The organism is Xenophilus azovorans DSM 13620 (assembly GCF_000745855.1).
In the GTDB taxonomy this organism is placed as follows: Bacteria; Pseudomonadota; Gammaproteobacteria; order Burkholderiales; family Burkholderiaceae_C; genus Xenophilus; species Xenophilus azovorans.
In genome coordinates this window covers 1-105,855 of sequence record NZ_JQKD01000022.1, presented here as the reverse complement: position 1 = coordinate 105,855, position 105,855 = coordinate 1, and the positions used below count along the sequence as shown (strand labels likewise).

General features: G+C 70.7%; 99 protein-coding genes and 2 pseudogenes. 45 read left to right on the top strand and 56 right to left on the bottom strand.

Annotated features, from left to right (window positions below):
* A partial coding sequence (locus Q392_RS14000) for a transposase (protein ID WP_038208614.1) occupies positions 1 to 280 on the bottom strand: 280 nt, incomplete at its 3' end.
* Between the two features lie 237 nt (positions 281 to 517).
* On the opposite strand from Q392_RS14000, the gene Q392_RS13995 reads away from it, so the two are divergent.
* Complete coding sequence (locus Q392_RS13995) at positions 518 to 991, top strand: hypothetical protein (RefSeq protein ID WP_157007999.1); 474 nt, start codon at positions 518 to 520, stop codon at positions 989 to 991.
* Between the two features lie 2 nt (positions 992 to 993).
* Complete coding sequence (locus Q392_RS13990) at positions 994 to 1,488, top strand: hypothetical protein (RefSeq protein ID WP_038208552.1); 495 nt, start codon at positions 994 to 996, stop codon at positions 1,486 to 1,488.
* Between the two features lie 27 nt (positions 1,489 to 1,515).
* Here Q392_RS13990 and Q392_RS13985 read toward each other — a convergent pair whose 3' ends face one another.
* Both Q392_RS13985 and Q392_RS13980 read right to left on the bottom strand, forming a co-directional pair.
* The gene (locus tag Q392_RS13985; RefSeq protein WP_051953460.1) at positions 1,516 to 1,935 is read right to left on the bottom strand and encodes a hypothetical protein; all 420 of its coding nucleotides are present in this window, start codon (positions 1,933 to 1,935) and stop codon (positions 1,516 to 1,518) included.
* Positions 1,936 to 1,993: 58 nt separating this feature from the next.
* Positions 1,994 to 2,743, bottom strand: coding sequence for a sulfite exporter TauE/SafE family protein (locus tag Q392_RS13980; RefSeq protein ID WP_038208540.1), 750 nt, complete (start codon positions 2,741 to 2,743; stop codon positions 1,994 to 1,996).
* A 95-nt stretch (positions 2,744 to 2,838) separates the two neighbouring features.
* Here Q392_RS13980 and Q392_RS13975 point away from each other — a divergent pair, with 95 nt between their 5' ends.
* Positions 2,839 to 3,726: a LysR family transcriptional regulator gene (locus tag Q392_RS13975; RefSeq protein WP_038208537.1), complete on the top strand. Its 888-nt coding sequence runs from the start codon at positions 2,839 to 2,841 to the stop codon at positions 3,724 to 3,726.
* A 36-nt stretch (positions 3,727 to 3,762) separates the two neighbouring features.
* Here the strand turns inward: Q392_RS13975 and Q392_RS13970 are convergent, their stop codons facing one another.
* Positions 3,763 to 4,587, bottom strand: coding sequence for an enoyl-CoA hydratase (locus tag Q392_RS13970; RefSeq protein WP_245610715.1), 825 nt, complete (start codon positions 4,585 to 4,587; stop codon positions 3,763 to 3,765).
* Positions 4,588 to 4,608: 21 nt separating this feature from the next.
* Positions 4,609 to 5,559 carry a hypothetical protein gene (locus Q392_RS13965; RefSeq protein WP_038208534.1) on the bottom strand — a complete coding sequence of 317 codons (951 nt, stop codon included), beginning with the start codon at positions 5,557 to 5,559 and terminating at the stop codon, positions 4,609 to 4,611.
* Between the two features lie 122 nt (positions 5,560 to 5,681).
* Here Q392_RS13965 and Q392_RS13960 point away from each other — a divergent pair, with 122 nt between their 5' ends.
* Complete coding sequence (locus tag Q392_RS13960) at positions 5,682 to 6,671, top strand: 5'-nucleotidase (RefSeq protein ID WP_084217056.1); 990 nt, start codon at positions 5,682 to 5,684, stop codon at positions 6,669 to 6,671.
* Here the strand turns inward: Q392_RS13960 and Q392_RS13955 are convergent.
* Both Q392_RS13955 and Q392_RS32825 read right to left on the bottom strand, forming a co-directional pair.
* On the bottom strand, positions 6,611 to 7,045 hold the full coding sequence (locus Q392_RS13955) for a DUF1810 domain-containing protein (RefSeq protein WP_038208531.1): 435 nt from the start codon (positions 7,043 to 7,045) through the stop codon (positions 6,611 to 6,613). The genes Q392_RS13960 and Q392_RS13955 overlap by 61 nt on opposite strands.
* Before the next feature lie 8 nt (positions 7,046 to 7,053).
* Positions 7,054 to 7,191, bottom strand: coding sequence for a hypothetical protein (locus tag Q392_RS32825; RefSeq protein WP_157007997.1), 138 nt, complete (start codon positions 7,189 to 7,191; stop codon positions 7,054 to 7,056).
* Positions 7,192 to 7,336: 145 nt separating this feature from the next.
* Here Q392_RS32825 and Q392_RS13950 point away from each other — a divergent pair, with 145 nt between their 5' ends.
* Entirely contained in the window at positions 7,337 to 9,094 is a 1,758-nt protein-coding gene (locus Q392_RS13950; protein WP_038208529.1) for an ABC transporter ATP-binding protein/permease, read from the top strand.
* On the opposite strand, the gene Q392_RS13945 is transcribed toward Q392_RS13950, so the two are convergent.
* Entirely contained in the window at positions 9,073 to 10,005 is a 933-nt protein-coding gene (locus Q392_RS13945; protein WP_051953457.1) for a LysR family transcriptional regulator, read from the bottom strand. The two genes, Q392_RS13950 and Q392_RS13945, sit on opposite strands and share 22 nt — an antisense overlap.
* Before the next feature lie 103 nt (positions 10,006 to 10,108).
* Here Q392_RS13945 and Q392_RS13940 point away from each other — a divergent pair, with 103 nt between their 5' ends.
* Together Q392_RS13940 and Q392_RS13935 are read left to right on the top strand one after the other, a co-directional pair.
* Complete coding sequence (locus Q392_RS13940) at positions 10,109 to 10,723, top strand: nitroreductase family protein (RefSeq protein ID WP_038208515.1); 615 nt, start codon at positions 10,109 to 10,111, stop codon at positions 10,721 to 10,723.
* Positions 10,720 to 11,580 carry an EamA family transporter gene (locus Q392_RS13935; protein ID WP_038208512.1) on the top strand — a complete coding sequence of 287 codons (861 nt, stop codon included), beginning with the start codon at positions 10,720 to 10,722 and terminating at the stop codon, positions 11,578 to 11,580. Before Q392_RS13940 ends, Q392_RS13935 begins: the two co-directional genes overlap by 4 nt.
* Positions 11,581 to 11,682: 102 nt before the next feature.
* On the opposite strand, the gene acnB is transcribed toward Q392_RS13935, so the two are convergent.
* The 5 genes from acnB to Q392_RS13910 form a co-directional block, all read right to left on the bottom strand.
* Positions 11,683 to 14,274 carry a bifunctional aconitate hydratase 2/2-methylisocitrate dehydratase gene (gene acnB, locus Q392_RS13930; RefSeq protein WP_038208509.1) on the bottom strand — a complete coding sequence of 864 codons (2,592 nt, stop codon included), beginning with the start codon at positions 14,272 to 14,274 and terminating at the stop codon, positions 11,683 to 11,685.
* 79 nt (positions 14,275 to 14,353) lie between these two features.
* Positions 14,354 to 14,941, bottom strand: a complete 588-nt coding sequence (locus Q392_RS13925) for a hypothetical protein (RefSeq protein ID WP_051953456.1) — start codon at positions 14,939 to 14,941, stop codon at positions 14,354 to 14,356.
* 17 nt (positions 14,942 to 14,958) lie between these two features.
* Positions 14,959 to 15,966 carry an HpcH/HpaI aldolase/citrate lyase family protein gene (locus tag Q392_RS13920; RefSeq protein WP_038208506.1) on the bottom strand — a complete coding sequence of 336 codons (1,008 nt, stop codon included), beginning with the start codon at positions 15,964 to 15,966 and terminating at the stop codon, positions 14,959 to 14,961.
* Positions 15,963 to 16,742: a trans-aconitate 2-methyltransferase gene (gene tam, locus Q392_RS13915; protein WP_038208504.1), complete on the bottom strand. Its 780-nt coding sequence runs from the start codon at positions 16,740 to 16,742 to the stop codon at positions 15,963 to 15,965. Before tam ends, Q392_RS13920 begins: the two co-directional genes overlap by 4 nt.
* 22 nt (positions 16,743 to 16,764) lie before the next feature.
* Positions 16,765 to 17,751 (bottom strand): malate dehydrogenase, encoded by a 987-nt coding sequence (locus Q392_RS13910; RefSeq protein WP_038208459.1) that lies wholly within the window; start codon positions 17,749 to 17,751, stop codon positions 16,765 to 16,767.
* A 179-nt stretch (positions 17,752 to 17,930) separates the two neighbouring features.
* On the opposite strand from Q392_RS13910, the gene Q392_RS13905 reads away from it, so the two are divergent.
* From Q392_RS13905 to Q392_RS13875, 7 genes are all read left to right on the top strand, one after another.
* Positions 17,931 to 18,686 (top strand): GntR family transcriptional regulator, encoded by a 756-nt coding sequence (locus tag Q392_RS13905; protein WP_038208456.1) that lies wholly within the window; start codon positions 17,931 to 17,933, stop codon positions 18,684 to 18,686.
* Positions 18,687 to 18,887: 201 nt separating this feature from the next.
* Entirely contained in the window at positions 18,888 to 19,331 is a 444-nt protein-coding gene (gene sdhC / locus Q392_RS13900) for a succinate dehydrogenase, cytochrome b556 subunit (protein ID WP_038208454.1), read from the top strand.
* Between the two features lie 19 nt (positions 19,332 to 19,350).
* Complete coding sequence (gene sdhD, locus Q392_RS13895) at positions 19,351 to 19,716, top strand: succinate dehydrogenase, hydrophobic membrane anchor protein (protein ID WP_038208452.1); 366 nt, start codon at positions 19,351 to 19,353, stop codon at positions 19,714 to 19,716.
* A gap of 3 nt (positions 19,717 to 19,719) precedes the next feature.
* Positions 19,720 to 21,528 carry a succinate dehydrogenase flavoprotein subunit gene (gene sdhA, locus Q392_RS13890; protein WP_038208451.1) on the top strand — a complete coding sequence of 603 codons (1,809 nt, stop codon included), beginning with the start codon at positions 19,720 to 19,722 and terminating at the stop codon, positions 21,526 to 21,528.
* A 16-nt stretch (positions 21,529 to 21,544) separates the two neighbouring features.
* Entirely contained in the window at positions 21,545 to 22,246 is a 702-nt protein-coding gene (locus Q392_RS13885) for a succinate dehydrogenase iron-sulfur subunit (RefSeq protein ID WP_038208447.1), read from the top strand.
* A gap of 25 nt (positions 22,247 to 22,271) precedes the next feature.
* A complete protein-coding gene (locus Q392_RS13880; protein WP_051953454.1) occupies positions 22,272 to 22,640 on the top strand; it encodes an FAD assembly factor SdhE in 369 nt (122 codons plus the stop codon).
* On the top strand, positions 22,637 to 23,947 hold the full coding sequence (locus Q392_RS13875; protein ID WP_038208433.1) for a citrate synthase: 1,311 nt from the start codon (positions 22,637 to 22,639) through the stop codon (positions 23,945 to 23,947). The genes Q392_RS13880 and Q392_RS13875 overlap by 4 nt, the downstream gene beginning before the upstream one ends.
* A gap of 145 nt (positions 23,948 to 24,092) precedes the next feature.
* Here the strand turns inward: Q392_RS13875 and Q392_RS13870 are convergent, their stop codons facing one another.
* Both Q392_RS13870 and Q392_RS34200 read right to left on the bottom strand, forming a co-directional pair.
* The gene (locus Q392_RS13870; protein WP_425425183.1) at positions 24,093 to 27,719 is read right to left on the bottom strand and encodes an autotransporter outer membrane beta-barrel domain-containing protein; all 3,627 of its coding nucleotides are present in this window, start codon (positions 27,717 to 27,719) and stop codon (positions 24,093 to 24,095) included.
* Positions 27,720 to 28,016: 297 nt separating this feature from the next.
* Positions 28,017 to 28,100, bottom strand: a pseudogene (locus Q392_RS34200) (ESPR-type extended signal peptide-containing protein); the annotation flags it as partial.
* Between the two features lie 238 nt (positions 28,101 to 28,338).
* On the opposite strand from Q392_RS34200, the gene Q392_RS13865 reads away from it, so the two are divergent.
* The 11 genes from Q392_RS13865 (at position 28,339) to accD (ending at position 41,694) form a co-directional block, all read left to right on the top strand.
* Positions 28,339 to 29,286, top strand: a complete 948-nt coding sequence (locus Q392_RS13865; protein WP_038208429.1) for a LysR family transcriptional regulator — start codon at positions 28,339 to 28,341, stop codon at positions 29,284 to 29,286.
* 43 nt (positions 29,287 to 29,329) lie between these two features.
* Complete coding sequence (gene leuC / locus Q392_RS13860; RefSeq protein ID WP_038208426.1) at positions 29,330 to 30,751, top strand: 3-isopropylmalate dehydratase large subunit; 1,422 nt, start codon at positions 29,330 to 29,332, stop codon at positions 30,749 to 30,751.
* Between the two features lie 20 nt (positions 30,752 to 30,771).
* Positions 30,772 to 31,422, top strand: a complete 651-nt coding sequence (gene leuD, locus Q392_RS13855) for a 3-isopropylmalate dehydratase small subunit (RefSeq protein ID WP_038208410.1) — start codon at positions 30,772 to 30,774, stop codon at positions 31,420 to 31,422.
* A 37-nt stretch (positions 31,423 to 31,459) separates the two neighbouring features.
* Entirely contained in the window at positions 31,460 to 32,530 is a 1,071-nt protein-coding gene (gene leuB / locus Q392_RS13850; RefSeq protein WP_038208407.1) for a 3-isopropylmalate dehydrogenase, read from the top strand.
* Positions 32,531 to 32,782: 252 nt separating this feature from the next.
* A complete protein-coding gene (asd, locus tag Q392_RS13845; RefSeq protein WP_038208404.1) occupies positions 32,783 to 33,916 on the top strand; it encodes an aspartate-semialdehyde dehydrogenase in 1,134 nt (377 codons plus the stop codon).
* Positions 33,917 to 34,106: 190 nt separating this feature from the next.
* Positions 34,107 to 36,866, top strand: a complete 2,760-nt coding sequence (locus Q392_RS13840; RefSeq protein ID WP_342665604.1) for a FimV/HubP family polar landmark protein — start codon at positions 34,107 to 34,109, stop codon at positions 36,864 to 36,866.
* A 100-nt stretch (positions 36,867 to 36,966) separates the two neighbouring features.
* Positions 36,967 to 37,779 (top strand): tRNA pseudouridine(38-40) synthase TruA, encoded by an 813-nt coding sequence (gene truA / locus Q392_RS13835; protein ID WP_038208398.1) that lies wholly within the window; start codon positions 36,967 to 36,969, stop codon positions 37,777 to 37,779.
* Positions 37,776 to 38,561: a phosphoribosylanthranilate isomerase gene (locus Q392_RS13830; protein WP_169748307.1), complete on the top strand. Its 786-nt coding sequence runs from the start codon at positions 37,776 to 37,778 to the stop codon at positions 38,559 to 38,561. The genes truA and Q392_RS13830 overlap by 4 nt, the downstream gene beginning before the upstream one ends.
* A 50-nt stretch (positions 38,562 to 38,611) precedes the next feature.
* Positions 38,612 to 39,892: a tryptophan synthase subunit beta gene (gene trpB / locus Q392_RS13825; RefSeq protein ID WP_038208391.1), complete on the top strand. Its 1,281-nt coding sequence runs from the start codon at positions 38,612 to 38,614 to the stop codon at positions 39,890 to 39,892.
* Positions 39,889 to 40,710 carry a tryptophan synthase subunit alpha gene (gene trpA / locus Q392_RS13820; RefSeq protein ID WP_038208388.1) on the top strand — a complete coding sequence of 274 codons (822 nt, stop codon included), beginning with the start codon at positions 39,889 to 39,891 and terminating at the stop codon, positions 40,708 to 40,710. The genes trpB and trpA overlap by 4 nt, the downstream gene beginning before the upstream one ends.
* 111 nt (positions 40,711 to 40,821) lie before the next feature.
* Positions 40,822 to 41,694: an acetyl-CoA carboxylase, carboxyltransferase subunit beta gene (gene accD / locus Q392_RS13815; RefSeq protein ID WP_038208385.1), complete on the top strand. Its 873-nt coding sequence runs from the start codon at positions 40,822 to 40,824 to the stop codon at positions 41,692 to 41,694.
* Positions 41,695 to 41,700: 6 nt separating this feature from the next.
* Here accD and Q392_RS13810 read toward each other — a convergent pair whose 3' ends face one another.
* The gene (locus tag Q392_RS13810) at positions 41,701 to 42,258 is read right to left on the bottom strand and encodes a YggT family protein (RefSeq protein ID WP_038208363.1); all 558 of its coding nucleotides are present in this window, start codon (positions 42,256 to 42,258) and stop codon (positions 41,701 to 41,703) included.
* Positions 42,259 to 42,308: 50 nt separating this feature from the next.
* Here Q392_RS13810 and Q392_RS13805 point away from each other — a divergent pair, with 50 nt between their 5' ends.
* The 3 genes from Q392_RS13805 (at position 42,309) to Q392_RS13795 (ending at position 45,519) form a co-directional block, all read left to right on the top strand.
* The gene (locus tag Q392_RS13805) at positions 42,309 to 42,959 is read left to right on the top strand and encodes an LON peptidase substrate-binding domain-containing protein (protein ID WP_038208349.1); all 651 of its coding nucleotides are present in this window, start codon (positions 42,309 to 42,311) and stop codon (positions 42,957 to 42,959) included.
* 165 nt (positions 42,960 to 43,124) lie between these two features.
* Positions 43,125 to 44,648, top strand: a complete 1,524-nt coding sequence (gene lysS, locus Q392_RS13800) for a lysine--tRNA ligase (RefSeq protein WP_038208594.1) — start codon at positions 43,125 to 43,127, stop codon at positions 44,646 to 44,648.
* A gap of 4 nt (positions 44,649 to 44,652) precedes the next feature.
* Positions 44,653 to 45,519 (top strand): FkbM family methyltransferase, encoded by an 867-nt coding sequence (locus tag Q392_RS13795; protein ID WP_051953450.1) that lies wholly within the window; start codon positions 44,653 to 44,655, stop codon positions 45,517 to 45,519.
* Here Q392_RS13795 and Q392_RS32010 read toward each other — a convergent pair.
* The 23 genes from Q392_RS32010 to Q392_RS13680 form a co-directional block, all read right to left on the bottom strand.
* Positions 45,500 to 46,357, bottom strand: a complete 858-nt coding sequence (locus Q392_RS32010; RefSeq protein WP_084217054.1) for a galactosyltransferase-related protein — start codon at positions 46,355 to 46,357, stop codon at positions 45,500 to 45,502. The two genes, Q392_RS13795 and Q392_RS32010, sit on opposite strands and share 20 nt — an antisense overlap.
* On the bottom strand, positions 46,354 to 47,361 hold the full coding sequence (gene nagZ / locus Q392_RS13785; protein WP_084217053.1) for a beta-N-acetylhexosaminidase: 1,008 nt from the start codon (positions 47,359 to 47,361) through the stop codon (positions 46,354 to 46,356). The genes Q392_RS32010 and nagZ overlap by 4 nt, the downstream gene beginning before the upstream one ends.
* Positions 47,362 to 47,535: 174 nt before the next feature.
* Positions 47,536 to 47,928, bottom strand: coding sequence for a holo-ACP synthase (gene acpS / locus Q392_RS13780; RefSeq protein ID WP_038208347.1), 393 nt, complete (start codon positions 47,926 to 47,928; stop codon positions 47,536 to 47,538).
* On the bottom strand, positions 47,925 to 48,704 hold the full coding sequence (locus Q392_RS13775; protein ID WP_038208344.1) for a pyridoxine 5'-phosphate synthase: 780 nt from the start codon (positions 48,702 to 48,704) through the stop codon (positions 47,925 to 47,927). Before Q392_RS13775 ends, acpS begins: the two co-directional genes overlap by 4 nt.
* On the bottom strand, positions 48,701 to 49,474 hold the full coding sequence (gene recO, locus Q392_RS13770; RefSeq protein ID WP_038208340.1) for a DNA repair protein RecO: 774 nt from the start codon (positions 49,472 to 49,474) through the stop codon (positions 48,701 to 48,703). Before recO ends, Q392_RS13775 begins: the two co-directional genes overlap by 4 nt.
* Positions 49,471 to 50,427: a GTPase Era gene (era, locus tag Q392_RS13765; protein ID WP_038208338.1), complete on the bottom strand. Its 957-nt coding sequence runs from the start codon at positions 50,425 to 50,427 to the stop codon at positions 49,471 to 49,473. The genes recO and era overlap by 4 nt, the downstream gene beginning before the upstream one ends.
* A gap of 11 nt (positions 50,428 to 50,438) precedes the next feature.
* Entirely contained in the window at positions 50,439 to 51,125 is a 687-nt protein-coding gene (gene rnc, locus Q392_RS13760) for a ribonuclease III (protein ID WP_038208335.1), read from the bottom strand.
* A gap of 28 nt (positions 51,126 to 51,153) precedes the next feature.
* Entirely contained in the window at positions 51,154 to 51,513 is a 360-nt protein-coding gene (locus Q392_RS13755) for a DUF4845 domain-containing protein (RefSeq protein ID WP_038208332.1), read from the bottom strand.
* A gap of 42 nt (positions 51,514 to 51,555) precedes the next feature.
* Positions 51,556 to 52,527 carry a signal peptidase I gene (lepB, locus tag Q392_RS13750; protein WP_038208329.1) on the bottom strand — a complete coding sequence of 324 codons (972 nt, stop codon included), beginning with the start codon at positions 52,525 to 52,527 and terminating at the stop codon, positions 51,556 to 51,558.
* 22 nt (positions 52,528 to 52,549) lie between these two features.
* The gene (lepA, locus tag Q392_RS13745) at positions 52,550 to 54,361 is read right to left on the bottom strand and encodes a translation elongation factor 4 (protein WP_038208326.1); all 1,812 of its coding nucleotides are present in this window, start codon (positions 54,359 to 54,361) and stop codon (positions 52,550 to 52,552) included.
* Positions 54,362 to 54,862: 501 nt separating this feature from the next.
* Positions 54,863 to 56,344, bottom strand: coding sequence for a DegQ family serine endoprotease (locus tag Q392_RS13740; protein ID WP_038208586.1), 1,482 nt, complete (start codon positions 56,342 to 56,344; stop codon positions 54,863 to 54,865).
* 115 nt (positions 56,345 to 56,459) lie between these two features.
* Positions 56,460 to 57,551, bottom strand: coding sequence for a MucB/RseB C-terminal domain-containing protein (locus Q392_RS13735; protein ID WP_084217052.1), 1,092 nt, complete (start codon positions 57,549 to 57,551; stop codon positions 56,460 to 56,462).
* Positions 57,552 to 57,554: 3 nt separating this feature from the next.
* Positions 57,555 to 58,202: a sigma-E factor negative regulatory protein gene (locus tag Q392_RS13730; RefSeq protein WP_038208582.1), complete on the bottom strand. Its 648-nt coding sequence runs from the start codon at positions 58,200 to 58,202 to the stop codon at positions 57,555 to 57,557.
* Positions 58,203 to 58,230: 28 nt separating this feature from the next.
* Positions 58,231 to 58,887 carry an RNA polymerase sigma factor RpoE gene (gene rpoE, locus Q392_RS13725; RefSeq protein WP_038208323.1) on the bottom strand — a complete coding sequence of 219 codons (657 nt, stop codon included), beginning with the start codon at positions 58,885 to 58,887 and terminating at the stop codon, positions 58,231 to 58,233.
* The gene (locus Q392_RS13720; protein WP_038208320.1) at positions 58,884 to 59,369 is read right to left on the bottom strand and encodes a hypothetical protein; all 486 of its coding nucleotides are present in this window, start codon (positions 59,367 to 59,369) and stop codon (positions 58,884 to 58,886) included. The genes rpoE and Q392_RS13720 overlap by 4 nt, the downstream gene beginning before the upstream one ends.
* Before the next feature lie 20 nt (positions 59,370 to 59,389).
* Entirely contained in the window at positions 59,390 to 60,634 is a 1,245-nt protein-coding gene (gene fabF, locus Q392_RS13715) for a beta-ketoacyl-ACP synthase II (RefSeq protein WP_038208317.1), read from the bottom strand.
* 97 nt (positions 60,635 to 60,731) lie between these two features.
* Complete coding sequence (gene acpP / locus Q392_RS13710) at positions 60,732 to 60,971, bottom strand: acyl carrier protein (RefSeq protein WP_038208314.1); 240 nt, start codon at positions 60,969 to 60,971, stop codon at positions 60,732 to 60,734.
* A gap of 103 nt (positions 60,972 to 61,074) precedes the next feature.
* The gene (gene fabG, locus Q392_RS13705) at positions 61,075 to 61,818 is read right to left on the bottom strand and encodes a 3-oxoacyl-ACP reductase FabG (RefSeq protein ID WP_038208311.1); all 744 of its coding nucleotides are present in this window, start codon (positions 61,816 to 61,818) and stop codon (positions 61,075 to 61,077) included.
* Positions 61,819 to 61,832: 14 nt separating this feature from the next.
* Complete coding sequence (gene fabD / locus Q392_RS13700; RefSeq protein WP_038208308.1) at positions 61,833 to 62,783, bottom strand: ACP S-malonyltransferase; 951 nt, start codon at positions 62,781 to 62,783, stop codon at positions 61,833 to 61,835.
* 51 nt (positions 62,784 to 62,834) lie between these two features.
* Entirely contained in the window at positions 62,835 to 63,815 is a 981-nt protein-coding gene (locus Q392_RS13695) for a beta-ketoacyl-ACP synthase III (protein ID WP_038208305.1), read from the bottom strand.
* Positions 63,815 to 64,915: a phosphate acyltransferase PlsX gene (gene plsX, locus Q392_RS13690; protein ID WP_084217051.1), complete on the bottom strand. Its 1,101-nt coding sequence runs from the start codon at positions 64,913 to 64,915 to the stop codon at positions 63,815 to 63,817. Before plsX ends, Q392_RS13695 begins: the two co-directional genes overlap by 1 nt.
* Before the next feature lie 61 nt (positions 64,916 to 64,976).
* Positions 64,977 to 65,159, bottom strand: coding sequence for a 50S ribosomal protein L32 (rpmF, locus tag Q392_RS13685; RefSeq protein WP_038208303.1), 183 nt, complete (start codon positions 65,157 to 65,159; stop codon positions 64,977 to 64,979).
* 208 nt (positions 65,160 to 65,367) lie between these two features.
* A complete protein-coding gene (locus Q392_RS13680; RefSeq protein WP_038208300.1) occupies positions 65,368 to 65,919 on the bottom strand; it encodes a YceD family protein in 552 nt (183 codons plus the stop codon).
* A gap of 54 nt (positions 65,920 to 65,973) precedes the next feature.
* Here Q392_RS13680 and Q392_RS13675 point away from each other — a divergent pair, with 54 nt between their 5' ends.
* Genes Q392_RS13675 through Q392_RS13665 form a run of 3 tightly spaced genes read left to right on the top strand, consistent with a single transcriptional unit; the run spans position 65,974 to position 68,525 of the window.
* Complete coding sequence (locus tag Q392_RS13675) at positions 65,974 to 66,555, top strand: Maf family nucleotide pyrophosphatase (RefSeq protein WP_038208299.1); 582 nt, start codon at positions 65,974 to 65,976, stop codon at positions 66,553 to 66,555.
* Complete coding sequence (locus tag Q392_RS13670; RefSeq protein WP_038208297.1) at positions 66,555 to 67,319, top strand: SAM-dependent methyltransferase; 765 nt, start codon at positions 66,555 to 66,557, stop codon at positions 67,317 to 67,319. The genes Q392_RS13675 and Q392_RS13670 overlap by 1 nt, the downstream gene beginning before the upstream one ends.
* Before the next feature lie 9 nt (positions 67,320 to 67,328).
* Complete coding sequence (locus tag Q392_RS13665) at positions 67,329 to 68,525, top strand: MFS transporter (protein ID WP_038208295.1); 1,197 nt, start codon at positions 67,329 to 67,331, stop codon at positions 68,523 to 68,525.
* On the opposite strand, the gene Q392_RS13660 is transcribed toward Q392_RS13665, so the two are convergent.
* The 4 genes from Q392_RS13660 to Q392_RS13645 are packed head-to-tail and all read right to left on the bottom strand — an operon-like array spanning position 68,514 to position 71,677.
* Positions 68,514 to 69,551, bottom strand: coding sequence for a S49 family peptidase (locus tag Q392_RS13660; RefSeq protein WP_038208292.1), 1,038 nt, complete (start codon positions 69,549 to 69,551; stop codon positions 68,514 to 68,516). The two genes, Q392_RS13665 and Q392_RS13660, sit on opposite strands and share 12 nt — an antisense overlap.
* Positions 69,552 to 69,580: 29 nt before the next feature.
* Positions 69,581 to 69,949 carry a Rieske (2Fe-2S) protein gene (locus tag Q392_RS13655; RefSeq protein WP_038208289.1) on the bottom strand — a complete coding sequence of 123 codons (369 nt, stop codon included), beginning with the start codon at positions 69,947 to 69,949 and terminating at the stop codon, positions 69,581 to 69,583.
* Between the two features lie 11 nt (positions 69,950 to 69,960).
* Positions 69,961 to 70,638: an HAD-IA family hydrolase gene (locus Q392_RS13650; protein ID WP_038208274.1), complete on the bottom strand. Its 678-nt coding sequence runs from the start codon at positions 70,636 to 70,638 to the stop codon at positions 69,961 to 69,963.
* Positions 70,622 to 71,677, bottom strand: coding sequence for an RluA family pseudouridine synthase (locus tag Q392_RS13645; protein WP_038208272.1), 1,056 nt, complete (start codon positions 71,675 to 71,677; stop codon positions 70,622 to 70,624). Before Q392_RS13645 ends, Q392_RS13650 begins: the two co-directional genes overlap by 17 nt.
* A 547-nt stretch (positions 71,678 to 72,224) precedes the next feature.
* Here Q392_RS13645 and Q392_RS13640 point away from each other — a divergent pair.
* Positions 72,225 to 75,134, top strand: a complete 2,910-nt coding sequence (locus Q392_RS13640) for an Rne/Rng family ribonuclease (RefSeq protein ID WP_038208259.1) — start codon at positions 72,225 to 72,227, stop codon at positions 75,132 to 75,134.
* Between the two features lie 106 nt (positions 75,135 to 75,240).
* Here Q392_RS13640 and Q392_RS13635 read toward each other — a convergent pair whose 3' ends face one another.
* The 6 genes from Q392_RS13635 to hemC form a co-directional block, all read right to left on the bottom strand.
* Positions 75,241 to 77,511 (bottom strand): polysaccharide biosynthesis tyrosine autokinase, encoded by a 2,271-nt coding sequence (locus Q392_RS13635; protein ID WP_051953446.1) that lies wholly within the window; start codon positions 77,509 to 77,511, stop codon positions 75,241 to 75,243.
* A 15-nt stretch (positions 77,512 to 77,526) separates the two neighbouring features.
* A complete protein-coding gene (locus tag Q392_RS13630) occupies positions 77,527 to 78,654 on the bottom strand; it encodes a polysaccharide biosynthesis/export family protein (RefSeq protein ID WP_038208256.1) in 1,128 nt (375 codons plus the stop codon).
* Between the two features lie 202 nt (positions 78,655 to 78,856).
* Entirely contained in the window at positions 78,857 to 80,140 is a 1,284-nt protein-coding gene (locus Q392_RS13625; protein ID WP_038208573.1) for a heme biosynthesis protein HemY, read from the bottom strand.
* Between the two features lie 34 nt (positions 80,141 to 80,174).
* Entirely contained in the window at positions 80,175 to 81,257 is a 1,083-nt protein-coding gene (locus Q392_RS13620; protein WP_038208242.1) for a uroporphyrinogen-III C-methyltransferase, read from the bottom strand.
* Positions 81,254 to 82,033, bottom strand: coding sequence for a uroporphyrinogen-III synthase (locus tag Q392_RS13615; protein ID WP_038208239.1), 780 nt, complete (start codon positions 82,031 to 82,033; stop codon positions 81,254 to 81,256). Before Q392_RS13615 ends, Q392_RS13620 begins: the two co-directional genes overlap by 4 nt.
* Before the next feature lie 7 nt (positions 82,034 to 82,040).
* A complete protein-coding gene (gene hemC, locus Q392_RS13610; protein WP_038208566.1) occupies positions 82,041 to 82,985 on the bottom strand; it encodes a hydroxymethylbilane synthase in 945 nt (314 codons plus the stop codon).
* A gap of 57 nt (positions 82,986 to 83,042) precedes the next feature.
* Between hemC and ppc the strand changes: the two genes are divergently transcribed.
* Positions 83,043 to 85,916 carry a phosphoenolpyruvate carboxylase gene (gene ppc, locus Q392_RS13605; RefSeq protein ID WP_051953444.1) on the top strand — a complete coding sequence of 958 codons (2,874 nt, stop codon included), beginning with the start codon at positions 83,043 to 83,045 and terminating at the stop codon, positions 85,914 to 85,916.
* Positions 85,917 to 86,112: 196 nt separating this feature from the next.
* Here the strand turns inward: ppc and Q392_RS13600 are convergent, their stop codons facing one another.
* Together Q392_RS13600 and argH are read right to left on the bottom strand one after the other, a co-directional pair.
* Positions 86,113 to 87,582 carry a rhomboid family intramembrane serine protease gene (locus Q392_RS13600; protein WP_038208236.1) on the bottom strand — a complete coding sequence of 490 codons (1,470 nt, stop codon included), beginning with the start codon at positions 87,580 to 87,582 and terminating at the stop codon, positions 86,113 to 86,115.
* A gap of 72 nt (positions 87,583 to 87,654) precedes the next feature.
* The gene (argH, locus tag Q392_RS13595) at positions 87,655 to 89,052 is read right to left on the bottom strand and encodes an argininosuccinate lyase (RefSeq protein ID WP_038208233.1); all 1,398 of its coding nucleotides are present in this window, start codon (positions 89,050 to 89,052) and stop codon (positions 87,655 to 87,657) included.
* A 150-nt stretch (positions 89,053 to 89,202) separates the two neighbouring features.
* Here argH and Q392_RS13590 point away from each other — a divergent pair, with 150 nt between their 5' ends.
* The 3 genes from Q392_RS13590 to Q392_RS13580 are packed head-to-tail and all read left to right on the top strand — an operon-like array spanning position 89,203 to position 92,293.
* Positions 89,203 to 90,261 (top strand): sensor histidine kinase, encoded by a 1,059-nt coding sequence (locus tag Q392_RS13590; protein WP_038208230.1) that lies wholly within the window; start codon positions 89,203 to 89,205, stop codon positions 90,259 to 90,261.
* The gene (locus Q392_RS13585) at positions 90,258 to 91,052 is read left to right on the top strand and encodes a LytR/AlgR family response regulator transcription factor (protein WP_051953443.1); all 795 of its coding nucleotides are present in this window, start codon (positions 90,258 to 90,260) and stop codon (positions 91,050 to 91,052) included. The genes Q392_RS13590 and Q392_RS13585 overlap by 4 nt, the downstream gene beginning before the upstream one ends.
* Positions 91,049 to 92,293, top strand: a complete 1,245-nt coding sequence (locus Q392_RS13580; protein WP_038208227.1) for an AI-2E family transporter — start codon at positions 91,049 to 91,051, stop codon at positions 92,291 to 92,293. Before Q392_RS13585 ends, Q392_RS13580 begins: the two co-directional genes overlap by 4 nt.
* 17 nt (positions 92,294 to 92,310) lie before the next feature.
* On the opposite strand, the gene Q392_RS13575 is transcribed toward Q392_RS13580, so the two are convergent.
* Both Q392_RS13575 and Q392_RS13570 read right to left on the bottom strand, forming a co-directional pair.
* Positions 92,311 to 92,643, bottom strand: coding sequence for a hypothetical protein (locus Q392_RS13575; protein ID WP_038208224.1), 333 nt, complete (start codon positions 92,641 to 92,643; stop codon positions 92,311 to 92,313).
* Positions 92,644 to 92,670: 27 nt separating this feature from the next.
* The gene (locus Q392_RS13570) at positions 92,671 to 94,020 is read right to left on the bottom strand and encodes a bacterial transcriptional activator domain-containing protein (protein WP_038208221.1); all 1,350 of its coding nucleotides are present in this window, start codon (positions 94,018 to 94,020) and stop codon (positions 92,671 to 92,673) included.
* A 248-nt stretch (positions 94,021 to 94,268) separates the two neighbouring features.
* Here Q392_RS13570 and Q392_RS13565 point away from each other — a divergent pair, with 248 nt between their 5' ends.
* Positions 94,269 to 95,045: an SGNH/GDSL hydrolase family protein gene (locus Q392_RS13565; protein ID WP_051953442.1), complete on the top strand. Its 777-nt coding sequence runs from the start codon at positions 94,269 to 94,271 to the stop codon at positions 95,043 to 95,045.
* A gap of 6 nt (positions 95,046 to 95,051) precedes the next feature.
* Here Q392_RS13565 and Q392_RS13560 read toward each other — a convergent pair whose 3' ends face one another.
* Positions 95,052 to 95,918, bottom strand: a complete 867-nt coding sequence (locus tag Q392_RS13560) for an amidohydrolase family protein (protein WP_038208219.1) — start codon at positions 95,916 to 95,918, stop codon at positions 95,052 to 95,054.
* A gap of 103 nt (positions 95,919 to 96,021) precedes the next feature.
* Here Q392_RS13560 and Q392_RS13555 point away from each other — a divergent pair, with 103 nt between their 5' ends.
* The 7 genes from Q392_RS13555 to Q392_RS13525 all read left to right on the top strand — a co-directional run bounded on the left by Q392_RS13555 (position 96,022) and on the right by Q392_RS13525 (position 104,625).
* Complete coding sequence (locus Q392_RS13555) at positions 96,022 to 96,798, top strand: crotonase/enoyl-CoA hydratase family protein (RefSeq protein WP_038208216.1); 777 nt, start codon at positions 96,022 to 96,024, stop codon at positions 96,796 to 96,798.
* A 35-nt stretch (positions 96,799 to 96,833) separates the two neighbouring features.
* The gene (locus Q392_RS13550; protein ID WP_038208212.1) at positions 96,834 to 98,708 is read left to right on the top strand and encodes a feruloyl-CoA synthase; all 1,875 of its coding nucleotides are present in this window, start codon (positions 96,834 to 96,836) and stop codon (positions 98,706 to 98,708) included.
* A 16-nt stretch (positions 98,709 to 98,724) separates the two neighbouring features.
* Positions 98,725 to 99,489, top strand: a complete 765-nt coding sequence (locus tag Q392_RS13545; protein WP_038208210.1) for an SDR family NAD(P)-dependent oxidoreductase — start codon at positions 98,725 to 98,727, stop codon at positions 99,487 to 99,489.
* A gap of 29 nt (positions 99,490 to 99,518) precedes the next feature.
* On the top strand, positions 99,519 to 100,511 hold the full coding sequence (locus tag Q392_RS13540) for a Bug family tripartite tricarboxylate transporter substrate binding protein (protein WP_038208209.1): 993 nt from the start codon (positions 99,519 to 99,521) through the stop codon (positions 100,509 to 100,511).
* A 5-nt stretch (positions 100,512 to 100,516) separates the two neighbouring features.
* Positions 100,517 to 102,229 (top strand): tannase/feruloyl esterase family alpha/beta hydrolase, encoded by a 1,713-nt coding sequence (locus tag Q392_RS13535; RefSeq protein WP_038208199.1) that lies wholly within the window; start codon positions 100,517 to 100,519, stop codon positions 102,227 to 102,229.
* Positions 102,230 to 102,248: 19 nt separating this feature from the next.
* The gene (locus tag Q392_RS13530) at positions 102,249 to 104,024 is read left to right on the top strand and encodes an acyl-CoA dehydrogenase family protein (RefSeq protein ID WP_038208196.1); all 1,776 of its coding nucleotides are present in this window, start codon (positions 102,249 to 102,251) and stop codon (positions 104,022 to 104,024) included.
* Positions 104,025 to 104,136: 112 nt separating this feature from the next.
* The gene (locus Q392_RS13525; protein WP_038208193.1) at positions 104,137 to 104,625 is read left to right on the top strand and encodes a MarR family winged helix-turn-helix transcriptional regulator; all 489 of its coding nucleotides are present in this window, start codon (positions 104,137 to 104,139) and stop codon (positions 104,623 to 104,625) included.
* On the opposite strand, the gene Q392_RS13520 is transcribed toward Q392_RS13525, so the two are convergent.
* Together Q392_RS13520 and Q392_RS32005 are read right to left on the bottom strand one after the other, a co-directional pair.
* Positions 104,626 to 105,387, bottom strand: coding sequence for an SDR family NAD(P)-dependent oxidoreductase (locus tag Q392_RS13520; RefSeq protein WP_038208189.1), 762 nt, complete (start codon positions 105,385 to 105,387; stop codon positions 104,626 to 104,628). It lies immediately after the preceding gene.
* Positions 105,388 to 105,427: 40 nt separating this feature from the next.
* Positions 105,428 to 105,610: pseudogene (locus tag Q392_RS32005) on the bottom strand (sulfite exporter TauE/SafE family protein); the annotation flags it as partial.
* Positions 105,611 to 105,665: 55 nt separating this feature from the next.
* Between Q392_RS32005 and Q392_RS13515 the strand changes: the two are divergent.
* The coding region (locus Q392_RS13515) for a transposase (RefSeq protein WP_038208556.1) at positions 105,666 to 105,855 on the top strand (190 nt) is incomplete at its 3' end.

The following is a 105,855-nucleotide window of genomic DNA, read 5'->3' as shown; positions in this document are numbered from 1 at the left end:
CGCTGGCCAGCTTGAGGATCTCGTTGGCGCGGCGAAGCTCGCGCACTTCGCGCTCCAGTTCCTTGACGCGATTGGCCTCGGCCGTGGTCACGCCTTCGCGCTGGCCCGTGTCACGCTCGTGCTGACGCACCCAGTTCAGCAGCGTCTGCGCCGTGCAGCCGATCTTGCCGGCGATCGATACGACCGCCGCCCACTGCGATTCGTGCTCCCCTCGGTGCTCGAACACCATGCGCACCGCACGCTCGCGTACCTCCGGCGAAAACTTCACTGACTTCCTCATGATGGCTCCATCTTCTCAAACGAGGGAGCCTCCGCGAAAACCGGGGCGGTTCATCTCTCCTTATCGAGAATATTCCAAGCTTGCCGGCCAGATTGAAGCAATGACCGCCAATACGCGCCAACGCGCGGAGAGGTACATGCTCTACAACAAGGCGGCTTCTGGAACCTCGAACACATTGCCGGACGGCGACACGTGCGAGCCGTGATACGTGCACCATCCGCTGCTCGGAGCAGTGCGTTGGCTCTCGCCTTGGCGTGCAGCGCAGGGGCTTTGCCGTGGTTTGCAGATGCGCAAACCCGGCCTTTGGAGCAAAGCGGCGCTTACCCCAAGCTGGACCGTTCCACCGACATTGCCGGCCCTGACGCCAATGCGAACGGCGTGCGCGACGACATCGAGGCGTGGATCGCCGCCCAGGCTCTGTCGGAATCGCAGAAGAAGGCGCTTCTACAGAAGGCACGCACCCTCCAGCAAACTCTGCTGGCTAGCCTTGACGACAAGGATGCCTTGCAACGTGCCGGTGAAGGCTTGGCCGCATCCTCCCGATGCGGCATGCTGCAGTTCCCCGAATACTCGGACTTCTCCAAACTGGCAGGGCAGATCGAGGCCATGACAGCCAACACCCGCCAGCGTGCCGAGCGCTATATGAAATACAACGCAGCTCGATCCGGCAGCTCGACGACAAATCCCAGGGGTAACACTTGCGAAGACTGAGCATGGCGGTGCTCATCGCAATGTCCCCATTCGGATGCACTGAGGACATTGGCGCCCATCCGCCCACCCTGCGCGACCAAATCGCCGCACTTGAGCAAGGCGGCGCCAACCCCAAGCTGGACCGCTCCGCGGACCTTGCCGGACCCGACGCCAACAGCAACGGCGTGCGTGACGATATCGAAGCGTGGATTCATTCGCTCAAGCTCAGCGATGTACAGACGAAGGCACTCATGCAGGATGCCAGAGCAACCCAACGCACTCTAGTGGTCAGCCTTGACGACAAGGATGCCTTGCAACGTGCCGGCGAAGGTCTGGCCGCATCGTCCCAATGCGGCATGCTGCAGTTCCCTGAATACTCGGACTTCTCCAAGCTGGCAGGGCAGATCGAGGCCATGACGGCCAACACGCGCCAGCGTGCTGAACGGTACATGCAGTACAACAAGGCGCGCTCTGGAAGCTCGACGACCAGTCCCAACGGCGATACCTGCGAGCCTTGACGCGCTCACTGTTTGGCTGATCGACGCCTACGGCGCAAGGCATCGCGCCGCGGCCGGCTGCGACTGCCGCGCGCCGCTGAGCACGAACAACTGGTGCCTGGCCAGCCAGCTTCCCTGCGCGAGCGCGCTGCGCGCCCAGCGGGACGCTTCGCACAGGTCGACCGGAACGGCGGCGCCGTGCAGGGCCGGCCCCGCCACCAGCAGCGTGGCCAGCAGCTCCTGCGAAGCGACGTCGCCTGCCCGCGCTGCCGCGCGCAGGAAGGCCATCATGGCCTGGTAGTCGCGCGCCGAGCGCGCCTCCAGAGCGAGTTGGTGCAGTTGCTCGGGTGTGGCGATCAGGGATTCATCGGCGCCGGCGAAGCCGGCGAGCGTCAGCGCGAGGCCGAGAACCGCACCCCTGCGCAGCAGGCGGCGGGCGGCCGATGTGTTCGATCGGATGGAAGGCATGGATATCTCCTTGTCGGGAACGGCCATAGGTCGTGAGGCCGGGTCACGCCGGCGCCCGTCAGCGCCAAGGACGCGAGACGAGTTCGATGCCGAGCAGCAGCAGGAACAGCAGGAAGCACAGCCGGAATGTCTTCGGCGCAATGCGGTGGCGCACGCGCTGGCCCAGCCACATCCCCGCCAGCGCAGGCAGGATGGCGTAGGCGGACAGGCCCAGTTGGCCCATGCGCAGCGCGCCATGTGACAACAGCCCCGCCGCCATCGCCAGCGTCGACACGGTGAACGACAGGCCCAGCGCCTGCACCAGTTCGTCCTTCTCCAGGTTCAGCGACTGCAGGAAGGGAACGGCCGGGATGACGAAGACGCCGGTCACGCCCGTGATGCCGCCGGTGAGCGCGCCCGCGACGGGAGACAGCCAGCGTTCGGCGCGCGGCGCGATCGACAGCCGCGGCATGGCCAGGGCGCAGCACGCATAGGCGATGAGCGCCGTGCCGAGCGCGGCGGCCGACCACGCCGCGTCGGCACGGACCAGCAGGCCGGCCCCCAGCGTGGTGCCCAGGACGATGCCCGCCATCATGGGCCACAGCCGGCGCCACAGGCGCGGCGCGGCGGGCCCGGCCAGCATCTGCCACAGGTTGGTGACGAAGGACGGGATGAGCAGCAGGGAGGCCGCCACGACCGGCGACAGCCACGCGCCCAGCACGCCCATGGCGACCGTCGGCAGCCCCATGCCGGTGACGCCCTTGACCCAGCCGGCGGCCAGGAAGGTCGCGCTCAGGGCGACGAAGGAGGCAAGGGAGATTTCGGGCATGCGCCGCATTGGACGCACGCGCCCGCTGCCGCACAATGCGGAACTTTGCAGCAAGCCTCCGGATGTTCCGAAGGCTGAACCGGCGCCTTTCCCCCATGCGACTCGATCTCTCGGACCTGCGGCTTTTCCTGTCGATCGTGGAGGCCGGCAGCATCACCGCCGGCGCGCAGGCGGCGCATCTCGCGCTGGCCTCCGCCAGCGAGCGGCTGCGCAGCATCGAGGAGCATGCAGGCGTCCGGCTCCTCGAAAGGCGCCACCGGGGCGTGGTCACCACCGAAGCCGGGGAGGCTCTGGCCCAGCATGCACGGCAGATGCTCCGCCAGAGGGAACTGCTCGAGCAGGAACTGCAGGACTTCGCGCGAGGCCGCCGCGGCAGCCTGCAGTTGCTGGCCAACACGGCCGCGCTCACCGAATTCCTGCCCGGCCGGCTGGCCCCCTGGCTGGGGCGCCATCCCCGGGTGGACGTGCAACTGAGGGAGCGCACGAGCAGCGGGATCGTCCGCACCGTCGCGGCCGGCCTGGCCGAGGCGGGCATCGTCTCGGACGCTGTGGACACCTGCGGCCTGCAAGTCAGGCCCGTCGCGGCCGATCACCTGGTGCTGATCGTTCCGCCGGGGCATCGGCTGGCGAAGGGCACGTCGACCAGCTTCGCGGACGCGCTGCGCGAGCCCTGGGTCGCGTCGGCGCCGGGCAGCGCGCTGCACGACCACCTCGAGGAGCATGCCCGCCGCCTGGGCGGCAGCCTGGACGTGCGCGTCCGGATGCTCACCTTCGACGGCCTGTGCACGATGGTCGCGCACGGGGTGGGCGTCGGCGTGATCCCCCGCGCCACCGCCCGCAGGCTTCGGCGCCGCCATGGATTCGAGGTGCTCGGCATGCAGGAGCGCTGGGCGCAGCGGCGGCTGTGCGCCTGCTACCAGGACTGGAAGCGGTTGTCGCCGCCGATGCGCAGCCTGCTGACGCACATCGGCGTCGAGGCCTGACGGCTCGGAGCGTCCGGCCGGACAGGCTCCGCCGCCTCACCGCCCCTTGAACACCGGCTCGCGCTTCTCGACGAAGGCGCGCGCCGCCTCGCGGTGGTCCTCGGTCTGGCCGCAGTGGATGTGGTGGGTGGCTTCCAGGTCCAGGCAGTCGTCCAGTTCGCCGTTCACCGCGCGGTTCAGGTTCTCCTTCATGTAGCGGTAGGCGACGGTGGGGCCGGCGGCGAGGCGACGGGCGACGGCCTCGGTGCGCTCGGCCAGTTCCTCCGGCGTGCAGACCCAGTTGGCCAGGCCCAGGCGCAGCGCCTCGTCGGCCGTCACGCGCTCGCTCAAGAAGTACAGCTCGCGCGCCTTGGCCGCGCCGACGAGGCGGGTGAGGAAGTAGCTGCCGCCGTAGTCGCCCGAGAAGCCGACGCGCGCGAAAGCGGTGGTCATGATCGCGCTGCTGGCCATCACGCGCAGGTCGCAGGCCAGCGCGAGCGCCAGGCCGGCGCCGGCCGCGGCGCCCGGCAGGGCGGCGATGGTGGGCTTGGGCATGCGGTACAGCCTGCCGGCCGTGGCGCGCTGGTTGACGCGCTGGCGATGGATGGCCTCGTCGATGGTGAGCGCGCCCACGGTGCCGTCGCCGGCCGCGGCCATGCCCTTGACGTCGCCGCCGGCGCAGAAGCCGCTGCCCGCGCCGGTGAGCACGACGCAGCGCACGGCCGGATCGAGTTCGGCCTCGGCGAGCTGGCGCGCCAGCGCCTCGTTCATCGCGCGCGTCATGGCATTGCGCGCCTCGGGGCGGTTCAGGGTGAGGGTGAGCACGCCGTCGTCGAGGCGCGCCAGCAGGTCGGGGGTGCCGGTGTCGAGCATGTCTGCCATCCGTTCTTTCTCCTGGGGCGTTCAGGCCAGGCCGAGTTGCTTCGCCTCGGCCTCGTAGTCCGGGTAGGAGGCCTTCATGGTCGCGCCGTTGAGGATCATCTCGGCCACCAGCGTGCGCGTGGGGCTCTCGTAGACCTTCGTGCGCACCCACACGGACTCGGTGCGCGCGCTCTCGGAGAGCGCGATGATCTCGCGCTCCAGCTCGTAGTCCTGGTCGACGAAGAGCGGGCCCCGGATCAGGCGGATCTCCTGCCCGGCGAACAGGCCCACCGCCGGCTTGCGGCCGCCGAGCTGCGCGTCGGCGATGGTGGAGCCGAGCAGCACGCTGATCATCTCGGTCGGGATGATCGGCCGGCCCCAGGGCGAGGCCTTGCCGCCCTCGGGCGTGTACCAGTCGCAGGGCTCCGTGATGGCCTCGAGCTTGTCGGCGAGGGTGAAGGGGTAGTGGTCGCCCATGTGCTGGTCGTAGCCCATGCGGATCTTCTCGACCACCGCGCCGCGCTGGCCCACCTTCAGGTCGCGGTTGATGACCAGCCCCTTGGGCGGCCGCAGCTTCGCGATACGCTGCTGCAGCTCGTGCGGATGCGGCGAGGCATCGCCCACCGAGGCGGTGCCGGTCAGCACCGGCGTGCCGTCGGCCTTCTCGGCGTGCAGGCGCACGAAGGCGGCGCCCGGCGCGGGCGGCTCGACGAAGGCGCGCACGGACTCGCCCTCCACCACCATGTTCTGGTAGTGGGCGCTAATGCAGCCGGTCTCGAACCAGGCGCGGCCGAAGAGGTGGAACAGCAGCGGATCGAACTGGCTGAAGTGCGTGGGCCCCTCGATGGGCCCGGCGCGCAGGCCCAGGCCCTCGGCCATGGCGTCGTCGTGGATGGACTTGTGGCCGTCGTAGCGCTGCTCGGCCAGCATCTGGCGCGGCTGGCGCAGCGGGCCGCACAGGTGCAGTGCGGTGGAGGAGAAGGGCGAGGTCATGGTGTGTCTCCGGGGAAGCGGCAATGGTGGCAAAGCCCGGCCGCCGCGCCTGTCGCCAACATCACAACCCGCGCCGCGGCCGCATGACAATGCGCGCTGGCCCAGCCTTTCCCTGCCTGCCCATGCCCGTCACCCTGGACGACAAGCTCGTGGTCGCGATCTCCTCGCGCGCCCTGTTCAATCTGGAGGAGGAGAACCGCCTGTTCGAGGGCGGCGACCCCGATGCCTACATGCGCCTGCAGCTCGAGCGGCTGGACGTGCCGGCCGCGCCGGGCATCGCCTACTCGCTGGTGCGCAAGCTGCTGCGCTTCAACGACGACGGCGTGCAGCGGGTGGAGGTGGTGATCCTCTCGCGCAACGACCCGGCCTCGGGCATGCGCATCTTCAACTCCGGCGCGGCGGCGGAGCTGCGCATCCAGCGCGGCGTGTTCACGCAGGGGCGTCCGCCCTTCCGCTACCTGCACCCGCTCAACGCCGACATCTTCCTCTCGGCCAACGCGGAGGACGTGCGCGAGGCGCTGCTGGCGGGCTTTCCGGCCGCGCACGTGAACGTCGAGGCGGCGCAGGCCAGCAGCCTGCACCCCGACGAGGTGCGCATCGCCTTCGACGGCGACGCGGTGCTGTTCTCGGACGAGGCGGAGCAAGTCTTCCAGGCGCAGGGGCTGGAGGCCTTCCAGGCCAACGAGGTGGACAAGGCCGCGATCCCGCTGGGCGCCGGGCCGTTCAAGCCCTTCCTGGTCGCGCTGCACCGGCTGCAGCAGGCGGCCAGCACCGGCATGCGCATCCGCACCGCGCTGGTCACGGCGCGCGGCGCGCCGGCGCACCGCCGCGCGATCCAGACGCTGATGAGCTGGAACATCCGCGTGGACGAGGCGATGTTCCTCGGCGGGCTGGACAAGGGCGGTTTCCTGCGCGAGTTCGAGCCGGACTTCTTCTTCGACGACCAGACGGGCCACGTCAGCTCGGCCGCGCGGCACGTGCCGGCAGGGCACGTGGCCAGCGGCGTGCGCAACGTGGCGGCGGCAGCGGCGAGCAGCCGGCGCCGGCCCGCTCAGCCGCCGGCCAGCAGGCGCACGGTGGCCTCGTCGCGCCCGCCCGCGAAGAAGCGCTGAAGGCACGCGCCGTACGCGCCGTTCGGCGCCACCGCGTCGAACAGCGTCATCGAGGAGCGGAACTTCAGGTCGTCGGGCGGGCCGAGCACGTCGCGCACGTTGGCCGTCGGCGTGCGCAGCATGAGGCCCGCGCACTCGGCCAGCCGCGGCCCGAGCAGCGGGTGCGCCAGGTAGGCGCGCGCCTCGTCGGCCGAAGCGATCGCGTAGCGCCGCGCCATCTCGCTGTGCCCCAGCCCGGCCAGTTGCGGGAACACGAACCACATCCAGTGGGTGCGCTTGCGCCCGGCCGCCAGTTCGGCGCGCACGGCCTCGAACACCGGCGCCTGCGCTTCGACGAAGCGCTGCAGCCGCCAGGGATCGCCGGCCTCGGCCATGGCCCGGCTCAGTGCGGCGGGGCCGAGGCCGCCTTGGGCACCGGCGCGCCTGGCGGCCGGGGCTTGTCGTCGCAGGCGGCCACCAGCCAGGCCAGGGCCGCCAGCAGCGCCAGCGGCAGCAGGTGTCTCGGTAGTCTTCTGCGCATGCGGGCCATCCTACGCGGGGCAACGGCCGCGCACAACGCGGCGCCCTAAGCCCGGCTTCAGCTTTCGCGCGTCGGCCGCCGCTAGGATGCGCCCACGCGCCCGGCCGGCAGCGGCCGGCTTCCCGCACGCCCACAAAGCCCCACGATGACCGACGCCAAGCCCTCCCTGGCCACCACCCTGCGCCGCATCGGCGCGCTCACCGCGCCCTACTTCCGCTCGGAAGAGAAATGGCAGGCCCGCGGCCTGCTCGCGGCCATCGTGCTGCTGAACCTGGGCGCGGTGTACATGCTGGTGCAGATCAACGAGTGGTACCGCGTGTTCTACGACGCGCTGCAGAACAGGGACCAAGTGGTGTTCTGGCAGCAGATCGGCCGCTTCTGCTGGCTGGCGCTGATCTACATCGTGGTCATGGTCTACAAGTTCTACCTGACGCAGTTGCTGCAGTTGCGCTGGCGCGTGTGGATGACGGACCACTATGTCGGCCGCTGGCTGGCGGACAAGGCCTTCTACCGGCTGGAGCTGGCACGCTACACCGCCGGCAGCGACGACCTGCCCGACAACCCCGACCAGCGCATCCAGGAGGACCTGAACCTGTTCACCACCTACACGGTGACGCTGTCGATGGGCATCCTCAACGCCGCGGTGACGCTGGTCAGCTTCGTCGGCATCCTGTGGACCCTGAGCGGCTCGCTGACGGTGCCCCTGCCGGGCGGCGGCACCTGGGAGATCGCCGGCTACATGGTCTGGGCCGCGGTGCTGTACTGCGTGGCGGGCAGCGCCATCGCCCACTGGATCGGCAAGCCGCAGGTGCGCCTGAACTTCCAGCAGCAGATGCTGGAGGCCAACTTCCGCCACTACATGATCCGCATCCGCGAGTACAGCGAGGCGATCGCGCTGGACGGCGGCGAACGCGCCGAGCGCCCGCAACTGGACCTGCGCTTCACCGAGGTGATGAACAACTACCTGCGCCTGATCCGCAACCAGAAGAGCCTGACCTGGTTCAGCAGCTTCTTCGGACAGGCGGCGATCATCTTTCCGCTGATCGTGGCCGCGCCGCGCTACTTCAGCGGCGCCATCCAGCTCGGCCAGCTCATGCAGATCAACTCGGCCTTCGGCCGCGTGCAGGAATCGCTCTCGTGGCTGGTCGACAACTACATGTCGCTGGCGGTGTGGAAGGCGACGACGGACCGCCTCTCGGGCTTCGAGCACAGCCTGGCCGCGCAGTCGGGCCGGCGCGAGGGCTTCGAGGCCACCACCGCGCCGGGCGCCATCGACGCGCGCGGCATCGCCATCGACCTGCCCGGCGGCCGGCGCCTGCTGGACCGGACGACGCTGCACGTCGCGCCGGGCGACACGGTGCTGGTGCACGGCCCCTCGGGCAGCGGCAAGTCCAGCCTGTTCCGCACGCTGGCCGGCATCTGGCCGCATGCGCGCGGCCGGGTGGCGCTGCCGGCCGACACCATGTTCATCCCGCAGCAGCCCTACTTCCCCGACGGGCGGCTGCGCGACGCGCTGGCCTATCCCGAGCCGGCCGGGCAGTACGGCGACGAGGCGTTGCGCCAGGCGCTGGAGGACGCGCTGCTGCCGCACCTGGCCGACCAGCTCGACCGCGAAGACGCATGGGGCCAGAAGCTCTCCGGCGGCGAGCGCCAGCGCCTGGCCGTCGCGCGCGTGCTGCTCAAGCGGCCGGCCTGGCTGCTGGCCGACGAGGCGACCAGCGCGCTGGACGAGGAGGCGGAAGCCACGATCTACCAGCGGCTGGTGGAGGCGGTGCGGCGCGCCGGCGGCGGCCTGGTCTCGATCGCGCACCGCCGCACGCTGGGCGCGCACCACCAGCGGCGCTGGACGCTGCGGCCCGAGCCGGAAGGCAGCGCGGCGGCCTACCGGGTGGAGGTGTCGTAGGCCGGCGGCCCGCCTCCGGGCCCGGATTCCCCGAACACCTCGATGAGGAAGTCGAGAAAGGCGCGGATCTTCGGCGCCACGTGCTGGCGCGACGGGTAGACCGCGTGGAGCGTGGTCTCGACCGTGCGCCAGTCTTCCAGCGCCGCCTGCAGGCGGCCCGTCTCCAGGTCTTCCTCGACATAGGGCCGGGGGATCAGGCTGAGGCCGAGGCCGGCGCGCAGCGCATCGCGCACCGCCAGGCTCGACGTGACCGAATAGCGCGCATCGACGGCGATGCGCTCGACGCGGCCGTCCTGGCGGAACTCCCAGGTGTCGGCATGGCCCGAGAGGCTGAAGCGGATGCAGGCATGCGCACCCAGCTCGGCCGGCGACGCGGGCACGCCGTGCGCCGCGAAGTACGACGGCGCGCCGCACAGCACGTGCGGCATGACGGCGAGCCGGCGCGCGACCAGGCTGGAGTCCTCCAGGTGGTCGCTGCCGCGGATCGCGAGGTCGAAGCCCTCGCGGACGATGTCCACGCGCCTGTCGTCCAGGTCGAGGTCGAGCCTCAGGGCCGGATGGCGCGCCAGGAAGGCGGGGATCGCCGTCGACAGGCGCGTCAGCGTCACGGTCATCGGTGCGCTGACGCGCAGCACGCCGCTCGGCGCGGCCTTGACCGGACACAGCGCCTGGTCGGCCTCGGCCAGCGCGTCGAGCCCGCGCACCACGTGCTCCAGGTAGATGCGCCCTTCCTCCGTCAGCGCCATGCGCCGCGTGGTGCGATGGATGAGCCGGGCGCCCAGCCGCGCCTCCAGCTCGGCGATGTTCTTGCTGATCGCCGGCGCGGACAGGCCGAGCCGGCGCCCGGCCTGCGCGAAGCTGTTCAGCTCCGCCACGTGGCGGAACACGGTCAGTGCGGTGAAGCGATCCATTATTTTCTATTGGTGAATTTTTCAATTCCAACATCGGCAATTATCAATTCGCGGTGAATTTCTTAACCTCCATTCCGACAACCCATCGTCAGGAATGGCAGGCATGACCCACCCCACCATCGCGCTCATCGAGCAGCGCTTCTCCGCCAACCTGTTTGACGCCTCGCACCGGCTTTCCGACGGCGAGATCGAGCGCCTGGTGCGCCTGGCCGTGCGCGCGCCCACGGCCTACCACCTGCAGAACTGGCGTTTCATCGCCGTGCGCTCGCCCGAGGGGAAGGCCCGCCTGCGCAGGCTGGCCTGGAACCAGCCCAAGGTGGAAGCGGCGGCGGCGACCTTCATCGTCTGCGGTGTGCGGCCCGACGCGGGCGCCCTGCCCGAGCGGCTGCGGCCCTCCATCGAGGCCGGGTTCATGCCGCCCGACATGCCCTCGGCCTGGCAGGCGGCGGCGGCCGGGCAGTACGGCGATCCGCGCGCGGCGCAGGACGAGGCGGTCCGCTCCGCGACCCTGGGCGCGGCGACGCTGATGCTCGCGGCGCAGGCGCTGGGCCTGGCCTGCGGGCCGATGACGGGCTTCGACGCCGGCGGCGTCGCGCGCGAGTTCGGGCTGGCCCACGACGAAGTGCCGGTGATGCTCGTCGCGGTCGGCCGCGCCGCGCCCGGCAACTGGCCCCAGAAGCCCCGGCGGCCGCTGGCCGAGGTGCTGGACATGGCATGAAGGCGCGCACCTCCGACCTGCTGCTGACGGCGATCGCGCCCGCCATCTGGGGCAGCACCTACATCGTCACCACCGAGTTCCTGCCGGGCTTCCCGCCGATGACGGTGGCGCTGCTGCGGGCCCTGCCCGCCGGCCTGCTGCTGCTCCTGATCGTGCGCCAGCTTCCGGCAGGACGCTGGTGGCCGCGCGTCTTCGTGCTCGGCGCGCTCAATTTCTCGGTCTTCTGGAGCATGCTGTTCATCTCGGCCTACCGCCTGCCGGGGGGCGTCGCGGCCACGGTCGGGGCGGTGCAGCCGCTGATCGTCGTCTTCATCGCCGCCGCCCTGCTGGGCAGCAGGCTCCGGTGGCCGGCCGTCCTCGCCGCGGCGCTCGGGCTGGCGGGCGTCGCGCTGCTGGTGCTGACGCCGCGGGCGTCGCTGGATGCAGTGGGTGTGGCGGCCGGCCTGGCCGGCGCCGTCTCGATGGCCTTCGGCACCGTGCTGACCCGCAAGTGGCAGCCGCCGGTGTCGCTGCTGACCTTCACGGCCTGGCAGTTGACCGCCGGCGGGCTCCTGCTGATCCCCGTGGCCTGGGCGCTCGATCCGGCCATCCCGGTGCCCACGGCGGGCAACCTGTTCGGCCTGGCCTGGCTCGGGCTGATCGGCGCGGCCCTGACCTGCTTCCTCATGTTCCGCGGCATCTCGCGGATCGACCCGGCCGCCGTGTCGCTGCTGGGCTTCCTCAGCCCGACGACGGCCGTGCTGCTCGGCTGGGTGTTCCTGAACCAGGCGCTGAGCGTGGCGCAGGCCGCCGGCGTGCTGCTGGTCATCGGCAGCATCTGGCTCGGGCAGCGCGCCAACGGCGCGGGGCGGGGCTGAGAGCGGGCCGCCAGACGTCCCGGAAAGACGGAACCCCCGCCGGACTTCCGCCCGGCGGGGGTTCCGACGAGCCGTCGATGCGGCCCGCGGATCAGGCAGCCGTCAGGCCGCCACGCCCTTGGCCACGTCCGCGTACTCCTCGATCTGGTCGAAGTTCATGTAGCGGTACACGCTGGCCTTGTCGGCGTCGATGACGCCCATCTCCTTGAGGTACTCCTCCTTGCTGGGCAGCCGGCCCAGGCGCGAGGCGATGGCGGCCAGCTCGGCCGAGCCCAGGAACACGTTGGTGTTCTTGCCCAGCCGGTTGGGGAAGTTGCGGGTGCTGGTGGAGATCACCGTCGCGCCCTCGTGCACCTGCGCCTGGTTGCCCATGCACAGCGAGCAGCCGGGCATCTCGGTGCGCGCGCCGGCGGTACCGAAGGCGGCGTAGTGGCCTTCCTTGATCAGCTCGTTCTGGTCCATCTTGGTGGGCGGCGCCACCCACAGCTTGACCGGGATGTCGCGCTGGCCGCCCAGCAGCTTGGCAGCCGCGCGGAAGTGGCCGATGTTGGTCATGCAGCTGCCGATGAAGGCCTCGTCGATCTTCGTGCCGGCCACCTCGGACAGGAACTTGGCGTCGTCCGGGTCGTTGGGGCAGCAGACGATCGGCTCCCGGATGTCGGCCAGGTCGATCTCGATCACGGCGGCGTACTCGGCGTCCTTGTCGGCCTCGAGCAGCTCGGGCTTGGCGAGCCAGGCCTCGACCTTCTCGATGCGGCGCTGCAGCGTCTTGGCGTCCTGGTAGCCGTCGGCGATCATGTTCTTCATCAGCACGACGTTGCTGGTGAGGTACTCCTTGATCGGCTCGGGGTTGAGCTTGATCGTGCAGCCGGCGGCCGAGCGCTCGGCCGAGGCGTCCGACAGCTCGAACGCCTGCTCCACCTTCAGGTCGGGCAGGCCCTCGATCTCGAGGATGCGGCCGGAGAAGATGTTCTTCTTGCCGGCCTTGGCCACCGTCAGCAGGCCGGCCTTGATGGCGTACAGCGGAATCGCATGCACCAGGTCGCGCAGCGTCACGCCGGGCTGCAGTTCGCCCTTGAAGCGCACCAGCACGGATTCGGGCATGTCCAGCGGCATCACGCCGGTGGCCGCGCCGAAGGCCACCAGGCCCGAGCCGGCGGGGAAGGAGATGCCGATCGGGAAGCGGGTGTGCGAGTCGCCGCCGGTGCCCACCGTGTCGGGCAACAGCAGGCGGTTGAGCCACGAGTGGATCACGCCGTCGCCCGGGCGCAGGGCCACGCCGCCGCGGTTGCTGATGAAGGCCGGCAGCTCGCGGTGGGTCTTCACGTCCACCGGCTTGGGGTAGGCGGCCGTGTGGCAGAAGGACTGCATCACCATGTCGGCGGAGAAGCCCAGGCAGGCCAGGTCCTTCAGCTCGTCGCGGGTCATGGGGCCGGTGGTGTCCTGGCTGCCCACGGTGGTCATGCGCGGCTCGCAGTAGGTGCCGGGACGGATGCCCTGGCCTTCGGGCAGGCCGCAGGCGCGGCCGACCATCTTCTGCGCCAGCGTGAAACCGGCCCTGGATTCGGCCGGCGCCTGCGGCAGCCGGAAGGCCGTGGAGGCGGGCAGGCCCAGGGCCTCGCGCGCCTTGGCCGTGAGCGAGCGGCCGATGATCAGGTTGATGCGCCCGCCGGCGCGCACCTCGTCGAGCAGCACGTCGCTCTTGAGCGCGAAGTCGGCGATCTTCTCGCCGTTCTTCTCGATGCGGCCTTCGTACGGGAAGATGTCGAGCACGTCGCCCATCTCCATCTTCGACACGTCCACCTCGATCGGCAGCGAGCCGGAGTCCTCCTGCGTGTTGAAGAAGATCGGCGCGATCTTGCCGCCCAGCGTGACGCCGCCGAAGCGCTTGTTCGGCACGAAGGGGATGTCGGCGCCGGTGGCCCAGATCACGCTGTTGGTGGCGGACTTGCGCGAGGAGCCGGTGCCCACCACGTCGCCCACGTAGGCCACCAGGTGGCCCTTCTTCTTCAGGTCCTCGATGAACTGGATGGGGCCGCGCTTGCCGTCCTCCTCGGGCTTGAAGGCCGCGTCGGGACGGGTGTTCTTGAGCATCGCCAGGTAGTGCAGCGGGATGTCCGGGCGGCTCCAGGCGTCGGGCGCGGGCGAGAGGTCGTCGGTGTTGGTCTCGCCGGGCACCTTGAACACGGTGACGGTGATCTTCTTCTGGACTTCGGGGCGCGAGGTGAACCACTCGGCGTCGGCCCACGACTGCATCACTTCCTTGGCCTTGACGTTGCCGGCCTTGGCCTTGGCCGCGACGTCGTTGAAGAAGTCGAACATCAGGAGCGTCTTCTTCAGCGCCTCGGCGGCCACGCCGGCGACCTCGGCGTCGTCCAGCAGCTCGATCAGCGGATGCACGTTGTAGCCGCCCACCATGGTGCCCAGCAGCTCGGTGGCCTTCGCCTTGGAGATCAGGCCGACCTGGATGTCGCCGTGCGCCACGGCCGCCAGGAAGCTGGCCTTGACCTTGGCCGCATCGTCCACGCCCGGCGGCACGCGGTGCGTCAGCAGGTCCAGCAGGAAGGCTTCCTCGCCGGCGGGCGGATTCTTGATCAGTTCGATCAGTTCGGCGACCTGCTTGGCGTCGAGGGGCAGCGGCGGGATGCCCAGCGCGGCGCGCTCGGCAGCATGGTCACGGTAGGCTTGCAGCATCTTCTTTTCTCCAGACGATCATCGAGGGGCGACGGCGGCGGTCAAGCAAGGCGCGCGCCGCGCCCGTGGGGTGAGGGTTCTATTTGCCCTTGGGCGACTTGCTCGTCGTCGTGTCGACGTCGCCGAGCAGCGAAGGGGGCGGGTTCTTCTTCATCTCTTCGGCAAAGGCGGCCTGGCTGGCGACCTTGCACTCGTCGGCCAGGCGCTGGCCCTGCTTCTGGCTCATCAGCATGGACTTGTTGCCCAGCTGCAGCCACAGGGCGCCGCGCTGGGCATCCTCCAGGCGCACCGCGCCGGTGCGGCTTTCCACCGGGTGCATGCGGTAGTTGACGCCGGCGTGGATGAGGCGGAAGTAGCCGGTCTTCTTCGGGTCCGGCTCGATCTTCACGTTGGCGCCCAGTTCGCAGTCCACCGCGCCGGTGAAGACCTGCTCGGCCACCTTCAGGTCGGCCTCGGTCAGGTCGGCGTAGGGGCCGTCGTCCACGGCGATGGGCTGCTTCTCCTCCACCTTCTTGATGACGCGCTTGGGCACGACCTTCTGCGTCGCCTTCTTGACGGTGGTCTTGGCCCGCTCCTTCAGGGGCGGCTTGGTGGTGTCGGCGGCCTGGGCGGCCACGCCGGTGGTCAGGGCCAGGGCCAGTGCGGCCAGGAGTGCGGGGGTCTTCATGGAGTGATGTGCGTGGATCAGTGGGTGGAGCCGGTGCCGCCCGGGGTGAACCAGGCCTGCGCCTCGGCGGGAAGCGCACGCCCCGTGGCATGCGCACGCGCCAGCACCTGCCAGAAATGCCGGTAGCTCGCGCGGTCGTGCAATGTGCCATCAAAACTGACCGGGGCCCACTCGGCCTGGGCGGCCGCGGCGATGATTTTTGTAGCCATGTGAATCTGTTCCTCTCCCGGCGCGAAGGCTTCCAGGATGGGACGGATCTGGCCCGGGTGGATGCTCCACATGCGCGTGTAGCCGAACTCGTTCGCCGCCCGACGGGCGGCGGTGCGCATCGCCTGCGCATCGCCGAACTCGGTGACCACGCAGTGCGAAGGCACCTTGCCGTGGGCGTGCGCGGCCGAGGCGATCTCCAGCTTGGCGCGCACCACCAGCGGGTGGCTGAACTGGCCCTGCACGCCCATGCCCTCGGCCGGGATGGCGCCGCCGTGCGCCGAGACGAAATCCATCAGCCCGAAGCTCAACGACTGCACGCGCGGGTGGGCGGCGATGTCGAAGGCATTGCGCACCGCCAGCGGCGACTCGATCAGCACGTGCAGCGGCAGCGCCGCGGCGCCGGCCGCGTCCACGGCGGCGACGGCCGCCTGCACGTCGGCCACGGACTCGACCTTGGGCACCATCAGGTGGCACAGGCGGTGCCCGGCCCCGCCGGCGATGGTGGCCACGTCGGCCTGGAAGGCGGCGTGGTCGACCGGGTGCACGCGGGCGGCGACGCGCATGTCGGGCGCGGCGGCCAGCGCCAGCTCGATCACCAGCGCGGCATGCTCGGCCTCGCCGCCTACGGGGGCGCCGTCCTCGCAATCGAGCGTCACGTCGAACACGCAGGCGCCGAACTCGGCCGCCATCTCGGCCTGCAGCGCCAGGCTCTTGCGCATGCGCGCCTCGACGCCGGAATAGTGGTCGCACACCGGCAGCGCGACGGCGCCGGCCTGTGCGCCGAGCAGGACTTCGGCGGGATGGGCAACGCTCATGCGGGCCTCCGCGCCACGATGAACATGCGGGGGAATGCCAGCAGCCGCCGGCCGTCCGCGCGCGGGGCGTAGGCGGCCTCGACGCCGCGCTCGTACTCGGCCAGGTAGCTCTTCTTCAATTCAGGCGGCAGCGGATCGACGAAGGGACGCAACCCGGTGCCGCGCACCCACTCGACGATGGCCGCGGCCGAGGCCAGGGGGTGCTGGTAGACGGTGTGCCAGACGTCCACGGCCGCTGCGCGCGGTGCGAGCAGGTCGTAGTAGCCGCCGATGGGCAGCAGCTCGGTGCGGACCCGGTCGGCGTCGCCGATGTGCGCCGCCCAGGGCGCACGGCCGGCCAGCTCGCGCATGAGCCGGTGGGTGGGTTCCTGGCGGTTGTCGGGCATCTGGATGGCGAGCACGCCGCCGGGTGCCAGCAACTCGAACAGCCGGGGCACCAGCCTTTCGTGATCGGGCACCCATTGCAGGGCGGCGTTGGCGTAGATCAGGTCCGGCGCCGGGCCTTCGGGCGCCCATGCCGCGATGTCGGCCTGCTCGAAGCGGGCCTGCGGCAGGCGCTCGCGCGCCTCGGCGAGCATGGGTTCGGAACTGTCGATGCCCAACACCTGCGCGCCCGGAAAGCGCTCGGCCAGCAGCGCGGTGGAGTTGCCCGGGCCGCAGCCCAGGTCGACCACGCGTGCCGCCTGCGCGAGCGGCACGCGCGCCAGCAACTCCGCCGCGGGACGGGTGCGCTCGTCCTCGTAGCGACGGTAGAGCGTGGGATCCCAGTCCACCATGAGCGCCGGCCTCGGGTGCCGATCAGAGCAGGTGCTTGACGCCGTCCTGCTCGCCCTGCAGCTCGGCCAGGGTCTTGTCGATGCGCTCCTGGCTGAACGCGTCGATCTCCAGGCCCTCGACGATCTTGTACTTGCCGTTCTCGGTGGTGACCGGGAAGCCGAAGATCACGTCCTTGGGGATGCCGTACTCGCCGTTGGAGGGCACGCCCATGGTGACCCACTTGCCGTTGGTGCCCAGGGCCCAGTCGCGCATGTGGTCGATGGCGGCGTTGGCGGCCGAGGCGGCCGACGACAGGCCGCGCGCGTCGATGATGGCGGCGCCGCGCTTGCCCACGGTGGGCAGGAACACCTCGGCGTTCCAGACCTGGTCGTTGATGGCGTCCTTGACCGACTTGCCGCCGATGGTGGCGAAACGGTAGTCGGCGTACATGGTGGGCGAGTGGTTGCCCCAGACGGTGAGCTTCTCGATCTCGCCGACCTTGCCGCCGGTCTTGGCGGCGATCTGGCTGGCGGCGCGGTTGTGGTCCAGGCGCAGCATCGCGGTGAAGTTCTCGCGCGGCAGGCTGGGCGCGCTCTTCATGGCGATGTAGGCGTTGGTGTTGGCGGGGTTGCCGACCACCAGCACCTTGACGTTGCGGCTGGCGACCTTGTCCAGCGCCTTGCCCTGCGCGGTGAAGATCTGGGCGTTGGCGGCCAGCAGGTCGGCACGCTCCATGCCGGGGCCGCGCGGACGGGCACCCACCAGCAGGGCGTAGTCGGCGTCCTTGAAGGCCACTTCCGGGTCGCCGGTGGCGACGATGCCGTCCAGCAGCGGGAAGGCGCAATCTTCCAGCTCCATGATCACGCCCTTGAGGGCCTTCTGCGCCTTCTCGTCCGGGATCTCCAGCAGTTGCAGGATGACCGGCTGGTCCTTGCCGAGCATCTCGCCGGAGGCGATGCGGAACAGGAGGGCGTAACCGATTTGGCCTGCGGCACCGGTGACGGCAACGCGGACGGGCTTTTTGCTCATGGGAAGACTCCAGGAATGAAGAATGAAGGCGCGAGGCCGCGCCGCCAGGGGCACCGGGGACGCGCGCGCGGGGCTGCGCATCCGAACTGGGCATTCTAGGCCGAAACCATAGCGCTTGTCTTATGTCTTATATAAGATTGACCCCTGGCCTTGCGGCCGCCGCGCCGCCCCACACGACCATGTCCGACCCCCTTGCCGCCGAGCCGGCCGCCCCGTCCTTCAGTCCGCTGTATCAGCAGATCAAGTCGCTGATCCTGCAGCGCCTGGAGGCGGGCGAGTGGAAGCCGGGCGAGCCGATCCCCAGCGAGATGGACTTGGCGACGCGCTTTCGCGTCAGCCAGGGCACGGTGCGCAAGGCGATCGACGAACTGGCGGCCGACAACCTGGTGGTGCGGCGCCAGGGCAAGGGCACCTTCGTCGCCACCCATGCCGAGCAGCACGTGCAGTACCGCTTCCTCAAGCTGGTGCCCGACAACGGCACGCCGGCGCAGGAAGGGCCCGCCGAGCGCACCATCGTCGACTGCCGCCGGCTGCGCGCCAGCGCGGAGGTGGCCCGCGCACTGGGCCTGCGCACCGGCGACCCGGTGCTGCAGGTGCGCCGCGTGCTCGCCTACGCCGGCACGCCCACCATCCTGGAAGACCTGTGGCTGCCCGGCGGCCCCTTCAAGGGCCTCACGGCCGAACGGCTGGATGCGTGGCACGGCCCGATGTATTCGCTGTTCGAGACGGAATTCGGCGTGCGCATGGTGCGCGCCGAGGAGAAGATCCGCGCGGTGCTGCCCGACGCCCAGCAGGCCCTGCTGCTGGAGGTCACGACGGCCACGCCCCTGCTGAGCGTGGAGCGCGTCGCGCACACCTACAACGACGCGCCGATGGAATGGCGCCGCGGCCTGTACCGCACCGACACGCACCACTATCGCAACGAGCTGGGATGAATGCACCGCACGGCGAAAAGCCCGCAGCGCCATCCGCGCCTGCATCTCACGCTATTGAATGGATAGCACCCGAGCACATTGGTGCGATGAGCCCGGCGCAGCGCGTGCGTCATGGTGCATTGCAATAGAATTTTCGACTGTTTGCATATTCGCCCCGCCAGCACAAGCAGCCTTCATCGAACAAACAACGAAAGCCTCCCCATGACAGAGCTTGCAACATCCTCGCGGCCACGCCGCGAATTCCGCAACATCAACGTCTTCAGCGATCTCACCGGCTACCGGCTCCCCCCTGCGGGCTTCGTGTCGATCCTGCATCGCGTCAGCGGCGTGCTGATGTTCCTGCTGATGCCCTTCATCATCTGGATGTTCGACACCTCCGTGTCCTCCGAGATCTCGTTCGCACGCTTCAAGGCCGCCTTCAACAGCGGCCTTGCTTTCGTTCCGGGCTGGTTCCTCAAGCTGGTGGCGCTGGCGCTGATCTGGGCCTACCTGCACCACTTCTGCGCCGGCCTGCGCCACCTGTGGATGGACGTGAGCCACGACGCGGTGAGCAAGGAATTCGGCAAGAGCTCCGCCCTCGCAGTGCTCACGGTCAGCCTGCTGCTGACGGTGGTGCTGGGCGCCAAGCTGTTCGGCGTGTACTGATCGGGAGGAGCACTTCATCATGGCAGTGAACTACGGCTCCAAGCGCACCGTCGTCGGCGCGCACTACGGTCTTCGGGACTGGCTCTCGCAGCGCGTGACCGGGCTGGTGATGGCCCTCTTCACCCTCATCGTGCTCGCCCAGCTGCTCATCGGCGGCGGCCCGATCGGCTACGACAAGTGGGCGGGCATCTTCGCCTCGCAGTGGATGAAGGTCCTCACCTTCGTGGTGATCGCCTCGCTGCTGTGGCACGCCTGGGTGGGCATGCGCGACGTGTGGATGGACTACGTCCAGCCGGTCGGCATCCGCCTGGCGCTGCAGATCTTCACCATCGTCTGGCTTGTGGGTTGCGCGGGTTGGGCCATTCAAGTGCTCTGGAGGGTTTGAGCCGTGACGTACACCAAGGAAAAGATCAACAAGCGCAAGTTCGACGTCGTCATCGTCGGCGCCGGCGGCTCCGGCATGCGCGCCTCGCTCGAACTCTCCCGCGCCGGCCTGAACGTGGCCTGCCTGTCCAAGGTCTTCCCCACCCGCTCGCACACGGTGGCGGCGCAGGGCGGCGTGTCGGCATCGCTGGGCAACATGTCCGAGGACAACTGGCACTACCACTTCTACGACACCATCAAGGGTTCGGACTGGCTGGGTGACCAGGACGCGATCGAGTTCATGTGCCGCGAGGCGCCGAACGTGGTGATCGAGCTGGAGCACTTCGGGATGCCCTTCGACCGCAACCCGGACGGCACCATCTACCAGCGCCCCTTCGGAGGCCACACCGCCAACTACGGCGAGAAGCCCGTGCAGCGCGCCTGCGCCGCGGCCGACCGCACCGGCCACGCGATGCTGCACACGCTGTACCAGCAGAACGTCAAGTCCAAGACCAACTTCTTCGTCGAGTGGATGGCGCTGGACCTGATCCGCGACGCCGACGGCGACGTGGTCGGCGTGACCGCGATCGAGCTGGAGACCGGCGAGCTGTACGTGCTGCAGGCCAAGGCCGTGCTGCTGGCCACCGGCGGCGCCGGCCGCATCTTCGCGGCCAGCACCAACGCCTTCATCAACACCGGCGACGGCCTGGGCATGGCGGCGCGCGCCGGCATCCCGCTGCAGGACATGGAGTTCTGGCAGTTCCACCCCACCGGCGTGGCCGGCGCGGGCGTGCTGCTCACCGAAGGCTGCCGCGGCGAGGGCGCGATCCTGCTCAACAGCAACGGCGAGCGCTTCATGGAGCGCTACGCGCCCACCCTGAAGGACCTGGCGCCGCGCGACTTCGTCTCGCGCTCGATGGACCAGGAGATCAAGGAAGGCCGGGGCTGCGGTCCGAACAAGGACTACATCCTGATGAAGCTGGACCACCTGGGCGCCGACACCATCCGCAAGCGCCTGCCCTCGGTGGAAGAGATCGGCCACAACTTCGCCAACGTCGACATCACCAAGGAGCCGATCCCGGTGGTGCCGACCATCCACTACCAGATGGGCGGCATCCCGACCAACATCAACGGCCAGGTGGTGGTGCAGAACGGCGACGTGAACAGCCAGGTCGTCAACGGCCTGTACGCGGTGGGCGAATGCTCCTGCGTGTCGGTGCACGGCGCCAACCGCCTGGGCACCAACTCGCTGCTGGACCTGCTGGTGTTCGGCAAGTCGGCCGGCAAGCACATCGTCGACTTCGTCAAGGGCAGCGGCGAGCACAAGCCGGTGCCGGCCGACGGCGCCGACCGCACGCTGGCGCGCCTGAACCAGTTGCAGGAATCCACCGGCGGCGAGTACGCGCAGAACATCGCGGGCGACATCCGCAACACCATGCAGCAGCACGCCGGCGTGTTCCGCACGCAGGCCAGCATGGACGAGGGCGTCACCAAGGTCAACGCGATCCGCGAGCGCGTGGCCGGCGTCGCCCTGCAGGACAAGTCGCTGGTGTGGAACACCGCCCGCATGGAGGCGCTGGAGGTCGACAACCTGATCGAGGTGGCCCAGGCGACCATGACCTCGGCCGCCGCCCGCCACGAATGCCGCGGCGCGCACACGGTCGACGACTACGAGCGTCCGGCGGACGACCCCGACTGCCCGCTGGGCCGCAACGACAAGGACTGGCTCAAGCACACGCTGTGGCACAGCGAAGGCAACCGCCTGAGCTACAAGCCCGTCAACCTCAAGCCGCTGACGGTGGACTCCGTCCCGCCCAAGGTCCGCACGTTCTGAACAAGGTTCCACCACGATGAAGCGCACTTTCAAGATCTACCGCTACGACCCGGAAAAGGACGCCAAGCCCTACATGCAGACCGTCGAGATCGAGCTCGACGGCCACGAGCGCATGCTGCTGGACGCCCTGGTCAAGCTCAAGGCGCAGGATCCGTCCATCTCGTTCCGCCGCTCCTGCCGCGAGGGCGTGTGCGGCTCGGACGCGATGAACATCAACGGCAAGAACGGCCTGGCGTGCCTGACCAACATGAACACGCTGAAGGACCCGATCGTCCTGAAGCCGCTGCCGGGCCTGCCCGTCATCCGCGACCTGATCGTGGACATGACGCAGTTCTTCAAGCAGTACCACTCGATCAGGCCCTACCTCGTCAACGACACGCCCGCGCCCGAGAAGGAGCGCCTGCAGTCGCCCGAGGAGCGCGAGGAGCTCAACGGCCTGTACGAGTGCATCCTGTGCGCGAGCTGCTCCACGAGCTGCCCGAGCTTCTGGTGGAACCCCGACAAGTTCGTCGGCCCGGCCGGCCTGCTGCAGGCCTACCGCTTCATCGCCGACAGCCGCGACGAGGCCACCGGCGACCGCCTGGACAACCTGGAAGACCCGTACCGCCTGTTCCGCTGCCATTCCATCATGAACTGTGTGGATGTGTGCCCCAAGCACCTGAACCCCACGCGGGCCATCGGCAAGATCAAGGAACTGATGGTCCGCCGGGCCGTCTGACCCCCTCCAAGCCCACCGCCGTGCCATGCAGGACACCCGCCCCGCCCCCGACGACGACGCGCTGCTGGACGCACGCGCGGCCGCGTTGCTGAAGTGGCGCTGCCGGCGCGGCCTGCTGGAGAACGACCTCTTCATCGCCCGCTTCTTCGAGCGGCATGAATCTCGCTTGACCGTGAGGCAGGCACGCGCGATGGAGGTGCTGATGGACCTGTCGGACAACGACCTGCTCGACCTGCTGCTCGCCAGAAAGGAGCCCGAGCCCGGATGGGCCGGGGCCGACGTGACGGCACTGCTCGGGTCGATGCGCGCCGAAGGCGCGCAGCTGCCGGCCTCCTCTTCTTCCCTCCCCTCTCCCTCGCGTTCCAATCAACCCATCGAGAGAAAGTCGACATGAAAGCATCCGACAACAAGGCCACCCTGTCCTTCAGCAACGGCGGGCAGAGCGTCGAGCTACCGATCTACAAGGGCACGCTCGGCCCGGACGTGATCGACATCCGCAAGCTCTATGCGCAGACGGGCATGTTCACCTACGACCCGGGCTTCATGTCGACCGCGTCGTGCCAGTCGAGCATCACCTACATCGACGGCGACAAGGGCGAGCTGCTGTACCGCGGCTACCCCATCGAGCAGCTGGCGACGAACTGCGACTACCTGGAGACCTGCTACCTGCTGCTCAACGGCGAGCTGCCCAACACCGCCGAGAAGGAGAAGTTCACCAGGCTCGTGACCAACCACACCATGGTCAACGAGCAGATGCAGTTCTTCCTGCGCGGCTTCCGCCGCGATGCGCACCCGATGGCCATCATGACCGGCCTGGTGGGCGCGCTGTCGGCCTTCTATCACGACAGCACGGACATCAACAATCCCGAGCACCGCGACATCGCCGCGATCCGCCTGATCGCCAAGATGCCGACGCTGGTGGCGATGGCCTACAAGTACAACGTCGGCCAGCCGTACATCTACCCGCGCAACGACCTGAGCTACGCGGGCAACTTCCTGCACATGATGTTCGCCACGCCGTGCGAGGAGTACAAGGTCAGCCCGGTGCTCGAACGCGCGCTGGACCGCATCTTCATCCTGCACGCCGACCACGAGCAGAACGCCTCCACCTCCACCGTGCGCCTGTGCGGCTCCTCCGGCACCAACCCCTTCGCCGCCATCGCGGCCGGCGTGGCGTGCCTCTGGGGCCCCGCCCACGGCGGCGCCAACGAGGCGGCGCTGAACATGCTCTACGACATCCAGAAGGAAGGCGGCGTGGAGAAGATCGGCGAGTTCATCAAGAAGGTCAAGGACAAGAACTCCAACGTCAAGCTGATGGGCTTCGGTCATCGTGTCTACAAGAACTACGATCCGCGCGCCAAGCTGATGCAGGAGACCTGCAACGAGGTGCTGACCGAGCTGGGCCTGGAGAAGGACCCGCTGTTCGCCCTGGCCAAGCAGCTGGAGAAGATCGCCCTGGAAGACGAGTACTTCGTCTCGCGCAAGCTCTACCCGAACGTGGACTTCTACTCGGGCATCGTGCAGCGCGCCATCGGCATTCCGGTCAGCCTGTTCACCGCCGTCTTCGCGCTGGCCCGCACGGTGGGCTGGATCGCCCAGCTCAACGAGATGATCGGCGACCCGGAATACAAGATCGGCCGCCCGCGCCAGCTGTTCGAAGGCTCGCCGAAGCGCGACGTGAAGCCGATCTCGGCCCGCTGATCCGCGTCATCCGCCCAGCCATGAAAGAAGCTGCCCTCGGGCAGCTTTTTTTTGCCTGCAGATCGCCGTCTCCTCGAATCCGCAGGACAAGGAGAAGGCGACCAAAGGCGGCATCCGGTTCCGGCGGGCTGACCGCCATCGCCCTTCACCACTTCACGCGCATGCCGATCGAGCCGTTCACCGAGCTCCGGACCTTGGCGTTGCCCCCGCTCGCCCAGAGCTTGCCGATTTCGCCGTACAGGCTCGTCGATCCGGCCAGGGCCAGCGTGAAGCCGCCCGCGAGCTCGGTGCTCGTGCCGCCCGTGGGCGCCAGGATGTCGGTGGCGGTGGCGCCGTTCACGAAGCGCGCGACGTCCGCGCCGCTGGAAGTCCTGTAGACGTTGAAGCGGCCGTACGGCTGGAGCGCGCCGACGCCCGTGTCGACGCGGCCCTTGACCCGCACGCCTGCGCGGACGATCCAGCCGCTGTCGACTCGCGGCTGGACGACGGCGCCGACGATGGCGGCGTTGTCCAGGTCCATGTGGTGGTGGATCAGTTGCAACTGCGGCTCGATGCGCCAGCCGCTGCCGCCCAGCGCGAAGGACTGCCCCACTTCGATGGAGCCCAGCAGGCTGTTGCCCTTGCCGCCGCTGCCGTGGCTCGCCAGGGGCTCGACCGTGTAGCGGTGGCGGCCCGACTGCACCACCGCATCGGCATAGAAGCCGCTGTCGGCGGTGTAGGTGCCGTACACGCCCATGTACTGGCTGCGCAGGTCGTTGCGGCCCACGGCCAGGTTCTGGATGCCGCTGGCAAAACCCCGCACGCTGACGTCGCCGTCGAGCTGGCCGACGTAGATGCCCGCACGCCGGTTCGGCATGGCCAGCAGGTCGGTGCCGGCCTGGAAGCCGGTGAGGCGGCCCTTGCTGCCCGGCGCGACCGCGCCGCCCTGCCGGACATCGATGTCGGTGGCGAGCACGCGCGCCCAGGCGCGGCGATCCGAAGCACCCGGCGTGGCGGTGGCGCCCTCGACGTCGTCGTCGCCCACGCGCTTGCGCAGGTCACCCAGCATCGCGAGGTTGCCCTGGCGCAGCTGGCCTGCCAGCGCGGCGTAGAGCGGGGCCTCGGCGCGATAGGTGACCACCGGCGCGGCAGGGGCCGCCGTGGTGCTCGAACGCAGGTACCAGTTCTCGCCGGCACCATTGGCATCGGCGGCGTACAGGCGGTACTCGTAGGCGCCGGCATCCACGTGGCCGTTGGCCAGGCTGAACGCGTCCTGGGTGGTCTGTGCCGTCGTGGTGGCGCCGTTCCTCGCCGTGATCACCTCGATGCCGTTGCCGCTGGTGAGCGCGCCCAGGCCGCCCAGATTGGTGATCTGCACCGTCGTCCTGCCGCTGGCGGCTGCGGCGGCGCCGTCGAGCACCAGGCGGTCGGACGGGCCCGTGCCGTTGAGCACGGTGCCGAGCCTGAGCACGCCGTTGCTGCCGACGTACGCGCCCGTCACCGTCAGCGTGGTGCCCCCGGTCGCGCCCACGAGCGAGACGGTGCCGCCGTTGGCCAGCGAAGCGACGCTCTGGCTGAACCCGGCCAGGTCGAGCGTGGCGCCCGAAGCCACGCTGTGCGCGGACGCCGCGCTGAGGGTGTTGGCGGCACCCGCCTTGAGCGTGCCCTGCGCGACATGGGTGGCGCCGGTGTAATTGTTGGCGCCGGACAGGGTCAGCGTGCCGACGCCCTCCTTCGTGATGAAACCGCCGCCGCTGATCGCCCCGCTCAGGGTCGCGTCGAACGCGCCGGTGTCGATGACCGGATCGGTGCTGCCCGTGAGCTGGATCGCGTTGGCGATCGTGAGCCCGTCGACGCTGAAACCCAGCGTCGTGTCGTCGTCCATCGACAGCGTGCCTGTGCCCAGCGCCTGGCTGTGGCCGAGGTTCAGGCGCCCCTGGCGCAGCGCAGTGCCGCCGGTGTAGGTGTTCGCGCCCGAGAGCGTGAGCGTGCCGGCACCCACCTTCACCAGCGAACCGCCGGCGCCGGAGATCACGCCCGAGACTTCGGTGCTGGCGTTCAGCCCGCCCGTGGTCAGGGCCTTGGCGCCGAGGATCACATCGCCCGCGCCGGACAGCGAGCCGATGGAGATCCCCGCCGCGGTCAGCGAGCGGATGCGCAGGCGCCCGCCCGCGTTGTTGACCACGGTGGCCTGGTCGGCGCTCGCGCGGTCGAAGATGTCGATCAGGCCGCCGCTTTCGTTGACGAAGGTCGCCTGGCCCGCGCTGGCGTCGTCCAGCAGGTTGACCTGGCCGCCCGAGAAGTTGGTGATGCGCGCATTGCCCGCCGTTGCGCTGAACCAGATGTTGGTCAGCCCGCCGCGGTTCTCGATGACGGCATTGCCGGCGGAGGCGTTGTCCCTGAACTCGGCCGACGCATCCTGGTTCATGACGAGGTGGGCATTGCCCGCCGAGCTGCTGTCGCGGAACTGCACGAAGCCGGCGTTGTCCGTGAGCAGGGGGCCCCGCGCGGCGGCGGTGATCGTCAGTCCGCTCGCGTCGGCCTTGCTGCCGAAGATCAGCGAGGCGTTGCCGGCCACCGACACCGGCCCGCTGCCGAGTGCGCCGGTCGCCAGCGCCTGCAGGCTGCCGGCGGCCACCGAAGTGCCGCCCGTGTACGCGTTGGCCGCACCCAGCACCAGCGTGCCCTGGCCGGTCTTCTGCAGCGTCCCGCCGCCCGAGACTTCGCCATTCAGCGTCAGCGTGCGGATCAGGTTCACGTCGAAGGTGCCGCCGCCCGAGCCGAGCGAGACGGTGCGCGTCGCCGTGGTGTCGCCGGAGACGTTCAGCGTGCCCCCGTCGAGCGTGAGCGCGCCGCCCGAGTTGCCGAGCGCGCCGTCGTCGGCAATGGAAAGCGCGCCGCCGCGCACGGTCCATGGCGTCGACTCGGTGGTGGTGCCGGTCAGCGTCCAGGTGCTGGCGCCCGTCTTTTCGTAGCGCGCGAAGCCGCTGTAGGTGGCGGCGCCGAGCGAAGTGGTGCCGTCGGTCGTGTCGCCGGCCAGCCTCAGCACGTTGCCGGTGCCGGAAGTCACCCTCAGCAGGCCGGTGATCGAGGAGCCGGCGCGCAATTCGAGCTGGTTGTCGTTGCCGGTGATCCGCACCGCGTCGCCGCGCGTGACGCTGTCGCCGCCCACGCCGCCTGTCAGGGTGCCGCTGTTGACGATGCTGTTCGCATTGCCGCGAATGCGCAGGCCTGCGCCTCCGATGCCGTTGGCAGTGTTGTTTCCGCCGGCACCGCCCGCGCCCCCCACCAGTGCCCCGGTGTTGAGCACCGAATTGCCACTGGACTCCAGCGCCAGGCCGGCACCGCCTTCGCCGCCGCCGCCGACCATGCTGCCGATAGTGGCCACGGCGCCATTCCCGCCGTTCCCGCCGGTGGCCGTGCCGGTGTTGACGACAGTGGCGCTCCCGCCTTGCAGCACGATGCCGTCTCCGCCCCCACCGCCGCCGCCGGCCCACTGGCCGACGGCACCCGCGCCACCGTTGCCGCCGATCGTCTGGCCCGCGTTGTTCAGGGTGACGCCGGCCGCCACGGATTGCAGGCCCGCGCCGCCACCGCCGCCGCCGCCGGACAGGCGCCCGCTGCCGCCGGCACCGCCATGGCCGCCCTGCAGGGTGGTGCCTCCTCCCATGTTGATGCCAGCGTCGGAGGTGTACACGGCAGCACCGCCCCCGCCACCGCCACCCGCGCCGTAGACCGGATCCGGATCAGGAGCGCCATCGGTTCCCGAGCCGCCGGTGACCGAGCCGGTCACGCTGGTTGCTCCGACTGCGCCGCCTGTTCCGCCGGGCCCGGCAGCTCCGTCGCGGCCGTTTCCTCCATTGCCACCCGACGGAGGCAGCCCATCGAGGCCGGGGAACTCGCCGACACCACCGCCAACTCCGCCGCTGCCATTGCCCGCGCCGCCCCGGCCGCCCGTGCCACCGCCCTCGACAAATGCAGTCCCGCCGCTGGCCTGCGCCCAAGCTATGCCGGATACACCTGCCAACGCGAACAGGCACACCGCCGCCGCAAGCCGCTTCGTCCTGCGGCGCCCGCCCGTCGTTGCACGCCCCGCATGCGACGCGACAAGTTCCGACACGGCCTGCCAGACACCCAGGGCTCCATTCCAGACAATGCGATAAGCACGGTTCATCCCGCCGACCCCAACGAAAAAGGGGGCCAATTTAATATTTGCAACAGAATGATTCAATTACATAAAGAGTAGTCATGAGCGCCGACGCGCTCCTCCTCCTGTAGGGCATCACCGGGCGGCCGCCCGCGCCCCGTCGCCGCCCGGCAACGATGCCATCGCGTACCGCGATGGATACGGGTCAAAAACAGGGGGAAAATGGTCATCTCATCGCAAAACGCGATGACTTCCCCACCGCCCCATGAGCACATCAGAACGCAGCTTCGCGCGCCGCATCGACCTCACGTCGCTGCAGCTGTTCGTGGCCGTGTGCGAGCTGGGGAGCATCGGCCGCGCCGCCGAGCGCGAGTTCATCGCGGCTTCCGCCATCAGCAAGCGGCTGTCGGACCTGGAGGCCACCCTGGGCACCGCCCTGCTGTACCGCCACGCGCGCGGCGTCGACCTCACGCCGGCCGGCGAAAGCCTGCTGCACCATGCCCGCGCCATGCTCTACAGCCTGGAGAAGATGCAGGGCGAGCTGTCCGAATACGCCGATGGCGTGCGCGGCCACGTGCGGGTGCACGCCAACATCTCGGCGATCGTGCAGTTCCTGCCGGAAGACCTGGGCGCCTTCGCGCGCGCGCACGAGGCCATCAAGATCGACCTGGAGGAGCACCTGTCCAGCGAGGTGGTGCGCGCGGTGCAGGAGGGCGCGGCCGACCTGGGCATCTGCCACGTGCCCGCAGACGCCGATGCCCTGCAGACCCTGCCCTACCGCAGCGACCGCCTGGCGCTGGTGCTGCCCCTGGGCCACCCGCTGGCCTCGGCGCCGCAACTGGACTTCGCGGCCTCGCTGGACTTCGACCACGTCGGCCTGCACACCAACAGCTCGATCTACGTGGCCATGCACCAGGCGGCGCTGGCCGCCGGGCGCAGCGTGCGGCTGCGCATCCACGTCACCGGGCTGGACGCGATGTGCCGCATGATCGACAACGGCCTGGGCATCGGCGTGATGCCGCAACGGGCCTTCGAACTGATGCGCGGCGGCATCGGCCAGCGGCTCGTGAGCGTGCCGCTCACAGACGCCTGGGCGCAGCGCGAGATCCGCCTGGTGGCGCGCGACTTCTCCACCCTGCCGGTGGCGGCGCGCACGCTGGTCAACCACCTGCGCGCGCCGGAGGCGGCAGCGCCCGAGGCCCTCGCCGCCTGACCGACCCTCTTTTTCACCTTTCCCCACGAAGACAACACCGACCATGGCACGCACGCTCTACGACAAGCTCTGGGACGAACACGTCGTCCACACCGAGGAGGACGGCACCGCCGTGCTCTACATCGACCGCCACCTGGTGCACGAAGTGACCAGCCCGCAGGCCTTCGAGGGCCTGCGCGAGGCGGGCCGCAAGCTGTGGCGCGTCAGTTCGGTGGTGGCCACCGCCGACCACAACACGCCCACCACCGGCTGGGAGCGCGGCTACGACGGCATCGCCGACCCGATCAGCAAGGAGCAGGTCACCACGCTGGACACCAACATCCACGAGTTCGGCGCGGCGGCCTTCTTCCCCTTCCTGAGCAAGCGCCAGGGCATCGTGCACGTGATCGGCCCCGAGAACGGCGCCACGCTGCCGGGCATGACGGTGGTGTGCGGCGACAGCCACACCAGCACCCACGGCGCCTTCGGCGCGCTGGCGCACGGTATCGGCACCAGCGAGGTCGAGCACGTCATGGCCACGCAGACGCTGCTGGCCAAGAAGGCGAAGAACATGCTGGTCAAGGTGGAGGGCAAGCTGCCTTTGGGCTGCACCGCCAAGGACATCGTGCTGGCCATCATCGGCCGCATCGGCACCGCCGGTGGCACGGGCTACACCATCGAGTTCGGCGGCTCCGCCATCCGCGACCTCAGCATGGAAGGCCGCATGACGGTGTGCAACATGGCCATCGAGGCCGGCGCGCGCGCGGGCCTGGTGGCGGTGGACCAGAAGACCATCGACTACGTGAAGAACCGCCCGCTGGCGCCCACCGGCGTGGAGTGGGACCAGGCCGTCGCCTACTGGAAGACGCTGCACTCCGACCCGGACGCGAAGTTCGACACCGTGGTCGAACTGAACGCCGCCGACATCAAGCCGCAGGTGACCTGGGGCACCTCGCCCGAGATGGTGCTGCCCATCGATGCCCGCGTGCCGGACCCCGACAAGGAGAAGGACGCCAGCAAGCGCGGCGCCATCGAGCGCGCGCTCACCTACATGGGCCTGGAGCCCAACAAGGCGATGAACGACATCTTCGTCGACAAGGTGTTCATCGGAAGCTGCACCAACAGCCGCATCGAGGACATGCGCGAGGCCGCCGCCGTGGTGAAGAAGCTGGGCCAGAAGGTGGCGAAGAACGTCAAGCTCGCCATGGTGGTGCCCGGCTCGGGCCTGGTGAAGGAGCAGGCCGAGCGCGAAGGCCTGCACGAGATCTTCAAGGCCGCCGGCTTCGAGTGGCGCGAGCCCGGCTGCTCCATGTGCCTGGCGATGAACGCCGACCGGCTGGAGCCCGGCGAGCGCTGCGCCAGCACCAGCAACCGCAACTTCGAAGGCCGCCAGGGCGCCGGCGGGCGCACCCACCTCGTCAGCCCCGCGATGGCGGCGGCGGCGGCCATCAACGGCCACTTCATCGACGTGCGCACCATCGCCTGAGGCGGGAAGAAAGAACGACCATGCAGAAATTCACCGTGCACAAGGGCCTCGTCGCCCCGATGGACCGCGAGAACGTCGACACCGACGCGATCATCCCGAAGCAATTCCTCAAGTCCATCCGCAAGACCGGCTTCGGCCCCAACCTGTTCGACGAATGGCGCTACCTCGACCACGGCGAGCCGGGCATGGACCCGGCCAGCCGCAAGCCCAACCCCGACTTCGTGCTCAACCAGCCGCGCTACCAGGGCGCCTCGATCCTGCTGGCGCGCAGGAACTTCGGCTGCGGCTCCAGCCGCGAGCACGCGCCCTGGGCGCTGGACCAGTACGGCTTCCGCTCGATCATCGCGCCCAGCTTCGCCGACATCTTCTTCAACAACAGCTTCAAGAACGGCCTGCTGCCCATCGTGCTGCCCGAGGCCACGGTGGCGAAGCTGTTCGACGAGGTGGCGGCCTTCCCCGGCTACGAGCTGACCATCGATCTGGACCGTCAGGTGGTCGTCAAGCCGGACGGCGAGGAGATCGCCTTCGAGGTCCAGCCCTTCCGCCGCTACTGCCTGATGAATGGCCTGGACGACATCGGCCTGACGCTGCGCCACAAGGACAAGATCAAGGCCTACGAGGCCGAGCGCCTTGCCGCCAAGCCCTGGCTCGCCCACCAGATGGTGAGCTGAGCCCTCCCCCTTTTTCCCAACGCCATCCACAACGACCATGAAAATCGCAGTCCTGCCCGGTGACGGCATCGGCACAGAAATCGTCGCGGAAGCCGTGCGCGTGCTCGACGCACTCGGCCTGAAGTTCGAGATGGAAAGCGCCCTCGTGGGCGGCGCCGCCTACGAGGCGCACGGCCACCCGCTGCCCGAATCCACCCTCAAGCTGGCCAAGGAAGCCGATGCCGTGCTCTTCGGCGCCGTGGGCGACTGGAAGTACGACAAGCTCGACCGCCCGCTGCGCCCCGAGCAGGCCATCCTGGGCCTGCGCAAGCACCTGGGCCTGTTCGCCAACTTCCGCCCGGCCATCTGCTACGAGCAGCTCACCCACGCCTCCAGCCTCAAGCCCGAACTGGTGGCGGGCCTGGACATCCTCATCATCCGCGAGCTGACCGGCGACATCTACTTCGGCCAGCCGCGCGGCCGGCGCACCGCCGCCGACGGCCACTTCCCCGGCGCCGAGGAAGCCTTCGACACCATGCGCTATTCCAGGCCCGAGATCGAGCGCATCGCCCGCGTCGCCTTCGAGGCGGCCCGCAAGCGCAGCAAGCGCGTCACCAGCGTCGACAAGGCCAACGTGCTGGAGACCTTCCAGTTCTGGAAGGACGTGGTGACAGATGTGCACAAGGACTACCCGGACGTCGAGCTGGAGCACATGTACGTCGACAACGCGGCCATGCAGCTGGTGAAGGCGCCGAAGAAGTTCGACGTGGTCGTCACCGGCAACATGTTCGGCGACATCCTCAGCGACGAGGCGGCCATGCTCACCGGCTCCATCGGCATGCTGCCCTCGGCCAGCCTGAACAGCAGCAATCAGGGCCTGTACGAGCCCAGCCACGGCAGCGCGCCCGACATCGCCGGCCAGGGTGTGGCCAACCCGCTGGCCACCATCCTCAGCGCGGCGATGATGCTGCGCTTCTCGCTCAACCAGGAAGAGGCCGCCCAGCGCATCGAGAACGCGGTGAAGAAGGTGCTGGCGCAGGGGCTGCGCACGCCCGACATCCACAGCGAGGGCACCACCCGCGTCGGCACCCGCGAAATGGGCGACGCGGTGCTCAAGGCGCTGGGCTGAGGGCCCTTCCGCTACAATCGAGGGCGCTATGACTGCCGCCCGCCCGTTCGTCCTGAACCTCCTGCCTGCCGCCCCGGCCGGCACGGGCGCGCGCGCATCCTCCGCCAAAACCACGACGACCATTCAGGGCTGACCCAGCCTGGTTCGTCGCGCGCGCCTTCCCCTGGCCCACGGACGAGCCAGGCGGACAGCCCCTTCGGCGCGGTCTGAAGTCTTCTTTTTCTGACTGATTGACACTGAAAGGGCATTGAAATGAGCAGCAAGTTGGTAGGCCTTGTCGGCTGGCGCGGCATGGTCGGTTCCGTCCTGATGGACCGCATGGCCGCCGAGAAGGACTTCGACCTGATCGAACCCCTGTTCTTCTCCACCTCCAATGCCGGCGGCCAGGCGCCCGCGATGGCGAAGAACGAGACCAAGCTGCAGGACGCCTTCGACATCGAGCAGCTCAAGCGCTGCGAGATCGTCATCACCGCCCAGGGCGGCGACTACACCACCGAGGTCTTCCCCAAGCTGCGCGCCGCCGGCTGGAAGGGCCACTGGATCGACGCGGCCTCCACCCTGCGCATGAAGGACGACGCGGTCATCGTGCTCGATCCGGTGAACATGCCCGTCATCAAGAACGCCCTGGCCAAGGGCGGCACCAACTGGATCGGCGGCAACTGCACCGTGAGCTGCATGCTGATGGGCGTGGGCGCGCTCTACAAGGCCGGCCTGGTCGAGTGGATGAGCACCCAGACCTACCAGGCCGCCAGCGGCGGCGGCGCGCAGCACATGCGCGAGCTGCTGACGCAGTACGGCACCCTCTACGGCGAGGTCAAGGCGCTGCTGGACGACCCGAAGAGCGCCATCCTCGAGATCGACCGCAAGGTGATCGGCAAGCAGCGCGCCCTGTCGGGCCACGAGGTGGCCAACTTCGGCGTGCCGCTGGGCGGCTCGCTGATCCCCTGGATCGACAAGGACCTGGGCAACGGCGTGTCCAAGGAAGAATGGAAGGGCATGGCCGAGACCAACAAGATCATGGGCCTGGGCGAGGGCTTCGGCACGCCCGCCATCCCGGTCGACGGCTTCTGCGTGCGCGTGGGCGCCATGCGCTGCCACAGCCAGGCCTTGACCTTCAAGCTCAGGAAGGACGTGCCGCTGGCCGACATCGAAGCCATGATCGCCACCGACAACGACTGGGTGAAGGTCGTGCCCAACACCCGCGAGGCGACCATGAAGGACCTGACGCCGGTGGCGGTGACCGGCACCATGACCATTCCGGTCGGCCGCATCCGCAAGCTGGCGATGGGGCCGGAGTACGTCGGCGCCTTCACCGTCGGCGACCAGCTCCTCTGGGGCGCGGCCGAACCGCTGCGCCGCATGCTGCGCATCCTGCTGGCGGCCTGACGCCGCCCCCCTGACCAGCCACCGGGGGCCTCAGCGCCCCCGCGTTGCACGCTGACAACGGCCGGAACGTGCCGAAGTTGGTGCGCACTGGTTCAAATGGGCCGTTTTCCTTGTCATTCCCGTCGGGATGATGTTAACGTCCTCTTACATTTTGGGCGTTCTGCCCCTTCCCAGCATGACAAGACATCCGTTGCCCGCGACTGCCGCCCCGGCAGACCGCCCGATTTCCTTGTTTGCCGCGCGCTGGCAGATGTCGCTGCTGGCCGCTGCCGCGGCGGCTGCGCTGGGCGGCGCGAGCATCGACGCCCATGCCCTGGCCCTGGGCCGGCTGAACGTGCAGTCGGCGCTCGGCGAGCCGCTGCGCGCCGAGATCGACGTCACCGAGATCAGCGCTGCCGAGGCGGAGGGCCTGCAGGTCGGCCTGGCCTCGCGCGAGGCCTTCCAGGCCGCGGGCGTCGCCTACAACGAGGCGCTCGCCAACGTGCGCTCCGCCCTGCAGCGCCGTGCCGACGGCCGCTACGTGGTGCGGCTGACCGGCTCGCGCCCGCTGAACGAGCCCTTCGTCGACCTGCTGCTGGAGGCGAACTGGGCCAGCGGCCGCATCGTGCGGGACTACACCCTGCTGCTGGACCCGCCGGTCACCCGCCAGGCGCAGGCCGAGCCGGTGGCTCCCGCCGGTCCCCAAATCGCGCCGGCGCCGCGGGCGGCCCGCAGCACGGCGCCCGACGAAAGCGCCGCGCGCCGCGCCCGCGCCGCGCAGGCCGCCGCGTCCGCGCCGGCACAGGCGCCCGCGCCCGTGCGCGCGGAGAGCAGCGGCGAGCAGCAGGTCACGGTGCGGCCGGGCGACACCGCCGGGCGCATCGCGGCGAGCCTCAAGCCGGCCGACGTGTCGCTCGACCAGATGCTGGTGGCCCTGCTGCAAGCCAACCCCGACGCCTTCATCCGCGGCAACGTGAACCGGGTCAAGGCGGGTGCCGTGCTGCAGGTTCCCAGCGCCAGCGCCGCCGCCGCCATCCCGGCGGCCGAGGCCCGGCGGACCGTGGTGGCCCAGAGCCGCGACTTCAACACCTACCGGCAGCGCCTGGCCGAGAACGCGCCGGCCGCCCGGACGGACGCCGCCGACCGCCAGGCCGCCGGACGCCTGCAGGCGAACGTGGAGGACCGCAAGGCGGCCGCGGCCTCGCCCGACAAGCTGACCATCTCGCAGGGCAGCGCCAAGGGTGCCGCCGCCGAGGAAAAGCTGGCGCAGACCCGTCAGGCCCAGGAAACGACCAACCGCGTGGCCGAGCTGTCGCGCAACATCGAGGAACTGAACAAGCTGCAGGGCGCCAGCGGCAGTGCCCCGGCGGCACCCGCAGCGGCGCCGTCCGCCGCACCGGCCGGCGGCACCGCCCAGGCCCCGGCCGCCGCACCGGCACCCGCCCCTGCCGCAGCGGCGAGCCCGGCGCCGGCTGCCGCAAGCCCGGCTGCCGCGCCGGCCGCTGCAGACCCGTCCGCGACGAGCACCGCTGCAGCACCGGCACCCGACGCACCGCCGGCCGCCGCCGCGGCGCCCGCGCCAGCGGCGACCTCGGCCCCCGAAGCCAGCGCACCCGCACCCGCGGCAGCCCCCGCCCCGGCGGCTGCCGCGCCGGCCAAGGCCAAGCCCAAGGTCGTGCCGCCGCCTCCGCCCGAGCCGGGCTTCTTCGAGCAACTGGTGGGCAACCCGCTCGTCCTGGGCGGCGGCGCCATCGTCCTGCTGCTGCTCGGCTTCCTGGCGTACCGCGCGCGCAGCCGCAAGACCGCGGCCGATGCAGGCGACAGCGTGTTCCCCGAAAGCCGCCTGCCGAAGGATTCCTTCTTCGGCGCCACCGGCGGCGAATCGGTCGACACCAAGAACCGCAACAGCAGCTCGATGGTGTCCTCGCTGTCGTACTCGCCGAGCCAGCTGGACGCCGGCGACGTCGACCCGGTCGCCGAGGCCGACGTGTACCTCGCCTACGGCCGCGACCTGCAGGCCGAGGAGATCCTGCGCGAGGCGCTGCGCACCACGCCCGAGCGCACGGCCATCCACCTCAAGCTGCTCGAGATCCACGCCAAGCGGCGCGACCTGCGGGCCTTCGAGGCGCTCGCGCAGGACGTGCACAAGCTCACCAACGGCAGCGGCGCCGACTGGGGCCGCGTGATGGACATGGGCCGCGAGCTGGACCCGGGCAACCCGCTGTACCAGGGCAGCGCCGCCGCCCTGGCCGACGCCGAGAAGACCATCCCGCTGGCCGCCGGTGGCGCCGCGGCGGCAGCAGCCACGGCCGCCGCGCTGGCCGATGCGCCGGCCGAGCCGCCGCCTCCGCCGTTCGTGCCCTCCGTCGCGCCGCTGGACTTCGACCTGGACCTGGCCAAGCCCTCGGACGCCGCGCCGCTGGCCGCCGCCGATGCCGCCCCGCCCGCACGGCCCGAGCCGCCGGTGACGGCGCCGGCCCCCGTGACGGCCGCCTACGCGCCCACGGCGCGCGCCCCGCTGAACGAGTCGTCCTCCTTCGCGCCGACCGCCCGTTCGCCGCTGTCCGGCAACGGCGCGCTGCCCCCGCTGGACAACGATTTCGACACCGCGCCGGCCGAGCTGGAGATGCCCCGCCCCGCCCTCGACGACGACGAGCGCACCCACCCCGCCACCCTGCGGGCCGGCCTGCCGGGCGATTCGGGCTTCATCGAGTTCGACATGAGCACCATGGCCTCGATCGAGTCGAAGGGCGGCGACACGCGCCCCGGCGCGCTGGAGCCGGTGACCCGCAACAGCGAGCTGGACGATGGCGCCGGCGAGAACCCGCATGCCATCAAGCTCTCGCTGGCGCGCGAGCTGCAGGCCCTGGGCGACACCGAGGGCGCCCGCTCGCTGGTCGAGGAGGTCGCCAGCGAAAGCGCCGGCGACCTGCGCCACCAGGCCGAGCAGCTGCTGGCCCAGTTGCGCTGAGCAGGGCCGGGCCTGGCCCGGCGACAATCCGGGGCCGCGGCGATCGCCGCGGCCCTTTTTCTTTTTGTCTCCCCCGACCGCGCGAAAGAACCGAACGACGATGCGATGGGCGCTCGGCATCCGCTACCACGGCGGCGCCTACGACGGCTGGCAGAGCCAGCCCTCGGGCCGCACCGTGCAGGATCACCTGGAAAAGGCGCTCGCCCGCTTCACCGCCGGCCCGCGCATCGGCACGCTGTGCGCCGGCCGCACCGATGCCGGCGTGCACGGCTGGATGCAGGTGGTGCACTTCGACACGGAGATCGAGCGCGCGCCCTTCTCCTGGGTGCGCGGCACCAACCGCTTCCTGCCGGACGACATCGCGGTGCAGTGGGCGCATCCGGTGCCGGCGGCATTCCACTGCCGTTCCAGCGCGCTCGGGCGGCGCTACCTGTACGTGCTGTCGCAGTCGCCGGTGCGGCCCAGCCTGGACGCCGGCCGGGTCGGCTGGTCGATGCACGCGCTGGACGGCGAGGCGATGCGTGCGGCCGCGGCGGCGCTGCTGGGCGAGCACGACTTCAGCTCCTTCCGCGCCTCGGCCTGCCAGGCGCGCTCGCCGGTCAAGCAGATGCGTCGCATCGAGGTCCGCCGCCACGGCGAGGGCCCGCGCTGCCGCTGGCACTTCGAGTTCGAAGCCGACGCCTTCCTGCACCACATGATCCGCAACATCATGGGCTGCCTGGTGCGCATCGGCCAGGGCCATGCGCCGCCCGGATGGATGCGCGAGGTGCTGGCCGCGCGCAGCCGCGACGCCGCGGCGCCGACCTTCGCGCCCGACGGCCTGTACTTCCTCGGCCCGCTCTACGACGCGCAGTGGGGCTTGCCCGACGAAGTCACGCTGGGCAGCGCCGCTGCCTATGATGGGCCGCCATGAACATGACCCCCACGCTCCCCGCTTCGCGTGGTTCGCTGCCCCCCGAGGGGGCCCACCCCGCCTTGGGGCGGCCCGGCGGCGGGGTGCTCGTCTCCACACCACGCACCCGCATCAAGATCTGCGGCCTGACCCGCGAGCAGGACGTGGACGCCGCCGTCGCCGCGGGCGCCGACGCGGTCGGCTTCGTGCTGTACCCGAAGAGCCCGCGCGCCGTCACGGCCGGGCGCGCCGCCGAGCTGGCGCGGCGGCTGCCGGCCTTCGTCACGCCCGTGCTGCTGTTCGTCAACGAGGAGCCCGCTGCCGCACGGGCCGCCCTCGCGGCCGTGGCGGGCGCCATGGCCCAGTTCCACGGCGACGAGTCGCCCGGCCAGTGCTGGCAGGCCAGCGGCGAGGGCCGGCACCGCTTCCTGCGGGCGGCGCGCATTCCCCTGGGAACGGCCGGTTCGGGCTTCGACCTCGTAGAATTCGCGGCTCGGTTCAACCGCGCCCAGGCCATCCTGCTCGACGCCCATGTCGAAGGCTATGGCGGTGGCGGCAAGGCATTCGATTGGTCACTTCTTCCACCCGCCGTCGACGCTCACCTCGTCTTGAGTGGTGGACTCGCACCAGCAAGCGTGGGCGAGGGCATCCGTGCCCTGCGCACGGCGGGCCGCTCGCTCGCCGTTGACGTGAGTTCCGGCGTCGAATCGGCCAAAGGCATCAAGGACGCCGGCAAGATCCGCGAGTTCGTGGCGGCCGTGCGCGAAGCCGACGCCGCCCACCGCCTCGCATCCCATCGTTGAACCTGCCGTGTGGCCGCCTGCGGGCCGCGCGGCTCCCGGAGGCATCTGCCATGTCGACCCCCTACCAGCAGCCTGACGCCCACGGCCACTTCGGCCCCTACGGCGGCAGCTTCGTGAGCGAGACGCTCACCCACGCCATCGCCGAGCTGCGCGACGCCTACGACCGCTACAAGGACGACCCGGCCTTCCAGGCCGAGTTCGCCTACGAGCTCAAGCACTTCGTCGGCCGGCCCTCGCCCGTGTACCACGCCGCGCGCACCAGCCGCGAGATCGGCGGCGCGCAGATCTACCTCAAGCGCGAGGACCTCAACCACACCGGCGCCCACAAGATCAACAACGTGATCGGCCAGGCCATGCTCGCGCGCCGCATGGGCAAGCCGCGCGTGATCGCCGAGACCGGCGCCGGCCAGCACGGCGTGGCCACCGCCACCATCTGTGCCCGCTACGGGCTGGAGTGCGTGGTCTACATGGGCAGCGAGGACGTCAAGCGCCAGTCGCCCAACGTCTACCGCATGAACCTGCTGGGCGCGACCGTGGTGCCGGTCGAATCCGGCAGCCGCACCCTGAAGGACGCGCTGAACGAGGCGATGCGCGACTGGGTGACGAACGTGGAGAACACCTTCTACATCATCGGCACCGTGGCCGGCCCGCACCCCTATCCGGCGATGGTGCGCGACTTCCAGAGCGTGATCGGCAACGAGTGCATCGAGCAGATGCCGGCCATGCTGGCGGCGCAAGGCATCACCGGCGAGGCGGAAGGCCGCCAGCCGGACGTGGTGGTCGCCTGCGTGGGCGGCGGCAGCAACGCGATGGGCGTCTTCCACCCCTACATCCCCTTCCCCGGCGTGAGGCTGGTGGGCGTGGAGGCCGCGGGCCAGGGCCTGGACAGCGGCAAGCACTCCGCCTCGATCCAGCGCGGCAGCCCCGGCGTGCTGCACGGCAACCGCACCTACATCCTGCAGAACGAAGACGGCCAGATCACCGAGACGCACAGCATCAGCGCGGGGCTGGACTACCCCGGCGTGGGCCCCGAGCACGCCTGGCTGGCCGACACCAAGCGCGCCGAATACGTCGGCGTCACCGACGAGGAGGCGCTGGCCGCCTTCCACCACCTGTGCCGCACGGAGGGCATCATCCCCGCGCTGGAATCCAGCCACGCGATGGCCTATGCGCTGAAGCTGGCGAAGACGATGCGGCCCGACCAGTCGATCCTGGTCAACCTCTCCGGCCGCGGCGACAAGGACATCGGCACGGTGGCCGACCTGGCGGGTGTCGATTTCTACGACCGGCCCTCGATGCGCGGCCTGGCCGTGAAAGGAGGCAAGCAATGAGCCGCATCGCTGCCACCTTCGAAAAGCTGAAGGCCGAGGGCCGCAAGGCGCTCATCCCCTACGTCACCGCCGGCTTCCCCTACGCCGACATCACGCCCGCGCTGATGCACGGCATGGTCGCCGCCGGCGCCGACGTGATCGAGCTGGGCGTGCCCTTCTCCGACCCGATGGCCGACGGCCCGGTGATCCAGAAGGCCGGCGAAGCCGCGCTGGCGCTGGGCGTCGGCCTGGCGCAGGTGCTGGCGATGGTGGCCGAATTCCGCCACCAGGACGACGCCACGCCCGTGGTGCTGATGGGCTACGCCAACCCGGTGGAGCGCTATGACCAGAAGCACGCCGCCGGCGCCTTCGTGCGCGACGCGGCGAAGGCCGGCGTGGACGGCGTGCTGATCGTCGACTACCCGCCCGAGGAGTGCGAGGACTTCGCCGCCGCCCTGCGCGCGCACGGCATGGACCTGATCTTCCTGCTGGCGCCCACCTCTACCTCCGAGCGCATGGCCCAGGTCGCGCGCATCGCCAGCGGCTACGTCTACTACGTCTCGCTCAAGGGCGTGACCGGCGCCGGCCACCTCGACACCGAGGCGGTGGCGGCGATGCTGCCGCGCATCCGCCGGCACGTGAAGGTGCCGGTGGGCGTGGGCTTCGGCATCCGCGACGCCGCCAGCGCGCGCGCCGTCGGCGCCACGGCCGACGCGGTGGTCATCGGCACGAAGATCATCCAGCTCATCGAAGGCCAGCCGCGCGAGGCGGTGGTGCCTGCCGTGGGCGACTTCCTCGCCGGCGTGCGCGCCGGGCTGGATGCACTGCCCAAGGCGTGATAATCCGCACGCCCTTGCGGCCCTGCTTTTCGCATGACGAGACGCAGGGCCGCGCAGATGCCGGCGCCCGCCGCCGATGCGCTGCCCTGAATTTCGATTGGAGCCCCGTCCATGAGCTGGCTTGAGAAACTGCTTCCCCCCAAGATCGCCCAGACCGACCCGGCCGAGCGCCGCCAGGTGCCCGAGGGCCTGTGGATCAAGTGCCCGAGCTGCGACACGGTGCTCTACAAGACCGACCTGGAGCAGAACCAGAACGTCTGCCCGAGCTGCGGCCACCACCACCGTATCGGTGCGCGCGCCCGCCTGGACGCCTTCCTCGACGCCGAGGGCCGCTACGAGATCGGGCAGGAGGTGCTGCCGGTCGATGCGCTGAAGTTCAAGGACAGCCGCAAGTACCCCGAGCGCCTGAAGGAAGCGCTGGAGTCCACCGGCGAGACCGACGCGCTGGTCGTCATGGGTGGCTGCGTGCACAGCATCAACCTGGTGGCCGCCTGTTTCGAGTTCGACTTCATGGGCGGCAGCATGGGCTCGGTGGTGGGCGAGCGCTTCGTGCGCGGCGTCGAGACCGCCATCGAGCAGAAGGTGCCCTTCCTCTGCTTCACCGCCACCGGCGGCGCCCGCATGCAGGAGGGCCTGCTGTCGCTGATGCAGATGGCCAAGACCAACGCCGCCCTCACCCGCCTGGCCAAGAAGGGCCTGCCCTACATCAGCGTGCTGACCGACCCGACCATGGGCGGCGTGTCGGCCGGCTTCGCTTTCGTCGGCGACGTGGTGATCGCGGAGCCGAGGGCGCTGATCGGCTTCGCCGGCCCGCGCGTGATCGAATCCACCGTGCGCGTGAAGCTGCCCGAAGGCTTCCAGCGCGCCGAGTTCCTGCAGGAAAAGGGCGCCATCGACTTCATCTGCGACCGGCGCGAGCTGCGCAGGAAGGTGGCCGACATCCTGGCGATGCTCACGCGGCAGCCGGCGGACGCGGTGAGCTGACGGCCGTCAGCGACCGAGCGAGTAGACGCTCGTCAGCAGGTTGCCCAGGACGATCGCGCCCACCTGCAGCAGCACGATGGCCACCAGCGGCGACAGGTCCACCCCGCCCACCAGCGGGATGAAGCGCCGCAGCGGCCGCACCAGGGGTTCGGCCAGCCGGTCCACCAGGTCCTTGAGCAGCGGCGAGGCGCCCGGCACCCACGACAGCACCGCGTAGACCACCAGCAGCGCCGTCAGCCCCGAGACGGCGAGCTGCATCAGCCCGAACAGCGACAGCAGCGGCAGCACCGTCATCCGCATCGCGCCGAACAGCAGCATCAGCAGCAGGTACTTCGCCATCACCAGCAGCCAGGCGGCGATGGCGCTGGCGAGGTCCCACTTGCCGGCAGCGGGCACGATGCGGCGCAGCGGCACCACGATCCAGTCGGTGAGCGCGAACACGAAGCGCCCGAGCGGATTGCCGAAGGGCACCCGGTGGTACTGCATGTACAGCCGCAGCAGGCAGGCACAGCCGAGCAGGCCGACGATCACGTCCAGCAGGAAGGATGGGATCTGGTAGAACATCAGCGGCGCGCAGGGGAAGGGAGTGCGATGATAGCCACGCCCCTTCGCCCATGACCGCCTCTTCCCCACCCCCGCTCTCCATCCCGCTGTTCCCCCTGGGCACGGTGCTGTTCCCCGGCGGCCTGCTGCCGCTGCGCATCTTCGAGGTGCGCTACCTGGACATGATCGGCCGCTGCCACAAGGCGGGGCTACCCTTCGGCGTGGTTGGGCTCACCCAGGGCGCCGAAGTGCGCGTGCCGGGCGCCGAGGCCGAGCAGTTCGCCAGCATCGGCACGCTGGCGACGATCTCGCAGCTCGCCTCGCCGCAGCCGGGGCTGATGCACATCGAATGCGTGGGCACGCGGCGCTTCCGCATCCGCGGCAGCGAACTGCACAAGCACGGCCTGTGGACGGCCGAGGTCGAACCGATGCCGGACGACGTGTCCATGCCGGTGCCGCAGGACCTGCAGCATGCGGCCGACGCGCTGCGCCGCCTCGTGCGCACCCTGGAGGAGCGCAAGGCGCACGAGAACGCCGCGGTCCGCCTGCCCGTCGCACCGCCCTACCACTTCGACGACTGCGGCTGGGTCGCCAACCGCTGGTGCGAGCTGCTGCCGCTGCAGCCCGAGCTGAAGCAGCGGCTGATGGAGCTGGGCAGCCCGCTGATGCGGCTGGAACTGGTGAGCGACCTGCTGGCGCGCACCGGCATCGTCAAGGAATAGCGCTCTTTTTTTGTCGCCGGGCCGCCCCAAGACAAAAGCATCCCCCTCGGTGATCGGGCAAGCGCGAAGCGATTGACCGAGGCACCTTTTCTTGATAGCTGCCCGGACCCCGCAGCCGATAAAATGGCGGGTTCGCTTTTCGACGCCACCCGGTTTTTCCTTCTCATGTCCGACGCCCCCGCCAGCCCGCCCGATGACAACCAGTTGATCGCCGAACGGCGCGAAAAACTCAGGGCCCTGCGGGCAGGCCAGGCCGAAGGCAAGGGCGTCGCCTTCCCCAACGACTTCAAGCCCGCCGACCGCGCCGCCGCTCTGCTGGCGGCCCACGGCGACACGGGCGCCGAGGCGCTGGAGGCGGCGCCGGTCGCCGTCAGCGTCGCCGGGCGCATGATGCTCAAGCGCGTGATGGGCAAGGCCAGCTTCGCGACGCTGCAGGACGCCACCGGCCGCATCCAGCTCTACGTCACGCGCGACGCGGTCGGCGAGGAGGTGTACGCCGACTTCAAGAAGTGGGACCTGGGCGACATCCTCGGCGCCGAGGGCACGCTGATGAAGACCAAGACCGGCGAGCTGTCGGTCAAGGTGACGACGCTGCGCCTGCTGACCAAGAGCCTGCGCCCGCTGCCGGACAAGTTCCACGGCATGGCCGACCAGGAGCAGAAGTACCGCCAGCGCTATGTCGACCTGATCACCGACGACGCCGCGCGCGCGCGCTTCGTGGCGCGCAGCAGGGCGGTGTCGGGCATCCGCGCCTTCATGGTCGAGCACGGCTTCCTGGAGGTGGAGACGCCCATGCTCCACCCCATTCCCGGCGGCGCCAACGCCAAGCCCTTCGTCACGCACCACAACGCGCTGGACCAGGAGATGTACCTGCGCATCGCGCCGGAGCTGTACCTCAAGCGCCTGATCGTCGGCGGCTTCGAGCGCGTGTTCGAGATCAACCGCAACTTCCGCAACGAAGGCATCTCGGTCCGCCACAACCCCGAGTTCACGATGATGGAGTTCTACGCGGCCTGGTGGAACTACCGCGACCTGATGGACTTCACCGAGGCGCTGATCCGCGACGCGGCGCAGAAAGCCGTGGGCACGCTGCAGCTGAGCTACCAGGGTAGGCCGGTGGATCTCGCCGCGCCCTTCGAGCGCCTGACCATCCGCGAGGCCATCCTCAAGCACACCGATGCCGGCGACAGGGTGGACGACCGCGACTGGCTGATCGCCGCGCTGAGGAAGCAGGGCCTCTCGGAAGAGAAGGACCGCCTCGCCGCGCGCAGCCTGGCCAGCCTGCAGGTGATGTACTTCGAGGAGACGGTGGAAGAGAAGCTCTGGCAGCCCACTTTCATCATGGAGCACCCGACCGAGATCTCGCCGCTGGCGCGCGCCAACGACGAGCGGCCGGAAGTGACCGAGCGCTTCGAGCTGTACATCACCGGCCGCGAGTTCGGCAACGGCTTTTCCGAACTGAACGACGCCGAGGACCAGGCCGCCCGCTTCAATGCTCAGGTGAACGCCAAGGACGCCGGCGACGACGAGGCGATGTACTTCGACCACGACTTCGTTCGCGCCCTGGAATACGGCATGCCGCCCACCGGCGGCTGCGGCATCGGCATCGACCGCTTCATGATGCTGCTGACCGATTCGCCCAGCATCCGCGACGTGATCCTGTTTCCCGCCCTGCGGCGCGAAGGCTGAAGCCATGTCCGCCAAGATGCCGTTCTACCGGCTCGTGGCTGCCCGCCACGGCCGTTTCTTCGTCAATCCCAACGATCTGTACATCGGCCAAAGCCTGCGGCTCTACGGCGAATGGTCGGAGGCGGAGATCCGGCTCTTCGATCAAATGGTGCTGCCGGGCGACACGGTGCTGGAAGCCGGCGCCAACATCGGCTCTCACACGCTCTGGTTCTCGCAGCGCGTGGGCTCCGCGGGCACGGTATACGCCTTCGAGCCCGCGCGGCATACCTTCCAGTTGCTGTGCGCCAATCTGGTGGCCAACGACTGCCTGAACGTGCGGGCTGTGCAGCAGGCGGTGGGCTCTGTACCGGGGCGGGTCGAGTTCCCGCTGCCCGATCCCGGGCAGCCTTTCAATTTCGGTGGCGCATCTGCGAAGAAGCCTTGGGCAGGAGCCACCGAGACCGTTGCCCTGACTTCCATCGACGCCCTCGCACTCGATCGCCTTGATCTGCTCAAAGCCGATGTGGAGGGCTTCGAGGTCGAGGTACTGGAAGGCGCGACGCAGACCCTTGCACGCTGCCGTCCGGCCGTCTACGTGGAAATCAACACCCAGGAAGTGCGCAATGCCGTCGTGGCGCTGCTGGAGCCGCAAGGCTACGTCTGCTGGTACTACATCACGCCGATGTTCTGGGCCTCCAACTGGCTGGGGCGCAGCGACGACATCTTCAACGACTATTCCTTCGACATGCTGTGCCTGCCGGAGGAGCGCTTCGAGGTGAGCAGCATGTCCCGTGCCGGCGTCGACGACGGCGTGATGCGCTATCTGCCCACGCAGCGCGTCTGGGCGACCCACCCTTGGGATCAGGCCCGCGTCAGTCGCCGGGCTTGCTGAATTCCACCGGCGGCGCGATGCGATCGACCGGTCCGAACTGGGTCGACAACTCGGTCACCAGCGCCTGCAGCGCCTCGTCCGACATGCTCTGAATGGCATCGGCGTGCCGGATGTTATCGCTGTCGCGGGTGGCTTGAATCCATTCGCTGCGAGACGCGGTATCGTGGTGCAGATGGATCAGCGGCGGGGTGAAGGAATGCCAACGCACACCCAGCCGCGTGGCCCGGTTCAGCAGTTCGTCGTCTTCGCCGCCCCAGCCTTCCAGGCGTTCGTTGTAGCCGCCCACGCGAAGGTAGTCCTGACGCTTGAACAGCACCACGCCACCGTTGGCCGAGGCATACAGCAATGCGGCTTCCGGCGGCAACGCCGCGGGATCGAGCGAATGCAGCGCGCCGACATCTCCTGTCTCCAGGAAACGCTGCCTGAGCGAGCCCTCGACATTGACGACCGGCCAGTAGGGACAGATGGCGTCGGACGTTGCGCCGTGCAGCAGTCCATTCACCGCACCCGCCAGCGCCGTTGGCATGGCAACGGAATCGGCGTCGTGCAGGCAGACGACGGGGCTGTTCGCCAGCCGCACGCCCATGTTGCACAGACGCGCCTTGGGAAACGGCCCGTCGTGGTGAACGAAGACATGGCGGACCGAAGCATCCCCGATGCGCGCCCACTCGAAATGCGGGCGTGCATCCGCCTCCATGAGCCAGATGCGGCAGTCGCTGTAGGTGGCCACCAGATGACGCAGCACGCCATAGAGGTTGTCGCGGCGCTCTGCCGACGCCTCCCTGTAGGGCACGACCAGATCGATGTGCTGAAGCGACAACCTGTTCGCTGTGTTCATTCCAGGCCTCTTCGCGGCATCAACTGCCGCCGCCGGATCTCGCTATCGGCGGCTGGCGCCCATTCGCCGGATGCCGTCCTCCTGTCCATGTCGTCCAGAAAGCGGTCCAGCACCCCACCCTCGGCCGGGCTCTGGTTGCACAGAAGAACCAGGTCGCAGCCGGCCTCCAGCGCGGCGCAGGCGGCCTCGGCGAAACTCAGGACGCGCCCTTCGATGTAGCGGCCGGCCTCCATGCTCAGGTCGTCGCTGAAGATCGCGCCCTCGAAGCCGAGCCGGCCGCGCAGGATGTCCTGCAGCCACCGGCGCGAGAACCCGGCAGGCCGCGGATCGACCCGGCTGTAGATCACGTGCGCCGGCATCACGGCGCCCAGCGTGTCGCTCAGCCATTCGAACGGCTTCGCGTCTTCCGCCAGGATGGCCTTGAGGCTGCGCCGGTCGACGGGGATCGCCACGTGCGAATCGGCCTGGACGTACCCGTGGCCGGGAAAGTGCTTGCCGCAGCAGGACATGCCGGCGCGCAGCATGCCGTGCATCACGCTCTTGGCCAGCAGCGTCACCACGCGCGGGTCGCGGTGGAAGCTGCGGTCGCCGATGACGCTGCTTTCGCCGTGGTCCAGATCGAGCACCGGCGCGAAGCTGAAGTCCACGCCCACGGCGCGCAGTTCGCTCGCCAGCGTGTGGCCGAGGGCGCTGGCCTGCTGCGTGGCGCGCATCGGGTCCTGCATCCACGCCTCGCCCAGCGAGCGCATGGAGGGCAGCCGCGTGAAGCCGTCGGTGCGGAAGCGCTGCACGCGTCCGCCCTCGTGGTCCACGCAGATCAACAGGTCGGGCCGCAGCGATTTGATCTCGGCATTGAGCGCCGTCATCTGCGCCCGGCCTTCCCAGTTGCGCGCGAAATGGATGACGCCGCCGACCAGCGGATGCGTAAGGCGCCGGCGGTCGTCGTCGGTCAGCGCGGTGCCGGCGACGTCGATGATCAGGGGACGGTGGAAAAACTCGCTCATGTCAGTCATCCGTGACACGCCGCACCACCCACGGCACACGAAGCGCAACGGAACAGAAGGCCGCGGAGCAGGCCATGCGGGAACGCTCGCGGAACTGGCTCCGCCAGGCCGCTGAGCGTGCCCCCTGGAAGGGGGTTGGCGAAGCGGAACGAAATCCGCGCAGACTGGGGTGGGTCATGTTTTTTCGACCACGACGAAACTGGCCGCGTAGTCCGCCTCGTCGGTCACCGTCACGTGCGCCGCCAGGCCCTGCGCCTCGAACCAGCCCTTCAGCGGATCGTGCAGCACGATGCGCGGCTTGCCGCCGGGCTCGTTGAGGATCTCGCACAGGCGCCAGCCCATCGGCGCATGCATGCCCAGGCCGATGGCCTTGCTGAAGGCCTCCTTGGCCGAGAAGCGCGTGGCCAGGTAGCGCAGGCCGCGCTTCGGCCAGCGGGCGCTGCGGGCGCGCCAGACGGCCAGCTCCGCATCGCCCAGGACGCGCAGCGCGAAGCGCTCGCCCTGCCGCCGGAAGGTCGCCTCGATGCGGCGGATGTCGCACAGGTCGGTGCCGATGCCGTGGATCATGCGACGGCGCCGCCGTAGGCCTCGTCGATGCAGCGCAGGTAGTCGCGCGTGGTCGCGGCGTAGCCAGACTCCAGCGCATCGGCGATGAAGGCGTGGCCGATCGACACCTCCCGGATGCCCGGCACCGCCTGCAGGAACAGCGTGAGGTTGTCGCGGCTGAGGTCGTGGCCGGCGTTGACCTGCAGGCCCACGGCCTGCGCCGCGCGTGCGGCGGCCGCGTACTGCGACAGCACCGGCCCGGCGCGCGAGGTGCCGCGCGAGGCGGCGTAGCCCTCGGTGTACAGCTCGACGCGGTCAGCGCCGGTGGCGCGTGCCTCGGCCATCTGCTCGGGCTCCGGGTCCATGAACAGGCTCACCCGCACGCCCAGCGCGCGGGCCTCGGCCACCAGGGGTTTCAGGCGGGCCAGGTCCTCCGGGAAGCGCCAGCCGTGGTCGCTGGTGAACTGGTCCTCGCTGTCGGGCACGAAGGTGGCCTGGTGCGGCCGGAACTCGCGCACGAAGTCCATCAGGTTGTGGAAGGGGTTGCCCTCGATGTTGAACTCGGCCCGCGGCCAGTCGCGCTGCAGCAGGGCGGAGAGGTCGGCCACGTCCTGCGCGCGGATGTGGCGCCCGTCGGGCCGCGGGTGGACCGTGATGCCGTGGGCGCCGGCATCCAGGCACAGCGCGGCGGCGTAGGTCACGCTGGGGATGCCCAGGTGCCGCGTGTTGCGCACCAGCGCCACCTTGTTCAGGTTGACCGACAGGGAGGTACGGGACGAAGGAATGACGACGCTCATAAGTCTTGCAGCTCCCGCATCAGCTGCCGGGTGCGCAGCGTGGAGACGCCGCAATGGTAGTTGAGCAGTTGCCGCAGCTGCGCGCGCAGCGCGGCGCTGGCGCCGGCGGGCAGCTCGGCCACGGCGCGCACCGTGGCGGCGAAGGGGGCGCTGTCGTCCAGCGACCGGTGCAGCGTGCGCCAGGCGCCGCCGGCCAGCGCCGGCTCGCCCTCGCCGGCCTCGCGCAGGCCGGCCTCGGCCAGCAGCGCGTAGGGCACGGCGTCCTGCAGCGGCGCCAGCGTCGAGGTCTGGACGTCCAGCGCCGGCAGCAGGCCCACCTCGCGCAGCAGCAGCAGCTCGAAGGCGCGCAGGGCCGAGGCCTGCACGCTGGCCTGCGCGCTGCCCTCCGGCGCGGCGGCGAGCACCTGCACGGCCCCCGCATAGGCATCGAAGAGCTGAGGATGCGCATCGTCGCGCGCCAGCAGGCGGATCAGCAGCTCGTTGAGGTAGTAGCCCGACAGCAGGGCCTCACCGGTGGGCATCACGTGCCCGCCCATCCATTCGGCGGACTTCAGCGTGCGGATCTCCGCGTCGCCCCCGTAGCCCAGCTGCAGCGGCTGCAGCGGCAGCAGCACCGGCCGGAAGCTGGAACTGGGCCGCTTGGCACCCTTGGCGACGAGCGCGATGCGGCCGTGGTGGCGCGTCAGCGCCTCGAGGATCAGGCTGGACTCGCTCCAGTCGTAGCGGTGCAGCACATAGGCCGGCTCATGCAGGACGGAGCTGCGCTTCATTCATAGCCGAACGAGCGGACCCGCGCCTCGTCGTCGGCCCAGCCCGAGCGCACCTTGACCCACAGCTCGATGAAGACCTTGGCGTCCATGAGCTTCTCCAGTTCCTGCCGCGCCTCGGTGCCGATGCGCTTGATGCGGTCGCCCTTGTCGCCGATCACCATGGCCTTGTGGCCGTCGCGCTCGACCACGATGGTGGCGGCGATGCGCAGCAGGCGCTTCTGGCCCTTCTTCTGCGGCGGCTCCTCCTCGAACTTGTCTATGACGACCGTGGAGGTGTAGGGCAGCTCGTCGCCGGTCAGGCGGAACAGCTTCTCGCGCACCGTCTCGCTGGCCAGGAACTTCTCGCTGCGGTCGGTCAGCTCGTCCTCGTCGTACCACCAGTCCTGCTGGGGCAGGTACTTCGCGCAGATGCCGAACAGGCGCTCGATGTCCTTCGGGTTCTTGGCCGACATGGGCACGAACTCCGCGAAGGCGTGTTCCTTCTGCATCTCGGCCAGCCAGGGTGCGATGTCGGCGCGGCGGTGCACGGTGTCGAGCTTGTTGGCCACCAGGAGGACCGGCGCGTCCTTGCCCAGCAGGCCCAGCACCTTCGCGTCGGCCGGCGTGAAGCGGCCGGCCTCGACCACGAAGAGCACCAGGTCCACGTCGGCCACCGCGCCCAGCACCGTCTTGTTGAGCGAGCGGTTGAGCGCGTTGCCGTGGCGCGTCTGGAAGCCGGGCGTGTCGACGAACACGAACTGCGTGCCGCCGCCCTCCAGTTCCGGCAGGGTGCGCACGCCGGTGATGCGGTGGCGCGTGGTCTGCGCCTTGCGCGAGGTGATGCTGATCTTCTGCCCCACCAGCGCGTTGAGCAGCGTGGACTTGCCGACGTTGGGCTTGCCGACGATGGCCACGAGGCCGCAGCGGCGCGCGGCGTCGGTCGCGGGGGTTTCTGCGTCGGGATGTTCAGCCATGGCGGTGTTCTTCAGGGTCGATGGGCCTTCAGGCGCAGCAGCATCGCCGCGGCGGCCGCCTGCTCGCCTGCCCGGCGCGAGCCGCCGATGCCGCGCTCGACGAAGCCCAGCTCGGCCACCTCGCACTCGACGTCGAAGGTCTGCTTGTGGGCCGCGCCGAGCGTGGCGACCACGCGATAGGCGGGGAGCTTCATTTTGTGGCCCTGCAGCCACTCCTGCAATTCCGTCTTGGCGTCCTTGCCGGCCGCCTCCATGCGGGGGTTGATCTCCACCGCCTCGTACAGGCGCTCCACCAGCGCCTGCGCGGCGGCATAGCCGGCGTCTAGGTAGACGGCGCCGATCACCGCTTCCAGCGCGTCGGCCAGGATGGACGGCCGCGCCGCGCCGCCGGACTTCGCCTCGCCCTCGCCCAGGCGCAGCAGGGGCGACAGCTCCAGCTTCAGCGCCAGGCGGTGCAGGGTGTCCTGCTTGACGAGGTTGGCCCGCACCCGCGAAAGGTCGCCCTCGGGCAACTGCGCCAGGCGTCGGAACAGCAGGTGCGAGACGGCCAGGCTCAGCACCGAATCGCCCAGGAATTCCAGCCGTTCGTTGTGGTCGGACGAGTAGCTGCGGTGCGTCAGCGCGCGCTGCAGCAGGACGGGATCCGAGAAGCGGTGCGACAGGCGCGCCTGCAGGCCCGCAAGAGCGCTGTCTTTCACGTGCGTTGCAGGGCGCTCAGTTGAGGGCTCAGTTGGATTCGCCCTTGTACTTCAGCAGCAGGTAGGCCGGGCCGAAGAGGTGGATTTCCTTGTCGTAGGCGAAGGCGACGACCACCTTCTCGCCGTCCTTGCGCACCTCGAGGTCGCGGCCGGCGACGGCCTGGAAGTCGTCGATGGCCTGCGCCCGGTCGAAGATGGCGCGCACCTCGGGCACCGTCGTGCCTTCCTTGGCCTTGTTGGCCGCCTTCAGGATGGCCTGGTACTCGATCAGCGTCGGGATCACCTGCGCCACCACCACGCCCACGCACGCCAGCACCACGGCGACGAACAGCAGGCCGATGAACGAGATGCCGCGCTGGCGCCGGCGTTCGGATTGGATTTCCCTCATACCCTCTTTTCTTTCCCTGAAAAATGGCGGCCGCTCAGCCGCTCAATGGAACGAACCGATGCGCCCCAGGCTGCCGAAGTTCATCCAGATGAAGAAGGCCTTGCCCACGACGTTCTGGTCCGGCACGAAGCCCCAGTAGCGCGAATCGAGCGAGTTGTCGCGGTTGTCGCCCATCATGAAATAGTGACCCGGCGGCACCTTGCAGACCACGCCCTCGACACTGTAACGACAATTTTCACGGCCGGGGAAGTCCATCACCTCCGCGTCGGACAGGCCCGCCCGCCGGCTGTCGTCGTTGAGCAGCATGTGCGTGCGGCCGTCCAGGTCCTCGCGGTACTGCTTGAAGTAGCGCATGACGTCCTCGTCGAAGTAGTCGGGCACCGCCTCCTTGGCAACCGGCTGGCCGTTGATGGTCAGTTGCTTGTTCAGGTAGGCCACCTCGTCGCCGGGGATGCCGACCACGCGCTTGATGTAGTCCATGCTCGGCTTGGGCGGGTAGCGGAACACCACCACGTCGCCGCGCGCCAGCGGCGTGCCCTCGGTGATCTTGGTGTTGACCACCGGCAGGCGCAGCCCGTAGGTGAACTTGTTCACCAGGATCAGGTCGCCGGTGAGCAGGGTCGGCATCATCGAGCCGGAGGGGATCTTGAACGGCTCGACGACGAAGGAGCGCAGCAGGAACACGGCCAGGATCACCGGGAACAGCCCCGCCGTCCAGTCCAGCCACCAGGGCTGCGCCAGGATTTTCTCGCGTGCCTGGCCGTCCTCGCGGTCGAACTGGGTGATGCCCTGGCGCGTCAGCTCCTCGCGCCGCTGCGCGCCGGCCGCATCGAACGCCGCCGCGGCCGCCCGCCGCCGGGGCAGGAACCAGAAACGCTCGGCCAGCCAGTAGGCGCCGGTGATCAGGGTGGCCAGGAACAGCAGCAGGGCGAAGTTGCCTTCGACCGCGTCGAGGTACCAGGCGCCGATGTAGCCGGCGAACGCGGCGAGGATCAGGGAAGTCAGGAGTGCCATCGCTTGGGGAGATGAGGTTTGCTTATTCTTCGACCTGCAGGATGGCCAGGAAGGCTTCCTGCGGCACCTCGACCGAGCCGATCTGCTTCATCCGCTTCTTGCCGGCCTTCTGCTTTTCCAGCAGCTTGCGCTTGCGGGTGATGTCGCCGCCGTAGCATTTTGCCAGCACGTTCTTGCGCAGCGCCTTGACGGTCTCGCGGGCGATGATGTTGGCGCCGATGGCCGCCTGGATCGCCACGTCGAACATCTGGCGGCTGATGATCTCGCGCATCTTCGCCACCACCGCCCGGCCGCGGTACTGCGACTGGCTGCGGTGCACGATGATCGACAGGGCGTCCACCTTCTCGCCGTTGAGCAGGATGTCGACCTTGACCACGTCGGACGGCCGGTACTCCTTGAACTCGTAGTCCATGCTGGCGTAGCCACGGCTGACGGACTTGAGCCGGTCGAAGAAGTCCAGCACGATCTCGCCCAGCGGCAGTTCGTAGGTCAGCATCACCTGGCGGCCGTGGTAGGCCATGTTGATCTGCACGCCGCGCTTCTGGTTGGCCAGCGTCATCACCGGGCCGACGTACTCCTGCGGCATGTACAGGTGCACCGTGACGATCGGCTCGCGGATCTCGGCCGTCTTGCCGATGTCGGGCATCTTGGAGGGGTTCTCCACCATCATGAGCTCGCCGTCGTTCTTGAGCACCTGGTAGACCACGCTCGGCGCGGTGGTGATCAGATCCTGGTCGAACTCGCGCTCCAGCCGCTCCTGCACGATCTCCATGTGCAAGAGGCCCAGGAAGCCGCAGCGGAAGCCGAAGCCCAGCGCCTGGCTCACCTCCGGCTCGAAGTGCAGCGAGGCGTCGTTGAGCTTGAGCTTCTCCAGCGCGTCGCGCAGCTGGTCGTATTCGCTCGCCTCGGTCGGGTACAGGCCGGCGAAGACCTGCGGCTGGATCTCCTTGAAGCCCGGCAGCGGCTCGGCCGCCGGCGTGGTGTTGGCGCCCTGCGCCGTGCGCACCACCGTGATGGTGTCACCCACCTTGGCCGCCTGCAGTTCCTTGATGCCGGCGATGATGTAGCCCACCTCGCCCGCTTCCAGGCTCGTCCGCGGCTCGTTGGCCGGGGTGAACACGCCCAGGTTGTCGGCGTTGTAGAGCGCGTCGGTGGCCATCAGCTTGATGCGGTCGCCCTTGCCCAGGCGGCCGTCGACCACGCGCACCAGCATCACCACGCCCACGTAGGCGTCGAACCAGCTGTCGATGATCATGGCGCGCAGCGGCGCATCCGCCTTGCCGCGCGGCGGCGGCACCTTGGCGACGATCGCCTCCAGGATCTCGTCCACGCCCATGCCGGTCTTCGCCGAACACGGGATGGCATCGCTCGCGTCGATGCCGATCACGTCCTCGATCTCTTCCTTCGCGCGCTCGGGATCGGACTGCGGCAAATCCATCTTGTTGAGTACCGGCAGCACCTCGACGCCGAGGTCCAGCGCGGTGTAGCAGTTGGCCACCGTCTGCGCTTCCACGCCCTGCGATGCATCGACGACGAGCAGCGCGCCCTCGCATGCGGAGAGCGAGCGCGAGACCTCGTACGAGAAGTCGACGTGGCCCGGCGTGTCGATGAGATTGAGGTTGTAGACCTGTCCGTCGCGCGCCTTGTAGTGCAGCGCGGCGGTCTGCGCCTTGATGGTTATCCCACGCTCCTTCTCGATGTCCATCGAGTCGAGCACCTGCGCCTGCATCTCGCGCTCGGCGAGGCCACCACAGCGCTGGATGAGGCGGTCCGCCAGCGTCGACTTGCCGTGATCGATGTGCGCAATGATCGAGAAATTTCTGATGTGGTTCATCAACGGGAACGCTTAAGTACTTGAAATCACTCGCACACAGGCGGCACAGCACAAGAAAAAAGGGCGCGTCTTCGAAGGACGCGCCCTGAACCAACAAGCAATGGCAACTGCAGTAGTTGGAGCTTCATTGTAGGCAAATCGGGGGGCGCGTACAGGCAGGAAGGGCAGCCGAAGGCTCGTTGCAGGGCAGCAACAGGAATTATATGAACAGCTTATCCACAGGCATTGTGGGTGACTTCATGAACAACTTGTGGGCGATCTGTGGAGCAGCGGTGCATGCCGCGTGACCATCTCGTATCGTGGTGGCCGACCCCTCTGTTATGCCGCCGAAAGAGCATCCGGGCGACGCATTCTACCGAAACCCATCCAAGGGCTCAGACAAAGTTAGTAGATGCAAACTTCAATTGAAGTGGGTCCGCGCGCGGCGTCCGGCGGCTTTGTCGCCAAAAAAAGACCCCAAACCCGACTGACGGGTGGGGCCACTTGACGCCGTCGCGAAGCTCAGCGCGACGGGCGGATGAGGGCGTATTGCGCCCACTCGCCGCGGCGGAACAGCACGCTGACCGGCTTGGAGCGGTCGATCTTCGCCAGGGCCGCATCGAACTCGCGCACGTTCGCCACCTCCACGTTGCCCACGGCGAGGATGACGTCGCCCTCGCGCAGCCCGGCACGGGCCGCCGCCTCGCTGGCGGCGTCCACGCGCACCCCGCCGCGCAGCTTCAGTTCCTGCTTGCGCTCGGCGCTCAACTCGCTGACGGCCAGGCCGAGCGACTTGGCGGCGGCCGAGGCGGAAGACGGCGTCGGCTCCTCGCGGCTGCCCGGCACGCGGGCCGGCTTGTCGGGCTCCAGCTCCGCGACGGTCACGGTCAGGTCGCGCGTCTTGCCGCGGCGGAACACGGTGACGGTGCTCTTGGTGCCCGGCTTGGTGTTGCCCACCAGGCGCGGCAGGTCGCTCGGCTTGTCGATGGCCGTGCCATCGAACTTGAGGATGATGTCGCCGGCCTCGATGCCGCCCTTGTCGCCGGGCGAACCGGTCTCCACGCCGCGCACCAGCGCGCCCTGCGGCTTGCCCAGCCCGATGGACTCAGCCACGTCCTTGGTGACCTGGTCGATCTGCACGCCGATGCGTCCGCGCGTGACGCGCCCGGAGGCGCGCAGCTGCTCGCTGACGCGGATGGCCTCGTCGATCGGGATCGCGAACGAGATGCCCATGAAGCCGCCCGAGCGCGAATAGATCTGGCTGTTGATGCCCACCACCTCGCCGCGCATGTTGATCAGCGGGCCGCCCGAGTTGCCGGGATTGACCGCCACGTCGGTCTGGATGAAGGGCAGGTAGTCGCCGGTGTCGCGCTGCTTGGCGCTGACGATGCCGGCGGTGACGGTGTTGTCCAGCCCGAAGGGCGAGCCGATGGCCATCACCCACTCGCCCACGCGCAGGCGCGAGATGTCACCCACCTTCACGGCCGGCAGGCCGGTCGCGTCGATCTTGACCACCGCCACGTCGGTGCGCTTGTCGCTGCCGACGATCTTCGCCTTGAACTCGCGCTTGTCCGCCAGGGTGACGATCACCTCCGAGGCGTCCTCGACCACGTGCGCGTTGGTCATCACGTAGCCGTCGGCGGTGAGGATGAAGCCGGAACCGACGCCGCGCGGGCGCTCCTCCTCCTGCGGCTGGCCGCGGCGCGGCCCCTGGCGCGGCATGCCCGGCAGCGGCTGGCCGAAGAAGCGGCGGAAGAATTCCTGCATCTCCTCGTCCATCTCCGCGGAGGCGCCGCCGCGCGCCACGCGCTCGGTGGTGCGGATGTTGACCACGGACGGGCCGACCTGGTCCACCAGGTCGGTGAAGTCGGGCAGCACGCGCGCCGCCGCGGCGGGCTGCTGCGCCTGGGCCGCGGCCGGGACGAGTGCGGCGGAGCCCGTCACCGCCAGCGCGGCGGCCAGCAGGCAGGCATGGAGTCCGGTCTTGCCTTCGGCTTGGAACATCGTCATCTCTCTCTTGTCGGGTGATGGTGAACGGAAAGGGGAAGCGCAGCCTTCGAATTGTCGGGGCCGGATCGGTTCCCGGCCGTCGGCCGGCGCCGCGGATCGCAGGGGCCGGTCAACGCGTGCGCGCCAGCGCCTGCGCGAAGGATTCGAGCGTCCGGGGCGGCACCTCGCCGACGGCGGTGAGCCACCAGCCGCCGTCCTCGGCCAGCAGGCGCCGGGTCAGCGTGTAGGTGGCGCCGAGCTGCATCACGGTCTCGGGCCCGGCCTGCTGCGGGTCGAAGGGCTCGATGAACAGGGACACCGTCGCCAGGCCGTCCGAGAAGGTCCACTGCACCGTACGCTCGCCGTCCGAGGCCCGGCTGCCGAGCGCGCGGCGGTAGCAGCTCACCGGCTTGAAGCCGGGCACCGGCGCCTTCAGCGCCCAGCCCTCCGCCTCGGCGGTGGTGCGCCGCAATTGCGATTTCTCGATCCGGTAGCCGCTCGTGCTGGACATCATCTGGTCCAGCGCCCGCACCTGCAGCGGCGCATCCAGTTGCACTTCGGAGAAGGCGGACTGCTCCACCACGCCGCCCTCCGCATCCAGCGTCTGCAGCTTGAGCACCAGCCCGGAGCGGCGCTCGCTCCAGACGCGGTAGCCGAAGCGCAGGTCGTCGCGCGGCACGATCTGCACCACGTCGGCATCGATGCCGGCAACGCGGCCCTTGCCCAGCAGGCGCACGCCGTACAGAGAGGCGATGGAGGACTCGGACGCGCCGAGCAGGTTGGGGAACACCTCCACGTTGTCGCGCCGCTCGCTGCGGATCACGCCCAGCTCGGGCAGGAAGGTGAGCACCAGGTCGTTGCGGCGGAAGGTGGAGCGCGGCGGGCCGCTCAGCGCCTCGACGCGCTCGATCTGCAGATCGCCCTCGCAGGCATGCCAGATCCGCGCGCTGGACAGGTCGCCGGTGGCGGCGGACACCACGAAGGTGCCGACGTAGCTGGTCTGCCGGGCCGCCTGGTGCATGCGGCGCAGCCAGTCCAGCACGCCCAGGCGCGCCGGGTCCTGCGGCGCCGCGGCCGGGGAAGCGGCCTCGGGGGCCGTATCCTGGGCATGGACCGGCAGGCCGCCGAGCCCGCCGGCCAGCAGCAGCGCGGCGGCGATCGAGCGGAAAGGGCGTGCCGGCGCCAGCAGCGCGGTCGGCGGGTTACCAGCGCGACTTGGCATGCCTCAGCGCGAAGGACCTTCGAAGGTGGCGTTGCGCAGGAAACCCGACGGCATGTTGGAGGCGCCGCTGGCCTGCTGGTGGGCCTGGAGCAGTTCGTCCAGCCGCGGGTCGCGCAGCATGATCTGCGGGGCGCCGTTGCCGATCACCACGCGCGAGCGGGCCGGCTGCCCACCCTGGGTCGCCGCGGCCAGCACGGGAGGCTGGCCGGCTGCGCCCGGCACCACCAGTTGCGGCGTGCTGCGCGCCAGTTGGGCGCCGGCCGGCGCGGTGCCGCCCTGCCCCATCCAGGCCCAGCCGATCGCGGCCGCCGCCGCCACCGAGGCCACGCCGGCGGCCACCTTCCAGCGGAACACCGGCTCGTTGGCCGCCTCGGCGCGCACCATGCGCAGCTCTGCCCCCGGCGCCGGCTGCGCCGCCCCGGGGCGGACGACCTCGGCCGCCAGCCGCTCGCGCAGCCGTGCCAGGAAGGCGGCCGAGTCGGAGCACGGCGCATGCGTGCCCGAGCGCAGCACGTCGCCCACCAGGTGCACCACCTGCCATTCGCGCCGCAAGTCCTCGCGCACGCCCAGATCGCCCACCGCCCGGGCGAAAGCTTCGCCGTGCAGCGCCCCGTCCGCCAGCGCGGATACACGCTCGAGATCCTGCTTCATGCCTTCGTCCATGTCGTTCACCTGATCGTCACCACCGCTTGCCCGACTGGTTGTCCAGCAGGGGTTTCACCCGCGCCGAGATCGCTTCGCGCGCCCGGAAGATGCGCGAGCGCACCGTACCGATCGGGCAATTCATGACCTCGGCGATTTCCTCGTAGCTCAAACCCTCGATCTCCCGCAGGGTCACGGCCTGCCGCAGTTCGGCCGGCAACGCCTCCATCGCGGCGTTGACCGCGGCGGCGATCTCCTGCGCCGCCAGCACGGAATCGGGGGTTTCGTCGCTGATTGGTTCGTTTCCGCCCCGGTAAGTTTCATCGTCGTCGTCGGCCCCGCGCAGCGCCGCCTCGGGCACCGTCGGGTCGCGTTTCATGTCCACCAGGGCCTTCTTGGCCGTGTTGACGGCGATGCGGTACAGCCAGGTGTAGAACTGCGCCTCGCCGCGGAACTGGTGCAGCGCGCGGTAGGCGCGGATGAAGGTTTCCTGGGCGATGTCCTCGACCAGGTCGACGTCGCGCACCATCCGGCCGATCAGCCGCTCGATGCGGCGCTGGTACTTGAGCACCAGGAGCTCGTAGGCCTTCTGGTCGCCGGCCACCGTGCGCTGGACGAGCTGGAAATCCGGGTCGACCGGCCGCCCGGCGGCAGGGCCGTCGTTCTCGGGCGGGGGCGGGGGGGATGCGGTCATGCAGCAGGCGGGACGCGCCGCGCGCCGGCATCGGCGGCGGGCACCGGCGCCGCTTCGGGCGACGGGGGGCGGCAATATACCGCACGGCGCAGGGCGTTCCAGCGCTCGGGCGCCCAGCCACGCTCCAGCCACAGCCAACGCGGCGCCTGCCCGGGCTCCGCCAGGCGCAGCAGCAGCACGCCCTGCAGGTCGAGTCCCGCAGCCGCCGTCGCCATGCGCATGGCTGCGCCGTCCGTGCCCAGGTGCCAGTACGCGCCGTCCCATGCCAGCGGGCTCGGCGGCACCCGACCCAGCGCGTGGACCGCGGCGAGGGCCGTCAATGCCAGCGCGGTCGCCAGGGCCGCCGCGCGCGCCGGGTCGGCCGGGTTCTGGTGGAGCCACAGCCCCGCACAGGCCGCGCCGGCCAGCCACAGTGCGGCGAAGAGCCCGGCCGCAAAGCGCGAGCGCCCCACCGGATAGCTCACCGATGGGGCGCTGTGCATGAAAGGAAGGCCGGTGCGCGTCAGGCGCGTTTGAACACCAGCGTGCCGTTGGTGCCGCCGAAGCCGAAGTTGTTCTTCACGGCGACGTCGATCTTCATGTCCCGCGCCTCGTTGGCGCAGTAGTCCAGGTCGCACTCCGGGTCCTGGTTGAAGATGTTGATGGTCGGCGGGCTCTTCTGGTGGTGCACGGCCAGCACGGTGAAGACCGACTCGATGCCGCCGGCGCCGCCCAGCAGGTGGCCCGTCATCGACTTGGTGGAGTTGACCACCAGCTTCTTCGCGTGGTCGCCGAAGGCGTTCTTGATGGCGTTGGTCTCGTTCAGGTCGCCCAGCGGCGTGGAGGTGCCGTGCGCGTTCAGGTACTGGACCTGGTCGGCGTTGACGCCGGCGTTGCGCAGCGCCGCCTCCATCGAGCGGCGCGGGCCGTCCACGTTGGGCGCCGTCATGTGATAGGCGTCGGCGCTCATGCCGAAGCCGACCAGTTCGGCGTAGATCTTCGCGCCGCGGGCCTTGGCGTGCTCGTACTCCTCGAGCACCATCACGCCGCCACCCTCGCCCAGCACGAAGCCGTCGCGATCCTTGTCCCAGGGGCGCGAGGCGGCGGCCGGGTCGTCGTTGCGGGTGGACAGCGCACGCGCGGCCGCGAAGCCGCCGATGCCCAGCGGCGACACGGTGGATTCGGCGCCGCCGGCGACCATCACGTCCGCATCGCCGGCCTGGATCAGCCGTGCCGACAGGCCGATGGCATGCAGCCCGGTGGTGCAGGCCGTGACCACCGCGATGTTGGCGCCGGTGAAGCCGTACTTGATCGACACGTGGCCGGAGATCATGTTGATGATCGAGGCCGGCACGAAGAAGGGCGAGATGCGGCGCGGGCCGCGGTTGACCAGCTCGCCGTGCGTCTCTTCGATCATCGGCAGCCCGCCGATGCCCGAACCGATGTTGCAGCCGATGCGCGAGGCCAGGTCGGGCGTGAGCGCCTCGCCGGTGGGCAGGCCGCTGTCTTCCACCGCCTGGATGGCGGCCGCCATGCCGAGGTGGATGAAGCGGTCCATGTGGCGCGCTTCCTTCTCGGAGATGTACTTCGTGATGTCGAAGTCCTGCACCTGGCCGGCGAAGCGGCAGGCCAGGTTGCTGGCGTCGAAACGGGTGACGGTGCTGACGCCCGAGCGGCCGGCGAGCAGGCCGGCCCAGCTGTCGGCGACGGTGTTGCCGACGGGAGAAACGCAACCGAGCCCGGTGACGACGACGCGGCGTTGGGTCATGCCATGAACCTTTCCAGGGGAAAACGGGCGGAGCGCGCGGCCGAGGTCAGGCGGTCATGGCGCCGCGCGGCCGGCCTCCACGGGGAGGACCGAAGGCTCAGGCCTTCTGGTTCTTGGAGGCGTAGTCGATGGCGTTCTGCACCGTGGTGATCTTCTCCGCGTCTTCGTCGGGGATCTCGATGCCGAATTCGTCTTCCAGGGCCATCACGAGTTCGACCGTGTCGAGCGAGTCGGCGCCCAGATCGGCCACGAAGGCCTTTTCGTTGGTCACCTGCGACTCTTCCACGCCGAGCTGCTCGGCGATGATTTTCTTGACACGTGCTTCGATATCGCTCATTTGGTTCCCTCTGAGGGTTATAGACAATCGGTGGATTTTAACGGGCCGGGGTGTGGCGTCTTCCCGGTCGGGGCCGGGGGAAACGCCTTGCGCAGCGCCGCACTTACATGTACATGCCGCCGTTGACGTGCAGTTCCTGGCCCGTCACGTAGGCGGCCTGCGGCGAGGCCAGGTAGGCCACCGCGTGCGCGATGTCGGCCGGCTTGCCCAGGTGGCCCAGCGGGATGGACGCCAGCAGCGCCTGCTGCTGCGCCTCCGGCAGGCTGGCCGTCATGTCGGTCTCGATGAAGCCGGGCGCCACGCAGTTGACGGTGATGGCGCGGCTGCCCAGCTCGCGCGCCAGGGCGCGGGTCATGCCCGCCACGCCGGCCTTGGCGGCCGCGTAGTTGGCTTGGCCCGGGTTGCCCGAGGCGCCGACCACGCTGGTGATGCTGATGATGCGGCCGAAGCGCTGCTTCATCATCGGCCGGATGGCCGCGCGCGAGAGGCGGAACACGGCCTTGAGGTTGGTGTCGATGACGGCATCCCAGTCCTCGTCCTTCAGGCGCATGGCGAGCATGTCGCGCGTGATGCCGGCGTTGTTGACCAGCACATGCAGGCCGCCGTGCGCCTTGACGATGGCGTCGACCAGCGCCTCCACGGCCGCGCCGTCGGTCACGTCCAGCACCTGGCCCTGGCCGCGGTGGGCGGACAGCGCGGCGGTGATCTTGGCGGCGCCCTCGGCCGTGGTGCCGGTGCCGACGACCTTGTAGCCGCGCTGGGCCAGTTCCAGCGCGATGGCCGCGCCGATGCCGCGCGTGGCGCCGGTGACGAGGGCCACCTGGCCCTGGATGGTGGGTGTGCTCATGGGGAGGTGCCTCTTCAGGCCAGCGACTGCTTCGTCTCGGCCAGCGTGGCCGGATCGAGGATGACCGGGTTGGCGACGTCGGGCGCGATGCGCTTGACCATGCCGGACAGCACGCGCCCCGGCCCGCATTCGACGATGGCCGTCACGCCCCGCGCCTGGAGCGCCTGCACGCACTCGACCCAGCGCACCGGGCCGGCCGCCTGGCGCACCAGGGCGTCGCGGATGCGCGCCGGGTCGTCCTCGACCGCGACGTCGATGTTGTTGACCAGCGGGATCGCCGGCGCGGCCAGTTCCACGTCCGCCAGCGCGGCGCGCAGCGCCTCGGCCGCCGGCTTCATCAGGCTGGAATGGAAGGGCGCGGACACCGGCAGCGGCAGCGCACGCTTGGCGCCGGCGGCCTTGAGCGCCTCGCAGGCCTTCTCCACCGCGGCCTTGCTGCCGGCGATCACGGTCTGCATCGGGTCGTTGAAGTTCACCGCCTCGACCACCTCGCCGCTGCCGGCCGGGAAGCCCGCCGTCACCTCGGCGCAGCCGGCCGCGACCTTCTCGGACGCCATGCCGAGGATGGCAGCCATCGCGCCGGCGCCCACCGGCACGGCCTCCTGCATCGCACGGGCGCGCAGGCGCACCAGTGGCGCGGCCTGCTTCAGCGTCAGCACGCCGGCCGCCACCAGGGCGGAATATTCGCCGAGCGAATGGCCCGCCACCGCGGCAGGCTTCGCCCCCCCCTCGGCCAGCCAGGCGCGCCAGGCGGCGACGCCGGCCACCAGCATCACGGGCTGGGTGTTGGTGGTGAGGGCCAGCGCCTCCTTGGGGCCTTCGTGGATCAGCCTGGCCACGTCCTCGCCGAGGGCCTCGGAGGCCTCGGCCAGCGTCTCGCGCACGGCGGGGTGGTCGCCCCAGGCGTCGAGCATGCCCACGGCCTGCGATCCCTGGCCGGGAAAGACGAACGCAAAGGAAGTCATGATGTCTTGTGTCTCCGGGTCAAGCCGCGGCGCCCGCGGGGCGCCGCGAGGCTACATGTTGAGCAGCACCGCGCCCCAGGTGAAGCCGCCGCCCACGCCCTCGAGCATGACGGTGTCGCCCTTCTTCACCTGGCCGTCGCGCACGGCGGCGTCCAGCGCCAGCGGGATCGACGCCGCCGAGGTGTTGCCGTGCTCGTGCACGGTGACGACCAGCTTGTCCATGGGCAGCTTCAGCTTGCGCGCCGTGCCCTGCATGATGCGGATGTTGGCCTGGTGCGGGATCAGCCAGTCGATGTCGGCGTCGGTCTTGCCGGCCTTCTTCAGCACGGTGCGCGCCGCGTCCTCCAGCACGCGCACCGCCAGCTTGAAGACGGCCTGGCCGTCCATGTGCAGCAGCGGCGTGCCCGTCACCTGCCCGCCGGAGACGTGGCCCGGCGTACACAGGATGCCGACGTGCGAGCCGTCGGCATGGATGTCACTGGCCAGGATGCCGGGCGTGTCGCTCGCCTCCAGCACCACAGCCCCGGCGCCGTCGCCGAACAGCACGCAGGTGGTGCGGTCGCTGAAGTCGAGGATGCGCGAGAACACCTCCGCGCCCACCACCAGCGCGCAGCGCGCGGTGCCGGTGCGGATCATGGCGTCGGCCACGGTCAGCGCGTAGATGAAGCCGCTGCACACGGCCTGCACGTCGAAGGCCGGGCAGCCGGCCACGCCCAGCTTGTGCTGCAGGATCGAGGCGGACGAGGGGAAGACCATGTCGGGCGTCGAGGTCGCGACGATGATCAGGTCCACGTCCGAGGCGCTGCGGCCGGCGGCCTCCAGCGCATGCCGGCTGGCGTGCAGGGCCAGCTCGCTGCTGGTGACGTCGGGCTCGGCGAAGTGGCGCGCGCGGATGCCGGTGCGCTCCACGATCCACTGGTCGGAGGTCTCGATGCCGCGGCCCGCCAGTTCGCGGGCCAGGTCGTCGTTGGTCACGCGGCGCGGCGGCAGGTAGCTGCCGGTGCCGGTGATGCGGGAATAAGGGGTGCTCATCAGGCCTGGAGTGCTGCCGGGGCGCGCTCGGAGTTCTCCGGGGCCTCGGCGCGCTTCAGCAGGGGCGCGGCGTGGGCGATGCGGGCGCGGACGCGGTCGAGCAGGTTGTTGCGGGCGGCATCATAAGCGCGATCCAGCGCATGGCCGAACGCCACCTCGTCCGCCGAGCCGTGGCTCTTGAACACGAGGCCGCGCAGGCCCAACAGGGCGGCGCCGTTGTAGCGCCGGTGGTCGAGCCGATTCTTCAGCGCACGAAGCACCGGATAAGCGATGATCGCCGCGAGTTTGCTGAAGATACCGGCAGAAAACTCCTGCTTCATGAAGTCTACGATCATCGAGGCCACGCCTTCGGTGGCCTTGAGCGCGACGTTACCGACGAAGCCGTCGCACACCACGATGTCGGTCGTGCCCTTGAAGATGTCGTTGCCCTCGACGTTGCCGTAGAAATTCAGATCCTGCGAGTTGGCAGCCGTTTGCAGCAGTTGGCCGGCTTTCTTGATGGTTTCGCTGCCCTTGATGACTTCCTCGCCGACGTTCAGCAGCCCCACCGAAGGTGCGTCGTTGCCGGTGAGCGCCGCCACCAGCGCCGAGCCCAGCACGGCGAACTGGAGCAGGTCCTCGGCGTCGCAATCGACGTTGGCGCCCAGGTCCAGCACTGTGGAGGCGCCGCCGCGGATGTTGGGCAGCTGGGTGGCGATGGCGGGGCGGTCGATGCCGTCCAGCGTCTTGAGCAGGTAGCGGGCGATGGCCATCAGCGCGCCGGTGTTGCCGGCGGAAATGGCGGCATGGGCGGCTCCGTCCTTGACCTGCTGGATCGCCACGCGCATGGACGAATCCTTCTTCTTGCGCAGGGCGACCTCGATCGGGTCGTCCATGCCGACCACCTCGGTGGCCGCGACGATGCGCGCGCGCGGATGCCGCAGCGTGCCGAGCGCCTCCGGCACGCCCACCAGCAGCAGCGAGGCCTGCGGGTGGCGCTCCAGGAAGCCGCGGCAGGCCGCCAGCGTGACGCGCGGGCCGTGGTCGCCGCCCATGCAGTCGACGGCCAGCGTGATCGCCTCGGGCCCCGGCGCGGGGTTCGTCGTGGGAGTCGTGGGCATCAAAACAAAGGCCCGATGCTACGTGGAAAGTAGCTTCGGGCCTTGGCCTTGAGAGGGCGGGTCAGCCTTCGTTCTTGGTCTTGAGCACCTTGCGGCCACGGTAGAAGCCGTTCGGGCTGATGTGGTGGCGCAGGTGGGTTTCGCCGGTGGTCGGCTCCACGGCGATGCCGGGCACGCCCAGGGCGTTGTGCGAGCGGTGCATGCCGCGCTTGGACGGCGACTTCTTGTTCTGCTGAACGGCCATGATGGCTCCTGAGGTATTCGGTACGGTTGGTGGGCGGTGCGGCCGGGACCGGGGCAGCGCCGCCGGGGCCCGCAAGACGCTCAAGAAAGTGACCGCCTGCCGCTGGGTCGCGCCCCATATGCTCCGTGGAGATGAGCGCGCGAAGCCCGCGATTATAGCCCGGCGCGGCCGACCTGCGCCAGCCCTGCGTGCGAGCGCCGCCACCGGGCTAGCCGCTGCCCTTCCCACCCTTGAGCGCCTCCAGCGCGGCAAAGGGGTTGGGCCGCTCGCCCGCCGCATCGAAATCCGGGTCGGCCGCCGACAGCGCGACCGGCACCGGGCAGGTCTCGTGGCGCGGGGTGATGGGCAGTTCCATCAGCAGTTCGTCCTCGACCAGCGCACGCAGGTCGAAGTCGCGGCTCGCGACGAGGACGTCCTCCTCGGCCTCCTCGTCCTCCAGCGCAGCGGTGTCCTCGTCGGCGACGAAGCGGAACCAGCGGTCGGCATGCAGCGGCGTGTCCACCGGGGTCAGGCAGCGCTGGCACACCAGCGGCACGCCGGCATCGGCCTGCAGGTGCAGCCAGGGCACGGCCGCGCCGCCGGCCGGGGTGCGCAGCTCGCCCCGGACCTGCCAGCGCACGGTGCCGGCGGCATCGGGCACGGCGGATTCGGCGGCCAGGCGGGGGAAGGCGGCCAGCGGCTCCTCGGCCGAGAGCACGGCGCCGGCCTGGGCGAAGGCCGGCACGTCCAGGCGGCCGGCATCGAAGTCCTTGGCTTTCATCGGCGGCAGTCTAAGGCGCCCGGCCCTTCGCCGGGCGTCACGGACAATAGAACGATGCAACGCCCCGTGATCCTCGGCTCCACCTCGCGCTACCGCCGCGCGCTGATGGAGCGGCTGCACCTGCCCTTCGACGTGCAGGCGCCCGAAGTGGACGAGTCCGCCCTGCCCGGCGAGACGCCCGCCGCGCTGGCCGCCCGCCTGGCGCTGGCCAAGGCGCAGGCCGTGGCCGAGCGCTTCCCCGAGGCGGTGGTGATCGGCTCGGACCAGGTGGCCGACCTGGACGGCGAGGCACTGGGCAAGCCCGGCGACCATGCCCGGGCCGGTGCGCAACTGCGGCGCATGAGCGGCCGCACCCTGGTCTTCCAGACAGCCGTGGCCGTGGTCTGCCGCGCCACCGGCTTCGTGCAGCAGGACCTGGCGCCGGTGCGGGTGGTGTTCCGCGAACTCGGCGACGACGCCATCGAGCGCTACCTGCGCATCGAGCAGCCCTACGACTGCGCCGGCAGCGCCAAGAGCGAGGGGCTGGGCATCGCGCTGCTGGAGGCCATCGACAGCGACGACCCCACCGCCCTGGTCGGCCTGCCGCTGATCCGCACCTGCCGCATGCTGCGCGCAGCGGGCGTCGATCTGCTCTGATGGCCACGCTCTACCTCGTCCCCGCCCCGCTGGACTTCGGCTGCGAGCCGCAGGCGCCGCTCACCGACGTGCTGCCGCAGGGCACGCTGGCCACCGCCGCCCGCCTGACGCACTGGATCTGCGAGAACGCCAAGACCGCCCGCGCCTACCTCAAGCGCATCGACGCGATGGTGCCGCTGGCCGCGCCGCTGCAGGCGATGGCGATCCAGGAACTGCCGCGCGAGGTGCACAAGAAGGGCGACCACGACGGCGCCGGGGCGAACGCGCAGGCGATCCGCGCCCTGCTCGCCCCGCTGGCGGCAGGGCACGACATGGGCCTCCTGAGCGAGGCCGGCATGCCGGCGGTGGCCGACCCGGGCAGCTCGGTGGTGCGCGCCGCGCACGCGATGGGCGCCGCGGTCGTGCCGCTGGTCGGCCCGGTCTCGCTGCTGCTGGCGCTGGCGGCCAGCGGCCTGAACGGGCAGAACTTCGCCTTCGTCGGCTACCTGCCGCAGGACGCGCAGGCGCGCCAGCAGCGCATCCGCGAGCTGGAGGCCCTGGCGCTGCGCACGGGACAAACGCAGCTCTTCATCGAAACGCCGTACCGCAACGCCGCGCTGCTGCAGGCGCTGGTGCAGACGCTGAAGCCCGAGACGCGGCTGGCCGTGGCCAGCGGACTGACGCTGGCGCAGGCGACCGTGCACAGCCACAGCGTCAAGACCTGGCGCGCGCAACCTTCCCCGGCCCCGGAACGGCTCCCCGCCGTCTTCGCCATCGGCCGCTGACATCGAACCTTGACCCACGCCCCCTTCCACCCCGCCGCCCGCTGGGCCGCACGCACGCAGTTCTTCTGCTCCGGTTTCATCTTCGCCACCTGGGGCGTCCACATTCCCACCGTGAAGGCGCACTACGCCATCGACGAGGCGGGGCTCGGGCTGGCGATGCTGGCCGCCGGTTTCGGCGCCCTGTTCGGCATCAGCCGGGCGGGCCGCTGGATCGGCCGCTTCGGCGCGGCGCGCATGGCGCTGGTCACCGGCGGCGTCTATGCGCTGATGATCGCCCTGCTCACCCACATGCCCTCGTACACCGGGCTGCTGGCGCTGCTGGTGGCCTTCGGCCTGACGACCAGCGTGTTCGACGTGGCGATCAACACCGAGGCCTCGCAACTGGAGCGCCTGGACGGGCGGCCGCTGATGAGCGGCATGCACGGCATGTTCAGCCTGGGCGGCATGGCGGGCGCGGTGAGCGGCGGCGCGGCCCTGGCCGCCGGGCTGGCGCCGGCCTGGCACCTGGCGCTGGTGGCCGGCGTCATGGCGGTGGCGGTGGTGGCGGCCGCCCGCTGGATGCTGCCGGCCGCGCTCACCGCCAGCGAGACGCCGGCCGGCGGCGCCCCGCGCCTGTCCGGGAGCCGGCGCACCGCGCTGCTGGTGCTGGGCGTCCTGGCGGCGCTGGGCCTGGTCGCCGAAGGCGCGATGTACGACTGGAGCGTGCTCTACCTGCAGCAGGAGCTGGGCAGCCCGCAGCAGCAGGCCGCGCTGGCCTATGCCAGCTTCTCGGCGGCGATGGCGGCGGCCCGCTTCGGCGGCGACGCGCTGCGCGCGCGCCTGGCGCCGGCGCCGCTGCTGCGCGCCAGCGCGCTGCTGGCGGCGGCCTCGATGACGCTGGTGCTGCTCACCCCTTCGCCGTGGGTGGCGCTGGCGGGCTTCGCCGGCGTGGGCATCGGCTTCGCCAACGTGGTGCCGGTGCTGTTCGCCGCCGCGGCGCAGGTGCCGGGGGTGGAGCCGGCGCGCGGCATCGCGGCGGTGTCGGCGGCGGCGTACCTGGGCTTCATGGCGGGGCCGCCGGTGATCGGCTTCCTCGCGCGGGCCAGTTCGCTCACGGCCGCGCTGGCGGTGGTGGTGCTGTTCGCGATGGCGCTGGCCGTGGCGGCGCCGCGCGCCGCGCGGGCGGCCGGGGGCGGAACGCGCGCCCCGGTGCCCTCAGCGGACTGAAGGACCCGCGCGCATGCCGCGCAGCGTCACGTCGGCGAAGGCGGCGCCGAAGCGCTTGGCCAGGCGCTCGGCGACGTTGTCGCGGCGGGTGTAGTCGATCACCTCCTCGGCCTTGACCACCTCGCGCGCCACGTAGTCGACGTTGCCCAACCCGTCCGCCAGGCCGAGGTCCACGGCCTGCTGGCCGGTCCAGAACAGGCCGCTGAACAGGCCCGGCGTGTCGGCCTTCAGGCGCTCGCCGCGGCCCTTCTTCACCACGTCGATGAACTGGGCGTGGATCTGGTCGAGCATCTGCTGCGCATGCTGGCGGTGCGTCTCGCTCAGCGGGCTGAACGGGTCGAGGAAGCCCTTGTTCTCGCCCGAGGTGAGCAGCCGCCGCTCCACGCCCAGCTTGTCCATGGTGCCGGTGAAGCCGAAGCCGTCCATCAGCACGCCGACGCTGCCCACCAGGCTGGCCTTGTCGACGTAGATCCTGTCGGTGGCGGCAGCGATGTAGTAGGCGGCCGAGGTGCAGCTTTCCTCCACCACGGCATAGATGGGCTTCTTGTGCTTGGCCCGCAGGCGCTTGATCTCGTCGTTGATGATGCCGGCCTGCACCGGGCTGCCGCCGGGCGAGTTGATCAGCAGCACCAGGCCCTTGGCGCCCTGGTCCTCCAGCGCGTTCTTCATGGCGGCGACGACGAACTCGGCGCTGGCGTCGCCGCCATTGGCGATCTCGCCCTCGATCTCGACCACGGCGGTGTGGGCCGTGCTGGTCGTGGCCGAGGGCTGGGTGCGCGAGAAGCCCAGCCACAGCAGGGCGATGAAGAAGGCCAGCCAAGCCAGGCGCACGAAGGTCTTCCAGCGCCGCGCGGCGCGTTGCTCCTTCAGTGCGGCGAAGGCCAGCTTCTCGAGGGCGGCCCGCTCCCAGCCGGGCTTGGCGGCAGGGTCGGCAGGGGCCGCGGCGGGTGCGGCGGGTGCGGCGGCGCCCGGGGCGGGCGCGAAGGGTTCGAAACCCGAAGGTTCGCGGCGGTCGGAATCGCTCATGGGAAGAGGTGCAAGGGCCGTGCGCCCGGTCAGAAGGCGACGGGCTGCAGGTTCCAGTCAGTATGCCAGCGGACCACGCCGTCGTGCTCCGACAGGGCGATGCGCACCAGGCCGCCGCGGCAGGGGCCGCCGGCGCACTCGCCGGTGTCGGGCCGGTACACGGCGCCGTGGGTGGCGCATAGCAGCCACTGGCCGGTGTCGTCGAAGAAGCGGCCTTCCTGGTAGTCCATCTCCATCGCCACGTGGGTGCAGCGGTTGAGGAAGGCGTGCACGCGGCCCTCGAAACGGATGGCGAAGGCGCGGCAGGTCTGCCCGCCGTAGACGACGTCGAAGCCCACGGCCAGGCCGCCGTCGACCAGGTCGCGGCTGTTGCACAGAGGGATGGCTTCCTCGGTCATCGGCAGGTGGATCAGGCGTTCGTCAGCAACCAGTCGGACAGGTCCTGCACGGAATGCGCCACGTGCAGCGGCGCCAGCGCCTCGAAGCCGGCCGGCTCGTGGGCGCCGTAGCTCACGCCCACGCCGGCGCAGCCGGCGTTGCGCGCCAGCTGCAGGTCGTGGATGGTGTCGCCGATCATCAGGGTGCGCTCGGGCGGGACCTGAAGCTCCTCCATCAGTTCGAGCAGCATGCGCGGATGGGGCTTGCCGAAAGTCTCGTCGGCGGTGCGCGAGGCGTCGAAGCGATGGCGCAAGTCGATGCTGTCCAGCACGGCGTCCAGCCCCCGGCGCGACTTGCCGGTGGCCACCGCCAGCCGGTGGCCGCGCGCCGCCAGCGCATCGAGCATCGGCAACACGCCGTCGAAGAGCACCAGGTCGTCCTGGTGGCGCAGGTAGTGGTGGCGGTAGCGCTCGCCCAGTTCGCGGTACTTCGCCGGTGGCACGTCGGGCGCGGCCTTGGCCAGCGCCTCGGCCAGGCCCAGGCCGATGACCCAGGCGGCATCGCGCTCCGCCGGCCGGCGTCCGCCCACGTCCACCACCGCGGCCTGGATGCAGCGCGTGATGACGGCGGTGGAGTCGTACAGCGTGCCGTCCCAGTCGAAGGCGATGAGGTCGAAGCGCAGCGGGCGCGGGTCAGTGGGGTTCGTCATTCGTCTCAAGGGTAGCGCGGGCCGGCGTCGGCAGCAGGTCGGCCAGTTCCGGCGGCAGCGGCGCCTGCAGGGCGACCGGCTCACCGCTGGCGGGATGGTCGAAGGACAGGCGCCAGGCGTGCAGGAACATGCGTTTCAGGCCCAGGCGCGCCAGCGCGCGGCGGCGCTCGGCGTCGCCGTACTTGTCGTCGCCGGCGATCGGGTGCCCGGAAGAGGCCAGGTGCACGCGGATCTGGTGCGTGCGGCCGGTCTTGATCGTCACCGCCAGCAGGGTCATCGGCGCGGCGTCGCCCGGCAGCGTGAGGCGCGCCAGCACCCGCACCAGCGTCAGGGCGCGCATCGCGTCGGGATGGTCCTTCGGCACCACCTTCACGCGCCGTTCGCCCTCGGCCTGGCCGGGCGTGGGCGCCAGCAGGTAGCGGGCCAGCGGTGCGTCGATCACCTTCAGCCGGGCCGGCCAGTCGCCCTCCACCAGCGCCAGGTAGGTCTTGCCGGTCTCGCGGCCGCGGAACTGCGCCTGCAGCGCCGTGAGGGCGCTGCGCTTCTTGGCCACCAGCAGCACGCCGGAGGTGTCGCGGTCCAGCCGGTGCACCAGTTCCAGGAAGCGCGCCTGCGGCCGCGCGGCGCGCAGCTGCTCGATGACGCCGAAGCTCACGCCGCTGCCGCCGTGCACCGCCACGCCGGCGGGCTTGTTCACGGCGATCAGGGCCTCGTCCTCGTACAGCAGGTCGAAGGCGCGCGCCGGCGCGGGCGGCGCGGCGGCCGGCTCGGCCACGCGCAGCGGCGGCAAGCGGACCACGTCTCCGGGGGCGACGCGCGCGTCCGCCTGGGCGCGGCCCTTGTTCAGCCGCACCTCGCCGGAGCGGATGACGCGGTACACGTGCGTCTTGGGCACGCCCTTGAGGTGGCGGAAGAGGTAGTTGTCCAGCCGCTGGCCGGCCGATTCCTCGTCCACCGTGAGAAAGCGCACCTGCTGCGCCGCCGCGGCCGGCGGCGCGGCAGACCGGCCGGCCGGCTTCGCACCTATAATGTTTTTCACCAGCGCGATCGTGCAAGTGCTTGATTGAACGGGAAGTTTAGAGCACCCACCCATCGCCTGGCAGGTCGATGCCGCTGCGGCGCATGGCTTGCCCCTCGCGGCATCCCAGGCAAGGCAATGAGGCCGACGCCGACGAAACCCCCAACGGAATACATGCCAGCCGGCGCCCCGCAATCGAATGCAGCAGGTGCCGGCCGGCGGATCGAGACGAGTGCCCCGGTGCTGATGTGGCTTGTTCAATGGTGCCTGCGCTGGCTGATGCCAGCGCCCTCCGGCATTGAATCGCCCGCAGCGCCCGTCACTGCTGCGCCCCAGGCCATCGAGAAGGTGGCTTCGCAGCGCCTGATCGGCCTCGCGCCCATCCTCGCGCCCCCACCGCCCCGGTTGCTGCCGAACTGACCCGGAGGGTGGGCCCGGCGCCCCCTCTCCCCTGTCGGCAGCCTGGTGCGCACCGGTCGTTCCGCCCGTTTCGCCGCGTCGTCCTCCGTGCATCGAAGGTCCTCCGGGACCATCGAGAGACAACGAACAACAAAGGACACGCACTCCCATGAAACGGATGCTGATCAACGCCACGCAGGCCGAAGAGCGCCGCCTGGCCATCGTCGACGGGCAGAAGCTCCTCGACTACGAAATCGAGATCGAAGGGCGCGAGCAGCGCAAGGGCAACATCTACAAGGCCGTCGTCACCCGCGTCGAGCCCAGCCTGGAGGCCTGCTTCGTCGACTACGGCGAGGACCGCCACGGCTTCCTGCCCTTCAAGGAAATCTCCAGGCAGTACTTCGCCGAAGGCGTCTCGGCCAGCCAGGCCCGGATCCAGGACGCGATCAAGGAAGGCCAGGAGCTGATCGTCCAGGTCGAGAAGGAAGAGCGCGGCAACAAGGGCGCGGCGCTGACCACCTTCATCAGCCTGGCCGGCCGCTACGTCGTGCTGATGCCCAACAACCCGCGCGGCGGCGGCGTCAGCCGGCGCATCGAGGGCGAGGACCGCGCCGAGCTGAAGGAGGCGATGGACCAGCTCGAATACCCCAAGGGCATGAGCATCATCGCGCGCACCGCGGGCATCGGCCGCACCGCGCCCGAGCTACAGTGGGACCTGAACTACCTGCTCAAGCTGTGGAGCGCCATCGACGGCGCCGCCAAGGGCGCCCGCGGCGCCTTCCTGATCTACCAGGAGTCGTCGCTGGTGATCCGCGCGATCCGCGACTACTTCAACCACGACATCGGCGACATCCTGATCGACACCGACGACATCTACGAGCAGGCGCAGCAGTTCATGGCGCACGTCATGCCCGAGCATGCCGCCCGCGTGAAGCGCTACCGCGACGACGCGGCGCTGTTCAGCCGCTTCCAGATCGAGCACCAGATCGAGTCGGCCTACGCCCGCACGGTGCAGCTGCCCAGCGGCGGCGCCATCGTGATCGACCACACCGAGGCGCTGGTGTCGATCGACGTCAACTCGGCGCGCGCCATCAAGGGCGGCGACATCGAGGAGACCGCCACCCGCACCAACCTCGAGGCCGCCGACGAGGTGGCCCGCCAGATGCGCCTGCGCGACCTGGGCGGCCTGATCGTCATCGACTTCATCGACATGGACGAGTCGAAGAACCGCCGCGAGGTCGAGAACCGCCTGCGCGACGCGCTGCGCCAGGACCGCGCCCGCGTGCAGTTCGGCTCGATCAGCAAGTTCGGCCTGATGGAGATGAGCCGCCAGCGCTTGAAGCCGGCGCTGAGCGAGGGCGCCTCCATCCCCTGCCCGCGCTGCGGCGGCTCCGGCCACATCCGCGACACGGAGTCGAGCGCGCTGCAGATCCTGCGCATCATCCAGGAGGAGTCCATGAAGGACAACACCGCCGCCGTGCACGTGCAGGTGCCGGTGGAGGTGGCCTCCTTCCTGCTCAACGAGAAGCGCACCGAGATCGCCAAGATCGAAATCAAGCAGCGCGTGAACGTGCTGATGATCCCGAACAAGACGCTGGAGACGCCCAACTACAGGCTGGAGCGCCTCAAGCACGACGACGCCCGCCTGGACCAACTGCGCGCCAGCTACAGCATGGCCGACGAGTTCGAGGACCCGACGCGCGTGACGCGCCGCTCGCAGGAGCCCACCAACAAGCAGACGCCGGTGATCAAGGGCGTGCTGCCGGATGCGCCGGCACCGGTGGTGCCGCCGCGCGAGGCGGTGGCGCCCGCGCCGGCAGCCCCGGCACCCGTGGCCGCCGCGCCGGTCGCGGCAGCAGCCCGGGCGCCGGCCGAAGGCGGCTTCTTCGCCTGGCTCAAGGGCCTCTTCGGCGGTGCGCCCGCCGAGGCGCCGGCAGCGGCGCCCGTCGCTGCGCCGGCCGAGCCGGCGAAGACGCAGCAGTCGCGCGAAGGCCGCGGCGGCGACGGACGCCGCGGCGGACGCTCGCGCGACCGTGACGGCGAAGGCCGTGGCGGCGCCCGCTCGGGCGAGCGGCGCGACGGCGAGCGGCGCAACGGTGGCGGAGAGCGCCGCGGCGAGCGCGGCGAACGGGGCGAATCCGGCCGCGAGGCCCGCGACGCCGAGCGCCAGCAGGGCGGCAACGGCGGCCGCAGCCGGGGCCGCCGCGATGCCGACGCCCGCCCGGGCACCGAGGACGCCGGCCTGGCGACGGCTTCGGCCGACGCACCGCGCACCGGCGCCGAAGGGGAAGCCCGCCCGCCGCGCAGCCGCGGCGAGCGGCGCGAGCGGCAGCCGGGCGAGGCCCGCGGCGGCGAGGCAGCGCGCGAGAACCGCACGGCCGGCGAGCAGGGCGAGGCGGCGGCAGGCCGGTCCGCCGACGCGCCGCGCCGCAATGGCGAGGAGCGCCGCGAACGCCGGGGCGGCTCCGAGCGGGCACGACCCGAAGGTGCCGGTCCGACCGAGGAAGCGGACCGCAGCGCTGCACCGGTGACCGCAGAGGGTGCGGAGGCCGAACAGCGTGCACCCCGTGCCGAGGGCGAGGAACGGCGGGGCCGCTCGCGCGACCGCTACGGCCGTGACCGCCGAGACGGCCGCGACGGCCGCGAAGGCCGCGACGACTTCCGCGAGGCATCCGGCCGTGGCCCGGCCCCTGCTGCGGAGCCCGACGCACTGCCGGTGTCGGCACCTGCCGCCGCCGCTGCGCAGGCCGAGCCTGCGCCCGTGGCCGCAGCGGCGCCCGCCGCGTCGTCGGGATCGCAGCGCGCCCCGCTGCCGCGCGTCGCGCCGTTCGAGCTGCCCACCACCACGCTGGAAGGCGTGGCGCAGGACGCCGGCCTGATCTGGGTGAACTCGAACGCGCAGCGCGTGGCGGAAGTGCGCGCCGCGATCGCGGCCGAGCCCCGCCCGGTCCACGTGCCGCGCGAGCGCCCGCCGCTGCCGGTGCTGGACGACGGCCCGCTGGTCCTGGTCGAGACGCGCAAGGACCTGGCCGGCGTGGTCCTGCCCTTCGAGGCATCGTCGGGCGCGGCCAGCACCTGACCGGCGGCGCGGCGCCGCCGCGGCCCCTCAAAGCACAACGCCCACCTCGTCATCGGACGGGGTGGGCGTTGTCACGTGAGGGCCGGGGCGCACCGGCCCCGCGGCATCACTGCTCGTCGGGCAGGATGCTCTCGTAGTTGTAGTTGGTGTAGCGGTAGCGGCCGTACTTGTAGTTGCCGAAGCTGCCCTTCTTCACCTCGACCGCGTTCAGCAGCACGCCGGTGGCGGACTTGCCGCTCAGCGAGAGCCGGCGCGTGCTCTCGCGCAGTTCGCCCATGGTGGACACGCCGGCGCGTGCCACGATGAGCACCGTGCCCGAATGCGAGGCGATGGTGGCGGTGTCCGAGGCGACCAGCACCGGCGGGCTGTCGATGATGACCAGGTCGTACAGCTCCGACAGCCGCTCCATCACCTCCTTGAAGGCGGAGGAGGTGAGCAGCTCCGCCGGGTTCGGCGGCAGCTGGCCGGTAGCCAGGAAGTCCAGCTGGTCCACCACGTGCCGGTGCACCGTCTGCTGGATCGTCAGGCTGCCGGCGATCAGCTCCGACAGGCCGCCGTGGCGCTGCAGGCCGAAGTACTGGTGCATGTGGCCGCGGCGCAGGTCGGCGTCGATCAGCAGCGTGCGCTTGCCGGCCATGGCCATGAGGGTGGCGAAGTTGGCGGCCACGAAGCTCTGGCCCGCGCCGGGCGCCGGGCTGGTCATCAGCACGCGGTTGTTGGAGGCGCCCAGCATCGCGAACTGCATGGCGGTGCGCAGGGTGCGCAGGCTCTCGACGGCCGGGTCCTCCGGCATCTCCAGCGCCACCAGCCGCGCCCCCGTGGGGCCGGTCAGGCGCCGGGTCGCCACGCTGGTCTGCAGCGCGCTGTGGGGGATGGTGGAGAACACCGGCAGGCCGATGTGGTCCTCCAGCTCGTCCGGGTCCTTGATGCGCTGCTCCACCAGCGCGTTGCGCACGAAGGCGGCGATGCTGCCCAGCAGCAGGCCGGTGAACAGCGCCAGCGCGAGGATCAGCGGCTTGCGGGGCTTGATGGGCTTGATCGGCACCGGCGCCGTGTCCAGCAGGCGCGCGTTGCCGACCTTGCCCTCCTTGACCAGCCGCAGCTGCAGCGCCTGGCTCAGCAGCGACTGGTACAGGCTGGTGTTGACCTTCACGTCGCGCTCCATGCGCACGGCGTCCTGCTGGATGCCGGGCAGCGCCTTGATGCGGGTCTGGATGCCGCCGATGTCGGCCTGCAGCGCGGCGATCTGCGCGTCCAGCATCTGCATCTGCGGGTGCTGGCTGGTGAACCTCGACTCCATCTCCCGGCGCTTCTGCTGGGCTTCCAGCAGCTTGGTCTGGCGCTCGACCACGGTTTCCAGGATCAGCTTGGCCTCTTCCTCCAGGGCCACGGTGCCGCGCTGGTTGCGGTAGCGCTTGTAGATCTCCTCGGACTCCTCCAGCTGCCGCTTGAAGACCGGCAGTTGCGAATCCAGGAAGGACAGGGTCTTCTGCGCCTCCTCGGCCTTGCGCTCGACGTTCTGGCGCACGTACTGTGCCGCGATGGCGTTGAGCACCTGGGCGATGCGCGCCGGGTCGGTGCCCTGCAGCGACACGTCGATGACGCCCGACTGCTTGCCCCGCTCCTGCAGCGTCAGGCTGCGCTGCAGCCCGTTGACGGTGTCGAGCCGCCGGTGGCGCACCAGCCTGAACTCGGCGCCGGGCAGGCCGGCCAGCGCCGTGACCTCCAGCTCCAGCCTGCCGTCCGGGGTGGACACGGTCAGCGGCTGGCCGACCCGGCCGATCACCTCGTCGATGCCCTCGGCGCGCAGTGCGTAGGCGCCGTCCTCGCCGGCCGTCAGCACGAAGGGCTCGCCCTCCAGGGCGGGCGGCACGTCGAAGCGGGCCACGCTGATCGACTCCTTGCCGGACACATAGCCGCCCAGGCCGAAGATGCCCGGCTTCGACAGTCCCGTCGCCCGCTCGGCCAGCCAGTTGCCCACCAGCGGCACCAGCCGCGGCTCGGCCACCAGGTCGAGCCGGGTGGCGTCCACGGCCTTGCCCAGGATGGCGCGCGAGCGAATGATCTCGACCTCGGCGCTGGTGGGCGTCTTCACGTCGAACAGCGCCGACGCCTCGCCCAGGAAGCTCTTGGTCGCCGAGCTGCTCTCGGAGTCCTCGACCTGCACCAGGATGTTGGTCTCGTAGGTCTTCTTGGAGAAGGTCACCACGGCCAGCCCCGCCAGCAGGCTGGCCAGCACGATGCCGACGATCAGCCCGCGGTTGGAGACGAAGACGTCCAGCAGCTGGCCCACGTGCAGCGGCTCGTCGGAGGGCGAATCCACCGGCTGCAGCGTGACGGGAACGACCGTGGAGGGGGTGTTGAAGGTGGAACTCATGGCCACGACTCCTGCTTACCTGTAGGTGCCACGGATCAGGTTGGCACTCTGCGCGCTCGGCAGAATGAGGTTGATGATCCGGCTCCAGCGCACGAGGCCGACCGGGTCGACGTAGACGAGGTCCTTGGGCTCCAGGTCGAAGCCGTCGGCCAGCGCCAGCGAGGACGGCGTGCGGGCGTCGAGGTGGAAGATCTTCTGCCCGCCCGCCGGCTCGTTGCGCACCACGTAGATCTGGCGCGGGTTGGCCGTGGCCAGGTCCACGCCGCCCACCTCGCCCAGCGCGTCGCTCAGGCTCAGCCGGCCGTTGCGCATCAGCACGGCCGAGGGCTTGAGCACCTCCCCGGCCACGATGACCTTGCGCTCCTCGCGGTTGCGCACGTAGACGATGTCGCCGCTTTGCAGCGGTATACGGGTCGGGTCCACGCCCGTCTGGGCCAGGGCGACCATGTCCACGATCGTGCTCTTGCCACCCCGGGTGAGCATCACGGACGAGCGGTCGCCCTCCGGCAGGATGCCGCCGGCGCGGCTGATGGCCTCGGGCAGCGTCATGGGGATGTCGGTGAACACCTGCAGCCCCGGCGCGCGCACCTCGCCCTCGACGAAGACGCGCTTGCTGCGGAAGGCCTGGATGCGCACCGTGACCTGCGGGTCCTTGTAGACCCGCGCCAGGTTCTTCTTGAGGTGGTCTTCCACCTGCTGGACCGTCATGCCCTCGGCCTTGAACAGCCCGACGTAGGGGAAGCTCAGCTGGCCGGTCTCGGACACCACGAAGCCCGGCGCGGGCGCGATGCTGGCCGGGTCGGCCACCGTGGTGGGCGGGATGAAGCTGGATGTCAGCTCGGGATGGTCGTACACGGTGACGCCCAGCACGTCGCCGGGGCCGATGCGGTAGGACGCGGGCGTGCCCAGCAACTGCTGCACGTCGTCGCCCAGCGTCCTCGGGTGGCTGGCTCGCTGCGCCAGGATCAGCTCCGGCGTGATCGGCGTGACGGCGCCTTCGGCAGGCCGGTCGCCGTCCGCCGAAGGGGGCGGCGCCAGGGATTCCGGCACGCTGTTGAAACCCGGTGCGGCCGCACAGCCCTGCAGGATGACGAGGATGGCCAGCAGCCCGCTTCGCCAGCCGAGTAATGCGTTACTTTTCACTTTTCGCCTCGACCAAGGAAGAAAGTAATACTTTTGGAAACAGTTAACACTGTACTCCACAAGCTCGGCCGGTTTCAATTTTTTTAAGTAAATAGAACTAATGAGGGATACCGGCGGGTGCAGGCGGGCGGCGGCTGCCGTGAGCGGCCGCAGCGAACTCGGGGGAGGGAAGGAGTGAAAGGACGGGGGCGCGGCGCCGCGCTCAGCGGCCGAGGGCGGCCTGCTTCCAGGCCTCGGCGGCCCGCGCCGGGTCGCCCTGCATCTCGGCCAACTCGGCCAGGGCCGACCAGGCGCGCCGGTGCAGTTCGGCGTCTTGCAGCGCCGTGCCGGCCTGCGCCAGCAGTTGCTGCGCCTTGCCCCAGAGCTGGCGGCGCATGCAGGCCATGCCGGCCAGGTACTGGAGGGTGGCGTTGCGCGGGTCGGCGCGCTGGGCCGCCTCGATGCGCGCCAGCCAGTCGGCATCGACGGTGTCGAGGCTGGCCTCCAGCGCGCGCGCCAGTTTGATGCGCAAGCCCTCGTCCATCGCGCGCGGCTGCGCGACGGCCCGCTCCCACACCGGCAGCAGCCAGGCGCGGGCCGTGGCCGGCTCGCCGCCCAGGGCGATCATGCGCTGCGCCGCCTGGATGGCGACCTCGGGGATCTCGCGCTCGGCCGGCTCCAGCCGCGCCCAGGCCTGGCGCAACTGCCCGGTGTCGTGCGCCTGGCCGATCAGGTCGGCGGCCAGGCCGCGCAGGATGCTGGCGGCGGCGCCGGCGGAGAAGGCGCGGTGCTTGGCGAGCAGCCGTGCGGTGTCCAGCGCGTCCTGCGGCCGGCCGGCCTGGCGCGCCGCCTTCAGCCGCAGCCGCAGGGCCAGCGTGCGGCGCTGGGCGCCCTGGGGCAGTTCGGCCAGCCGGGCCAGCGAGGCGGCGGGATCGCGGTCTTCCAGGGCCCAGCGCGCGGCGCGCAGTTGCACACCCTCGCGCGTCTCGGGCGCCAGGCCGGCCGCGGCGCGGGCGTCGTCGCCTTCCTGCAGGGCCTGGTGCAGATGCGCGTCGCGACCGGGCTGGTCCTGCAGCGACTGCGCGGCCTCGGCCGCCAGCAGGTGGGCCAGGGCGCGCACCTGCGGCGCCTGGGGCAGCGGGGCTTCCAGCGCAGCCAGCATGCGCTCCTGCGCCAGGGCCGCCTGCGCCGCCCGGCGCGCGCGGCTGAAGCGGCCGGCCAGCAGTTGCACCATCGCGTCGAGCAGCGCCGCGTGCAGCGCCCGCTCCTTCTGCTGCAGGCGCCACTGCCGCGCCTGGATCGGCAGCGAGAACAGGGCCGCCAGCGCGCGCAGCGCCAGGTGCAGCACCACGAACAGCAGCCCCAGCGCCAGCAGCACCAGGTTGAGCGACAGGTCGATGCGCGTGGGCGGCCAGAACAGCGTGACGGTGCCCTGGTTGTTGCCGGCGAACAGCGCCACCGCGGCGGCGATGCCGAACAGCGCGAGCAGCCAGAGCGCGGCGCGCATCAGGGGGTCTCCCTCGCGGGGCGGCAGGGGTTGCTCATCGGCCGGCAGCAGCGGCAGCAAGAGCCGCCAGGGTGTCGTCGACATGCGGCGGCGCCGACGCCCTGACCAGCGACTGCACCTGCTGCAACTGGGTCGCGGCGACCTGCACCTTGCGCGATGCCGGGTCGAAATAGCGGTTGATCAGCGCCTGCACGCCGGCCAGCTCGCCGCGCGCGTTGTCCGCCTGGCGCGACAGCAGCGCCAGCCGCGCGCTGAGCAGCTTGAGCTTGAGGTTCTCGCGCAGGAAGAAGGTCTGGTCGGGCGCGAGCAGCGCCGCCTCGGGCCGGTCGATGCGCGAGACGCGCACCAGGGAGCGCAGCTCGCCCCGCACCGTCATCAGGAAGCGCTGCCACCACGGCGCGTCGGCCGGCACGGCCTCGTTGGCCCAGGCGTCGGGCGCGGCCGCGCCGCGCACCGCGAGCTGGTTGAGGGTGGGCAGGTCGTCGACGCCGCGCAGCAGTTCGTCCAGGCGCGACAGCGCCTCGCCGCCGTCGCCGCTGGCGGTCGCGCGGATGCGGTCCGCGTCGCGCTGCAACGCGCGCTGCAGCGGCGCCAGCCGGGGCTGCGCCGCGCGCGCCACGCGCTGCTCGCCGGCCTTGAGCGCCGCCAGCAGCGGCTGCACGTTGCCGGTGGCCTGGGCCTGCTCCAGCGCCAGGCGCACGGCGGACTCGATGTCGACCACCAGGTTCTCGTCGCGCGAGCGCGAGAGGCTGTGCATCAGTTCGTCGAGTTGGGCGCGCTGCAGCGTGAGTTCGGACACGCGGGTGTCCAAGAGCGCCAGGCGCGCCGCGGCGTCGCTCACCGTCTCCTGCGCCTGGCGGGCCAGGGCGCGGGCCTCGGTGGCCTGGACGGTGGCATCGGCGCTCTGGCGGGCGAGCTGTTCCTGCATGCCCGAGACCTTCTGCCACAGCAGGATCGCCAGCAGCAGCGCGATGCCGGTCAGCAGCGCCAGCACGCCGAAGGCCAGCCGCACGCCCTGCGCCGTGACCGCGACGGGCACCACAGCCACCGGCGCCGGCAAGGCCAGGGGCGGCGCCGTGCCGGGGGAGGATTCTTCGGACACGGAGGCGGCCGTCATCGAAGGGATTCTATCGAGGCGACCATCTCCGGCAGGCGCGGCGAAACCGCCTCCACCCGTCCGAAACCGGCCTGGCGCGCGGCCTCCACGATGCGTTCATGGGTCGCCAGCGCGCGCGCCCCGGCCCAGTCCTGGCCCGGCAGTGCGGCCCGCAGGTTGCCCACGGCTTCGGAGCTGCTGAAGAGCCACCAGCTTCCGTCGCGCGCGGCGGCCTGCGCCCGTCGGCGCGCAGCCTCGTCGAACTGCGGCGCCAGCCGCCGGTAGACGGCGACGGTCTGCACCGCCGCGCCCGCCGCTTCCAGCCGGCGGGCCAGCCAGTCGCGCCCCGCCGGCCGACCCTGCGCGTCGGCCCCGCGCACCAGCAGCACGCGCAGGCCGGGGCGCACCTGCGTCTCGACCTGTTCCCACAGGGCTTCCGAATCGAAGCGCGCCTGCGCCTCGGGCGGCGTATCGATGCGCTCCGCAGGCACGCCGGCCGCCTGCAGTGCGGCCGCCGTGCCGGGGCCGGTGCACCAGCAGCGCGCGGCGCCGAGGCCGGCCGCCTGCATCGGCCGCAGCCGGAAAAAGTGCGCCACGGCGGCGGCGCTCACGAACATCAGCGCGTCGTGCGCGTCCGCCGGCGGCAGCGGCGCCATCGCGCCGGGCAACTGCGCGGCGATCTCGATCAGCGGAAACGCCTCGGCCTCGATGCCGGCAGCGCGCAATGCATCCACCCAGCGGCCGACCTCGCCGGCCGGCCGCGTGACCAGCACCGAAGGACGCACCGCCGTGGCCATGCCGGCGCTAGCGGGCGCCGCCGGCGCGCAGCGCGCCGGCCACGCGCATGCCGAGCGCCTCGGCCCCGGCCAGGTCGGTCACGGCCTCCGCCGCCTGCGCGCGCACCAGCGCGCCGCTGCCCTCGGCGTCGCCCCAGGCGGCGGCCAGATGCAGGCCCTGCGCACCCGTGCGGGCATGCGCGGCCAGCGGCATGGAGCAGCTGCCGCCCAGCGCGCGGCTGACGGCGCGCTCGGCGGCGGTCGCCAGCCAGGTCGGCTGGTGCGCCAGCGGCGCCAGGGCGGCGCGCAGGTCGTCGCGGCCGGCGCGGATCTCGATGCCCAGCGCGCCCTGCCCTGCCGCGGGCAGCATCGCCTCGGGCTCGAAGACCTGGCGGATGCGCGCCTGCAGGCCCAGCCGCTTGAGGCCCGCCGCCGCCAGCACGATGGCGGCGTACTGCCCCTCGTCGAGCTTGCGCAGGCGGGTGTCGAGGTTGCCGCGCAGCGGCTCGATGCGCAGGTCGGGCCGCAACGCCTTGAGCAGCACCGTGCGGCGCAGGCTGGAGGTGCCGACCACCGCGCCCTGCGGCACCTCGTCGAGCGAGGCGTACCCTGGCGAGACCAGCGCGTCGCGCGGGTCCTCGCGCTCCATCACGCAGGCCAGATCGAAGCCTTCGGGCAGCTCCATCGGCACGTCCTTGAGCGAGTGCACCGCGATGTCGGCGCGGCCCTCCTCCAGCGCCGTCTCCAGCTCCTTGACGAACAGGCCCTTGCCGCCGACCTTGCTGAGCGTGCGGTCCAGGATCTGGTCGCCGCGCGTGGTCATGCCCAGCAGTTCGACGGCGTGGCCCCGTTCTTGCAGAAGTGCTTTCACATGCTCGGCCTGCCAGAGGGCCAGGCGGCTTTCGCGCGTGGCGATGACGATGGGTTTCACGGGTGGAGGAACGCAGGCTTCGGGGGCTGACGATGCTAGCATGTTGCGCCGCAGCAACGCCGTTGCACGCGCCATGTCCCCTACCCAGGAGCCACCCGGATGAGCACCGCCGCCCGCAGGACCCCGCCCGCGAAGACCAGGAAGAGCCCCAGCCCGGCCAAGCCGGCCGCCCCCCGGCGCCAGGCCGACGAGCAGCCGCTGATCGAGGACATCCGCCTGCTGGGCCGCATCCTCGGCGACGTGATCCGCGAGCAGGAAGGCGCGGCCACCTTCGAGCTGGTGGAGCGGATCCGCACCCTGTCGGTGGCCTTCCGCCGCGACCAGGACCACTCGGCCGACCGCGCGCTCAAGAACCTGCTCAAGAGCCTCTCGGCCAACGAGGCGGTGCGCGTGATCCGCGCCTTCACCTACTTCAGCCACCTGGCCAACCTGGCCGAGGACCGCCACCAGATCCGCCGCCGCACCGAGGCCGAGCGCGCCGGCGAAGCCATCGAGGGCAGCCTGGAGGTGGCGCTGGCGCGCATCCGCAAGGCCGGCATCGGCGACGCGCAGGTGGCGCAGGCGCTGGCGCACAGCTATCTCTCGCCGGTGCTCACAGCGCACCCGACGGAGGTGCAGCGCAAGAGCATCCTCGACGCCGAGCGCGGCATCGCGCAGCTGCTGGCCGCGCGCGACGAGATCCGCCAGCGCCAGCGCCTGTACGCCGGCGGCAAGGACGCGCTCACGCCGCGCGAGCTGGCCGACAACGAGGCGCAGTTGCGGGTGCGCGTCACGCAGCTCTGGCAGACGCGGCTGGTGCGCTTCACCAAGCTGCTGGTGGCCGACGAGATCGAGAACGCGCTGTCCTACTACGAGGCGACCTTCCTGCGCGAGATCCCGCACGTGTACGCCGACCTGGAGAAAGCGCTGGGCCGCGAGGACATCGCGCCCTTCCTGCGCATGGGCCAGTGGATCGGCGGCGACCGCGACGGCAACCCCAACGTGACGGCCGAGACGCTGGACTACGCGCTGCGCCGCCAGTGCGAGCTGGCGCTGCGCCACTACCTGACCGAGGTGCACTACCTGGGCGGCGAGCTGTCGCTGTCGGCCGCGCTGGTGGACGTGTCGCCCGAGATGCAGGCGCTGGCCGAGGCCTCGCCCGACCCGAGCGAGCACCGCCGCGACGAACCCTACCGCCGCGCCCTCATCGGCATCTACGCCCGCCTGGCGGCCACGCTGCGCGAGCTGACCGGCGGCGTGGCGGCACGCCACGCGGTGGCGCCGCAGAACCCGTATCCCGACGCCCAGGGCCTGCTGGCCGACCTGCGCACCATCGAGGAATCGCTGCGCGAGAAGCACGGCGCCGCGCTGGTCGAACCGCGCCTGAAGCCGCTGATCCGCGCGGTGGAGGTGTTCGGCTTCCACCTCGCCACGGTGGACCTGCGGCAAAGCTCCGACAAGCACGAGGCGGTGGTGGCCGACCTGCTGAAGGTGGCGCGCATCGAGCCCGACTACACCGCGCTGGCGGAAGACGCCAAGCAGACGCTGCTGCTGCGCCTGCTGGACGACGCCCGTCCGCTGCACGTGCCCGACGCGGCCTACGCGCCGCTCACGGTGAGCGAGCTGGCCATCTTCGCGCAGGCCCGCACGGCGCACGCGCGCTACGGCCGCGCCGCCATCCGCCACTACATCATCAGCCACACCGAGACGGTGAGCGACCTGCTGGAAGCGCTGCTGCTGCAGAAGGAAGTGGGCCTGATGCGCGGCACCTTGAACGAGGATGCCGTGTGCGACCTGATCGTCGTGCCCCTGTTCGAGACCATCGAGGACCTGCGCAACGCCGCGCCCATCGTGCGCGCCTTCTACGGCCTGCCGGGCGTGCATGCGATGGTGCAGCGCTCCGGCGCCGAGCAGGACGTGATGCTCGGCTACAGCGACAGCAACAAGGACGGCGGCATCTTCACCAGCAACTGGGAGCTGTACCGCGCCGGCAACGCGCTGGTGAAGCTGTTCGACGAGTTGAATGCAGGGCAGGAGCGGCCGATCCGCCTGCGCATGTTCCACGGCCGCGGCGGCACCGTGGGCCGCGGCGGCGGACCGAGCTACCAGGCCATCCTGGCGCAGCCGCCGGGCACCGTGCGCGGGCAACTGCGCCTGACGGAACAGGGCGAGGTGATCGGCTCGAAGTACGCCAACAGCGAGATCGGCCGGCGCAACCTCGAGACGCTGGTGGCCGCCACGCTGGAGGCGACCTTCCTCACGCCGAACAAGGCCGCGCCGGCGGCCTTCCTCGACGCGGCGGAGGCGCTTTCGCGCGCCAGCATGGCCGCCTACCGCGCGCTGGTGTACGAGACGCCGGGCTTCGTCGACTACTTCTTCGGCGCCACGCCGATCCGCGAGATCGCCGAGCTGAACATCGGCTCGCGCCCCGCCTCGCGCAACCCCAAGCACAACATCGAGGACCTGCGCGCCGTGCCCTGGAGCTTCAGCTGGGGCCAGTGCCGCCTGACGCTCAACGGCTGGTACGGCTTCGGCAGCGCGGTCGTGCGCTTCGTCGAGGGCGCGCCCGACGCCAAGGGCCGCAAGGAGCGCGAGGCGCTGCTGCAGCGCATGTACGCGCAGTGGCCCTTCTTCCGCACGCTGCTGTCGAACATGGACATGGTGCTGGCCAAGAGCGACCTGGCGCTGGCCACGCGCTATGCCGAACTGGTGGGCGACCGCAAGCTGCGCCAGAAGGTGTTCTCGATGATCGAGGCCGAGTGGCACAGGACCTCCGACGCGCTCACGCTCATCACCGGCGCGAAGCAGCGACTGGAGGGCAACGTGGAGATGCAGCGCTCGGTGCGCCACCGCTTCCCCTACATCGACCCGCTGCACCACATGCAGGTGGAGCTGATGCGCCGCTTCCGCAGCGGCGACGGCGGCGAGCGGCTGCAGCGCGGCATCCACCTGTCGATCAACGGGGTGGCGGCGGGGCTGCGCAATACGGGCTGATTGCGGGCCCCTGGGGCGTTGGCGATCTCGGTGCCGGGCCCGGGCGGCTCGATGCAGCCTTTGAACCATCCACCCGCAGTTCACGCTGAGCTTGTCGAAGCGCGGCGCACGGCTTCGACAAGCTCAGCCCGAACGGAAGTTGTGGACCCACCGCACCGCGGCCCCCTTGCCACGGCGAGCGCCCCGCTCCGGCACATCACCCCTGCGCCAGCAAGCGCGTGACTTGTTCCGCTGGCGCAAACCGCTGCAACTGCGGCAGCCACGCCCGGGCCCGCTCGTGCTGCCCGGCCTGCAGCAGCCCCGTGGCGCAGATGCCCAGCGTGTCGGCCAGGCGCGGATGCGCGGGCGCCGTGCGGATCAGCGCCTGGCACAGCTTCTCGGCGTCGGCGAACTCGCGCGCACGCACGAAGCGGCGCACCAGCCGCACCATGTCGTCGGGCTGCAGCCGGGCGCCGGGCTTGGCGGTGTCGAGGTAGGTGCGGTAGCTGGCGTGCTGCAGCGCCAGCGTCGCGTCGTCCTTGCCGGGCAGCGCGAAGATCATGCGCGCGCAGCGGTGGAAGTCCTCGCCGGCCGGCCACAGCTTCGCCAGGTTGAACCACTGGCGCAGCGTCTCGGCATCGCGCGGGCGCAGCCTGGCCGCCGCCTTCCAGGCCGCGGCCGCGCGCTCGAACTGCATCTCGCCGGTGAGCCGGCGCGCCAGCGCGACCTGCGCCGCATGGCCGTCGTCGGCCTCGGCCGGTACCGGCGCGCGGGGCGCCTCGACGCGGCGCACGGCCAGGGTCAGCGCCATCAGCGTGGCGCCGGTGAGCAGGCCGCCCAGGTGCGCCATGTAGTCGACGCCGCCGTCGGACAGCAGTTGCTGCAGCAGCTCGTTGGCGATCCACGCCGGCAGCAGCAGCAGGGCCGGCGCGCTGACGTAGTTGAAATAGAAGAAGAGCTGGTAGAAGAAGCGGATGCGCCGCATGCGGTAGAGCACGGCGTACATCGCCATCAGCGCCGAGACGGCGCCCGAGGCGCCCAGCCCCAGGCCGCCCTGCCCCATGTGGAACCAGGTGGACATGGCCGACGCGCCCACCGCGCCGAGCAGGTAGAAGCCGAGGTAGGTCGCACGGCCCAGCGCCAGTTCGACCGTGCAGCCGAAGAGGAACAGGAACAGCATGTTGCCCAGCAGGTGCCCGGTGCTGCCGTGCAGGAAGGCGGCCGTGAGCAGGGTGACGGGCCGCCATTCGGTGTCGGGGTTGAAGTCCATCGCCCAGCGCGCGGTGAAGGGCGCGGGCAGCATCGCGTCGTACTGGCGGCGGGCGCTCGCCCACTCCTCGTAGCGGGGGTTCGCCGGGGTGACGACCTCGTCGGCGCGCAGCTTCGCCAGGAAGGGCGCGGACTGGTTCATCGCGTCGAGCAGGGGCGCGTACTGCTTGCGCTCGTAGGCGCGCCGCGCCTGGCGGGCGTGCTTCGCGCCGGTGGCGTCCAGCCAGTCGAGATACGCCGGCATCTCCAGCGCCGGCAGCGCACTCCTGGCGTAGAAGGCGGCGGCACGCTCGTGCGCCTTGTGCTCGCTGCGCTGCGGGCCCCACCAGACGAGCACGTTCAGCAGGATGAGCAGCACCGTCATCCACGGCGGGTTGCGCCAGGTGGGCGGGTTCTCCAGCGGGATGGCGTAGAACATGCGCTCGGCGCGATGCGGCGGGTGGGCGCCGGCGCGGGTCGGGTGGTCGTCGTTCCGGGAGCGGGCGGCCGATCAGCCCAGGCGCGCGCGGTGGCGCGCGATCTGCGCCTTCACCTGCGCCGGCGCGGTGCCGCCCAGCGTGTTGCGGGCGTTGAGCGAGCCGCGCAGGCTCAGCACGTCGTACACGTCCTTGTCGATGCCGGGGTTGAAGCCCTGCAGCACCGCGAGCGGCAGTTCCGACAGGTCCACGCTGTGCGAGATCGCGGCCTTGACGGCGTGCGCCACCGTCTCGTGCGCGTCGCGGAAGGGCAGGCCCTTCTTCACCAGGTAGTCGGCCAGGTCGGTGGCGGTGGCGTAGCCCTTGAGGGCGGCGGCCTCCATCGCCTCGCGCTTGACGGTGATGCCGCCCACCATCTCGGCGAAGATGCGCAGCGTGTCCTTGAGCGTGTCGACGGTGTCGAACAGGGGCTCCTTGTCCTCCTGGTTGTCCTTGTTGTAGGCCAGGGGCTGGCCCTTCATCAGGGTGATCAGGCCCATCAGGTGGCCGACCACGCGGCCGGTCTTGCCGCGCGCCAGTTCGGGCACGTCGGGGTTCTTCTTCTGCGGCATGATCGAGCTGCCGGTGGTGAAGCGGTCGGCGATCTGGATGAAGCCGAAGTTCTGGCTCATCCACAGGATCAGCTCCTCGCTGAAGCGGCTGATGTGCACCATGCACAGGCTGGCCGCGGCGGTGAACTCGATGGCGAAGTCGCGGTCGCTCACCGCGTCCAGGCTGTTCTGGCACACGCCCTCCATGCCCAGCGTCTTCGCGACGCGCTCGCGGTCCAGCGGGTAGGTGGTGCCGGCAAGAGCCGCCGCGCCCAGCGGCAGGCGGTTCACGCGCTTCCTCACGTCGGCCAGCCGCTCGGCGTCGCGGGCGAACATCTCCACGTAGGCCAACATGTGGTGGCCGAAGCTCACCGGCTGCGCCACCTGCAGGTGGGTGAAGCCGGGCAGGATGGCGTCCACGTTCTGCCCGGCGATCGTGAGCAGCGCCTTCTGCAGGTCGGCCAGCAGGCCGTCGATCAGGTCGATCTCGCCGCGCAGCCACAGGCGCACGTCGGTGGCGACCTGGTCGTTGCGGCTGCGGCCGGTGTGCAGGCGCTTGCCGGCGTCGCCGACCAGCTGCGTCAGGCGCGCCTCGATGTTCAGGTGCACGTCTTCCAGCGCCAGCTTCCACTCGAAGCTGCCGGCGTCGATCTCGCCCTGGATCTGTGCCATCCCACGCCGGATATCGGCCAGGTCCTGCGCGGAGATGATCTTCTGTGCCGCCAGCATCTCGGCATGGGCCAGCGAACCCTCGATGTCGGCATGCGCCAGGCGCTTGTCGAAGAACACGCTCGATGTGTAGCGCTGCACCAGCTCGCTCATCGGCTCGGAAAAAAGGGCCGACCAGGCTTCGGATTTCTTGTCGAGTTGGTTCTGGGTCATGACGGAGTGCACGGCAGGCAGGGCGGGAAGGGGCGGCCGGAGGCGGCAACGGCGGCGGGCGCAGCAATAATGGCCCGCTGCCTGCCCACCGCCTCGCGAGGGATGCGAAACCCATCGATTTTATCGGCCGACCCCGGCGTCGATTCGACGATGCCGGCCCCGCTGCGGCCGCCCGCCGCCGCGTCCGCTCCCGCGCCCCAGCGGCCGGCGGCGCAGCCGCTGCTGTTCGACGCCTGCCGCATCGGCGTGGTGCTGCGCGCCGTGCTGGCGGTGCAGGCGCTGGTGGCCATCACGACCCTGTTCGTCGCCCCCGGCTTCGTCGACTGGCTGGGGCTGGCGGCGGCCGTCACCGGTGGCGCGCTGCCCGCCACCCTGCTGTGGCTGGTGGCGGTGTGCGCCCTGCGCCGGCCGATGGCGCGCTGGCCGCGGCGGCTGCAGTACGCCGCGGGGGTGCTGCTGGGCGCCGCCTCGGCCGCCTACGGCTGCGCGCTGCTGCGCTTCACCGGCGTCATGCCCTCGGCCTCGTGGCTGGCCAGCGCGCTGGCCGGCGCGGCCTTCGCCGGCAGCGCGATGGTGGCGATGGCACTGCGCGCCAGCGGCCGCACGCCGGCCGCCACCACGGCGCGGCTGGAGGAGCTGCAGCAGCGCATCCGCCCGCACTTCCTCTTCAACACGCTCAACAGCGCCATCGCCCTGGTGCGCGAGGCGCCGGCCCAGGCCGAGACGATGCTGGAAGACCTGTCGGAGCTGTTCCGTTCCGCGCTGGCCGACCCGGACCAGCCGGCCACCCTGGGCGACGAGATCGCGCTGGCGCAGCGCTACCTGGCGATCGAGCAGGTGCGCTTCGGCCGCCGCATGCGGGTGCGCTGGGCGGTCGACCCGCGGGCCGACGGTGCGCGGCTGCCGCGCCTGTTGCTGCAGCCGCTGGTGGAGAACGCCGTCAAGCACGGCGTGGAGCCCAGCCCGCAGGGCGGCAAGCTGCGCATCCGCACCGAGCGGCGCGGGGCCAAGGTGGTGATCGAGGTGGTCAACAGCCTGCCGCCGCTGTACTGGGCCGACGCGCCGCTGCCGCGCGGCCATGGCATCGCGCTGAACAACGTACGCGACCGGCTCAAGCTGCTGCACGACGTGCAGGCGAGCTTCCGCGCCGGGGTGGACGGAGACCACTACCGCGTGCGCATCGACATCCCCGCAGAAGAAGAACCATGAGCCTGCCGCCCGAATCCTTTCCCGCCGCCCGCCCGCTCTCGCACGCGCTGCGCACCCTGGTGGTGGACGACGAGACCCTCGCCCGCGCCCGCCTGCGCACCCTGCTGGGCGAGTGCCGCACGCCCGCCGCGCTGATCGGCGGCGAGGCGGCCCAGGGCAGCGAGGCCCTGGCGCTGCTGGACGCCCAGCCCTTCGACGTGATGCTGCTGGACATCCACATGCCCGGCATCGACGGCGTGGAGCTCGCACGGCTGCTGCGCGAGCGTCCCGACGCGCCGGCGGTGGTCTTCGTCACCGCGCACGCGGAGCATGCCGTCACCGCCTTCGAGCTGGAGGCGGTCGACTACCTGACCAAGCCGGTGCGCGCCGAGCGGCTGCAGCAGGCGCTGGCCAAGGCCGAGCGCGTGCTGCGCGAACGCCGTGCCGCGCAGGGCGCGGCGGCGCCGGCCGAGCACCTGCTGATCCAGGACCGCGGGCGCGCCGAGCGCATCCCGCTGGCCGAGGTGATCTACCTGCGCGCGGAGCTGAAGTACATCACCGTGCGCACCGCCACCCGCTCGCTGGTGATGGACGGCACGCTGGGCGAACTGGAGGAGCGCTGGCCCGAGCGCTTCGTGCGGGCGCACCGCAGCACCCTGGTCGCGCGCAGCGCCATCCGCGCGCTGGAGCGCCACTACGACCAGGAGGAAGACACCGAGGGCTGGGCGTTGCGCCTGGCCGGCGTGCCGGAGCTGGTGATGGTCTCGCGCCGCATGCTCGCCGGCGTGCGCGAGGCCGTGAGGAACCCATGAACAACCCACCGCCGCCCGAACCCAGCCCCGGCCCGGACGCCGGCCCCGCCGCCGACGAGGAGCCGCCCGCCACTTCGGAAGTCGCGGAGGAGGCCGCTCCGCCGGACGCGCCGGCACCGCCCCCGCCCGCCGACGGCCCGCCGGTCGTTCTGCAGATGCCGGTGGACGTGCGCAGCATCTCGCTGGCGGTGCTGGCCGTGCTGGCCTGCGTGTTCGCGCTGCGCTGGGCGGCGGCGGTGTTCATCCCGCTGATGCTCAGCCTGATGCTGACCTATGCGCTCGCGCCGGTGGTCGACCGGCTGGAGCGCTGGCGCCTGCCGCGCTGGCTGGGCGCGGCGCTGCTGCTGGTGGCGCTGGGCGGCGGGCTGGGATGGACAGGCTATTCGCTGTCGGGCAGCGCCGCCGAGGTGATCGATGCCCTGCCCGTGGCCGCGCAGAAGCTGCGCGCCGCCGTGCGCGAGCGCAGCACCAAGGCCAGCCCGCTCGACACCGTGCAGGCCGCGGCGGCGCAGCTGGAGCGCGCTGCCCAGGACAACGCCACCCCCGCCCCGCCGCGCCGCGGCGTGCAGCGCGTCATCATCGAGCGCCCGCCCTTCAACGTGCGCGACTACCTGTGGAGCGGCACCGTCGGCCTGCTCGGCGCCGCCAGCCAGCTTACGCTGGTGGTCTTCCTCACTTACTTCGCGCTGTGCTCGGGCGACACCTTCCGCCGCAAGCTGGTCAAGATCACCGGCCACGGCCTGCAGCGCAAGAGGATCACCGTGCACGTGCTGGACGACATCACGCGGCAGATCGAGCGCTACCTGATGGTGCAGATCTTCACCAGCGCGGTCGTCGGCGTGGCCACCGGCCTGACCTTCTGGGCGCTGGGGCTGGCCAACGCGGCGGTGTGGGGCATCCTCGCCGGCGTCACCAACCTGATCCCGTACGTCGGCTCGGTGATCATGCTCGCCGCCGCCGGCCTGGTGGCCTTCCTGCAGTTCAGCAGCATCGAGATGGCCCTGGCCGTGGCCGGCAGCTCGCTGCTCATCCACACCCTGGTCGGCAACCTGCTGGCCCCCTGGCTGACCAGCCGCACCGCGCGCATGAACCCCGTCACCGTGTTCGTCGGCGTGATCTTCTGGGGGTGGCTCTGGGGCGTGTGGGGGCTGCTGCTGGGCATCCCCATCCTCATGGTCGTCAAGGCGGTGTGCGACCGGGTGGAGGACTTGCGGCCGGTGGGGGAACTGCTGGGGGATTGAGGGCGGGTGGGCCGGACCTAGACATGCCCCAGATCGTCCAGGCGCCGCAGTTCCTCCGCCGACGCTTCGGACGCCTGAAGGATGTTTCGCAGTATCTGCGCCGTGATCGGCCGACCGGCTTCGCTCACCAGCGGTTGCTGTCCCTCTTCCTCCAGCGCAAGCAGAAGGCCTCTTGCCTGCGCAAAGAGATCTTCCGCCCGGTTGCCGAAGATCTCTTGATCGAACAGCGGCTCACCGCCTGCGAGACGGTCGCGCACGTCGGCGATGCCCAGCTTCGTGATGGAGCGGATGCGACCGATCAACGAGGCAGTCGGCTGGCACGGCCGGATCGAGATGGTCACGCGGCTCATGATCGTTCCGAGGTTGCCGCGGAGGCCTCAAGCCTGTGCCGGCGCCGCCCCTGCCTGCCCCTCATCCACCACCTCCCGCAGCATCCACCGCACCTCCCGCGCCGCCTCGCTCTCGGGATATTTGCGCTCCAGCTGCTGCAGGATCGGCAGCGCCATCTTCGGCTTGCCCAGGCCCTGCACCAGCGCACGCGCCGCGAGTTCGTAGACCTGGGGGATCAGCGGGTCGCCGCGGAAGCGCTTGTCGAAGCCGTTGAGCAGGCGCAGCGCCTCCTTCGCGTCGCCGCCCTGCCAGGCATGGCGGGCCAGCGCGAAGGTGCTGGCGCTGCCCTCGGGCATGAAGGCCTCGTCCTTGCCGCGGCAGGCCTGGTAGACGCGCAGCGCCTCCGACACCTGCGATTGCTGCACCAACTGCTCGATGAAGCGGCGGCCGTGGTCCAGCAGCGTGGGCGTCTTGTCGTCCGCGAGCAGCAGCACGCGGTGGTAGCGGCGCTGCGCCGGCAGCGAGTAGGGGTCGATGCGCTGCGCCTCGTAAGCCAGCGCCAGCGCGGCGGGCACGTCGCCGGCAGCGACAAGACCGGCCACCTCCTTGTCGGCGGCGCGCTGGGCCTGCTGCTCGGGCGTGAGCTGCGGGCGGCCCTCGTCGGCCTCGCCGCCGGGCAGCAGGTCGATGCCGAAGGCGCGGTGGTGCTGATAGATCACGTAGCCCAGCAGCGCGAACATCACCCAGCTGAAGTAGATGACGACGAAGCTCAGCAGCGGGATGGCGATGGTGCGGCCGATCTTGGTGACGACGAACACGGCGCCGAAGCCCATGCCGCCATTGAGCAAATACAGGAAGAAGAACAGCAGCAGGTAGGGCCAGCCGACCACTGTCATGGTGTCCCACAGGCGTGCCGGGTTGAGGGCTGCCATGCCGCTGCCGGTGAGCAGGATCACCATCACCGTGGCCGGCATCACCAGCGAGACGACGCCGGTGGCCAGCAGGCCCATCCCCTCGCCGAACAGGCGCTGCACCAGCCCGGCGGCGAAGCCCTGCGCCAGCAGCACGAGGAACAGCTTCCACGGCAGCGCGGTGACGTCCTCCTCCATCCGGTGCGGATAGTCGGCAGCGCGGAAGATGCCGCGCGCGCCCAGCGCCATCACCTTGAAGCCGTAGCGGCTGACGGCCAGCAGCAGCCCCAGCACCACCACCACGATGGCCAGCGGCAGCCCGATGACCGCGCCGAGCGGCAGGACCAGCAGGCTGGACGCCGCCAGCGCCAGCGCATACAGCAGCGGCGTGCCCTGCAGCGGAAGGCCGAAGAAGGTGTTGAGCCGATGCCAGAAGGGGGCCGGGGCGGGCAGGCTGTCCTCGTCGTCGAGAGCCGGATTGGGCATGGGTGCTCCGTGCATGGGGCTCGTTCCCCCTGTTGATCTGGCGGAGTATATGTGTCATTTTGTTTCCTGAATCGGCGGCGGCGCGCTTCCGGCCGTCGCGGCGACGCGGCGCTGTCAGGAACGCCCGTTAAGATTTTTGGCCTCGCTCCGCGCTGCGCTGTCAACCGGCCGGCTGGCTCGAGGGTTGCATGGCCTTGGCTCTTCCCCGTATCTGTCGTACCGACCACGTGATGCCGTTTCGCCTTCCCATGTCCGCTGCGCGCCGGCTGGCGCCGTCCCTGCTGGTCTGCGCCGCCGCGCTGTGGGGCGCAGCAGCCGCCTTCGCCGAGCAGCCGGCGCCCGATCCGGGCCTCTCGCCCGCCTACCTGGCCGCGCAGCTGCGCTGGAAGAGTTCGCTGGACGCCTTCGCCGCGGCCGACCGGACGCGGATGCCCGAGAGCGGCGGCGTGCTGTTCTTCGGCAGCTCCAGCATCCGCATGTGGAGCCGCCTGGCGCAGGATTTCAGCGAGCTGCCGGTGGTCATCAACCGCGGCTTCGGCGGCTCCACCATGGCCGAATGCAGCGTGCTCGCGCGCGACCTGGTGGTGCGCTACCGCCCGCGCCACGTGCTGGTGTACGCCGGCGACAACGACCTGATGCTGGGCCGCACGCCGATCCAGGTGCTGGAGGCCTTCGCGCAGTTCGCCCACACCGTGCGCGAGGCCCTGCCCGACACGCGCATCAGCTACATCTCGATCAAGCCCAGCCCCTCGCGCGAGCGGCTGCTGCCGCAGATCCGCGAGGCCAACCACATCATCGCGGCCTACGTGCGCACGCAGGCGGATGCGGACTTCATCGACATCTACACGCCGATGGTGGACGAGGACGGCCGCCCGCGCGCGGAGCTGTTCCTGCCCGACCGCCTGCACATGAACCAGGCCGGCTACCGGCTGTGGCACGACGCCATCACCGCCCACCTGCAGGCCGATGAAGACGACGATCCGCCGGCGGTGACCACCACCACCGCCGACGCCGTGCCGCGCTGAGCGCGCTCAGCCGCCCAGGCCGAGCAGCCGGACGGCGTTGTCCTTCAGGATGCCCGGCATCACCTCGGGCTTGAAGCCGGCCTCCTGGAAGTCCTTCATCCAGCGGTCGGGCGAGATCAGCGGCCAGTCGCTGCCGAACAGCACGCGGTCCTTCAGCAGCGTGTTGGCGTACTGCACCAGTTGCTTCGGGAAGTACTTGGGGCTCCAGCCCGAGAGGTCGATCCACACGTTGGGCTTGTGCGTGGCCACCGACAGCGCCTCGTCCTGCCACGGGAAGCTCGGGTGCGCCATGACGATCTGCATGTCGGGGAAGTCGATCGCCACGTCGTCCAGGTGCATCGGGTTGCTGTATTCCAGCCGCAGGCCGCCGCCGCAGCGCATGCCCGAGCCGATGCCGCTGTGGCCGGTGTGGAACACCGCCGGCAGCCGGTGCTCGGCGATCACCTCGTAGATCGGCCAGGCCATGCGGTCGTAGGGGTGGTAGCCCTGCACGGTGGGGTGGAACTTGAAGCCGCGTACGCCGTGCTCCTCGATCAGCCGCCGCGCCTCGCGCGCGCCCATCTTCCCCTTGTGCGGGTCGATGCTGCCGAAGGCGATCAGCACGTCGGGGTTCTTCTGCGCCGCCTCGGCGATCTCCTCGTTGGGAATGCGGCGGCGGCCCAGGTTGGACTCGCTGTCCACGCCGAACATCACCATGCCGATCTTCCGCTCCCGGTAGTAGTCGATGCTCTCCTGGATGGTCGGGCGGCGGCCGGACTTGAAGTACTTGTCGGCCGCGCGGTCGTACTCCTCGCCGTAGTTGTCGAAGGGGTTCCAGCAGCTCACCTCGGCATGGGTGTGCGTGTCGATGGCGATGAGGTTGGCGATGTCCATGGACTGTCTCCGGGCTAGGGTAAATACCGATCCAATCAGGCGCGGCGGTGCTTGAGTTGGTTATTTTTCATAACCATAATCGATTCCAGCAAGGACTGCAATCATGACGCCGAACCCCGACCTCCGCCTCGACATCCAGGACGACATCGCCATCGTCCGCCTGACCCGTCCGGCCAAGCGCAATGCGCTCAACGACGGGCTGATCCTCGCGCTGCGCGACACCTTCCAGAACCTGCCCGGCACGGTGCGCGCGGCGGTGCTCGACGGCGAGGGCCCGCACTTCTGCGCCGGGCTCGACCTCTCGGAAATCAGCGAGCGCAACGCCAGCCAGGGCGTGCAGCACTCGCGCATGTGGCACCAGGCGCTGGATTGCATCCAGGGCGGTCCGGTGCCGGTGATCGCGGCGCTGCATGGCGCGGTGGTCGGCGGCGGGCTGGAGCTGGCCAGCGCCAGCCACATCCGCGTGGCCGACGAGAGCACCTTCTATGCGCTGCCCGAGGGCTCGCGCGGCATCTTCGTCGGCGGCGGCGGCTCGGTGCGCATCCCCAGGCTGATCGGCGTGGCGCGCATGACCGACATGATGATGACCGGCCGCGTCTACAACGCCGAGGAAGGCGAGCGCGCCGGCTTCGCGCAGTACCTGGTGCCCGAGGGCACGGCCTTCGACAAGGCGCTGGAGCTGGCGCGCCGCGTCGCCACCAACGCACCGCTGACCAACTACGCCCTGATGCACGCGCTGCCGCGCATCGCCGAGCAGCCGGCCGACCATGGCTTCTTCACCGAGGCGCTGATGTCCGGCATCGTGCAGGACGCGCCGGACGCCAAGGAGCGCGTGCGCGCCTTCCTCGAAGGCCGCGCCGCCAAGGTCGCCAAGGGCTGAGGCCCGGCCCCCTTTTTCAATCGACGGAGATCGACATGACGGAGACGACACGGGCGGCTGCGCCGGCCTACCGCCCCCTGGCCTTCGGCGTCACGCGCGGCGTGCTGCGCGAGGGCGGCGACGGCGTGCAGTACCTCGCGGCCGAGCGGCCCCTGGGGCCCTACGCGCACCGCATGACCGACCGCCTGGTGTACTGGGCGGCCGTGGCGCCGGAGCGCACCTTCATCGCCCGCCGCGCGCGCAACGCCGACGGCAGCACCGGCGACTGGATCCGCGTCACCTACCGCGAGGCGCTGGCGAAGGCGCGCGCCATCGGCCAGGCGCTGCTCGACCGTGGCCTGTCGGAAGAGCGCCCCGTCGCCATCCTGAGCGAGAACGGCATCGAGCACGCGCTGCTGGCGCTGGGCTGCCTGTACGCGGGCATCCCGCACTGCCCCGTCTCGCCGCCCTACTCGCTGGTGAGCAAGGACTACGAAAAGCTGCGCCACGTGCTGGGCACGCTGACGCCGGGCCTGGTGTTCGCGGCCGACACGCGCTATGCCCCCGCCATCGCCGCCACCGTGCCGCAGGACGTGGAGGTGGTGCTGGCCGGCGGCACGCTGGAGGGCCGCCGCACCACGCCGCTCGCCGAGCTGCTGGCCGCCGAGCCCACCGCTGCGGTGGACACGGCCATGCACGCCACACACCCGGGCACCATCACCAAGTTCCTCTTCACCTCGGGCTCGACCAAGAACCCCAAGGCGGTGATCAACACGCACCGCATGTGGTGCGCCAACCAGGCGCAACTGCGCGCCTCGATCCCCGCGCTGGGCGACGAGCCGCCGGTGCTGGTCGACTGGCTGCCGTGGAACCACACCTTCGGCGGCAACCACAACGTGGGCATCGTGCTGGACAACGGCGGCACGCTCTACATCGACGACGGCAAGCCCACGCCTGCCGGCATCGCCGAGACGCTGCGCAACCTGCGCGAGATCGCGCCCACCGTGTACTTCAACGTGCCCACCGGCTTCGAGTACATCGCCAACGCGATGGAAGAGGACGCGGTGCTGCGCAAGCGCCTGCTGTCGCGCTGCCGCATGTTCTTCTACGCCGGCGCCGCGCTGCCGCAGGCGGTGTGGGACCAGCTCCACCGCATCCAGGAGGCCGAGATCGGCGAGCGCCTGGTGATGGGCACCGGCCTGGGCATGACCGAATCGGGCCCCTTCGGCCTGTACATCACCCGCCCGCAGGTGCAGACCGGCGACCTCGGCCTGCCCACGCCGGGCATGGAAGTGAAGCTGGTGCCGACCGACGGCAAGGTCGAGATCCGCTACCGCGGCCCCAACGTCACGCCCGGCTACTGGCGCATGCCCGAGGCGACGCACGACGCCTTCGACGAGGAAGGCTTCTTCAAGACCGGCGACGCCGTGGCCTGGATCGACCCGGACAACATCCACCTGGGCCTGCGCTTCGACGGCCGCATCGCGGAAGACTTCAAGCTCGCCACCGGCACCTTCGTCAGCGTGGGGCCGCTGCGCGCCAAGGTGATCGCCTTCGGCGCGCCCTACATCCAGGACGTGGTGCTCACCGGCCTGAACATGAAGGAAGTGGGCGCGCTGATCTTCCCGACGCAGGCGGTGCGCGAACTGGCCGGCCTGCCGCCAGGCGCGCCGATGCAGCAGGTGCTGGAGAGCGAGGCGGTGCAGCAGCACTTCCAGAAAGTCGTCGACCGGCTGGCCGGCGACGCCACCGGCAGCGCCAACCGCATCGCCCGCGCCGCGCTGATGGCCGAGCCGCCCTCCATCGACAAGGGCGAGGTGACGGACAAGGGCTCCATCAACCAGCGCGCCGTGCTCAAGCACCGCGACGCCGCCGTGCAGGCGCTGCACGCCGACGCGCTGCCCTTCACCCTCAAGCCGCAATGGCAATGACGCAAAGGAGCGAGACATGAAGATCGAAGGACAGAGCGCGCTCGTCACCGGCGGCGCATCCGGCCTGGGCGAGGCCACCGCCCGCGAGCTGGCCCGGCTGGGCGCCAGGGTCGCCGTGCTGGACCGCAACGCCGAACTCGCAGCGAAGGTGGCGGCCGAGATCGGCGGCGCAGCCTTCGCCTGCGACATCACCGACACCGCCAGCGTCGAGGCCGCGCTGGCCGGCGCCGAGGCGGCGCACGGCCCGGCGCGCATCCTGATGAACGTGGCCGGCATCGGCAGCGCCAAGCGCATCGTCGGCAAGGACGGCAGCCCGGCGCCGCTGGAAGACTTCGCGCGCGTCGTCAACGTCAACCTGATCGGCACCTACAACATCAGCCGCCTGTTCGCCGCGCGCTGCGCGAAGCTCGATGCGCTGGACGGCGGCGAGCGCGGCGTGATGATGTTCACCGCCTCGGTCGCGGCCTTCGACGGGCAGGTCGGCCAGCAGGCGTACAGCGCCAGCAAGGGCGGCCTGGTGGGCATGACGCTGCCGATGGCGCGCGACCTGGCGCAGCACGGCATCCGCGTGTGCACCGTGGCGCCCGGCATCTTCGCCACGCCGCTGCTGCTGGAGCTGCCCGAGCCCGTGCAGCAGTCGCTGGCCGCCTCGATCCCCTTCCCGCCGCGCCTGGGCAAGCCCTCGGAGTTCGCCGAGCTGGCCTGCCACATCGTCACCAACGGCCACCTCAACGGCGAGGTGATCCGCCTGGACGGCGCGCTGCGCATGTCGCCCCGATAACCCGCCCCCGCCACCAAAGGAGACAGACCATGCAAGACCGTCGCCACTTCCTCCTCCACGCCCTCGGCGGTGCCGCCGCGCTGGGCGCGCTCGCACCGCTTTCCGCGCTGGCCCAGGCGCTGGACCAGGTGAAGATCATGTACGGCTTCCCGGCCGGCAGCGCGGGCGACAGCGTCGCCCGCCGCGTCGCCGAGAAGATCGGCGGCACGCCCTACAGCAAGAACCCCGGCTATGTGGAGAACCGGCCCGGCGCCGGCGGCCGCATCGCGGTCGAGGCGCTGAAGAACTCGCCGCCCGACGGCTCGGTGCTCACGCTGGCGCCGGTGTCGGCCCTCTCGGTCTACCCGTACATCTACCCCAAGCTCAGCTACAAGCCCGAGGACGTGACGCAAGTGTCCATCGGCGCCATCATGTTCCACGGCCTGGCCGTGGGCCCGGCCGTGCCGGCCGAGGTGAAAACGCTCAAGGACTTCCTGGCCTGGGCCAAGGCCAACCCGGACCAGGCCAGCTACGGCTCGCCCGGCGCCGGCTCCATGCCGCACCTGCTGGGCGCGCTGCTCGGCCTGCGCTCGGGCGTGGCACTCAAGCACGTGCCCTACCGCGGCACGGTGCCCAGCATCACCGACCTGGTGGGCGGCCAGATCGCCGCGGCGATGAACCCCAGCGGCGACTACCTGCAGTACATGAAGAGCGGCCGCGTGCGCGTGCTGGCCACCTCGGGCAAGCAGCGCTCGCCCTACCTGCCCGACGTGCCCACCTTCACCGAGCTGGGCTACCCGGACGTGACCTCGGAGGAATGGTTCGGCTTCTTCGCCCCCGCGAAGACGCCTGCCGCCACCATCGCCGCGGCCAACGCCGCCATCACCGCCGCGCTGAAGGACAAGTCGGTCGTCGACTCGCTGGCGCTGGTGGGCCTGGTGGCGCACGGCAGCACGCCGCAGGCGATGGCGGCCGACCAGAAGGCCGAGTACGAGCGCTGGGGTCCGCTGGTCAAGCAGATCGGGTTCACGGCGGAATCCTGAGCGCCATGCGGGGCATGCGCCTGACCGTGGCGGCCGGCAGTGCCGCCCTGCTCCTGGCCGCCTGCGGCAGCCGGCCGGATGCAGATGCCAGCCTGCCGCGCCTGGCCGCCGCGCGGCCGGGCGCGCTGCACCAGTGCGCGGCGCTGGCGCAAGGCGCCCTGCCCGCCGGCACGGTGCTCACGCGCGCCGAGCCGGTGGCGGCCGACACCGTCACGGTGGGTAACAGCCCGGTTGCGGTGCCGGCCCACTGCCTGGTGCAGGGCCGGCTGAACGAACGCACCAGCCCGGTGGACGGCCAGCGCTATGCCATCGGCTTCGAGCTGCGGCTGCCGGACGCCTGGAACGGACGCTTCCTGCACCAGGTCAACGGCGGCCTGGACGGCGCGGTGGTGCCCGCCATGGGCACGATCGGCGGCGGCGCGCCGACCCACACGGCCCTGCAGCAGGGCTTCGCCGTGGTCAGTTCCGACGCCGGCCACAGCGGCGCGCAGAACCCGCGCTTCGGCCTCGATCCGCAGGCGCGGCGGGACTACGGCTACGACGCCGTCACCCAGCTCACGCCGGTGGCCAAGCAGCTCGTCGCCGCCGCCTACGGGCGCGGGCCCGACCGCTCCTACATCGCCGGCTGCTCCAACGGCGGCCGCCACGCCATGGTGGCCGCCGCGCGCCTGCCCGGCGAATACGACGGCGTGCTGGCCGGCAACCCGGGCTTCAACCTGCCCAGGGCCGCCGTCGCGCAGTTGTGGGGGGCGCAGCAGTACGCACGGATCGCCACCGGCCGCACCGCCGCCGGCCAGCCCGACCTGCAGACCGCCTTCACGCCGGACGAGCTGACCTTCGTCGCCGGCCGCATCCGCGCCCGCTGCGACGCGCTGGACGGCCTGGCCGACGGCATCGTGGGCGACGTGCAGGCCTGCCAGGCGCGCTTCGACGTGGCGCGCGACGTGCCGGCCTGCGCCGGCGAGCGCACCGGCCGGTGCCTCACGCCGGCGCAGAAGGACACGCTCGCGCGCGTCTTCGCCGGCGCCCGCGACAGCCGGGGCAAGGCCCTGTACAGCGCCTTCCCGTTCGATCCCGGCCTGGCCGGCCAGGACTGGCGGAACTGGAAGCTCGCCTCGCCGGGCACGCGCGACGCCGCCGCGGTGGCCTTCATCTTCAGCACGCCGCCGCTGGCCGACCGGCCGCAGGGCCTGCCCTTCGCGCTGGGCTTCGACATGGACCGCGACGCGCCGCGCATCGCCGCCCGCGACGCCACCTACCGCGAATCGGCGCTGGACTTCATGCTGCCGCCGGCCGGCGACCTGGCCGCGCTGCGCGGCCGCGGCGCGAAGATGATCGTCTACCACGGCACTGCCGACGGCGTGTTCTCCCCCAGCGACACCGCGCGCTGGTACGGCGAGCTGGACGCCGCCCACGGCGGCCGGGCCGCGGCCTTCGCGCGCTACTTCCCCGTGCCGGCCATGAACCACTGCCGCGGCGGCCCGTCCACCGACCAGTTCGACCTGCTGGCGCCGCTGGTGGCCTGGGTCGAACAGGGCCGCGCGCCCGACGCGGTGGAAGCCCGCGCCCGCGGCGCCGGCACGCCGCAGCCCAACCCCGAGGTGCCGGCGGACTGGTCGCCGCAGCGCAGCCGCCCGCTGTGCGCCTGGCCGCGCGTGGCCCGCTACGTCGGCGGCGATCCCGAGCAGGCGGCCAGCTTCGCCTGCCGCGCTTCCTGAACCCCTTCTCCGCCGCACCATGGACTACCGCCCCCTCCCCGACGACACCCTGTTCCTGCTGCGCGACGTGCTGGCTGCGCCGGCCGCGCTGCAGGCGCTGGCGCCCTTCGGCGAAGTCGATGCGGAACTCGTGCAGCAGGTGCTGGATGAAGCCGGCAAATTCGTCGGCGAGGTGGTCGCGCCGCTGAACCGCGAGGGCGACGAGACCGGCTGCCGCCGCGAGGCTGACGGCAGCGTGCGCACGCCGCCGGGCTTCCGCGAGGCGTACCGCGCCTTCGTGGATGGCGGCTGGCCGGCCCTCTCGGCCCACCCCGACGACGGCGGCCAGGGGCTGCCGGCCGTGCTGGAGGCGGTGCTGTACGAATGGCTCAGCGGCGCCAACCACGGCTTCACCATGGCGCCGGGCCTGCTGCACGGCGCCTACGAGTGCCTGAAGCACCACGGCAGCGACGAACTCAAGGCGCGCTACCTCGGAAAGATCGCCACCGGCGAATGGCTCGCCACCATGTGCCTGACCGAGGCCCACGCCGGCAGCGACCTGGGGCTGGTGCGCACGCGCGCCGAGCCGCAGGCCGACGGCTCGCTGCGCATCACCGGCACCAAGATCTTCATCTCCGGCGGCGAGCACGACCTGACGGACAACATCGTCCACCTGGTGCTGTGCCGCCTGCCCGACGGCCCGCCCGGCCCCAAGGGCCTGTCGCTCGCGCTGGTGCCCAAGGTGCTGGAGGACGGCAGCCGCAACGCGGTGCACTGCGAGCGCATCGAGGAAAAGATGGGCCTGCACGGCAGCCCCACCTGCGTGATGCGCTTTGACGAGGCCACCGGCTGGCTGGTCGGCGAGCCCGGCCGCGGGCTGGCCGCCATGTTCGTCATGATGAACAGCGCGCGCCTGCACGTAGCACTGCAGGGCATCGGCCTGCTCGACGCCGCCCTGCAGAAGGCCGCGGCCTATGCCGCCGAGCGGCGGCAGATGAAAGCGCCCCCAGCCGCCGGCGATGCCGGCGGCGCCCCCCGAGGGGGACTCGGCAGCTTGGGGCGGCCCGGCGCTGCCTCGGCGCCCGGCGCGCCCGGCAGCGAGCCGAGCCTGATCGAGGACCACCCCGCCGTCGCCCGCATCCTCGACACCCAGCGCGCCTGGGCCGATGGCGCGCGCCTGATCGCCTACCGCACCGGCGTGCAGCTCGACGTGGCCCGCCACGCCGTCGACGCCCGCGCGCGCGAGGCGGCGCAGCAGTGGTGCAGCTACGTCACGCCGGTGCTCAAGGCCGCCTGCACGCAGCAGGGCTTCGAGGGCGCCAGCGCCTGCCTGCAGGTCTTCGGCGGCCACGGCTACGTGCGCGAGTGGGGCATCGAGCAGGTGCTTCGCGACGCGCGCGTGACCATGATCTACGAGGGCACCAACGAGATCCAGGCGATCGACCTCTTGGTGCGCAAGGTGCTGCCCGACGCCGGCGCCGGCTTCGCCGCCACGCTGCTGGCGCTGCGCGACGAACTGGACGCCTCGCGCGAGGCCGATGCCGACGCCCAGCGCCGCCTGGCGCAGCTGCGCTACCTGACGACGAACGTCGCCATGGCCGCCCAGGCCAGGCCGCGCCTGCCCTACGAAGTGGCCGACGACTACCTGCGCCTGGCGATGCTGGCCATGATGGCCTGGGCCTGGGCGCGCATCGAGGCCACGCCCGGCGCCGACGCCGCGCGCTGGGCGCGCCCGGCCGCCGCCTTCCGCCGCTGGGTGCTGCCGGAGTTCGAGCTGCGCGCCGGCATCGTCAAGAAGGCCTGCGAGGCGGCATGAGCATTGCGTGCCAGTGCCGTAGCGCGAAGGTATTCCGGTGAGCCCGTCCGACGCCCCCACCCCCAGGGAAGCCCTGCGTGCGCGGCGGCCGGGCTACGGTAGCCTGCGCGCCATGGCATCGACATCGACGACAAGAAAAACAGCGCCCGGCGCCCCCCGCTCCGCCAACACCCCCGATCTGCTGGACAGCGGCCTGCTCGAAAGCCTGGTCGGCTACAACACGCGGCGCGCCTACCTGGTCATCAGCGCGGTGTTCGCCGAACGCATGGCCGACTACGGCCTCAAGCCGGTGGATTTCTCCGTGCTCTCGCTGCTGGCGCACAACCCGGGCGCCACCTCGCGCCAGTTGTGCGCCAAGCTCGATATCCTGCCGCCCAACTTCGTCAACATCGTGGCCGGCATGGACAAGCGCGGCCTGATCGAACGGCGCCCCCACCCGTACGACGGGCGCGCCGTCGGCCTGCACCTCACGCCGGCCGGCGAAGAGCTGGTGCGCGAGGCCGAAAAAGCCGTCGTCCAGCTCGAACAGGACGCCAGCGCCAAGCTCACCGCACGCGAACGCGAGACGCTGATCCGCCTGCTGCAGAAAATCTATCTCTGATCAGCCCTGGCGCACGTCGGCCACCGGCTGATCGCCGAAGTCCGGCCGCTCCAGCCACGCCAGCACCTTGCGCGCAGCCGACTCGGGCGAGTCGAGCATCCCCTCGCTCTTGAGCTTCTCGAAGCGTCCGCGGTCGGGGAACAGCGCCGCGTCGGCGCTGCGCAGTTGCACCTGCATGTCGGTGTCGATCACGCCCGGCGCCAGCGAGACGATGCGCGCGCCGCCCGACTCCAGCGCCACCGCGCGCGAGAAGTGGTCCATGCCCGCCTTGGCCGCGCAGTACGGCGCCTGGCTGCCCATCGCGTTGCGGCCCAGCCCGGAGGAGATGTTGAGCACCTGCCGGCGCCCTGCCCAGCCCGCCGTCGCGTGCAGGAAGGCGGCCGTCAGCAGCAGCGGCGCCTCCAGCCCCACGCGCAGCGCCTGCGACAGCGCCGGCAGCGCGGCCTGCGCCAGCGGCGCCGGGTCGCCCACGGTGCCGGCGTTGTTGATCAGCGTGGCGGCGCCAAAGGCCGCGCCGTCCAGCCCGGCCAGCCACTGCCCGAGCTGCTGCGCCGCGGGCACCGGGTCGGCCAGGTCCAGCGACCACTGCACCACCTGGCTGCCGGCGCTCGCGGCCTCGGCCTCCAGCGCCGCGTCGGTGCGCCGCGAGATGCACAGCAGTTGCACGCCGCTGCCGCGCGCGAGCAATTGCGAAGCCATGGCGCGGCCCATGCCGCGCGAGGCGCCGGTGAGGATGAACAGGGAGGCGGCGGCAGAGGCCATGAGGAGTCTCCAGAAGGGATGAACGGAAAGAAGAAGGCCGTCAGGCGAGGAAGCCGTCCCACACCAGCTTCAGGCCGGTGAGCAGCATGCCAGCGTAGACGCAGCGGTAGAACCAGACAGGATCGATGCGGCGCGCGACGCGCACGCCGGCCCACACGCCCAGCGGCGCCAGCGGCATCAGCACCAGCGAGGTCGCCAGGTTGCGGCCGTCCAGCAGGCCCAGCCTGAACCGCCCCGGCTTTCGCGGAGGCTCCCTCGTTTGAGAAGATGGAGCCATCATGAGGAAGTCAGTGAAGTTTTCGCCGGAGGTGCGCGAGCGTGCGGTGCGCATGGTGTTCGAGCATCGAGGGGAGCACGCGTCGCAGTGGGCGGCGGTCGTATCGATCGCCGGCAAGATCGGCAGCACGCCGCAGACGCTGTTGAACTGGGTGCGTCAGCACGAGCGTGACACGGGCCAGCGCGAAGGCG

Coding starts and splice junctions, on each gene's coding strand:
- Q392_RS13590 (WP_038208230.1), top strand. CDS start 89,203: ATGCCGGCCCCGCTGCGGCCGCCCGCCGCCGCGTCCGCTCCCGCGCCC.
- trpB (WP_038208391.1), top strand. CDS start 38,612: ATGTCGACCCCCTACCAGCAGCCTGACGCCCACGGCCACTTCGGCCCC.
- Q392_RS13795 (WP_051953450.1), top strand. CDS start 44,653: ATGTCCGCCAAGATGCCGTTCTACCGGCTCGTGGCTGCCCGCCACGGC.
- Q392_RS13970 (WP_245610715.1), bottom strand. CDS start 4,587: ATGGCAGACATGCTCGACACCGGCACCCCCGACCTGCTGGCGCGCCTC.
- leuC (WP_038208426.1), top strand. CDS start 29,330: ATGGCACGCACGCTCTACGACAAGCTCTGGGACGAACACGTCGTCCAC.
- Q392_RS13535 (WP_038208199.1), top strand. CDS start 100,517: ATGCGGGGCATGCGCCTGACCGTGGCGGCCGGCAGTGCCGCCCTGCTC.
- rpoE (WP_038208323.1), bottom strand. CDS start 58,887: ATGACCGCATCCCCCCCGCCCCCGCCCGAGAACGACGGCCCTGCCGCC.
- Q392_RS13975 (WP_038208537.1), top strand. CDS start 2,839: ATGCGACTCGATCTCTCGGACCTGCGGCTTTTCCTGTCGATCGTGGAG.
- Q392_RS13960 (WP_084217056.1), top strand. CDS start 5,682: ATGCCCGTCACCCTGGACGACAAGCTCGTGGTCGCGATCTCCTCGCGC.
- Q392_RS13540 (WP_038208209.1), top strand. CDS start 99,519: ATGCAAGACCGTCGCCACTTCCTCCTCCACGCCCTCGGCGGTGCCGCC.
- Q392_RS13910 (WP_038208459.1), bottom strand. CDS start 17,751: ATGAGCAAAAAGCCCGTCCGCGTTGCCGTCACCGGTGCCGCAGGCCAA.
- Q392_RS13640 (WP_038208259.1), top strand. CDS start 72,225: ATGAAACGGATGCTGATCAACGCCACGCAGGCCGAAGAGCGCCGCCTG.
- Q392_RS13720 (WP_038208320.1), bottom strand. CDS start 59,369: ATGCACAGCGCCCCATCGGTGAGCTATCCGGTGGGGCGCTCGCGCTTT.
- asd (WP_038208404.1), top strand. CDS start 32,783: ATGAGCAGCAAGTTGGTAGGCCTTGTCGGCTGGCGCGGCATGGTCGGT.
- Q392_RS13545 (WP_038208210.1), top strand. CDS start 98,725: ATGAAGATCGAAGGACAGAGCGCGCTCGTCACCGGCGGCGCATCCGGC.
- Q392_RS13965 (WP_038208534.1), bottom strand. CDS start 5,559: ATGACCTCGCCCTTCTCCTCCACCGCACTGCACCTGTGCGGCCCGCTG.
- plsX (WP_084217051.1), bottom strand. CDS start 64,915: ATGCCCACGACTCCCACGACGAACCCCGCGCCGGGGCCCGAGGCGATC.
- trpA (WP_038208388.1), top strand. CDS start 39,889: ATGAGCCGCATCGCTGCCACCTTCGAAAAGCTGAAGGCCGAGGGCCGC.
- Q392_RS13600 (WP_038208236.1), bottom strand. CDS start 87,582: ATGTTCTACGCCATCCCGCTGGAGAACCCGCCCACCTGGCGCAACCCG.
- Q392_RS13980 (WP_038208540.1), bottom strand. CDS start 2,743: ATGCCCGAAATCTCCCTTGCCTCCTTCGTCGCCCTGAGCGCGACCTTC.
- Q392_RS13945 (WP_051953457.1), bottom strand. CDS start 10,005: ATGGATCGCTTCACCGCACTGACCGTGTTCCGCCACGTGGCGGAGCTG.
- hemC (WP_038208566.1), bottom strand. CDS start 82,985: ATGCTAGCATCGTCAGCCCCCGAAGCCTGCGTTCCTCCACCCGTGAAA.
- Q392_RS13805 (WP_038208349.1), top strand. CDS start 42,309: ATGACCGCCTCTTCCCCACCCCCGCTCTCCATCCCGCTGTTCCCCCTG.
- Q392_RS13565 (WP_051953442.1), top strand. CDS start 94,269: ATGTCCGCTGCGCGCCGGCTGGCGCCGTCCCTGCTGGTCTGCGCCGCC.
- Q392_RS13940 (WP_038208515.1), top strand. CDS start 10,109: ATGACCCACCCCACCATCGCGCTCATCGAGCAGCGCTTCTCCGCCAAC.
- Q392_RS13950 (WP_038208529.1), top strand. CDS start 7,337: ATGACCGACGCCAAGCCCTCCCTGGCCACCACCCTGCGCCGCATCGGC.
- leuB (WP_038208407.1), top strand. CDS start 31,460: ATGAAAATCGCAGTCCTGCCCGGTGACGGCATCGGCACAGAAATCGTC.
- Q392_RS13620 (WP_038208242.1), bottom strand. CDS start 81,257: ATGACGGCCGCCTCCGTGTCCGAAGAATCCTCCCCCGGCACGGCGCCG.
- Q392_RS13955 (WP_038208531.1), bottom strand. CDS start 7,045: ATGGCCGAGGCCGGCGATCCCTGGCGGCTGCAGCGCTTCGTCGAAGCG.
- Q392_RS32010 (WP_084217054.1), bottom strand. CDS start 46,357: ATGAACACAGCGAACAGGTTGTCGCTTCAGCACATCGATCTGGTCGTG.
- fabG (WP_038208311.1), bottom strand. CDS start 61,818: ATGAGCACACCCACCATCCAGGGCCAGGTGGCCCTCGTCACCGGCGCC.
- Q392_RS13810 (WP_038208363.1), bottom strand. CDS start 42,258: ATGTTCTACCAGATCCCATCCTTCCTGCTGGACGTGATCGTCGGCCTG.
- lepA (WP_038208326.1), bottom strand. CDS start 54,361: ATGAACCACATCAGAAATTTCTCGATCATTGCGCACATCGATCACGGC.
- era (WP_038208338.1), bottom strand. CDS start 50,427: ATGGCTGAACATCCCGACGCAGAAACCCCCGCGACCGACGCCGCGCGC.
- Q392_RS13755 (WP_038208332.1), bottom strand. CDS start 51,513: ATGAGGGAAATCCAATCCGAACGCCGGCGCCAGCGCGGCATCTCGTTC.
- truA (WP_038208398.1), top strand. CDS start 36,967: ATGCGATGGGCGCTCGGCATCCGCTACCACGGCGGCGCCTACGACGGC.
- acpS (WP_038208347.1), bottom strand. CDS start 47,928: ATGATCCACGGCATCGGCACCGACCTGTGCGACATCCGCCGCATCGAG.
- leuD (WP_038208410.1), top strand. CDS start 30,772: ATGCAGAAATTCACCGTGCACAAGGGCCTCGTCGCCCCGATGGACCGC.
- fabF (WP_038208317.1), bottom strand. CDS start 60,634: ATGACCCAACGCCGCGTCGTCGTCACCGGGCTCGGTTGCGTTTCTCCC.
- Q392_RS13935 (WP_038208512.1), top strand. CDS start 10,720: ATGAAGGCGCGCACCTCCGACCTGCTGCTGACGGCGATCGCGCCCGCC.
- recO (WP_038208340.1), bottom strand. CDS start 49,474: ATGAAGCGCAGCTCCGTCCTGCATGAGCCGGCCTATGTGCTGCACCGC.
- Q392_RS13680 (WP_038208300.1), bottom strand. CDS start 65,919: ATGAAAGCCAAGGACTTCGATGCCGGCCGCCTGGACGTGCCGGCCTTC.
- acpP (WP_038208314.1), bottom strand. CDS start 60,971: ATGAGCGATATCGAAGCACGTGTCAAGAAAATCATCGCCGAGCAGCTC.
- Q392_RS13635 (WP_051953446.1), bottom strand. CDS start 77,511: ATGAGTTCCACCTTCAACACCCCCTCCACGGTCGTTCCCGTCACGCTG.
- Q392_RS13830 (WP_169748307.1), top strand. CDS start 37,776: ATGAACATGACCCCCACGCTCCCCGCTTCGCGTGGTTCGCTGCCCCCC.
- Q392_RS13985 (WP_051953460.1), bottom strand. CDS start 1,935: ATGCCTTCCATCCGATCGAACACATCGGCCGCCCGCCGCCTGCTGCGC.
- nagZ (WP_084217053.1), bottom strand. CDS start 47,361: ATGAGCGAGTTTTTCCACCGTCCCCTGATCATCGACGTCGCCGGCACC.
- Q392_RS13885 (WP_038208447.1), top strand. CDS start 21,545: ATGAAGCGCACTTTCAAGATCTACCGCTACGACCCGGAAAAGGACGCC.
- rpmF (WP_038208303.1), bottom strand. CDS start 65,159: ATGGCCGTTCAGCAGAACAAGAAGTCGCCGTCCAAGCGCGGCATGCAC.
- Q392_RS13555 (WP_038208216.1), top strand. CDS start 96,022: ATGACGCCGAACCCCGACCTCCGCCTCGACATCCAGGACGACATCGCC.
- Q392_RS13660 (WP_038208292.1), bottom strand. CDS start 69,551: ATGAGCGATTCCGACCGCCGCGAACCTTCGGGTTTCGAACCCTTCGCG.
- Q392_RS13550 (WP_038208212.1), top strand. CDS start 96,834: ATGACGGAGACGACACGGGCGGCTGCGCCGGCCTACCGCCCCCTGGCC.
- Q392_RS13740 (WP_038208586.1), bottom strand. CDS start 56,344: ATGTTCCAAGCCGAAGGCAAGACCGGACTCCATGCCTGCCTGCTGGCC.
- Q392_RS13625 (WP_038208573.1), bottom strand. CDS start 80,140: ATGCGCGCCGCGCTCTGGCTGCTCGCGCTGTTCGGCATCGCCGCCGCG.
- Q392_RS13520 (WP_038208189.1), bottom strand. CDS start 105,387: ATGGCCTCTGCCGCCGCCTCCCTGTTCATCCTCACCGGCGCCTCGCGC.
- Q392_RS13875 (WP_038208433.1), top strand. CDS start 22,637: ATGAAAGCATCCGACAACAAGGCCACCCTGTCCTTCAGCAACGGCGGG.
- ppc (WP_051953444.1), top strand. CDS start 83,043: ATGAGCACCGCCGCCCGCAGGACCCCGCCCGCGAAGACCAGGAAGAGC.
- Q392_RS13775 (WP_038208344.1), bottom strand. CDS start 48,704: ATGAGCGTCGTCATTCCTTCGTCCCGTACCTCCCTGTCGGTCAACCTG.
- Q392_RS13865 (WP_038208429.1), top strand. CDS start 28,339: ATGAGCACATCAGAACGCAGCTTCGCGCGCCGCATCGACCTCACGTCG.
- argH (WP_038208233.1), bottom strand. CDS start 89,052: ATGACCCAGAACCAACTCGACAAGAAATCCGAAGCCTGGTCGGCCCTT.
- Q392_RS13655 (WP_038208289.1), bottom strand. CDS start 69,949: ATGACCGAGGAAGCCATCCCTCTGTGCAACAGCCGCGACCTGGTCGAC.
- Q392_RS13920 (WP_038208506.1), bottom strand. CDS start 15,966: ATGAGCGTTGCCCATCCCGCCGAAGTCCTGCTCGGCGCACAGGCCGGC.
- sdhC (WP_038208454.1), top strand. CDS start 18,888: ATGACAGAGCTTGCAACATCCTCGCGGCCACGCCGCGAATTCCGCAAC.
- fabD (WP_038208308.1), bottom strand. CDS start 62,783: ATGACTTCCTTTGCGTTCGTCTTTCCCGGCCAGGGATCGCAGGCCGTG.
- Q392_RS13650 (WP_038208274.1), bottom strand. CDS start 70,638: ATGACGAACCCCACTGACCCGCGCCCGCTGCGCTTCGACCTCATCGCC.
- Q392_RS13615 (WP_038208239.1), bottom strand. CDS start 82,033: ATGGCCACGGCGGTGCGTCCTTCGGTGCTGGTCACGCGGCCGGCCGGC.
- Q392_RS13525 (WP_038208193.1), top strand. CDS start 104,137: ATGGCATCGACATCGACGACAAGAAAAACAGCGCCCGGCGCCCCCCGC.
- Q392_RS13905 (WP_038208456.1), top strand. CDS start 17,931: ATGTCCGACCCCCTTGCCGCCGAGCCGGCCGCCCCGTCCTTCAGTCCG.
- Q392_RS13570 (WP_038208221.1), bottom strand. CDS start 94,020: ATGCCCAATCCGGCTCTCGACGACGAGGACAGCCTGCCCGCCCCGGCC.
- tam (WP_038208504.1), bottom strand. CDS start 16,742: ATGGTGGACTGGGATCCCACGCTCTACCGTCGCTACGAGGACGAGCGC.
- accD (WP_038208385.1), top strand. CDS start 40,822: ATGAGCTGGCTTGAGAAACTGCTTCCCCCCAAGATCGCCCAGACCGAC.
- Q392_RS13675 (WP_038208299.1), top strand. CDS start 65,974: ATGCAACGCCCCGTGATCCTCGGCTCCACCTCGCGCTACCGCCGCGCG.
- sdhD (WP_038208452.1), top strand. CDS start 19,351: ATGGCAGTGAACTACGGCTCCAAGCGCACCGTCGTCGGCGCGCACTAC.
- acnB (WP_038208509.1), bottom strand. CDS start 14,274: ATGCTGCAAGCCTACCGTGACCATGCTGCCGAGCGCGCCGCGCTGGGC.
- Q392_RS13730 (WP_038208582.1), bottom strand. CDS start 58,202: ATGAAGCAGGATCTCGAGCGTGTATCCGCGCTGGCGGACGGGGCGCTG.
- Q392_RS13880 (WP_051953454.1), top strand. CDS start 22,272: ATGCAGGACACCCGCCCCGCCCCCGACGACGACGCGCTGCTGGACGCA.
- Q392_RS13580 (WP_038208227.1), top strand. CDS start 91,049: ATGAACAACCCACCGCCGCCCGAACCCAGCCCCGGCCCGGACGCCGGC.
- Q392_RS13530 (WP_038208196.1), top strand. CDS start 102,249: ATGGACTACCGCCCCCTCCCCGACGACACCCTGTTCCTGCTGCGCGAC.
- Q392_RS13575 (WP_038208224.1), bottom strand. CDS start 92,643: ATGAGCCGCGTGACCATCTCGATCCGGCCGTGCCAGCCGACTGCCTCG.
- Q392_RS32825 (WP_157007997.1), bottom strand. CDS start 7,191: ATGCGCAGAAGACTACCGAGACACCTGCTGCCGCTGGCGCTGCTGGCG.
- Q392_RS13925 (WP_051953456.1), bottom strand. CDS start 14,941: ATGAAGACCCCCGCACTCCTGGCCGCACTGGCCCTGGCCCTGACCACC.
- Q392_RS13990 (WP_038208552.1), top strand. CDS start 994: ATGGCGGTGCTCATCGCAATGTCCCCATTCGGATGCACTGAGGACATT.
- Q392_RS13560 (WP_038208219.1), bottom strand. CDS start 95,918: ATGGACATCGCCAACCTCATCGCCATCGACACGCACACCCATGCCGAG.
- Q392_RS13695 (WP_038208305.1), bottom strand. CDS start 63,815: ATGAGCACCCCTTATTCCCGCATCACCGGCACCGGCAGCTACCTGCCG.
- Q392_RS13670 (WP_038208297.1), top strand. CDS start 66,555: ATGGCCACGCTCTACCTCGTCCCCGCCCCGCTGGACTTCGGCTGCGAG.
- lepB (WP_038208329.1), bottom strand. CDS start 52,527: ATGGCACTCCTGACTTCCCTGATCCTCGCCGCGTTCGCCGGCTACATC.
- lysS (WP_038208594.1), top strand. CDS start 43,125: ATGTCCGACGCCCCCGCCAGCCCGCCCGATGACAACCAGTTGATCGCC.
- Q392_RS13585 (WP_051953443.1), top strand. CDS start 90,258: ATGAGCCTGCCGCCCGAATCCTTTCCCGCCGCCCGCCCGCTCTCGCAC.
- Q392_RS13735 (WP_084217052.1), bottom strand. CDS start 57,551: ATGCCAAGTCGCGCTGGTAACCCGCCGACCGCGCTGCTGGCGCCGGCA.